At 61.2% G+C, this 93,439-nt stretch carries 74 protein-coding genes and 2 pseudogenes; 38 read left to right on the top strand and 38 right to left on the bottom strand.

Annotation, left to right across the window (positions count from 1 at the left end; genetic code table 11):
- A partial coding sequence (locus QMX88_RS09285) for a GNAT family N-acetyltransferase (RefSeq protein ID WP_282368515.1) occupies positions 1-375 on the bottom strand: 375 nt, incomplete at its 3' end.
- A 249-nt stretch (positions 376-624) separates the two neighbouring features.
- Between QMX88_RS09285 and QMX88_RS09280 the strand changes: the two genes are divergently transcribed.
- Positions 625-957 carry an RcnB family protein gene (locus QMX88_RS09280; RefSeq protein ID WP_282368513.1) on the top strand — a complete coding sequence of 111 codons (333 nt, stop codon included), beginning with the start codon at positions 625-627 and terminating at the stop codon, positions 955-957.
- Between the two features lie 124 nt (positions 958-1,081).
- On the opposite strand, the gene QMX88_RS09275 is transcribed toward QMX88_RS09280, so the two are convergent.
- Positions 1,082-1,612: a DinB family protein gene (locus tag QMX88_RS09275; RefSeq protein WP_282368510.1), complete on the bottom strand. Its 531-nt coding sequence runs from the start codon at positions 1,610-1,612 to the stop codon at positions 1,082-1,084.
- Positions 1,613-1,854: 242 nt separating this feature from the next.
- On the opposite strand from QMX88_RS09275, the gene QMX88_RS09270 reads away from it, so the two are divergent.
- From QMX88_RS09270 to QMX88_RS09235, 8 genes are all read left to right on the top strand, one after another.
- Positions 1,855-4,437 carry a M10 family metallopeptidase C-terminal domain-containing protein gene (locus QMX88_RS09270; protein WP_282368508.1) on the top strand — a complete coding sequence of 861 codons (2,583 nt, stop codon included), beginning with the start codon at positions 1,855-1,857 and terminating at the stop codon, positions 4,435-4,437.
- Between the two features lie 281 nt (positions 4,438-4,718).
- The gene (locus QMX88_RS09265; protein WP_282368506.1) at positions 4,719-5,738 is read left to right on the top strand and encodes a LacI family DNA-binding transcriptional regulator; all 1,020 of its coding nucleotides are present in this window, start codon (positions 4,719-4,721) and stop codon (positions 5,736-5,738) included.
- Positions 5,722-6,726 (top strand): ABC transporter substrate-binding protein, encoded by a 1,005-nt coding sequence (locus QMX88_RS09260; protein ID WP_282368503.1) that lies wholly within the window; start codon positions 5,722-5,724, stop codon positions 6,724-6,726. The genes QMX88_RS09265 and QMX88_RS09260 overlap by 17 nt, the downstream gene beginning before the upstream one ends.
- A gap of 48 nt (positions 6,727-6,774) precedes the next feature.
- Positions 6,775-7,596, top strand: a complete 822-nt coding sequence (locus QMX88_RS09255; RefSeq protein WP_282368523.1) for an ABC transporter permease — start codon at positions 6,775-6,777, stop codon at positions 7,594-7,596.
- Positions 7,593-8,387: an ABC transporter permease gene (locus QMX88_RS09250; protein WP_192172548.1), complete on the top strand. Its 795-nt coding sequence runs from the start codon at positions 7,593-7,595 to the stop codon at positions 8,385-8,387. The genes QMX88_RS09255 and QMX88_RS09250 overlap by 4 nt, the downstream gene beginning before the upstream one ends.
- On the top strand, positions 8,384-9,415 hold the full coding sequence (locus QMX88_RS09245) for an ABC transporter ATP-binding protein (protein ID WP_282368499.1): 1,032 nt from the start codon (positions 8,384-8,386) through the stop codon (positions 9,413-9,415). Before QMX88_RS09250 ends, QMX88_RS09245 begins: the two co-directional genes overlap by 4 nt.
- A 22-nt stretch (positions 9,416-9,437) precedes the next feature.
- Positions 9,438-10,271: a phosphodiesterase gene (locus QMX88_RS09240; protein ID WP_282368497.1), complete on the top strand. Its 834-nt coding sequence runs from the start codon at positions 9,438-9,440 to the stop codon at positions 10,269-10,271.
- 224 nt (positions 10,272-10,495) lie between these two features.
- Positions 10,496-11,650, top strand: coding sequence for an ATP-binding protein (locus QMX88_RS09235; RefSeq protein WP_282368495.1), 1,155 nt, complete (start codon positions 10,496-10,498; stop codon positions 11,648-11,650).
- A 21-nt stretch (positions 11,651-11,671) separates the two neighbouring features.
- Here the strand turns inward: QMX88_RS09235 and QMX88_RS09230 are convergent, their stop codons facing one another.
- From QMX88_RS09230 to QMX88_RS09190, 9 genes are all read right to left on the bottom strand, one after another.
- Positions 11,672-11,911, bottom strand: coding sequence for a hypothetical protein (locus tag QMX88_RS09230; protein ID WP_065988840.1), 240 nt, complete (start codon positions 11,909-11,911; stop codon positions 11,672-11,674).
- Between the two features lie 202 nt (positions 11,912-12,113).
- Positions 12,114-15,032, bottom strand: coding sequence for a putative bifunctional diguanylate cyclase/phosphodiesterase (locus QMX88_RS09225; RefSeq protein ID WP_282368486.1), 2,919 nt, complete (start codon positions 15,030-15,032; stop codon positions 12,114-12,116).
- A gap of 31 nt (positions 15,033-15,063) precedes the next feature.
- Positions 15,064-15,915: a phosphate/phosphite/phosphonate ABC transporter substrate-binding protein gene (locus tag QMX88_RS09220; protein WP_282368484.1), complete on the bottom strand. Its 852-nt coding sequence runs from the start codon at positions 15,913-15,915 to the stop codon at positions 15,064-15,066.
- Positions 15,916-16,260: 345 nt separating this feature from the next.
- Positions 16,261-17,106, bottom strand: a complete 846-nt coding sequence (locus QMX88_RS09215; RefSeq protein ID WP_282368482.1) for a Brp/Blh family beta-carotene 15,15'-dioxygenase — start codon at positions 17,104-17,106, stop codon at positions 16,261-16,263.
- Entirely contained in the window at positions 17,103-17,801 is a 699-nt protein-coding gene (locus QMX88_RS09210) for a bacteriorhodopsin (protein ID WP_282368480.1), read from the bottom strand. The genes QMX88_RS09215 and QMX88_RS09210 overlap by 4 nt, the downstream gene beginning before the upstream one ends.
- A 183-nt stretch (positions 17,802-17,984) precedes the next feature.
- Positions 17,985-18,161, bottom strand: coding sequence for a DUF1289 domain-containing protein (locus QMX88_RS09205; protein WP_282368478.1), 177 nt, complete (start codon positions 18,159-18,161; stop codon positions 17,985-17,987).
- A 2-nt stretch (positions 18,162-18,163) separates the two neighbouring features.
- Positions 18,164-18,520, bottom strand: a complete 357-nt coding sequence (locus QMX88_RS09200; protein ID WP_282368521.1) for a hypothetical protein — start codon at positions 18,518-18,520, stop codon at positions 18,164-18,166.
- A gap of 32 nt (positions 18,521-18,552) precedes the next feature.
- The gene (gene dmeF / locus QMX88_RS09195) at positions 18,553-19,488 is read right to left on the bottom strand and encodes a CDF family Co(II)/Ni(II) efflux transporter DmeF (protein WP_282368476.1); all 936 of its coding nucleotides are present in this window, start codon (positions 19,486-19,488) and stop codon (positions 18,553-18,555) included.
- A 20-nt stretch (positions 19,489-19,508) separates the two neighbouring features.
- Complete coding sequence (locus tag QMX88_RS09190) at positions 19,509-19,784, bottom strand: metal/formaldehyde-sensitive transcriptional repressor (RefSeq protein ID WP_282368518.1); 276 nt, start codon at positions 19,782-19,784, stop codon at positions 19,509-19,511.
- A gap of 269 nt (positions 19,785-20,053) precedes the next feature.
- On the opposite strand from QMX88_RS09190, the gene QMX88_RS09185 reads away from it, so the two are divergent.
- The 4 genes from QMX88_RS09185 to QMX88_RS09170 all read left to right on the top strand — a co-directional run bounded on the left by QMX88_RS09185 (position 20,054) and on the right by QMX88_RS09170 (position 24,312).
- A complete protein-coding gene (locus QMX88_RS09185; RefSeq protein WP_282368474.1) occupies positions 20,054-20,947 on the top strand; it encodes an SH3 domain-containing protein in 894 nt (297 codons plus the stop codon).
- A 20-nt stretch (positions 20,948-20,967) separates the two neighbouring features.
- Entirely contained in the window at positions 20,968-22,860 is a 1,893-nt protein-coding gene (locus QMX88_RS09180) for a hypothetical protein (RefSeq protein ID WP_282368473.1), read from the top strand.
- Entirely contained in the window at positions 22,857-23,894 is a 1,038-nt protein-coding gene (locus QMX88_RS09175; protein WP_282368433.1) for a hypothetical protein, read from the top strand. The genes QMX88_RS09180 and QMX88_RS09175 overlap by 4 nt, the downstream gene beginning before the upstream one ends.
- A 103-nt stretch (positions 23,895-23,997) precedes the next feature.
- Positions 23,998-24,312 (top strand): DUF6966 domain-containing protein, encoded by a 315-nt coding sequence (locus tag QMX88_RS09170; protein WP_282368431.1) that lies wholly within the window; start codon positions 23,998-24,000, stop codon positions 24,310-24,312.
- A gap of 32 nt (positions 24,313-24,344) precedes the next feature.
- On the opposite strand, the gene QMX88_RS09165 is transcribed toward QMX88_RS09170, so the two are convergent.
- The 11 genes from QMX88_RS09165 to QMX88_RS09115 all read right to left on the bottom strand — a co-directional run bounded on the left by QMX88_RS09165 (position 24,345) and on the right by QMX88_RS09115 (position 41,750).
- Complete coding sequence (locus tag QMX88_RS09165) at positions 24,345-24,686, bottom strand: hypothetical protein (protein ID WP_282368428.1); 342 nt, start codon at positions 24,684-24,686, stop codon at positions 24,345-24,347.
- A 287-nt stretch (positions 24,687-24,973) separates the two neighbouring features.
- Entirely contained in the window at positions 24,974-25,735 is a 762-nt protein-coding gene (locus QMX88_RS09160) for a YoaK family protein (RefSeq protein ID WP_282368426.1), read from the bottom strand.
- Positions 25,736-25,830: 95 nt separating this feature from the next.
- Entirely contained in the window at positions 25,831-26,553 is a 723-nt protein-coding gene (locus QMX88_RS09155; RefSeq protein ID WP_282368424.1) for a Crp/Fnr family transcriptional regulator, read from the bottom strand.
- Positions 26,554-26,617: 64 nt separating this feature from the next.
- A complete protein-coding gene (locus QMX88_RS09150; protein ID WP_282368421.1) occupies positions 26,618-35,263 on the bottom strand; it encodes a GH36-type glycosyl hydrolase domain-containing protein in 8,646 nt (2,881 codons plus the stop codon).
- A gap of 127 nt (positions 35,264-35,390) precedes the next feature.
- On the bottom strand, positions 35,391-36,767 hold the full coding sequence (locus QMX88_RS09145) for an ATP-binding protein (protein ID WP_282368419.1): 1,377 nt from the start codon (positions 36,765-36,767) through the stop codon (positions 35,391-35,393).
- On the bottom strand, positions 36,764-37,426 hold the full coding sequence (locus QMX88_RS09140) for a response regulator (RefSeq protein WP_282368417.1): 663 nt from the start codon (positions 37,424-37,426) through the stop codon (positions 36,764-36,766). Before QMX88_RS09140 ends, QMX88_RS09145 begins: the two co-directional genes overlap by 4 nt.
- Positions 37,427-37,436: 10 nt before the next feature.
- The gene (locus QMX88_RS09135; RefSeq protein ID WP_282368415.1) at positions 37,437-38,078 is read right to left on the bottom strand and encodes a tetratricopeptide repeat protein; all 642 of its coding nucleotides are present in this window, start codon (positions 38,076-38,078) and stop codon (positions 37,437-37,439) included.
- The gene (locus QMX88_RS09130; RefSeq protein ID WP_282368413.1) at positions 38,075-38,884 is read right to left on the bottom strand and encodes an SDR family oxidoreductase; all 810 of its coding nucleotides are present in this window, start codon (positions 38,882-38,884) and stop codon (positions 38,075-38,077) included. The genes QMX88_RS09135 and QMX88_RS09130 overlap by 4 nt, the downstream gene beginning before the upstream one ends.
- The gene (locus tag QMX88_RS09125) at positions 38,871-39,560 is read right to left on the bottom strand and encodes a TenA family transcriptional regulator (RefSeq protein WP_282368411.1); all 690 of its coding nucleotides are present in this window, start codon (positions 39,558-39,560) and stop codon (positions 38,871-38,873) included. Before QMX88_RS09125 ends, QMX88_RS09130 begins: the two co-directional genes overlap by 14 nt.
- On the bottom strand, positions 39,557-41,038 hold the full coding sequence (locus QMX88_RS09120) for an AMP-binding protein (protein ID WP_282368410.1): 1,482 nt from the start codon (positions 41,036-41,038) through the stop codon (positions 39,557-39,559). Before QMX88_RS09120 ends, QMX88_RS09125 begins: the two co-directional genes overlap by 4 nt.
- On the bottom strand, positions 41,028-41,750 hold the full coding sequence (locus QMX88_RS09115; RefSeq protein WP_442969442.1) for a thermostable hemolysin: 723 nt from the start codon (positions 41,748-41,750) through the stop codon (positions 41,028-41,030). Before QMX88_RS09115 ends, QMX88_RS09120 begins: the two co-directional genes overlap by 11 nt.
- 189 nt (positions 41,751-41,939) lie before the next feature.
- On the opposite strand from QMX88_RS09115, the gene QMX88_RS09110 reads away from it, so the two are divergent.
- Positions 41,940-42,491: a cytochrome b gene (locus tag QMX88_RS09110; protein WP_282368406.1), complete on the top strand. Its 552-nt coding sequence runs from the start codon at positions 41,940-41,942 to the stop codon at positions 42,489-42,491.
- A 16-nt stretch (positions 42,492-42,507) separates the two neighbouring features.
- Here QMX88_RS09110 and QMX88_RS09105 read toward each other — a convergent pair whose 3' ends face one another.
- The 8 genes from QMX88_RS09105 to QMX88_RS09070 all read right to left on the bottom strand — a co-directional run bounded on the left by QMX88_RS09105 (position 42,508) and on the right by QMX88_RS09070 (position 52,048).
- Complete coding sequence (locus tag QMX88_RS09105) at positions 42,508-44,250, bottom strand: ABC transporter ATP-binding protein (RefSeq protein WP_282368403.1); 1,743 nt, start codon at positions 44,248-44,250, stop codon at positions 42,508-42,510.
- Entirely contained in the window at positions 44,247-45,194 is a 948-nt protein-coding gene (locus tag QMX88_RS09100; RefSeq protein WP_282368401.1) for an acetamidase/formamidase family protein, read from the bottom strand. Before QMX88_RS09100 ends, QMX88_RS09105 begins: the two co-directional genes overlap by 4 nt.
- 78 nt (positions 45,195-45,272) lie before the next feature.
- Positions 45,273-46,880, bottom strand: coding sequence for an ABC transporter substrate-binding protein (locus QMX88_RS09095; protein ID WP_282368400.1), 1,608 nt, complete (start codon positions 46,878-46,880; stop codon positions 45,273-45,275).
- 27 nt (positions 46,881-46,907) lie between these two features.
- Positions 46,908-47,834, bottom strand: a complete 927-nt coding sequence (locus QMX88_RS09090) for an ABC transporter permease (protein ID WP_282368399.1) — start codon at positions 47,832-47,834, stop codon at positions 46,908-46,910.
- The gene (locus QMX88_RS09085; RefSeq protein WP_282368398.1) at positions 47,834-48,682 is read right to left on the bottom strand and encodes an ABC transporter permease; all 849 of its coding nucleotides are present in this window, start codon (positions 48,680-48,682) and stop codon (positions 47,834-47,836) included. The genes QMX88_RS09090 and QMX88_RS09085 overlap by 1 nt, the downstream gene beginning before the upstream one ends.
- Complete coding sequence (locus QMX88_RS09080) at positions 48,679-49,263, bottom strand: ANTAR domain-containing response regulator (RefSeq protein WP_192172588.1); 585 nt, start codon at positions 49,261-49,263, stop codon at positions 48,679-48,681. The genes QMX88_RS09085 and QMX88_RS09080 overlap by 4 nt, the downstream gene beginning before the upstream one ends.
- Positions 49,260-50,420: a transporter substrate-binding protein gene (locus QMX88_RS09075; protein ID WP_282368397.1), complete on the bottom strand. Its 1,161-nt coding sequence runs from the start codon at positions 50,418-50,420 to the stop codon at positions 49,260-49,262. The genes QMX88_RS09080 and QMX88_RS09075 overlap by 4 nt, the downstream gene beginning before the upstream one ends.
- A gap of 461 nt (positions 50,421-50,881) precedes the next feature.
- Positions 50,882-52,048, bottom strand: coding sequence for a DUF2314 domain-containing protein (locus QMX88_RS09070; protein WP_282368396.1), 1,167 nt, complete (start codon positions 52,046-52,048; stop codon positions 50,882-50,884).
- A 98-nt stretch (positions 52,049-52,146) separates the two neighbouring features.
- Here QMX88_RS09070 and gcvA point away from each other — a divergent pair, with 98 nt between their 5' ends.
- Positions 52,147-53,052 carry a transcriptional regulator GcvA gene (gcvA, locus tag QMX88_RS09065; RefSeq protein WP_282368395.1) on the top strand — a complete coding sequence of 302 codons (906 nt, stop codon included), beginning with the start codon at positions 52,147-52,149 and terminating at the stop codon, positions 53,050-53,052.
- A gap of 75 nt (positions 53,053-53,127) precedes the next feature.
- Positions 53,128-53,955 (top strand): DMT family transporter, encoded by an 828-nt coding sequence (locus tag QMX88_RS09060; protein WP_282368394.1) that lies wholly within the window; start codon positions 53,128-53,130, stop codon positions 53,953-53,955.
- Between the two features lie 11 nt (positions 53,956-53,966).
- On the opposite strand, the gene QMX88_RS09055 is transcribed toward QMX88_RS09060, so the two are convergent.
- Together QMX88_RS09055 and QMX88_RS09050 are read right to left on the bottom strand one after the other, a co-directional pair.
- Positions 53,967-54,248, bottom strand: a complete 282-nt coding sequence (locus tag QMX88_RS09055; protein WP_192172597.1) for a hypothetical protein — start codon at positions 54,246-54,248, stop codon at positions 53,967-53,969.
- A 178-nt stretch (positions 54,249-54,426) separates the two neighbouring features.
- On the bottom strand, positions 54,427-54,945 hold the full coding sequence (locus tag QMX88_RS09050; protein WP_192172598.1) for an Hcp family type VI secretion system effector: 519 nt from the start codon (positions 54,943-54,945) through the stop codon (positions 54,427-54,429).
- Positions 54,946-55,627: 682 nt separating this feature from the next.
- Between QMX88_RS09050 and tssA the strand changes: the two genes are divergently transcribed.
- The 16 genes from tssA (at position 55,628) to QMX88_RS08970 (ending at position 76,134) form a co-directional block, all read left to right on the top strand.
- Positions 55,628-57,190, top strand: a complete 1,563-nt coding sequence (gene tssA, locus QMX88_RS09045; protein WP_282368393.1) for a type VI secretion system protein TssA — start codon at positions 55,628-55,630, stop codon at positions 57,188-57,190.
- A 26-nt stretch (positions 57,191-57,216) separates the two neighbouring features.
- Positions 57,217-57,720, top strand: coding sequence for a type VI secretion system contractile sheath small subunit (gene tssB / locus QMX88_RS09040; RefSeq protein ID WP_282368392.1), 504 nt, complete (start codon positions 57,217-57,219; stop codon positions 57,718-57,720).
- A 25-nt stretch (positions 57,721-57,745) separates the two neighbouring features.
- The gene (gene tssC / locus QMX88_RS09035; RefSeq protein WP_282368390.1) at positions 57,746-59,221 is read left to right on the top strand and encodes a type VI secretion system contractile sheath large subunit; all 1,476 of its coding nucleotides are present in this window, start codon (positions 57,746-57,748) and stop codon (positions 59,219-59,221) included.
- 13 nt (positions 59,222-59,234) lie between these two features.
- Positions 59,235-59,654 (top strand): type VI secretion system baseplate subunit TssE, encoded by a 420-nt coding sequence (gene tssE / locus QMX88_RS09030; protein WP_192172602.1) that lies wholly within the window; start codon positions 59,235-59,237, stop codon positions 59,652-59,654.
- A 108-nt stretch (positions 59,655-59,762) separates the two neighbouring features.
- Complete coding sequence (gene tssF, locus QMX88_RS09025; RefSeq protein WP_282368385.1) at positions 59,763-61,550, top strand: type VI secretion system baseplate subunit TssF; 1,788 nt, start codon at positions 59,763-59,765, stop codon at positions 61,548-61,550.
- The gene (gene tssG, locus QMX88_RS09020; protein WP_282368382.1) at positions 61,514-62,536 is read left to right on the top strand and encodes a type VI secretion system baseplate subunit TssG; all 1,023 of its coding nucleotides are present in this window, start codon (positions 61,514-61,516) and stop codon (positions 62,534-62,536) included. Before tssF ends, tssG begins: the two co-directional genes overlap by 37 nt.
- Positions 62,533-65,118, top strand: coding sequence for a type VI secretion system ATPase TssH (gene tssH, locus QMX88_RS09015; protein ID WP_282368380.1), 2,586 nt, complete (start codon positions 62,533-62,535; stop codon positions 65,116-65,118). The genes tssG and tssH overlap by 4 nt, the downstream gene beginning before the upstream one ends.
- 10 nt (positions 65,119-65,128) lie before the next feature.
- Positions 65,129-66,646, top strand: coding sequence for a sigma-54 interaction domain-containing protein (locus QMX88_RS09010; protein WP_282368379.1), 1,518 nt, complete (start codon positions 65,129-65,131; stop codon positions 66,644-66,646).
- A gap of 78 nt (positions 66,647-66,724) precedes the next feature.
- Positions 66,725-66,865, top strand: coding sequence for a type VI secretion protein (locus QMX88_RS09005; protein ID WP_282368377.1), 141 nt, complete (start codon positions 66,725-66,727; stop codon positions 66,863-66,865).
- A gap of 17 nt (positions 66,866-66,882) precedes the next feature.
- The gene (gene tagH / locus QMX88_RS09000; protein WP_282368375.1) at positions 66,883-68,088 is read left to right on the top strand and encodes a type VI secretion system-associated FHA domain protein TagH; all 1,206 of its coding nucleotides are present in this window, start codon (positions 66,883-66,885) and stop codon (positions 68,086-68,088) included.
- A gap of 5 nt (positions 68,089-68,093) precedes the next feature.
- Positions 68,094-68,600, top strand: coding sequence for a type VI secretion system lipoprotein TssJ (tssJ, locus tag QMX88_RS08995; protein ID WP_282368373.1), 507 nt, complete (start codon positions 68,094-68,096; stop codon positions 68,598-68,600).
- Entirely contained in the window at positions 68,597-69,928 is a 1,332-nt protein-coding gene (gene tssK, locus QMX88_RS08990) for a type VI secretion system baseplate subunit TssK (protein ID WP_192172610.1), read from the top strand. The genes tssJ and tssK overlap by 4 nt, the downstream gene beginning before the upstream one ends.
- A 5-nt stretch (positions 69,929-69,933) precedes the next feature.
- On the top strand, positions 69,934-70,833 hold the full coding sequence (gene icmH / locus QMX88_RS08985) for a type IVB secretion system protein IcmH/DotU (RefSeq protein ID WP_282368365.1): 900 nt from the start codon (positions 69,934-69,936) through the stop codon (positions 70,831-70,833).
- Positions 70,834-70,859: 26 nt separating this feature from the next.
- Entirely contained in the window at positions 70,860-74,387 is a 3,528-nt protein-coding gene (gene tssM / locus QMX88_RS08980; RefSeq protein ID WP_282368363.1) for a type VI secretion system membrane subunit TssM, read from the top strand.
- Positions 74,387-75,115 (top strand): PP2C family protein-serine/threonine phosphatase, encoded by a 729-nt coding sequence (locus tag QMX88_RS08975; RefSeq protein ID WP_282368361.1) that lies wholly within the window; start codon positions 74,387-74,389, stop codon positions 75,113-75,115. Before tssM ends, QMX88_RS08975 begins: the two co-directional genes overlap by 1 nt.
- Positions 75,112-76,134, top strand: coding sequence for a serine/threonine-protein kinase (locus QMX88_RS08970; RefSeq protein ID WP_282368359.1), 1,023 nt, complete (start codon positions 75,112-75,114; stop codon positions 76,132-76,134). The genes QMX88_RS08975 and QMX88_RS08970 overlap by 4 nt, the downstream gene beginning before the upstream one ends.
- 203 nt (positions 76,135-76,337) lie before the next feature.
- Here QMX88_RS08970 and QMX88_RS08965 read toward each other — a convergent pair whose 3' ends face one another.
- Both QMX88_RS08965 and QMX88_RS08960 read right to left on the bottom strand, forming a co-directional pair.
- Positions 76,338-76,742, bottom strand: coding sequence for a type II toxin-antitoxin system HicB family antitoxin (locus QMX88_RS08965; protein ID WP_192173477.1), 405 nt, complete (start codon positions 76,740-76,742; stop codon positions 76,338-76,340).
- A 20-nt stretch (positions 76,743-76,762) separates the two neighbouring features.
- On the bottom strand, positions 76,763-76,960 hold the full coding sequence (locus tag QMX88_RS08960; protein WP_192173678.1) for a type II toxin-antitoxin system HicA family toxin: 198 nt from the start codon (positions 76,958-76,960) through the stop codon (positions 76,763-76,765).
- Positions 76,961-77,598: 638 nt separating this feature from the next.
- Here QMX88_RS08960 and QMX88_RS08955 point away from each other — a divergent pair.
- Entirely contained in the window at positions 77,599-78,957 is a 1,359-nt protein-coding gene (locus QMX88_RS08955; RefSeq protein WP_282368358.1) for an MFS transporter, read from the top strand.
- 74 nt (positions 78,958-79,031) lie between these two features.
- Here QMX88_RS08955 and QMX88_RS08950 read toward each other — a convergent pair whose 3' ends face one another.
- Positions 79,032-81,461, bottom strand: a complete 2,430-nt coding sequence (locus QMX88_RS08950) for a DUF3772 domain-containing protein (RefSeq protein ID WP_282368357.1) — start codon at positions 81,459-81,461, stop codon at positions 79,032-79,034.
- Between the two features lie 725 nt (positions 81,462-82,186).
- On the opposite strand from QMX88_RS08950, the gene QMX88_RS08945 reads away from it, so the two are divergent.
- Positions 82,187-83,131, top strand: coding sequence for a DNA/RNA non-specific endonuclease (locus QMX88_RS08945; protein WP_282368355.1), 945 nt, complete (start codon positions 82,187-82,189; stop codon positions 83,129-83,131).
- Between the two features lie 84 nt (positions 83,132-83,215).
- Here the strand turns inward: QMX88_RS08945 and QMX88_RS08940 are convergent, their stop codons facing one another.
- Positions 83,216-84,814 carry a J domain-containing protein gene (locus QMX88_RS08940; protein WP_282368353.1) on the bottom strand — a complete coding sequence of 533 codons (1,599 nt, stop codon included), beginning with the start codon at positions 84,812-84,814 and terminating at the stop codon, positions 83,216-83,218.
- Positions 84,815-84,817: 3 nt separating this feature from the next.
- Complete coding sequence (locus QMX88_RS08935; RefSeq protein WP_282368351.1) at positions 84,818-86,515, bottom strand: molecular chaperone HscC; 1,698 nt, start codon at positions 86,513-86,515, stop codon at positions 84,818-84,820.
- Between the two features lie 350 nt (positions 86,516-86,865).
- On the opposite strand from QMX88_RS08935, the gene QMX88_RS08930 reads away from it, so the two are divergent.
- From QMX88_RS08930 to QMX88_RS08915, 4 genes and pseudogenes are all read left to right on the top strand, one after another.
- Entirely contained in the window at positions 86,866-87,567 is a 702-nt protein-coding gene (locus QMX88_RS08930; RefSeq protein WP_192173482.1) for a DUF3053 domain-containing protein, read from the top strand.
- 138 nt (positions 87,568-87,705) lie between these two features.
- A complete protein-coding gene (locus QMX88_RS08925; RefSeq protein WP_282368347.1) occupies positions 87,706-89,892 on the top strand; it encodes a M48 family metallopeptidase in 2,187 nt (728 codons plus the stop codon).
- Between the two features lie 136 nt (positions 89,893-90,028).
- Positions 90,029-91,675, top strand: a pseudogene (locus tag QMX88_RS08920) (right-handed parallel beta-helix repeat-containing protein); the annotation flags it as partial.
- 382 nt (positions 91,676-92,057) lie between these two features.
- Positions 92,058-93,299 (top strand): DUF1835 domain-containing protein, encoded by a 1,242-nt coding sequence (locus QMX88_RS08915; protein ID WP_282368343.1) that lies wholly within the window; start codon positions 92,058-92,060, stop codon positions 93,297-93,299.
- On the opposite strand, the pseudogene QMX88_RS08910 reads toward QMX88_RS08915, so the two are convergent.
- Positions 93,300-93,439 (bottom strand): annotated as a pseudogene (locus tag QMX88_RS08910) (GNAT family N-acetyltransferase); the annotation flags it as partial.

Raw genomic sequence — 93,439 nt, 5'->3', positions numbered from 1 at the left:
CTGCAGGGTTTCGAACCAGAAGGCGTTGATCACTTCGCACGCCTCCCGCATATACCCCTGACCTCGCCATTGCGGCGCCAGCCAGAAACCCCGGTGGTTCTCGGGCTGATCGTGCAGGCTGATGCAGCCGATTACGCGCTCGGGTTTTGAAGTCAGGCGCAGGGTCCAGTGCCATTCGCGCCCCTCTGCCATGGCAGGAAGCGCGACGTCGCGGAGGTAGGTCAGCGCGCCGTCGTCGGGATAGGGCCATGGCACATGGCTGTCCAGATACCGGACCACGTCCCACCGGGGAAACAGCTGTTGAATCACGGGTGCATCGGTTAACCGCAGTGGGGCGAGTGTCAGTCGGGGAGTCTGGAGCGTGGGGCTTTCCATGCGGTTTTTTCCATGCAAGCAGTACGGCGACATTGATGCCATATACAGTGGACAGAGAACAAGTGTCTCGAGACTGGCTCTCGGACTTTGTTGATCTTCGGCTTCTGGTATCTGCGGTTGCCCCACTGGCAACCACTGCGAAAGTCGATGCGAGCGTATGGCACGCGATCAGATCGAACTCCTGGGAAGCAGCCCCGGTCAGAGCATGACGGATGCACCGTCACCCCTTATTCAATCAGCGGCACTCGTTTGCCCAAGGATCTGATCATGCTCGGAAAGAAATTCCTCCCTCATCTGCTGTTCACCGCAGTATGCGCAGTCAGCAGCTTTTCCTACGCTGCCGAACAGCCAAGCGTGACGATGGATCGCCCGGGCGCAGGGGTTAAGGAAATGAAGGAAGGCGACAACGTCCCTGATCAATACCAACGTCCCAGCCTGGCGCTTAAAGACTGGAAAGCACGTCACCTGAGCGCGCCGGATGAAAATCAACAGTGGGTGGAGATCAAGGGCAAGTACCTGTTGGTTGATATTCCGACGGGCACGATCAAACAGATGGTGCCCAAGGGCAAGGCGCATAAATAACGCCATTGGCCGAGACCTCATTCGCCAGCCAATGAATGATGGCGTGACGTCTGACGCCTTCCCGGCTAAAGCCGGTCCTACATTTGGGTACGTAGCCAATCCCACTGGATGCACGCGGTGCTTTTTAGTGGGACCGGCTTTGGCCGGGAAGAAGCTCATCCGATGCCCTCAATGGTAAATCTCCATCAAGATAAAATTCATCCAGTTGAGGCGGTGGTATGCGGGTACCGGACAGCATGGCGTGAACCTGTCCACGGTGGTGAATCTGGTGCTGGAACAGATGTAGCAACAGGCAATCCACTCGTTCCGGAATAATGCCCGTCGCCCGCACTACACCCGCTCGTCGACCAAGCGCGTGCTCATCCAGACCTTCGCAATAGGTAACAAGTCGGCCGTCTGCCTCGGTTTGGAACCGGACGATTTCCTGCAGCGACAGATGCTCGGGCAGCTCCTTTCGTTGACCTTCGAGATCAAACGTCAGCGCGGCCAGGTAGAACTGATCGACATCCAGTATGTGCCGCAGCGTCAGCGCAATTGAGGGAAAAAAACCTGTTCGCGGCGCCAGGTATTCTTCATTGCTCAACCCCAGGCATGCCGAGAGCAGGCGCCGGTTCGACCATCGATTATTGTGTGCCTGCGCCAGATAGCTGTTCATCGGTAGGCCTTGGGTGGATAGCTGGAATGAATGTAATGAATTCAGGGATGTCCCGTCACCCGGCGTTTCACTCCCGCGACTGGATGGCGCACCGAAAAGTGCCACGCAAACCCATACAGCCCATCCGACGAAAGCCTTCGAACCGGCACTAACAATCCGGAACTCTGCCGGTCCAACCTGTTCCCCGAGCCGGTTGCAACAACCGGTTCACAGGTCGTCAGTTTTCCAGGCAGGAGCAGCGCATGAGCATCACCCCCACTTTCGATATCCGCAATTACGGCGCCAAGGGCGACTCCGTCACTGACGATACCGTCGCCATCCAGAAGGCAATTGATGCCGCAAGCGCTGCGGGTGGGGGCAAGGTTTACATCCCTGGCGGCACCTGGCTTGTGTCGGACAGCGACGGTTCGGGCAACGCCCTGGCGCTGAAAAGCAACGTCACCCTCACCGGGGAGGGCGCAGGTGACAGCGTGCTCAAGCTGGCCGATGTCGCCGGATCAAATACCCACTCGCTGTTGGGCGTGGTAGCAGGCAGCAGCGTGCGAGACGCGACCGTCAGCAATCTCTCGCTGGATGGCAATCAGGTCAGCGGCAGCGGGCAGGTCAGTGGCTGGTCTCAGTCGGGGGCGAGCAGTACCAATCTGTTGATCGACGGCGTCACCGCGACGAACTTCAGCGGCAGCGGTTTTGACCTGACCGGCGCGTCGGTGCATCTGACGGTGCGCAACAGCACGGCCACAGACAATGCCTCTGACGGTTTCGTGCTGGGCGGGTCGCTGCCGGCGCTGACCTTCCAGGACAACCGCGCGCTGGACAACGGCGGCAATGGCATCAATGTCGGGCTTGGCAGCGTGGCGATGTCGCTCACCGACAACCAGGCTTCCGGCAATGCTGGCGACGGCATTCACGTCCATGAAGAAAGCGGCGTCGACACCGGCTTTTTCAGCGTCATCGGCGGCGACGTCTATGGCAACGGCGGTGATGGCGTGCACATGCGCGGCATCGAATACGGCGGCGTGTATCGCCTCGACATCCATGACAACGGCGGGTCGGGCGTCAATCTGCAGGGCACGACCCACATCGAAGTGTCCGACAACGTCATTCACGCCAACGCGCAGAGCAACGACGTGCCGGAAGTGGCGATCCGCAACCTGGGCAGCGAGAACGGCACGCAGAATTTCGTCTACGACAACCTGATCACCGGCAGCGCCGGATCGACCTGGGGCGTGGCCGAGGTGCCGTCGGACGTGGCAAGCGTCGAAGGCAGCGTGATCTTCGGCAACGTCATCAACGGCACTCATTTGGGCGACATCAGCGCGGCGGGCAACAACACCCAGGTCTACAACAACAGCGATGTGCTGATTGTGCGCGGCAGTGCGGGCGCCGACACGTTGATTGGCAGCCGTTCGGACGAATTCATCAGTGGCGGAGCAGGGCGCGATCGCATCGACGGCGGCGCCGGTGACGACGTCATCCATGGCGGTGCAGGGGCGGACCGCCTCAGCGGTGGCACCGGCAGCGACGTGTTTCGTTTCACCTCGGTCAGCGACAGCTATCGCACGGCCACCACGTCCTTCACCGATCGCATTACCGACTTCAACGACGCCAGCGACCGTCTCGACCTGACCCTGCTGGGATTGTCAGGGCTGGGCAATGGCCACAACGGCACGCTGAAGGCGTCGTACAACGCTGGCACCGACATCACTTACCTGTCGAGCCTGGACGCCGATGCCGCCGGCAACCGCTTTCAGCTGGCACTCGACGGCAACCACCTGAGCACGCTGAGCGCGACGAACTTCTTTTCGTCGATTACCGGCACGGCCAGTGACGACAAGCTGTTTGGCACCGCTGCCGATGACGTGCTGATCGGCGGCGCAGGGCGAGACACGTTGTCGGGCGACGGCGGCGCAGATCGGTTGCTCGGCGGCAGCGGCGGCGACACCCTGACGGGCGGTGCGGGCGCGGACACCTTCGTGTACACCAGCGTCAGCGACAGCCTGCGCAACGATGCCAGCGGCAGCTACGCGCAACGCGACCTGATCACCGATTTCAACAGCAACGGCCATGATCGCCTCGACCTCACGGCACTGGGTTTCAAAGGGCTGGGCAACGGTTATGACGGCACGCTGAAGGTGGTGCTGAATCTGGCCGGCGACCAGACGGCGCTGAAGTCGCTGGAGCCGGACGCCGACGGCAACCGCTTCGAAATCCTGCTTAACGGCAACCACCTCTATGACCTGACCGCGAGCAATGTACTGTTCGCCAACCCCGATGACACGCGCATCGATTCTTCCCAGCCACTGACCTCGGTGAACGCCACCGGCACGGCAGGCGCCGACACGCTGTATGGCGACTGGGGTAATGACACCCTGTTTGGCCTGGCGGGCAACGACGTGCTGGCGGGCAGCGTCGGCGATGATTTGCTGGTTGGCGGTGCTGGCAGCGATCGGGTCACCGGCGGATCGGGCGAGGACACCTTTCGCTTTGATCACATCAGCGACAGCTACGTCGGCGCGGCGGATCTCATCACCGACTTCACCACTGGCCACGACACGCTGGATGTTTCAGGGCTGGGCTTCACCGGATTGGGCGACGGCCGCGACGGCACCTTGCAGGTCAGTTACAACGCCAGCAGCGACCGCACCTACGTGCGCAGCAACGAGGCGGACAGCACAGGTCAGAAATTCCAGGTCACCCTGGCGGGGGATTACAGCCATAGCCTGAAGGCCGAGGATTTCGCTTTTAGCCCGGCAGCGAACGCGACCGAGATCAAGGCCGTGGGCGTGCAGGCAGCGATGGACCATGTGGTTTTGTCCGACGCCTGATCACCTTCAACGCATGCGGTCTCTCAGGCTGCACGCGATCTCAGTGTAGGACCGGCTTCAGCCGGGAAGAGGCCACCCCCACACACCCTAAGTTGTGCGGTGTGACACCTGACGCTTTCCCGGCTAAAGCCGGTCCTACAGTGGGTTGAGCCAGTCCGACTTCCGCCTGGCAGTCAGCCCTGCCTCACCCAATGACTCCAATCTGTCACATCCTCGCCCCTGAATTGCCACATTGACGCCGTAAGGTCCTCGCCAATGAGATCGATCTCAAGCGAGTGAACATGAGTGACCTGAAAGAAGTCGCACGGGTGGCAGGGGTTTCCAGAGCGACCGCCGCCCGCTGTTTCGCCTCTCCCGAAGTGGTGCGTCCGACGACCCGTGACCAGGTGTTCGCCGCCGCGCGGGAACTGGGTTTTCGCCCCAACCTGCTGGGCCGCCAGTTGCGCCTGCAAACCACCCAGCTCATCGGTGTGGTCGTACCGAGCCTGCTCAACCCGGTGTTCGCCGAACAGTTTCAAGCCATGGAGCGCGCCGCGCGGTTGCGAGGCTACAACCTGTTGCTGGCGACCACCGATTACAGCGCCGAGCGGGAAAGTGCGGTGGTTGAAGAGCTGCTGCGTCAGCGTGTCGACGGTCTGGTCCTCACTGTGACCGATGCCCACAGCAATCGCGTGCTGCAAAGCCTCAGCACCGAAGACACGCCCTTTGTCCTCGCCTATCACCAGCCCGGCAGCACCGAATACAGCGCCGTGTCGGTGGACAACCGCGCCGGCATGGCCCTCGCCACACGCTATCTGCTGGACGCCGGTCATCGACGCATCGGTATGGTCGCCGGGCCGACGTTGCAGTCCGACCGCGCGCGGCAGCGTTACGCGGGCTACTGCGACGCCATGGCTGAACACCGCTTGAACGCCATGCCCATCATCGAAATGCCCAGCCACACCGAGGCCGATTTCACCGCGCTCGCGCCGTTGCTACGCGGCCCTAACGCGCCCACCGCGCTGGTCTGCTCCAACGATTTGCTGGCAATCAGCCTGATCGCCGAACTGCGTCGCCACGGATGGGCGGTGCCGCAGCAGCTGTCGATCATCGGTTTCGACGGCATCGACATCGGCACCCAGATGCACCCGACCCTCTGCAGCGTGGTTCAGCCGATTGCCGCCTTGGCCACCACCGTCATCGATCAATTGCTGGCACAAATCGCCGGCGCCGCACCGACTTCCCACTGCCTGCCGTGCCACATCCGGCCGGGCGAAAGTACTCAGCCCTACGAGGAGACGCTCCATGATCCGCTTCCGTAAAACCCTGGCGGCCCTGCTGCTGTGTGGCGTGGCCAGCCTGACCCAGGCCGCCGAAACCGCGATTTGCTACAACTGCCCGCCGGAATGGGCGGACTGGGGCACCCAGCTCAAGGCCATCGCCGACAGCACCGGCGTGCAAGTGCCGCTGGACAACAAAAACTCCGGTCAGTCCCTGGCGCAACTGGTGGCCGAAAAAGCCGCCCCGGTGGCGGACGTGGTGTATTACGGCGTGACCTTCGGCTTGCAGGCGCAGAAGGCTGGCGTGGTCGGCACCTACAAACCCAAAGGCTGGGAACAGATTCCCACCGGATTGAAAGACCCGGAAGGCCACTGGTTCGCGATCCACTCCGGCACCCTCGGCATCATGGTCAACGTCGATGCACTGGGTGGCTTGCCAGTCCCGCAAAGCTGGGCTGATCTGCTCAAGCCGGAATACAAAGGCATGGTCGGTTACCTCGATCCGTCCAGCGCGTTCGTTGGCTACGTCTCTGCCGTGGCGATCAACCAAGCCATGGGCGGCACCCTGGACAACTTCGCGCCGGCCATCGACTACTTCCAGAAACTGGCGAAGAACGCGCCGATCGTGCCCAAGCAGACGGCCTATGCGCGGGTGCTGTCCGGCGAATTGCCGATCCTCGTGGACTACGATTTCAACGCCTACCGCGCCCGCTACAAGGACAAGGCCAACGTCGCCTTCGTCATCCCGAAGGAGGGCAGCATCAGCGTTCCTTATGTGATGAGCCTGGTCGCCAATGCCCCCCATCAAGCCAATGCCGAGAAGGTGCTGGATTTCGTGCTCTCCGAGCAGGGCCAGGCGCTGTGGGCCAAGGCGTATCTGCGTCCGGTTCGCACGATGAAGATGCCGGCCGACGTCGCCGCGCAGTTTTTGCCGGACAGCGATTACGCCCGCGCCGGTGTGGTGGATTACCAGCACATGGCCGACGTGCAGGAAGCCTTCGCCGCGCGTTACCTGAGCGAGGTCAAGTAAGTGAGCAGCACGGTGTTGAAGGCGCAGAACGTGGCCGCGCGTAGGTTGTTGAAATGGCGTCTGTGCCCAACAGCCGCGTGGGCCCTGGCACCCGCGGCGGCAGTATTGGCGGCGTTCTGGCTATTGCCATTGGCGCACCTGATCGTGCTCGGCGGACAGCAGCGGGATGGCGCCGGCAGCGGATATTGGCAAGTGCTCAGCAGCCCGCAGTATCTGGGCAGCCTGGCGCAAACCTGTGTGCTCGCCGTCGTGGTGACGCTGGCGGCGCTGCTGGTCGGCGGCATCACCGGCGTGTTCCTCGCCCGTCAGCGCTTTTTCGGACGCGCCACTCTGGTGGCGCTGCTGACCTTTCCCTTGGCGTTTCCTGGCGTGGTGGTGGGTTTTCTGGTGATTTTGCTGGCAGGGCGGCAGGGTCTGTTTGCCATGCTCGGCCTGAAACTGGCCGGTGAGCGCTGGGTGTTCGCCTATTCCCTGGCGGGCCTGTTCCTCGGCTATCTGTATTTTTCGATTCCGCGGGTGATTCTTACGATCATGGCCGCCTGCGAAAGCCTCGACCGTAGCCTGGAAGAAGCCGCCCATTCCCTCGGCGCCGGGCACTGGCGGGTGGTGTGTGACGTGATCATTCCTGGGCTGGCGCCAGCGCTGGTGTCCTGCGGTGCGATCTGTTTTGCCACCTCCATGGGCGCGTTTGGCACGGCCTTCACCCTCGGCACTCAGCTGAACGTCACCCCCGTGGCGATCTACAACGTGTTCACCAACTACGCCAACTTCACCGTCGCCGCTGCGCTGTCGGTGGTATTGGGCGCGCTGACCTGGGCGGTGTTGCTGCTCGCGCGGCGCATGGTCAAGCAATCGAGGACCGTCCTGTGAAGCGTTCTTCGCTGTTCATCGCGCAACTGCTGTTCACGCTGCTGGTCTGCGCGTTCATGCTTGTCCCGGTGCTGATGTCGCTGCTGGCCGGGCTGACGCGCAATTACTTTCAGGGCGTGTCCAGCGGACTGACCTTCGACTGGATTGCTCAAGTCTGGCAGGCCTATTCGCCGACCGTCTGGCTGTCCTTGCAACTGGCCCTGGCCTGCGCGGTGTGCGTCTGCGTGATTGGCGTACCGGCGGCGTACGCGCTGGTGCGAATGAACAACCGCTTCAGTCGCGCCTTCGAAGAATTAATGGTCTTGCCCGTGGCCATGCCCGGCCTCGCCAGCGCCCTGGCCCTGCTGCTGACTTATGGCCAGTTCGGCAGTTTCCGCAGCAGCTGGCTGTTCATCCTCGTCGGCCATGTGCTGTTCACCCTGCCGTTTCTGGTGCGGCCGGTGATGGCAGTGATGCAGCGTCAACACCTGCCGACGCTGGAGGAGGCCGCCGCAAGTCTTGGCGCCGGGCCGTTGCGACGGTTCTTCAGCGTCGTGGTCCCCAACTGCCGGGCGGGGATTCTCGCCGGCGTGCTGATGGTGGTCACGCTGTCCCTGGGCGAATTCAACCTCACCTGGATGCTGCACACGCCCATGACCAAAACCCTGCCGGTCGGCCTAGCGGACAGTTACGCGTCGGCGCGGCTGGAAGTCGCCAGCGCCTACACCCTGATATTTCTGTTGATGATCGTGCCGCTGCTGGTGGCGTTGCAGGCCATCAGCGCACGCCTTTCCCGTGGAGAGCAAAGATGACTGGAACCACGCTGCGGCTGATCGGCTGCCGCAAGGCTTTCGCCGACGGCACTGTCGCCGTTCACGACCTCAACCTGACCATCGAGGCGGGGGAGACCCTGGCGATCCTCGGCCCGTCCGGCTGCGGCAAAACCACCACCCTGCGGATGATCGCCGGGCTGGAACGGCCGGACGTCGGCCAGGTGTTTTTCGGCGATCAGGACGTCACTCGTCTGCCCATCGAGCGCCGCGACGTCGGCATGGTTTTTCAGAACTACGCGCTGTTCCCCAACCTCACGGTGGAAGGCAACATCGTGTATGGCCTGAAGGTGCGCGGCATGGCTGTCGCCGAGCGCAACAAGCGCTGCGCCGAACTGCTGGAACTGGTTGGCCTGCAGGAACACGCCAAGCGCGGTATTCACGAGTTGTCGGGCGGGCAGCGGCAGCGGGTGGCACTGGCCCGCGCCCTGGCGCCACGGCCGAAAGTCCTGCTGCTCGACGAACCCCTTGCCGCACTGGACGCGCAGCTGCGTGAACGCCTGCGCAGCGAACTCGATCAGCTGCTGCGCGGACTGGGCATTACCTCGGTGTTCGTCACCCACGATCAGGGCGAAGCCATGGCCCTGGGCGACCGGATTCTGGTCATGCAGCAAGGGCGCATCGCCCAGCTCGGCACCCCGCGTGAAATCTATCAGCAGCCGGCCAACCCGTTCGTGGCCGGTTTCGTCGGCAATCTCAACGCCTTCTCGGTGGCAGGCCGCTCTGTCAACGGCCTGAAAGTCAGCGGCGGCGAACTGCCGTGGAGTGGGGCGGGTGAGCCGGCGACGGTGTACTGCCGGCCGGAGCACCTGCGGGTGGTGAAGCGCGAAGGGCACCTGCACGGGCGTTTGCTCGGTCAGTTCTTTCAAGGCGCCCAGAGCCGTTTGCTGATTGAAGTCGGCGCGGCGCAACCCTTGCTGGTCGACAGCGCCGACAACGTCATTCATGCCCCGGGTGATCTGATCGCCTTGGCCGTCGAGCCGCAGGCGTTGTTCGCCCTGCACCCCTAATCATTGTGTAAGTGAGTTGAATGTGAGCGTCCCGTTTCTCATCGCGCAGATCAGCGATCTGCACCTCAAAGCCGGCAACAAGCTGACCTATGGCGTGGTCGACACCCTCGGCGCGTTGCGTCGCGCGGTCGACCATCTGAACGCCAGCACGCCGCGCCCGGACATCGTGGTGATCAGCGGCGACCTGGTGGATTTCGGTCGGCCGGATGAATACGCCGTCCTGCACCCCGAGCTGGCGCGCTTGGTCATGCCGTACTACCTGGTGCCTGGTAATCATGACGTTCGCGAGCACCTGCTGGCTGAATTCGCCGATCACGTTTACCTGCCGCTTTGTCCCAAGTCACCCCTGGATTGGGTCGTCGAAGAGCACCCGGTGCGCCTGATCGGACTGGATTCGACCATTCCTGGCGCCCACGGCGGGCAAGTGCTGGACAGCCAGATGGCCTGGCTCGATGAAGTGCTTGGCCGGCGCCCGGAGGTGCCGACATTGCTGATCATGCACCACCCGCCGTTTATCACCGGGATCGGCCACATGGACCGCGAGGCGTTCATCAACGGCGCGGCGCTGGAGCAAATGATCGCCCGTCACCCGCAAGTCGAACGTGTTTTGTGCGGGCATTTGCATAGGCCGATGCAGCGGCGCTTTGCCGGCAGCATCAGCTGCACCTGCCCGGGCACCTCGCACCAGATCGTGCTCGACCTGCGCGAAGATGCCCCGGCGCATTTCAACCTCGAACCGGCAGGCTACCTGCTGCATCGCTGGGATGCGGAACAGGGCCTGGTCACCCACAACGGCATGTTCGGTGATTACCCGGGGCCGTATCCGTTTTATGACGCGCAGGGGCTGATCGACTAGCTCGCACCATCCCGGAGGTTGTCCTATCGTCTTGGCCCGGCGGGGCCTGGAGGGTTGCGGGCCTGTGGGTGCCGCTGCATCGCTAAAATGACATCATCTATAATCAGTCTATAGTCGCTCTATAGTGATTCTATAATCCGCTATAAACGTAAAGTTTCACCCTTTCTATAATTGGTCTATAGTCGCTCTATAATTGCCTATAGAGCTGTGCTTGAGGTCTACAGATGCCCGAAATCTTCTACCACCGCCCCGAGTTGGCCGCCCGGCTTTCGAAGCTGATCATTCAGGTATCTGTGGGCAGCTCGGCCAGTTCAGGCGTCTTCCTGGCAGCGCCACGGCGCACCGGCAAATCCACCTTCGCCCGCGAAGACCTGCGTCCTGCGCTGGAGAAAGCGGGGGCGATTGTGCTGTATGCCGACCTCTGGCAAGACCTGACCAAAGACCCCGGCCTTGTCATCGTGGAAGCCATACGCGAAGCGGTTGGCCGAAACGATGGCTTCATCACACGGCTGGCCAAGGCTTCCGGGATAGACAAGGTCGCTGTAGGCGGCTTGAATTTCAGTCTGGATAAAATCGGCCTCGGCAAGGACATCGACCTCACCACGGCGCTGGTGGCGCTCTCCGACGAATCGCAGAAGCTCATCGTTCTGATGATCGATGAAGCGCAGCACGCGATTACCACCGAGGCGGGTGTGGCGGCGCTGTTCGCGCTCAAGGCGGCGAGGGACGAACTCAACAGCTCCCGGCACCACGGCCTGCGCATCGTTTGCACCGGCTCGAACCGGGACAAGCTGGCCATGCTGCGCAACAGCAAGGACCAGGCGTTCTTTGGGGCATCAATGGTGCCGTTCCCTACGCTCGATCAGAACTACATCGACTGGCTGTGCGCCAACATCGATTTGCCATCCCCGCTCGATCCGGCAGAAGTGTTCCAGCTGTTCAAAGAAAGCGGCTATCGGCCCGAATTGCTCGGCGCAGCGGCTGATGCCATTCGCTTCGATTTTTTCATCGACCCTGAAAACGTACGTGAGCGGTTTGCCGAGCTTGTTCGCGCACAGGCTGATGAGTTGAATGCGAACCTCAAGAAGGTGATCCACAGCCTCACCCCGATTCAGTCGGCCGTGATTCGCGTCATGGGCAGCATGGGCGACAACTTCGCCCCGTTCGAGGCGCCCACCATGGCGTTGTACGCCACAGCGATGAAGCAGGCGGGCATCCCGGAAAGCGACATCAAGGTTGAGGTCCCGGGCGTGCAACAAGCGCTCATCGCGTTGCAGGAAAAGAATCTGGTCTGGAAGGCTTCGCGGGGTGTGTATGCGGTGGATGAGCACGTGATCGTTGATCTGCTGCGCGCCGACGGGCTGCTGGAAGGTTTGTAGCCTCGCGGCAGCCCAGGATGCTTACCTCTTGAGCGCGATGGCCTCCTGGACAAGGCACTCAAGGGCGAACTGCTCGGTGTAGGTCATCTGAATGGGCGTGGTTTCGCCCTTGACGGTTCTTTCGCCGTCCAGGATGTAGCGGATGCGCTTGTCGGTGACACCGATACGCTTGGCGATCCACGAAGGTGTTTGGCCGATCCGCGAAATCAGCTTGTCAGCGTATTCGGTTGAAGGGTTATAGAGTTCTGCGTTGGGTGTCATGTGACGTCCGGATAGAGGTTAGACGCTGTGTATTCAGGCGAATGCTGCACAGTGTGCCCATAACCGGGCTGCGTCGCGACCCCAATGGTGTTCGCCAGAGCTGCGACGGGTCTGAAGGGGGAGGCCCCGGGGAAGACATTCACCCTGGGTTCAAGCGCCGCTGCCCGTCCTGGCGGGTCGTGCAAATGCTGCAGATACTGATTCAGGCAAAATCAGGTTCAGAAAATCTTATAGCCAACGTGCGTGAAGATTTAATCATGGCGGCACACTCATCACTTGTGACGGGTTTACTGAAAAGATAACCCTGAATTTGATCGCAGCCATGTTTGACAAGCAACTCTAGTTGGTCAGATGTTTCGACGCCTTCCGCAATGACGTTTAGATCCAGTTCGTGCGCCAATACGATGACCGCGCGGGTGATCGCCGCGTCTTCATGATTGCTTGTTATATCTTTTATGAACATTCTATCGATTTTAAGAGTGTCGATAGGGAATCGCTTCAAGTAGGCCAGGCTGGAATAACCCGTTCCGAAGTCATCGACCGAAAGACCTATGCCATATGACTTTATCTCTCGAAGTATTTCAACCGCCGACTCGGGTTCAATCATCAGCACGGATTCAGTGAGCTCGAACTCTAAAAGAGCAGGGTGGATACCGTATTCTTCCAGGATATGCCTGACGATTTTAGCCAGTCCTTTTACCTGAAGCTGCCTGGCTGAAAGGTTGATGGCGATCGGTACCACCCCGAGATTGTTATCTTCCCAACGTTTTAGGGTTTCACAGACCTTCCGGATGACCCATTCGCCCACAGGAATGATCAGGCCGGTGTCTTCAAGCATAGGGATAAAGTCAGCGGGAGAAACCAGGCCGAGCTCTGGATGATTCCACCTCAGTAACGCCTCCAAACCACTGATGCTGCCGTCTGTGAGGCTGACCTTGGGCTGGAAATGCAGAATGAACTCGTCGCGATCGAGCGCGCCCCGCAACAGCGTTTCAGTTTGCAAACGCTTGACAGCACTTTCATTCATCTCGGCAGTGTAAAACTTGAAATTATTACGACCGCTCTTTTTTGCATGGTACATGGCGGTATCAGCATGCTTGAGGATGACGCCAGCGTCATCCCCGTCAAAGGGATAATTAGCAATGCCAACGCTCGCTGAAACGAATATATCCTGGCCGCGAAGATTAAATGGTTTCGCCAAAGCGTCGACAATACGGGTCGCCAGCGATTTTATGGAGCTCTCCGAATAAGCGGCCTGTGTGACAACAATCGAAAATTCATCGCCCCCCAGCCGCGCAACCAGACTGTCGTCATCGATATATTCCTCCAGGCGCCGACTTGCCTGGATGAGCAATTCATCCCCTACAGAATGCCCCATGGTGTCGTTCACGGTTTTGAATCTGTCCAGATCGATGAACATGACGCTTATTGCAGAGGGCGCTGATGCAGTGCGGCTGATTGCAGTGTGCAGGTAATTATTCAGAAACCAGCGATTAGGCAGATGTGTAAGCGAATCATTTTCGGCCAGATAGGTGAGCCTTTTCTTCGCGTCATCCCGTTCAAGCGCGGCGGCCAACAGGTTTGCCAACGTTTGGAGGTAGCTAACATCTTCACGGATAAAGGGCTGCCCCGTGGTGGCATAGACTCCGAGCACACCCTTAAAGGCATTCCCGCACGGTATATCGACCTCTATACGGCTTCCAATGCGCTCAGCTTCCACGGTGTCAATCGACAGCAACTTGTACGTTGCATCAGGCGTATCGGAAATAATCTCAAGCCCGCCAGAAGAACCCATACCGCTCAAGAATTCATTCGTGTAGCCATTCCGGGCATCAACGCTGGTAAAGCCGGTCCTGGCGTTGAGGATGACTCCGTGACTCACTCGATCAACGACTAACAAAGCGGCCTTACTCATGCTCAACCCTTGCGCGGCCGTCAGTGCGGCCAGTTCACCCAGGGCGCTGACGTTTTCCTCTGTCAGTGCCTGCTGGCCAAACAGGGCGATCAGGTTTTGCCTTCTGGCGTTATCGAGAATCGCATCCTCAAACTCTTTTCGATCCGTAATATCGATGTCGATGCAGATATATTTTTCAACGCCGCCCCTGTCATCGAGAATAGGGATGATGGTGCGTTGATGCCATTTCTCCTTACCGGCAAGACCGGTAAGCCTGACCTCACCGTTCCACACTCCGCGTTCAGGTGCCCACTGCCACGGCTGAGTGGTTGAAGACATGCCGTTCCAGACTTGATCGATCGTCAACTCTAAAAGCTCGGCCCGGGAACGCTGTGAGCTTGTGACGAATCGTTCGTTGACATAGGTGATGCGACCGGACGGCGAACATTCGCAAACGATTGAAACCTCATCCAGGGCGTTTTTATGCTGCACCAGGGTGTTCATCAACGATTCGATGCGCTGACCAAAGTGATTACGCATGTTCGCCGCAGTACGGTTTACCGCTTTGATTGCCTCCTGTATTTCAACGGGAGCATCTGCGACCAACATAGCCTCTGCTGCCACTTCGCCGGAAGCGATTTCCGCTTCATAGGAGTGAAGCTTGTCCAGCTGGGCAAGCGAACGCTTGATCACCCAGCCCATCAATAACAAACTTGTGAGCAAAAAAAGCACTGCCAGTACCGTAGCTTGCACCACCAGATTACAAAGTTCGGTCGCTATTTTCTCGGCGTTGAATGACAGGCGCATCACGCCATAATCTTTCCCACCGATCGTTATCGGACGGTTGACATCGAACAATCGTGCAGCGACCTCGGACTCTATCCATGCGGGGGCTCTGCCAACCGGCGCGCTGGGCGCCTGCAGGCGAATGACGCCACCCGACAGGTCAATAAACATGGCGGATTGGAATGGCGAGCGAGCCAGGGTCTTTTCGAGGGTTCTTTTGATGGTGTCGTAATCGCCGATGACTACGCTTTCCTCCACGGCTTGCGCGGCAACCTCGATCAGCATATTGGCGGTGTCTTGGATTTCCTCGATATGTTGAAGAAGCTGATTTTTATAAAACAGACCCAGGCCGGCCGTAAGGAATACGACTATCAGAATAGACAACATTCCCAATATTTGCGACGTCAGCGATTTTGGCAGCAGGCTTTTAAAGAAAGTCATTAATAGCCTCTCCAGCTAAATGTCAGATTATTTACTTAAGGTTTGCCGGCAAGCTGCTGTAAAAATCACGATAGGAAGCGTAATCCGCTGCCGTCGCAGGAATGAAAGTAATCGGTGCCGGTGCATGAACTAACTCGGTCGCCTCATGAAGAATCTTGCTGCCGTCTTTATCGTACTGCATGTTAAAAAATGCGTTGGCTACCGCATCAAGTTCTTTCTGAGAAATACGAGGGGAGGCCATGAGGGCTAAATCATTGAACGAGGACGAACTCCACAATACGCGGAACGATTGACCTTCTCTCTCCGTGTAGCCGCTGACAAGCTGTGAATTGACACCCATCGCCTGAGCCTTGCCGCTGAGCAGCTGGCTGAAGGCGCCGTCCATGTTTCCTGCAAATACCGTAGACGTATGTATCCCTTTTTTTACCAGTTCCGAGCTGGTGACTTTGTAAGCAATAAACGCTTCGGGGCCGGGGTACACGACCTCTTTGCCTTCCAGTTCGGAAAGGCTATGGATGGGCGAATCGGCGGGGACCACGATTTGTCCTTCGAGGGCAGGGGCGTCACGGCGGCCAAATACCTTCCAGCCCATTTTGTCGCGCTCAGGGCTGAAGAGATGATTGGTAAATGCAAAATCAACCTCTTGTGCGAGCACATAACTGGTCGTGTCAGAGGAGGTGCGGCCTAATTTCAGCGTGAGGTTCACGCCGCTTTTTTCGGACACGTACCGTATGATCGGGTTCCAGAAAGTGGCTGAGAGATTAAGGTTGTATTGATTGACAGGGGAAAAGTTGTAGACCTTGAGATCTTCAGAGACAGCCACATTTGACAGCGTACAAGACAGCGCCACAATAATAGCTTTGCAGGTTAGGCGTAACGTCACTTTGTAACTCCAGGTGGACACCAGCGTTTGACCCAAAGGTGCTTAGCGTTAAATTCAAACTAAGCAATCCAATACAATCGGCCGCTGCTGGGAGATCTTAAGCGCCGTTCGGTTAAATATTGAGTTAAGTCCATTGGATCCAAGGGGGTCCGTCTTCACTGAACTCAGTTGTGATTTGCCGCATATTCTCACTTGCTTGGGGGCGGCGATCGGAAAGGGGCTTTGGCCGACAAGAAGCGCGTGGCTGTGGGGACGCTCCTGGTTCTCCGGCCTGCGCCCTGAGGAGGCGCGCTGTTCCAGCCTTGGGGAAACGGCGGCCTTCTTTGAACCTTGGTGTGTGAATAGTTACCGCTCAACCAGTCGCATTGCCGAGCTTGGCTGACTGCTCAAGCCCGCCGGTCGAAAGCGGGGCAGTACGATCATATGCGGTACTGCGAAGGCGGTTAACACAACGAACAATGCGCGAATTCCGGTGCCCTCTTGCAGCAAGAAGACAAAACCGCCAACCAAGGTGAAGAGCGCTGCGCCCACCAGAATTGGCCAGGTGAGGCGCAGGTAGGCGGCAAGGTGACCCGCGCGCAACAAACGTTGGCGAATCCTGGTTTGAGGCGCGGCGTGCAGTACATAGAAGCCCACAGCGAAGCCGGCGAGGGGCGGTAACAGCACCACGGCAACCAGCGTGGTCGCTAACCACAGGCAGCGTTGCCGACAAGAGACCAGCAGCAATACCGGTAGCGCGACAATGCCACCTGCGGCGAGTAACCACGTCAGCCGCTCCGCCCAGGCGTGGGATTCTTCCGAGCCGATTGCTAAACCAAGCAACCCGGCGACCTCCGCCTCGTGCACCACTGCCGGACCGCTGATAATGAAAAGTCCCAACGCCAAGGATGTCAGCCGATCGTGGAACAGTTCATCCTCATGGAAGAAATGCCAGGCCGACAGCACTAGGAAAAACACGAGCGTCGTAGCGCTTGCGATCTGCCAGCAGAGTAGGCCACCCAAGGCTGCAGCCAGATAGGAGCACAGAAAGGCGGGGCGTCGTACCGGTGTCACGAGGTGCATGTCGCTTACCCCGTGCAACAGCCCCAAACCCAACCCTACCGCCAGCGCAAACGTCAGTTGCGCCTCTGCCCCGGCCAGGCTGGCAATCACGGCTGTCAACAGCAATGCCAGCCAGCCTATCCTGTTCACGCTGACGCGCCTGACTGCAGTAGAGCGGCACGCAAATTGCGCTCGGAGGTGAAGGCAAAGACGACCTTGGCCAGGACATCGAGGACCAGAAAAACCCAGATCGTTGCTGCGTCGCTGACCATCCATATGCCCTCTGGCCCGATAGCGAAAACAACGGGGTAGATCAGCCACAGCACAGTGAGGAAAGCGATATTTTTGCGGTAGGCCGCGCCGATAGCTGGACGCTGCCCCGAGAGGTTAGCCAGTGGCTTCCACAACAGATAAAGCACACCGACGAAAGCCGCGCATGACCAAGCAAAAAAGACCCATTTCAGGGTGCCGTAAGGCGCCAGCGAGGCGATCAGTCCGGCCACTATCATGATCACATCCAGGGTCACGATAGACGCCACAAAACCGGCTTGCCCCTCCTGCTCACGGGTGCCCAGATAGGCGGAACTCACGACCCCGGCCAGCAGCAACGGTGTCGTTAAGCCCCAGTCGACGTAACGAGCGAGATACGTGACGCTGTCATCCGGTTTGATCAGATTACCGACGCCCAGGTACATGCAGAGGTAGGCTGTTGCAGCGATAAAAGGTACGGCGGAGTGAACCAGAGTGTGGCCGCGCAGTGGGCCACTGTGAACGCCTTTGGCATAGATGGCCAAAGAGGCAAGCGACATGATGACAAAGCCTAGGAGCAGAGGTATTGGGGTCATTGCGCGTGTCCAGAGAGTCTATGAGATCGGTTTGGCGAAGCCTTCTCCCATCCAGAGTGGAATTAGACGAGCGCCGCAATCAGATAGAGAAGTCACGAACTTAAATGGTTCAAGATGTTTCGTGGGCGTTTAAACACGCGGCTGTCGGGCCTCCCGTCAACCTTCACCGCGCTGCTGTTCTTGCTATTTTTTGTGAAGTTGCTTCAGAAGAGCGCTCGCCCTCAGCACGGCCGCCATCTTTTCAGGGCGCTTCATTCGTTTCCACTTTCTGATGTCTTCCTTGGTCCGGCCACAACTCACACACAGATCACCCCTGAGCTGGCACACAGCGATGCACGGGTTTTCGATTTCCTTCGCCATCGTCAGTGATCCTTAGCCAGTCGCGTCTGCCAGTTGCCACTGTGAGTGCGCTGGCATTCTTCCTCAGAGTCAAAGCGGACATTGCGATCTGACAGCTTCAGATCGATGCCGGCTTCATTCAACGCAATGGCCGTCAGCTCAAAAAGGCGAGCCTTCGCTTCAACCTGGGCGAGCTTGCTGTCCGCGAGCGTTTCGAACACCCAGATCACCTTCAGGGTTTCAGCCAACGCCTCCAGGTCAGCGAGGTGGGTCAGCCAGGTGAAGCCTTTAATTTCACCTTTTGCGGTTTCGCACGCGTCGGTCAGCGTCGCAATTAACCGACGTTCGATTCGCGCCCGTTCACGTTTGCCGGGTGGCATCGCAATTTCCTTTTGATGAGGGGCAGAGGTGCTCAATCAACCGATCTAAATTCGACCGTCAGATGCCTGACTTCATGGACCGGCTGGAGACGTTCACGAATGGTGTCGGCGTTCGCAGTGGCCGCGCCAAGGACGCTGACAATGGCCGCATGGGCTTGGGGTCCAACCCGCCAGACGTGCAAGTCGGTGATGGTGGCATCCCCCGGTTCTTCAACCAACTGGCGGATCTCCTCGGCCACGTGTGCGTCAGTCTGATCGAGCAATACGCCTGCGGTGACTCTCATCAAGGTCCATGCCCACCGCGCGATAACGATGGCGCCGACGACGCCCATGGCCGGGTCCAGCCACACCCAGCCCAGGTAGCGACCGGCGAGCAGGGCAGCGATGGCCAGCACCGACGTCAGCGCGTCTGCGATGACGTGGACATAGGCCGATTTCAGATTGTTGTCGTTGCCATGATGGGCATGGTTATGGCCGTGATCATCATGATGATGGTCATGATCGTGTCCGTGACTGTGCCCGTGGCCTAGCAACAGGGCGCTGACGATGTTGACCATCAACCCGGCGATCGCGATGAGGGTAGCGGTGCCGAACTGAACGTCCGTTGGCTGCAAGAGGCGCATGACGGACTCAACGCCGATTCCCAGGGAAACCATACCGAGGATCAGCGCCGACGCAAACCCGCCCAGATCTCCAACCTTTCCTGTGCCGAAGCTGTAACGCTGGCTGGACGCGTTACGCTTGGCATACCCATAGGCGGCCGCGGCGATGCCCAATGCACCAGCATGGGTGGCCATGTGAAAACCATCGGCCAGCAACGCCATCGAGCCCGTGACATACCCGGCGGTGATTTCACCCACCATCATCACAACGGTTAGTGCCACGACCCACAGTGTGCGCCTGGCATTTTCATCGTGGGCTGAGCCGAGGAACACGTGGTCGTGTGCGTAGTTGATGCTGCTGTTCATGAGTGAGCGCCGGGATGTGTTCACTTGGAATAACGACGAATGGCTTCAAGAAGCTCTTCGACACCTTTGTTGCGCTCGGCTTCGCTGAGAGCCGGATCCGCAATATGCGCGCGGGCGTGGTCTTCAATGATCTCCTCCATCAAGCCGTTGATGGCCCCCCTAGTGGCGGCGACAAGGTGCAGCGTCTTGGCGCAGTCGAGATCCGACTCCAATGCCCGTTCGACGGCCTGGAGTTGTCCGGCGATGCGCTTAACACGCTTGAGAAGATCGTTTTTGTTTGCTGCGATATGACCCATCGGATGCACCCCTGCCAAGACGGGATGCAGCATAGGGGTACCCCCTATCCCTATGCAAGGCTCGTTTGGAAGCGGAGCGTTGGCTGGCTGTTGCTCCAGTCGCAGCCCGCTGTTCTTCCCCCGAACCGCCTGTCAGCCATAAAAACGGTTGTGACTCTTTTGGAATTTGTGTGTAATCCGCGCACTTCTTCAGGGATGAAGGCCAATCAACGATTTCACCGTGCTAACTCATCCCTGCATATCTCTCCTTCACCTCAGAGGACTGTGCGATGGGTTTGGCAAAAAAGGCCACTGCTGCATTGCTCGTGTTGAGCATTGGTTTTTCATCCGGTTGCGCCACGTCGGGTCCCGACTGGGCTAACAAGGAAAACATTGGCACCGTAATCGGCGGCGCCGCTGGTGTGCTGATCGGCAGCCGCATCGGCGGCGGAGGCGGGCGAACCGCAGCGATGTTGATCGGCGGCCTGGCTGGCGCATTGCTGGGCAAAACCATCGGCGCGAAAATGGATGAAACCGACCGTCTCGCCCTCGCTGCACAAACCCAGCAAGTCCTCAACAGAAACCAGGACGGCCAGGCCGCTACCTGGCAGTCCAATCACAGCGGCAGCAGCGCGCAGATCACCCCGGTGAGTACCGAAACGCAGTCGCGGCAGGTGGCGGTAAAGCGCCTGCCGAAGATTCAGCCGGTCACCGACATGACCGTGATCAATAAACCCTACCGCACCATCAAGTCGGCCAACCTGCGCAGCGCGCCGGACAGCAGCGCCGAAAAAGTGGGTGGGTTACCCCCGAGTTCGACGTTCACCGCTTTGGGCCGCACCCACAATGACTGGATCATGGTCGGCCGCCGTGGCGTCACCGTAGGCTATGTGTATGCCCCTCTGGTGGAGGCCGTTGCGCCCAAACCCATGGCGGTTGCCAGCAGTGCTGCCACACAAGGCTCCGCCGACAACGCCACTGACCTGGACAACCTCGACGTTGCCAGCGCTGCCAAGCAAGGCGTGGACCTTGACGCCATCGATGCCAAACCGGTGGAAGACAAACTGACCGCGCAGACGACGTGCCGCACGATTACCTACGACGTCAAAGCCAAGGACAGTCAGGCTGAGAAGCAAACCGTCAAGGCCTGCCAGGCGGGTGACGGCGCTTGGGAACTGATTTGATGAACAGCGTAAGCAAACTGTTGCCACTGACCCTGTTGGCGCTTGCCGTGTGCCCGAATGCCCATGCTGCTGCCTACCGGCTGGCCTTTTCCAAAGGCGAGAACGTCGAAGTCTTCGTGGACCATGCCGACAATCAGCCGTGGTGCACGAACCCGCTGGCGCTGCGTTTTGCCTTCGCCGGCAAGCCGGACAACGATGCCGTCGCGCGCCTGCTGCCCAAACTCGGCGGCCTGCTGGCCAGCCAGTGCCCAAGTGCTGCCACGGTGAACTGGAAAAGCTACAACGCCCAAGGCCAGATCGTTGCCATTGGGGTGGCTGCCAAGGCGGAGGAATGGTCCAGCCATGTCGTCGTGGCTGACATGCTGGCCGTGCCGGCAGCCAAGGTTGCCGCTTCGCCTGTCTCCGAGCCAGGCCCGGCGCCTGTGCCGCCCGTTCCTGCACCCGTTGCAGCTGCGGCCCCAGTCCAGCCGCCAGTTCCTGCACCGGCTGTGACGGAAGATCGAGTTCCATCCCCAGCTCCTGCACCCGTTGTGGCTGCAGATCCAGTCCCACCGCCTGTGCCCGCCGCAGCAGTTCCAAAACCGTCTGAGTCGGCGCCGGTTCCGCCGTCCCCTGTGCCCAAAACGATCACTCCCGTGACGCCGGCTTTTGCGGTATCCGGCTGGACGCCGCCGTCCGAGGCCGACGCGATCAAGGCCGCGACCTTTTTCCTGGAGCTCAAAGACCAGAACGGTTGCCTGTTTCGTACCACCTACAAGCCGGACGGTGACACCCGCTTCGTGAGTGCAAAATCCACGGGTGTCACCTGCGGTTCCGATGGCTACGCTGCAGGTGAGGGTGCAGTGGTGGTGCTACGGGCAGACGGGGTGAAGCTGAAGGAATATGAAGGCAGTTTTCATCGAGGCATCCCGTTCAACAAACAAGCGCCGCAGCTTCCTATCGTAGGCTTTGATGACCAGAAAAACGCCCTGATGCTGCTCACCAGTGACCCGGCCAGTGGCATACATTATCTGCTGCGAGCGTCTTACAGCTGGAGTGGCTATTGGGATACGCGCAGTCCGGCGCTGGTGGCCGTGACCGAAAACCAGGAGCTTTTCCGCCAGCTTGAAACCATTAAGACCACGGTATTCACCGCCCTGAGCGCTCTGGACCAAGTCCAGCCGAAAACCCCGAACGTCAACTTCATCGCCGTTCGAGATGTACCGCAGGGCCTTGTGAAGAATGACCGTGATAGCTGGCTGTATGAATCCAATATCAACCGGAACTGGGGCACCAAAAGCTGGCAGTTCAACCCGCAAAACGCCAACAACTACCTGTTTATGCATGAAGCGCAGGTCGCTGAGCAACAACGCGCTGCGGACCGTCAGCGCCAGTACGAAGAGCAGAGAAAACTTGAGCAGGCCGGCTACCAGGCCCAGACCCAGCTCCAGCAGTTTGCCCAGCTGAAAACCGAAAGCAGCGACGCTAAATACATCCAGTCTCGCCTGCTGACCGACGTCAGCTATGCGCCCACTTCCGGGGGCGGCTATGCGCGGCTGGTAGCCGGCGGCAAAGCGCAGTACAGCCAGATTGTGCACATCGTCGGCAAGACAGATGGACGCTGGGAAACCGATTACCCCTATGAGTCGCAACTGGATGTGGTCGGCCCCAACCTTAAGCTTGAGAAGGGCTGGTTCCTGGCCAAAGGCGAGGTCACTCTGGACCCGGTCAAGCGAGACAGCGAAGACCTGCCGCTGACCTTGGTAGCGGTCAGTTACCTCCAGGCCTGCACTGAAGATGGCTGCACCGATTTGCGTGATCCGCTGAAAATCATGCGCATGCAGTTGGGCGACGACAGCTGGACGCCCGACGCGGCGCGCCAGGTATTCAAACAGGCCTGGCCTGACCGGAACATTCAGGGGGATGTGCAATGATCCAGAAAAAACTGCTTGTCCCGGCTGCGGCTGTAGTGGTGCTCGCTGCGGGCTATTTTGGCTTGTGTGCCTATGCCGGCAAACAGGCCCAGAAGCGCCTCGATGACTTTGTGTATGACAACCATCTCAGCGGCACAGTCAGCTGGGCCTCGGTCAGTTCCTCGCCATTTGGCGGCAAGGTTGTGATCAAGGGCGTCGAGTTTGGTGAGGGCAAGGCAGGCGGTCTGCGCGCCGATAAAGTCATCGTGACCGACCTGATCAACAATGACAGCCGCAGTCGTGTGCGCATCGAAGCCAGCGGCATACAGGCTTCCAACGGCTCGCTGCAAAGCCTGCAGGACCTGGGCGGAATGGCTGGCTTGATAGGGATGGACGGTGGCTCAAGGGGCATGAATAATTTTGGTCCGTTATTAAGCAGCGGCCGCAACGAGCTCAAACCGTTCGACCTCACGCTGTTTCTGGACCTGGATGACGGCGCTACCCGCGCCACCGGTGAGACCTTTTTGGACATGCCAGACCTGTTCACCTTTAGCGCCAGCTACCGCATGGATAACGTCAAGGACCTTCACCGTACGATCAACGATTTGCAGCGCGGCGGCGAGATGGCCGTCTACGGGTTGCTCGGCGGTGCAGCACAAGGCGTGCAAGCCGCATTCGCCCGAGCTGAATTAAGCGAATTGAACGTCAGTTTCAAGGACAAGGGCATGGTCAAACGTAGCGCATTGCTCGAACAACGCTACGCCACGCCCTTGGACCCGACTGCCGGCAGCGCCGACAAACAGCGTCAGGCCTGGTTCGAGAAAAGCCTGGATAACTGGCAGAAAAGCTGTGAAAGCGGGATGCGGGAAAAAGCCCCGATGCTCAGTGATGGCTGCGAGCTGATGGTCAAACTGTTCAAAGGTAAAAACGACGGCATCCAGCTGAGCGTCGACCCCAAAGACCCGGTCCGGGTCATGGACCTGATGAGTCTGTTTGGCGGCGGCAATAACAGGCAGGTGCTGGAGCGGTTGAATCCGGAGGTGAGCTCGCTGTAGGTTCAGCGGGACTGACAATATATATTTGATCAGGATGACGAGGCGTACTCCGCCCAGCTCCCGAAACTTGTTGAAACTTGTTGAAACTTGGGTGACAGGGTAAATGAGACAGAAAACAGAAGAGCTGATCGAGGTACTTGAGCAACTGATCGCGCTACTTGAAAGCGACGGTGATATGCACTGGAGCCGGTGGATGCGAAAGGTACGAGCCATGCTCATCGACTCCGATTATTCCGGGATTACCTACCTGCGGTCGGCCTATGGAGGCATGGGTTCGTTCAACGATCTGATGCTTGGACAGGACGTTAACGGGGGTGGGTATTCCTGGACGCCACGCCATGTGGAGATGAACGACAAACTTGAAGCATTGCGCAACAGAGCTGCCCAGCTCGCCATTGAAATAAAGCGCTCTTTGTAGAATCTGTTGGCGACCGTTGGGGCGAGATCAGGTTATCCCTTCTTTTTGAGTAACCGGCGCAGCATCATCATTGCTGCTGTGGCCAACACCAGAATCATGAAAACGGTCCCGGCGACGTTCCAACCAAAGCGCGTAGGTTCGACATCGTAGAAGATAATCTCTTTGATACGTTGGCCTTTGGGCCCTGTGAACGTCACGATTTGCCCGCTCATTAACGCCAGGTAGAGCTCGCCACTCGCGCCGCAGACGCCTACAAAACTGAATATCCCCAACAGTGCGGCATAAAAGGGCTGGCGACTTTTAGGTATCTGGTCGAAGAGAGACCTGCGTGGGATAGGGCGCTTGGGGGAAAGTCGGCGTTTGTGGTGTGTCACTGTGGCTGGTCCGTACAATCAATCTTCACATCGTCTGGTATCCGATTCAGGATCAGGCGCTGGCTCTGCTTTCATCATGAGTCAGCGCCAGCCGGTGCCGGTTTGATCGTGGTACCGGCTATTGAAACTATCTGACATCTCTCGCTGGATTCTTCTCCGGTCCAGCCGTGAATGCGGAAATACAGTCCCCTTCAATTTTTCAGCGTGTTCCCTCGACGACTTCTCGGCTAAAGCCGGTCCTACTTCGCGCCGCGTGACGGCAGCATCGGACCACGCCCGTCGACATGTCAACCACGCACTGCACGGCGAACATACCGCCGCACATCGTCCAGCGCAGGCACAATGGCCAGCGTTCCGAGGACCAGCGAGAGCGGCACGGTCGCGATGTACCCAACGTGTTTAAACCCGTACGCACCCGCCACCCCGCCGGCGAAAAAGCTCAAGGCCAATACGGTCAATATTTTCAGGCGCGCACGATTGGCCAGCACTCGCGGCTGCCCGGGCGGGGTCGCGCCATTCCAGTAGCAGAGTTTGCCCAGCTCAATACCGATATCAGTGACGATGCCGGTGATGTGCGTGGTTCTGATTTCGGCTTTGGAAACCTTGGTGATGAGGGCATTTTGCAGGCCCATGATGAAGCACAGCAGCATCACGGTCAGCGACACGATCATGCCGTCCAGCGCCGACAGTGTGGCGCCCAGAAAGCCGAAGCAGATCAGCAAAAAAGCTTCCAACAGCAGCGGTAGCGCAAACGCGCTGTGCAGGCGTTTGCGACGGGAGTAGTTGACCATGATGGCTGAACAGGCCGCCCCTGCCATGAAGGACAGCAGGGCGCTGCCCCCGCGCACCACCAGTTCGTACGCACCCAACACCGCGTTGTCGGCCATGGACGAGACGATGCCGGTCATGTGCGAGGTGTACTGCTGAACCGCCAGAAAGCCCCCGGCATTGATGGCCCCGGCCACAAAAGCCAGGGCGAAGCCAAGGTGCCGGTTAGCGGCGGGGGTGCGTCTTCTGCCGGTCAGGCTGCGGATGTATCTGATCGCCATCAAAGGGTCCCGTGGATGCTGAAGTTCCTGAGGCCGTTTTTATCCGATCTGTGCAATCACCGTATCGAGCCTTCAAGACCCTAATGATGACCCGATCACTCACGTTGTCGGGTGTAGCTCAGCAAGCGGTCGGACTCGGCCTTCACCACTGAATAACATTCGCAGCTCAACCGTTCCAGTCGAGAGCGGTCAAGGACCTTGATCTGGCCCCGGCTGTATTCGATGATGCCCTGGCGCTGCAGTTTGCCCGCTGCCTCGGTCACGCCTTCTCTGCGCACGCCCAGCATGTTGGCCATGAGTTCCTGGGTCATGGTCAGCTGATTGCCTGCCAGCCGATCCAGCGACAACAGCAACCAGCGGCACAACTGCTGATCGATCGAATGGTGCCGATTGCACAAGCCGGTCTGTGACATTTGCGCAATCAAGGCCTGGGTGTAGCGCAGCATGAGCAGCAATAGGTCGCCGTGACGATCGAACTCTTCCTTGAGTTTATGGCCGGCCAGGCGGAAGGCGCCCCCGGCGCTCTGAACGACCGCGCGGCTGGACGTGCTCTCGCCGCCCATGAACACCGCGATCCCGACAAGCCCCTCGTTGCCGACTACGGCGATCTCTGCCGAAGCGCCGCTTTCGGTGACCTGCAGCAGGGACACGATCGAGTCGGTGGGAAAGTACACATGACGCAAGGTGTCGCCGGGCTCATACAACACCTCGCCCAATACCAGATCCACCCATTCCATGTGCGGCGCCAGCCGACTGAGTTCTTCATCGGCCAGCGCAGCCAGCAAGTGATTGTCGATCGGCTGCGGCGCGGTGCACATACGGGAACTCCGGAAGAGGGGACGACGAACAGAGAGTACTCCAGCGCGGCGCTGGCACTGGAGGTCAATCATCGGCCGCCTTCTCGAATTCCACTGCCGCTGACGCTGCGGGCCGCGAGCCGCCGCACTCAATGCGCACCCGGCGTTCCACGCCATCATTCACCAGCGTCAGCGTGTCCCCCTCGACCGGCTCGCCATCCATAGTCATTGAGCTGCCCTGGGCATCGCCGCGGACCACCTCGAAGTGATACTGCGTCTCAGCGAATCGGTAGCTCAGGGTAAACCCGGGCCAGTCCACCGGCATCAGAGGGTTCAGCTGCAGCAGATTGCCGGTGCGTTGAAGCCCCAGCAGCGACTCGACGCCCAACCGGTACATCCAGCCAGCGGAGCCGGTGTACCACGTCCAGCCGCCCCATCCTGCATGGGGCGCAATACCGTAGACATCGGCCGCCATCACATAGGGTTCGACTTTATAGGTGTCGATCCTGGCGCCGTTGAGGGGGTCGGCCGGGTTGATCATGTGCAACAGCTCCCATGCTTTGGTCGTGTCGCCCAGCTGCGCAAAGGCCATTGCCGCCCAGACAGCCGCGTGGGTGTACTGCCCACCGTTCTCGCGCACGCCCGGCACATAGCCCTTGATGTAGCCCGGGTCCTGCAGGCCCTTGTCGAACGGGGGATCAAGCAGCAGGACCGCGCGGATGTCGGGTTTGACCAGGTACTGATCCACCGCCTGCATGGCCTGACGCTGTCGGGCGGGTGATCCGGCGCCGGACAACACCGACCAGCTCTGGGCGATGGAATCCAGCCGACACTCATCGTTGACGGAGGAGCCCAGCGGCTGCCCGTCGTCAAACCAGCCGCGGCGATACCACGCGCCGTCCCAGGCAGAGGCTTCCAGATTGTCACGCAGCTGTTTCGCCTGTTCACCGCAGCGCGCGGCGAATTCGCTGTCGCCGTGGCGCTCGGCCAGCCGCGCGAAGCGTTCAAGCACCTGACAACCGAAAAAGCCCAGCCAGACGCTTTCACCCCGGCCGAGATAGCCCACACGATTCATGCCGTCGTTCCAGTCGCCACTGCCCATCAACGGCAGACCGTGTTCGCCACGGCTCAGGCTGTGCTCGATGGCGCGGACACAGTGCCGATACAGCGGCTCCTGCAGCGGCGATACTCCGGGCAAGTCGTAATAGGATTCTTCACCCGGACCCAGGGCGCGCCCGTCAAGGTAGCCGGCGGGTTCGTCCAGCACGGACAGATCATCGGTGACCTCGACGTAGCGACTGGTGGCGGCCACGAGCCACAGGAAATCATCGGAGCAGGCCGTGCGCACGCCTCGATTGAGGGGCGGGTGCCACCAGTGTTGAACGTCGCCCTCGGCGTATTGATGATTCGCGCACAGCAACAGATGCGCCCGCGCCGCCGCCGGGTCGGCATGAATCATCGCCATGCTGTCTTGCAGCTGATCGCGAAAGCCGATGGCGCCGCCCGACTGGTAATAGCCGCTGCGGGCAAGAAACCGGCAGGCGATGACCTGGTACATCAACCAGCCGTTGAGCATCACGTCCAGGGCCGGCACGGGCGTCTTCACCTGAACCACGGAAAGCACCGAGCGCCAGTGATCCTTCACTTTCTGCAACTCCGCCGCCGCCACCTGCACGCCTTTGTAGCGTTGCACCAACTGGGTGGCCGCCTGGGGATTTTTCTCCGCTCCCAGCCGCAAGACCACTTCCGTGCCCTGGCCGTGTGCGAGCGCCACCGTCACCTGTATCGCGGCGCACGGGTCCAGACCGCCACCGGTTTTTCCGGACAGCCCCTTATGCCGCATCGCGGCGGGAGACTGCAGGCTGCCGCAGCGTCCGATGAACTCGGTGCGGTCCGCAGTGACACTGTGATCGACGGAGTCGGTATCGAAAAACGCCACACGCTCGCTGAATTCCACCGACCAGGCGTTGCGCGCAAACAATGCGCCGCTGGCAGGGTCCGAATGGGTGACCACGTGCATGGCTGATTTGCTGCGCAGATCGCCCAGCACCCACTCCACATAGCCCGTCACCGTCAGGTTGCGCTCACGCCCCGACACATTGCGCAGCACCAGCCTGGAGAACTTGATCGGCGCATCCAGCGCCACGTAAACCCAGAGCTCGCTCTGAATGCCGTCTTCCTCGTGCTCGAACACGGTGTAACCAAAGCCATGGCGCGTTCGGTAAGCGCCAGTGCCCGAGGCAGGTTGGGGGGTGGCTGACCAGAAATGCCCGGTGTCTTCATCCCGCAGGTAAATGACCTCGCCGACGGGGTCGCTCACCGGGTCGTTGTGCCAGGGCGTCAGGCGGTATTCGTGGGCATTTTCCGCCCAGGTGTAGGCGCTGCCGGACTCCGAGACCACTGTGCCCATCCGGGCATTGGCAATCACGTTGGCCCAAGGCGCTGGCGTGGGATGGGAGGCCGGTGCGTTGATGATGTACTCACGCCCATCCTGGCTGAATCCACCGTAGGCGTTGTTCAATGACAGCGACATGGGAAACGGGGCAAGGGCCTTCGATGGCACTGGCATATAAAGGCGGGTCGCTACAAACGGCGCGTGCACCCGGACCACGCGGCGGCGCTGAACCTGTTCGGCAAGCGTCCCCAGTCCTTCTGAAAACACCAGGCGCGCAGCCGACAGGATCAGCGTGCGGTCCTCGTTCGACATTTGCTGCGCCATGCGCACGAATAGGCCGCCCGGCCGGTCCACCAGCGTGGCTTCGCTGCCGGAAGTGACCAGTCCCATGATCGCGTCCTGCAGTTGCTGGCGATAACCCACCTGATCTTCGTTCCAGATCAACAGATCCGTCAGCAGGCCTTTCTGGCGCCAGTAGGCGTGAGCCTGAATCATCTTCTGGACCAGCTCGATATTCTCGAGGCTTCTGACCTGCAACAGCACGATGGGAAGGTCGCCTGAAATCGACTGCCCCCACAGGCCTTGCTGATTGCGCAGGTTGGCCGCCAGCACGGTGCTGTCGGCGCGCAGGCCTGCGTTGGCGTAAATCAGTGACGAGGCCATCTGCTCAAACAAACGGGCATCGGCGGGGGAAACGTTGAGCTGACGCAGCAGCACCTGACTGTGGGTCCATGACAGATCGAAAACCCGATCCGCCAGGTGCCGATCCCGGTATTTGTTGATCAGCGAGAGGCAGTCGTCGCGACTGTCCGCAACACCCGTCACCAGATCGATGGTGCCTTGCTGCCCGGGCTGCAGGGTGATCCGGCAACGGATGGCGACAATCGGGTCCAGGACCGGGCCGGCGCTGCCCGACAGTTGCTCGCAGTCCGGGTCCAGCGCTGCCGGCGACTGGGTGCTGCGGCCGCGACCGATGAAGCGCGCGCGGTCGGTCTCGTAGGAAATGGCCTGAATATCCACGCCATGTGCCGCGAGCAGATGGCACATCCACGGCGTGTGCTCATCGCTGGCGCGGGGCCGACGACTGCAAACGATGGCTTGCAGCGGCAGCAGCAGTTCGGTCTGCACGAACAACTTGCTGAACGCCGGGTGCATGGCGTCCGTTTCCGGCGAAGCCAGCACCACTTCCGCGTAGGTGGTGATCTCCAGCGTCCTCGCAGATTCCCCTCGGTTGGTCACGTGCAGGCGGCGCAGTTCGATGTTGTCTTCAGGGGAAACGACGATTTCCATATGGGTGTCGAAACCCAGTTCCCGGGTGCGAAACTCGGCACGGGCATCGCTGAAAATAGCCTCGTGGCTCTCGGCCCGGTGCAAGGTCGGCTGAAAGGCGGTCGACCAGACGGCGCCGGTGGCAACGTCCCTCAAGTAGCAGAACGTGCCCCAGTGATCCCGAGTGGTGTCTTCCTGCCAGCGGGTGGCGGCCATGTTTTCCAGGCGGCTGTAACCCCCACCTGCGCTGCTGAGCATGACGTGGTACTTGCCGTTGGACAGCAATTGCACCGCCGGGCGCTTGAGCCCCGGGTTGGCGAACACCCTGAGGTCATTCTCCTGGCCGGCGCCTGTATCCCCTGCGGCCGGCTGCTGGGCGGTTTGCAGGTAAGGCGCTGCCACTTTGGGCACCCGCTCTTGCAACAGCAGCAGGGCCGACTGCAGGGCAGGGTCGGATTCAAACCGCCGTTGCATGGGCTGATTGAGTAACACACTGGCCAAGGCCAGCAGACTCATCCCCTGATGGTGGGCCATGAAGGACTGCACCCAGGCATAACGCTGGCCCCTTGGCAGACGCGCTTCGGTGTAATCAATCGCTTCGTAGAATCCGTAGCGCCCGCAGGCGCCTTTGCGGGCAAGACGCTGCAGGTTTTTGCAGGCCGCCTCGGCGTCCACCATCAAGGCCAGCACGCTGGCGTATGGCGCAACAACCACGTCGTCGCCCAATCCGCGCTTGAGGCCGAGGGCCTGAACGCCGAACGCCCGGTACTGATAATTGAAATGCGCATCCAGCGTGTAATAACCCGATTCCGACACCCCCCACGGAATGCCCAGGCGCTTCCCGTGTTCGATCTGCACGGCCACCGCCGCACGGCAGGTCTGGTCAAGCAGACTGCCGTCGTAGTTGGGCATGACCAGCATGGGCATCAGGTATTCGAACATCGAGCCGGACCAGGACATCAAGGTCGGTACGCCGGCGCAGTCACCGAGCAGTCGCCCGAGGGTGAACCATGCCCGCTGGGGAATCTGACCCTGAGCGATGACCACGAAGTTGGTCAGGCGCACTTCCGACGCCAGCAGGTCGTAATAGCCGGTGTCCAGGCGACGCTCGTCGGCGTTGTAGCCGATCACGAACAAGTCGCGCTTGTGGTCATAAAGCAGGGAGAAGTCCATCTGCGCCAGATTGCCCGTCTGCAGGATCAGGCGATCGATCCGGGCGATGGCGTCGAGGGCGGCCTGGCGGACCGCGTCTATGCGCGGGTGATCCTCCGCAGCCCAGTCAGCTTCATCCAGTGTGGAAAGCTCCCGCAGCGTGCGGCCACGTGAGTGTCGACCGATCGAAGGCGTGGGCAGTCGATAACGTTCGAGGGCCGCGATCCAGTCATCACACTGGGCAAGCAACGCGGTTTGCCAATATGCGCTGTCTTCGGTGCCGCCCGCCGGCATGGCCGCCACCCGAGCACGGACGGTCTGTAACGCCGTCAACAGCGCACCGGTTTCATCGATTCCTGCGGACTCTTCGAGCAAGGGATAGAGCGCGTTCAAGTTGCCCGCGGCGTCCGTTGTGTCGAGCAGGGTGTCCAGCGTGATGCGCAGCCCCTTGAGCATGGCAGCATCGAACACCGCGGCGTCGGGCAGCTGGATCAGACCGGCACGCAGGGTCAGCAGGTGCCCGGCCAGATTGCCGCTGTCAACGGTGGAGATGTATTGAGGGCGCAGGGGCTTGAGGGTCTGCGTGTCATACCAGTTGTAAAAATGCTGCTGGTGACGCTCCAGGCTGTCCATGGTGTCCAGCGAGGCGGACAAGCGCTGCAGCAGTCGGTCGGTGCTGAGATAGCCGAAATCGTGGGCCGCCAGATGCGCAAGCAAGGCCATACCCATATTGGTCGGAGAGGTCCGGTGGGCGATCACCGATTTAGGCTCTTCCTGAATATTGTCAGGGGGCAGCCAGTTATCCTGCGGGCCGACGAGTTCGTCGAAGAACGCCCACGTCCGCCGCGAGAGCACCTGAAGGAAGCGCAATGCCTCCACCGAGGGCTCGAACACGGCATTTTCCGGCATCGCGCTCAGGCGCCAGGCGATCCAGGGGCCGGCAGCCCAGGCGAGCAGGAACGGCATGGCGATCGCCAGCGCGAGCGGGTCAGTCAGCAAGCCGACGAATCCGCAGAGGGCGAGCAGAGGGCCGAACCACATCTCGCGGTAGAGCGCCGGCAGCGGGTTTTGCGTGTTGCGCTCGACTTCGCGGGAGGGTTGCCATTGCAGCAAAAGGCGGCGGCTGAACAGGATGCGCCAGAGCGAGCGCGCAATGGCGCCCACGCTGTAATACATCTCGAACGGCAACCATGCGACGGTGGCCGCGATCTGGGCGAGGTCTTGCCCCAGACTCCGGCACAGCGCGGCCAGGTATTGCCGATAAGGCACGTTCAACGGCGGTTGCAACCCATCGGTCAGGGTCCTGAGCAGCGGTTGCATGACCAGCAGGCCGACCACCGCCAAGGTCCAGGCCAGCGGTTCACTGCTGGCGAACCAACCCCAGGCCAGCATCAGCAACACGGCCGCCGGCTCAAGGCTGCGGCGCAGGTTGTCGAGGATTTTCCAGCGCGCCATCACATCGAGACGGTTGCGTGCCCATTCGCCGCGCGTGTTCCGGGTCCAGGGCAGGATCCAGGGGATCAATTGCCAGTCGCCGCGAATCCAGCGATGACGTCGTTTGACGTCCACGCTGTAGCGAGACGGATATTGCTCATACAACTGCACGTCGCTGAGCAGGCCCGACCGGGCGTAGCAGCCCTCGATCAAGTCGTGACTGAGGACCTGGTTGTCCGGCAGACAGCCCTCCAACGCACAGGTGAACGCGTCGACATCGTAGATGCCCTTGCCAATGAAGGAGCCCTGTTTGAACAGGTCCTGATAAATGTCCGAGACCGCCCGGGTGTAGGGGTCAACGCCGCCGCCACTGCCGAACAGGCGCGAATAGATCGAGCGGGGGGTGCTGGTCAGGCTGATGCCGACCTGGGGTTGCAACAGCGCGTACCCGGAAATGACACGCTCACGGCTTGCATCGAACACCGGGCGGTTGAGTGGATGCATCATCGCGGCCACACACTGGCGGGCCACCTCGCCCGGCAGGAGGGTGTCGGTGTCAAGGGTCAGCACATAACGCACCGTGCCAAGGGCCGAGGTGTCACCCACGATGGTGGTGAAACGGTCTTCGCCCGCGCCACGCAGCCACGCGTTGAGGTCGGTCAGCTTGCCGCGTTTGCGCTCGTGACCCATCCACGCGCGTTCACTGGCGCTCCAGCGGCGAGGGCGGTGAAACAGGAAAAACCGCGCCGGCAATTCGTCCGCATACTTGCCGTTGAGCCGATTGATTGCCTCTGCGGCATAGGCGAGCAGGTCGGCATCCGGCGCTTGCACTTCAGTGGGTGAATCGAGGAAATCGGTCAGCAGCGCGAAGAAAAGATTGCTGTCGCGATTGGCCAGGAACCTGACCTCCAGGCCTTCGACCAATTCGTCGACGTCCGGGCGCGAACCGATCAGCGTCGGAACGGCGACCAGCGTGCGCGCCTCATCGGGAATCCCGTCGGCGTAATCCATCTTCGGCAGCATGGCGGGCAGCAGGCTGAACGTGACCAGCCAGTTGATGAGGCTGAAGGCCAGGCGACTGGTCATGACCAGGCAAGGCACTGCCAGTGCGATGAGCGCGAGATCAGGCATTCCGTCACGGTGTGCCGAGGACAGCAGCGGCAGCGCAAAAATAATCGTCAGGGCACCGGCAGGGGCCAGGTAAAACGTCAGCGGTGAGCTTTGCAGCAGGCGTTTCCAGCGTTCGTGAAAGGGCACACGGGCGCCGAGTTTTTCTTCAAGAACGCCGATTCCGGGGCCCACCAGAAAAAAACCGATATGGCGGACGAGATCATCTCCGGCTGAAGCGTCCCGGTGTTCCCGGGACAGCGCCACAACGCTCTGCGCGACGGACATCTCAGTGCGTCCACTGCGCCTGGCCAGCCGTTCGATGACGTGGCGATAGCTGTCGCGGGTGGCGAAGTCCATGCGCGGATAGACCTCGGCCGGGTCCTGTTGGAGGGTCTGCTCCACATGGCTCATGGCTTCGACAAACTCACGCCAGGGGGTCGCTGACAGCAGGCGCAGGCTGGCGATGCTGTTGCTGATGGACATCTGATCCGCAGACTGCTGCTGCGCATCGAATTGCACCTGCCGCTCGATACTCGAACCGGTCTCGGCGAGCAACTGCTCGATCCAGTTGAGCGGCAGCGCCAGGGCAGCGCTTTGACCCTGCAGCCGGCGGGCGAACTCGGCCACGAATGCAGCGGTCATGGGCGGGGAAGAATGGGCCATGTCAGCGACGCTCAGCACCACGCTTTTCACGTCGTGCTCGGACACCTCGATGAGCCGCTCGGCCCAGTCATCGGCCAGATTACGATCGTCCCAGTTGGCCATTACCCGCGAGGCGACCCGCCTCAGGTTCTCGATCAAGGCCAGGCGCAGCATGATCGGAATGGCCCACAACTCGCCCAGCGTCAGCGGCATGACCGTCTGATAAGAGACAACGAAGCGCTTGAGGCTCAGTTCGTCAAAGCGGCCGTCACCGTGGGAAATCGTCTCCAGGGCAATGTCATAAACCCTCGGCAGGCCGCTGGAAGGCCCATTGCTCAGGCGCGGCAACTCACGGCTGTAACCCTTGGGCAGGTGGGACCGTGCGGTGCGGATGTGATCTTCGATGAGGAAAAAATTATCGAGCAGCCACTCGGCGGCAGGGGTCATACGGCGCTCGGACGCCTGGGCTTGAGTCAACGCACTGCAGCTTTCCTTGAGCAATGCCTCGTTGTCATCCAGCCTGCCCAGCAGAAAGTCCCGCGTGGTGACTGCGCCGAGCTGATGTTGGTTGGCCAGGGCAATGCCGTGGCTGGCCATCTGGTCGGCGTTGAACAGTTCGGCGCGCAGCAGCCGTTCGTAGGCGAACGCAAGCTTCGGATGGGTCCCGGCGCGACCCGCCAGTCTGACCCGGGAGATCGCCTGTTTGGTGCGTGTCCATGTGCTCGTCATTAGTTTCCCTTAAATGACTTGCACTCCGGCGGACGCAGCGTGTTGGGCGGTGTGCACAGCGGAGCGCCGGCACCGATGTGCCCTGGTGAACGAAGCGTTCAAGCCACGACAGTGTGAGTACGCTTTCTCAGGGCTGTCTGTTCGCTGGCGCACATAGCGTCGCGCGCAGGCCTTTTGCTGCCCGGTTCTCCAGCGTGATTTCACCGCCGAGGCGTCGTGCAATCGATTGCACGATGGTCAGCCCCAGCCCGGCCCCCTGATCGTTGCCGCGACTGTAGAACCGCTCGAAAAGACGCTCCCGTTCGGCTTCGTCAATGCCGGGTCCCTCGTCCGCCACGCTGAGCTGGAAATAGCCATTGCTCACCCCCAGGGTGACGACCACCTGACCGTTCAAGGGCGAAAAATTGACCGCATTGGTGACCAGGTTTTGCAGGGCAATGTCGATGGCGGCGAAATCGGTTCTTACCATCAGGGAAGGTTCATCGCAGTCGAACACCAACTCCAGCCCCCGGCTCAATACCCACGGCGTCATTTGCACCAGGCTCTCGCGTACGGCCGCGACGATATCGGCGTTGCGGGTGAGAACGGCCCCTGCACCGGGTTCCAGCCGGGCGACGGTCAGCAACTGATTGACCAGCCGTGTCGTGCGGTCGACGCCGACGATGAGGTAACTCAGGGACTGGTCGCGCTGTGCCTCATCGTGTGCCTCCAGCACGTTTTGCGCATGCACACGCAGCACCGCCAGCGGGGTGCGCATTTCATGGGCGGCGTCGGCGATGAAGCGCCGTTCGCGGCTCAGCACCTCCTGAATCTGTCCAAGCAATCTGTTCAGGGCCGCTTGCATGGGCTCCAGCTCGCTGGGCAGCGGTGCCAGCTGCAAGGGTTCGAGGGAGCCCGGATGACGACCGCGCAGCGTGGCGGCCAGATCGGCCAGCGGCTTGAGTCCCCAGCCAATGGCCAGCCAGATCGCGCCCATCAGCAGCAGGCTGCCGATCAGATTGGGGATCACCGTGTGGCGAACGATGCGGTTGACCAGGTCCGAGCGCACGTCGTCGCGCTCGCCGACCCAGATCAGCAGGTCGTGTTGCTCGTCCCTGAGCACGAAGGTGCGCCACTCATGTTTGCCCAGATCATTGATGTCGCTGAAGCCGTTGTACTGCGGCGCACGGGTCAGGCTCGGCGCGCTGGGGGTGTGCACCAGCAGCCGGCCTTGAAGGTCCCAGACCTGAAAGGCGATTTTGCTCTCGTAGGGGTGGCCGTCGATTCGGGGTTCGGCCTGAGCCAGGGCCTCATTGAACGCCTGGTATAACTGCGCGTGCTCCTGCCGCGCCAGAGGCATGCGCATCACGCCCTGCAGCAACCGGGCATTGGTGGCGAGCTGGGCATCGTAGACTTCGGCGATTTCGTGGTTGCTGTCATGGAGGTTGACCAGCGTCAGGATCAACAGCCCGATCAGCACCAGTCCGAGGATCAGGGTCAGCGTGCGGCGGCGGATCGACGTCACGGGCGATCCTCCACCAGGTAGCCGACGCCGCGTACGGTGCGGATCAGCTCGCTGGAGAACTTCTTGCGCAGGTGATGGATGTGCACTTCGAGGGTGTTGCTCTCTGCTTCTTCGTTCCAGCCGTACAGCAACTGCATCAAGCGTTCGCGGGTCATCACCCGGCCAGGAGGCGAGAGCAGTTCGTACAACAGCTGGTATTCCTTGGGGGTGAGGGCGACGGGTTCGTTCTTGTAACTGACTTGCTGGGTGGCCGGGTCCAGGCGGATGCCCGCGTGCTCGATCGTGACCCGCGCGCGGCCGGCACTGCGCCGCAACAGCGCCCGCAGGCGGGCCTTGAGTTCTGACAGGTCGAAGGGCTTTATCAGGTAATCGTCGGCCCCCGCGTCGAGGCCGGCAATGCGGTCCTCGGTGGCGTCCCGTGCCGTCAGGATCAGCACCGGCAGCGCCGAGCCGCTTTCCCGCAGGCGCCGCAACACTGCCAGGCCGTCCAGCCTGGGCAATCCAAGATCGAGAATGGCCAGGTCGAAGACTTCGCTCAACAAGGCATGGATGGCGCTGGCGCCATCTTTCACCCAGTCCACCGTGTAGCCTTCGCGACTCAACGCCTGATGAATGCCCTCGCCGAGGGCAACATCGTCTTCAACCAGCAGCAAACGCATGAATGCTCCGTCATTTCAGTTTCTTGTTTACGTCCACCAGCAATAGCTGGATATCTTTACGGCGTCCACTGTCCGCCACTTCGCGGCCGGGGCGGGGTGCGGCGAGCAACGCCTTTTCCAGCGCTGCCTTCGCCTGAGCGTAGTGGCCCTGGCGGTAGAGATGATCGCCCCAGAAGTAAAGCGGATCGATGCCGTCGGGATTGAGTTTCAGCGCCTGCTCCAGCAGTCCTTGTGCCTTATCCGGGTCGCCGAACCCGATCGGCCATCCCGGCACGCGATCATAAAGCGCCGCCAGGCTGGCGTAGGCGGAGCCTTGCAAGGCATTGGGGTCCAGCGTCATGGCTTTCTCAAGATCGGCTTTCGCGGTTTTCACCTTGCTCAACGCACCGAGCCCGCCCTGGGCACCGGCCCAACTGCTGGTGACAATGCCCGACCATATCCAGGCCTCGGCGACGGCGGGACGCTGCTGGGTAAAAGCGGAGGACTTGGCGGCCAACTGTTCGAATGCAGAAACGCGCTGATCGTCCGGCAACTGGTATTGAATTCGCGCCCACTCCTGCTGAATCCCGGCCAGGCGTTGCTGGTCAGGGGCATCCAGTGCCCACACGGGCAGGGCGAGTGTGGCGAGCAGTACGACGAGTAGACGTTTCATGGTTTGGTGCTCTTGTCGAAGGGGGCGCTACTGAGTCGGCGAATGAGGGGCAAGTGCTTGCGCAGCCCACGGTCCACCACGGCGGGCAGCAGGCTGTTGAGGCGGACGAAGAACTGTTCTGGCCAGCCCATATAAAGCTCGCGCTGATTACCCACGATCGCACGGACAACGGCGGCGGCGACCGTCTGCGGATCGTCCTCGGCGGTTTTCAGTGCAGAGTTGAGCGCGCGCGCGGCGGGACTGTTCATCGTAGTGCGGGTGGCGCGCGGGGCGACGTACAACACGCCGACCCGCGTATCCGCCAGCTCACGGCGCAGGGCCTCGGAAAACCCGCGCAGCGCAAACTTGCTGGCGCAATACGTGGCGTAACCGGCATAGCCGATCGAGCCATAGGTCGAACCGACGTTCACCACCATGGCGCGGCTGGCCTGGCGCAGCAGCGGTAATAACAGGCTGGTGAGCTGAATCGGCGCGTTCAGGTTGATGTCGAGCATCGAATCGATCTCGGGCCCAGGCAACTGTTCCAGCATGGCGAAATGATTGATGCCGGCGGCGTTGATCAGCAGGTTGACCCCTTCCATCGCCTGCGCGGTCATCAGTACGTGCTGACGACCTTCGGCGGTGGTCAGATCGGCCTTCACCCAGTGCAACAGATGCGGGTACTGCTGTTGCAATGGCAACAGCGGCTCCTGATGACGGCAGACGGCGAGCACTTCGGCGCCATGGCTGCACAGCGCCTGGGCAATGGCCATGCCGATGCCGCCACTGGCCCCGGTCAGGACGACGCGGGTTTCAGACAGACGCATGGGCGAGTTCCTTCACGGGTTCGTCGTGTACGAGGGGCAACTGGCGGAACATCTCGGTGTACAAGCCGTACACCACTTTCGAGGCCTTGATCACGGCCGCCTGATCCTCCGGATCTTCGAGACGGTCCATCAGCGCGCGGTAGGTCTCCATGTGGCCGACATCGAGGCTGCCATGGGAACTCAGGTAACTGAACGCAGTGGCCGGGAGTGCCAGGCGCTGCTGAATGCTGCCGGCGGCATGGGTCGCCAGGGCGATGCTGGTACCTTCCAGCACGTTGACCATGCCGAACAGTCCCACCGGGTTGCCCCGCGCGATGAGATCGTAGAGGTAAGCGACCATGAGCTCGATGGGCAGACCGGGCGTGCCGTCACGCACGGCATCGGCATCGCCACCGCAGGCGCGCAGGTCGTTGAGGATCCACTGCTCGTGGCCGTATTCGTCTTCGATGTACTCGCAGACCGCGCCACGCAGCCATTCCAGCCGGGAAGGCAGGCGCGCGCCACAGGCCATCATCAATGGCATGGTGTGCCGCACGTGGTAGTAGGCCTGGGTCAGGAAGGCGCGATAGCTCTCCAGCGAGACCTCACCGTGCAGCGCCTCATGGATGACGGGCAGATTGAACAAGGTCTCGCGCTCGGTGCGGGTGGCGTCTTGCAGGGTTTGGAAAAAACTCATGATTGAAGGTCCTTTGCTCGCGTGGGCTCAGTGAACAGATGTCGATAATTCGCCAGAATGGCGTCGCGCCGGGGTCGGCCGTTGGCGGTGGCCATGCCGTTGGCGGTGGTGAAAGGCTGATCGAGACGCGTCCAGTTGTGGACGCGCGCGTAGTCGGGCAGCGCCTGGTTGGCCTGGGCGACAGCGTTGTGTATTTGCGCGTCGGTGGTGTCCGGGCGCAGTGGCCACAGCAGCGCATGATTGCGAGGCAGGGCTTCGCCGTAGACAAATGCCTGAGCGATCCGACCGCGTTGGGTCAGTTCGGCCTCGACCCACTCAGGGTTGACGTTGCGACCATAGCTGGTCACGAACTGATGCTTCTTGCGCCCGTGAAGGTAGAGATAGCCGTTGGCGTCGAACTCACCGAGATCACCGCTCGGCCACCACTCGGGTGTGGGTTCCGCGTCGCCGAGATAGCCCAGCATCCGCGACCCGCCAATCAGGACCTCGCCGTCTTCGGCCAGGCGTATCTGCACATGGGGCAAGGGTTTGCCGACGCTGCCGGGATGGTGGTCGTCGGGGCGGTTGAGGGCCACGACCGACGCGCACTCCGACAGGCCGTAGCCTTCGTACACCGGAACGCCGAGGGCTTCGGCGCGCAGCAAGAGTTCATGGGTGACCTTGGCGCCGCCCACTGCGATGAAGCGCAGCGCTGCCGGGTTAAACGCATTCATCTCGCAAGCGCTGACCAGCAGCAGCAACAGCTGCGGAACCAGGATCATGCTGTGGGGCTGGCGCACCGCCAACGTCGACAGCAGGCGCGGCAACTCCACGCCACTCGCCCCTTGTATGCCCAGGGTTCGCTGACTCGGCAGACTCAGCATGGCCCCGGCGTAAAGCGCGGCGTAGCAGCCAACGTTTTCAAGCAGGATCGCCAGAGGCAAGAGTGAAAGGTGGTGGGCGGGCTGGCGAGATTCGCTGGCGCGCTGCAGCTCGAATGCCACGGCGAGTACGCTTGCGGCGTCCAGGCAGACACCTTTGGGGGTGCCGGTCGTGCCAGACGTAAAGGTGAGCTTTGCCGTCCCGACGGGCAGGGGCGACGGCTGACGGTTCACGCGCCGCCAGAATCCCTCCTCATGACGGAATGCCGAGGGAGCAAGTTCACTAGAGTAGCTGTCGTCAGCAATGACCACGTCGGCCTGACTCTGCTCCAGGCAATGACGGCGCTGGGCGGCGCTGAAGAACGGCGGCAGCGTCACACAGGCCAGGCCTGCGAAGAGGATCGCCAGGTCCCAGATCAGCAGGTCCGGGCCATTCTCAAGGGCGAGGGCCACGACCCGGGCGTCGAGGTCCTTGAGCCTTTCCTGACGCAGATTGATTTCTGCGTCCAGCTCGGCATAGCTCAATTTCAGGTCATCGCCCCACAGTGCACACGCATCGGGCTGCGCGGCGGCGAGGTCAGTGATGCGCTGGCGGAAGCCGGTCAGTTCAGGCGACATGGCAACTGTCCTCCAGTGTCAGGGGTAATCTGAAGCGTTCAAACACGCCGCTGCTGCTCAAGTGCAGGAAGCCTGCGCGGATGTCTCCCACGTGCACGCTGGGTTGAGAATCGTAGTAATTGCCCCACGCGTGCCTGTCGTCACCCAGGCGCAGAGGGTCGGCAACGCAAAGCGTAAGGGGTCGCAGGCCAAGGCGATTGAAGCTGTTCACCAGTCCGGCGTTGCCGGTGAACGCCACCCATTCCAGGCCGCTCATGGCGAGCAGCCAGGTCACAGTGATGATGCTCAGTCGCGCGCTGCCCAAGTTGCTGGCGGCGAGGTTGCCCACTTCGACGATGCCCTGACGGTCCACGGGCCTGCCTGCACTGGCTTCGATGATGTGCTCGACAGGCTGATCCAAATAGTTCTCCAGGAACAGCGCGCCGGAGGTCGCCACCCGCACGCCGGCCACGGCGCAGAGGGTGCCTGTGTTGTCGTGGAGTCCAAACAGCTCCGGCATGAAGCTGCGGATCTCGGCGTTGTGGGCCTGGCGAAAGCGATGCTGGATAAACGTCTCGTAGGCGTCGCGCAGTGGCTCCTGAGTCAAGGCACGATTGAGCGTAAGGGGCGGTGATTGCGCAGTGCCGAATCCCATAGGCAGGCAATCCAGAGGCAGCGCACCGGACGGCTTTGAGTGCTGTGGTAATCGGTTATTCCAGTCCAGACCCTGCATGGGTGTGGCTCCTCCCCAGTGGTGATGGGGTGGAGTATCGGTGTCGATTCTTAACGAAGTCTGAAGGTAGAGAAATTCACCTGGCCTGGCGTTTTCGCAACCTGCGCGGCGTCTTCAGACTGTCTTAAGACAGTGGCCTCAAGGTGCGCGGAAATCAGCAACATCCTCCCACTCAGCGAGCGCCCCAACATGATTTCAACCCCACACCGATACGCCAGACTGTCGATGTCCCTGCACTGGTTGATGCTGGCGTTGTTCGTCGGCGTTTACGCCTGTATCGAGCTTAAGGGGTTCGCCCCTCGAGGAAGCACGTTGCGCTCGCTGTTGTCAGGCATGCACGGCATGTTCGGTCTGTCGATATTTGCACTGGTCTGGCTGCGTTTGCTGGGCAGACTGATGTACCAGGCGCCACCCATCACGCCGGCCCCTCGCACCTGGCAACTCGGGATGGCCCACCTCGTTCATGGGCTGCTGTACGCACTGATGATCGCGACACCGGTGCTGGCCTGGCTGATGCTGGCGGCGGGTGGCAAGCCGATGCCGTACTTCGGCTTCTTCCTGCCCGCGCCCGTGTCCGTCGACCCTGATCTGGCCAGACAAATCAAAGGCTGGCACGAGTGGGCCGGGAATCTGGGCTATTGGTTGATCGGCGTACACGCGGCAGCGGGGCTTTTCCATCATTACCTTGTCCGCGACAACACCCTGCGCCGCATGCTGCCGTTGACGGCCGAAAAGCGTTAAGCGGTCACTGCTGTTATCACTCCACCGCCACCCAGTGATCCGCCGCCACCGCCGAAAACCGCTGCACCGGCGCGACAAAATCCGCTGTTTTGATCGGATCGGGCCGTTCCAGCTCCTTGAGCAAGCTCTTGAAATCCCGGCGCCGGCCCACTTCCGGCACCGGCACTGCCGCCAGCAAACGTCGGGTGTAGGGGTGTTGCGGGTTGTGCAGCACCTGATCACGGGCGCCGATTTCGACGATGCGTCCGCCGTACATCACCGCCACGCGGTGGCAGATGCGTTCGACCACGGCCATGTCGTGGGAGATGAACAGGTAGCTCAGCCCATGCTCGGCGCGCAGCCGTTCCAGCAGCTCCAGCACCTGGGCCTGAACCGAGACGTCCAGCGCCGAAACCGATTCGTCCGCGATGATGACTTTGGGGTTCAGTGCCAATGCCCGGGCGATGCAGATCCGCTGGCGTTGCCCGCCGGAAAACTGATGGGGGTAGCGTTCAAGGGTGTCCCGTGGCAGGTCGACCTGCTGCAGCAGCTGCGCCACGCGCTCACGCCGCTGGGATTCGGGCATCTTGTCGTGAATCAGCAGCGGCTCGCCCACCAGATCGAACACGGTCTTGCGCGGATTGAGCGCCGCATACGGGTCCTGGAACACCATCTGCACGTCGCGGCGCACCCGCTGCAACGCGTCACCCTGCAAACCGTTGAGTTCCTGCCCGAGCAATTTGACGCTGCCCTGATAGCTGAGCATGTTCATCAAGGCCTTGCCGGTGGTGGATTTGCCGCAGCCGCTTTCGCCGACCAGCCCCAGGGTTTCGCCCTGACGCAGCTCGAAACTCACGCCCTCGACCGCATGCACGGTGCGCGTCGTTTCGAACCAGCCGTGGCGCAGAGGAAAGCGCACGCTGAGGTCCTTGACCGCGAGCACCACCGGCTGTTCCGTCATGACATCAGGCGGCGGGGCGCTGCCCAGCACCGGCACGGCGGCCAGCAATTTGCGCGTGTAAGGCGCCTGCGCGTCGGTGAACACCTGGTGCAACGATCCGCGCTCTTCCATGCGCCCCTGATTCATCACCACCACTTCATCGGCCATCTCGGCGACCACGCCCATGTCGTGGGTAATGAGTAAAAGGCTGGTCGCGAACTGCTGCTGCAACTCGCGCATCAGCTCAAGGATCTGCGCCTGAATCGTCACATCGAGCGCGGTGGTCGGCTCGTCGGCGATGAGGATTTCCGGCTGACAGAGCATCGCCATGGCGATCATCACCCGCTGGCGCATGCCGCCCGATAACTCATGGGGGTACTGGGTCAGGCGTTTGTCCACCTGGGGCATGCGCACGGCGTCGAGCATGGCGCGGCAGCGCTGGTGAATCTCGCTGCGACTCAACGCCTCATGCCGGCGCAGGGTTTCCGCCAGTTGCTGGCCGACAGTCAGCAGCGGGTTCAGCGACGTCATCGGTTCCTGAAAGATCATGCCGATGCGCTTGCCGCGCAGGCGTTGCAGCTCTCGCTCCGGCAGACTCAGCAGGTCGCGGTTGTCGAACAGGATCGCGCCACCGGGAACACTGGCCGCCTTGGGCAACAGGCCCATGATCGCCAGGGACGACAGCGATTTGCCGCTGCCGGATTCGCCGGCGATGCACAGGGTGCGGCGCGGATACAGGGCGAAACTCAACTCATCGACCACCCGACGCCGTGACGCGCCGCCACCGACGTCGATGCTCAGCCGCTCCACCGACAGACTCGGCTGCTCGGCTGGCTTCACTGGAACACCACTTTCGGAAAGTAGAACGACACCACCCAGTTCGGCAGGTCGACGATTTCGCTGATGCGCAGATCGCCGCACACCGAGCACAGCATATAGGCCTGCTCCGCCGGCATGCGGTGCTCGCGGCACAGCCAGTCGATGGTGTTGGCGACGGCCTGGCGGGCGGCTTGCATCAGGTCCGGGCCGATGCCGGTGAAGGCTTCGTAGCCGGCGCTGTCCAGGTGCCCCGTCACTGGGCCGGGGGTGCTGAAACGCGGCGTGGCCAAGGGCGTTTGCTTGATCAGGTCGAGCGTGACCACCACATCCATGGCGCTCTCGATGGCGGTGCCGCAGACCTCGCCATCGCCTTGGGCCGCGTGGGTATCGCCGATGGAAAACAGCGCGCCGGCGACTTCCACCGGCAGGTACAAGATGCTGCCGGCCGCCAGGTCGCGGATGTCCAGATTACCGCCGACCCGACGCGGCGGCACGATGGAATGCAGCCCGGCTTCGGCCGGCGCCACGCCGACGGTGCCGGCGAACGGCTTGAGCGGCACTTTGGCGAAATCACCGAAGGCGGCGGGGGCAAGGGTTTGCGTGTCGTAGTGCCACAGCGCTAACGCAGGCGCCTGAAACTGGTCGGCGAGCAGGCCGAAGCCGGGGATGTTGGCGGTCCAGCCGAAGCCCCCGGGCTTGAAGCTGTCCAGGGTTATTTTCAGGATGTCACCGGGCTCGGCACCCTCGACGTAGATCGGTCCGGTGACCGGATTGATCTGGTCGAAGGGCATGACGCTGACGTCGGCCACTTGCGATTGCGCAGTGAAATAGCCGTTGGACGAATCCCGGCAGTTCATCTGCAACGTAGTGCCGGGCGCCACGCGCTCGACCGGGGTAAAGCTGTGGTCCCAGCCGAAGTGGCTGTTGACGCTGTGAATGGTCTTGACCAGGCAGTTCTGGCACATGGGTGCGGACCTCGTTGCTAAGGGGCAGGGCGTGATGGCCTGTGACCCGGCGTCTACCGGGAACAGGCCAGCGCGAGATCACTTCACCCAGATGTAGTCATAGTTGACCGGCACGTGGACCGGGTCGACGTACAGCGCGTCGTCGCCACCCATGCGCTTGGAACGCACGGTGAAGCGTTGCTCGTTGAAGATCGGCACCCACGGCGCATCGGCCATGGCGTCGGTGAAGATCTTCTTCCATGCCTCGGTGCGCTCGGCCTGTTGTTCCGGGCGTGCCATTGCGTCAGCTTTGGCGGCGCGTTCATCCAGCGCTTTGTTGCAGTACAACGACCAGTTCCAGCCGCCTTCGACAGCGCCGGTGCAACCGAGAATCGGGCCGTAGAAGTTCGACGGGTCCGGGAAGTCGGCGATCCAGGCCATCCCGCCGGACCACACCATCGGCGCCTGATCTTTGGAGCTGCCGGCGGCAATCACGTTAGCCTGGGCCAGGGATTTGATCTGCACGCGGATGCCGACCTTGGCCAGGTCCTGCTGGATCGATTGGGCGATGCGCGGCTGCGGGTCGGTGTTCATCACGTACAGCTCGGTGTCGAAACCCTTGGCCAGACCGGCGTCGGCCAGCAGTTTTTTCGCACCTTCGGCGTCGTAGGGCAGGCCCTTGTACTGCGTGTCATAACCGGGCATCGCCGGCGGCAGCGGCTGGTTGGCCGGCACTGCGCGCCCGTTGATGATGCGCACGATGCGTTCCTTGCTGATGGCCATGTTGATGGCCTGGCGCACCTTGAGATTGTCGAACGGCGGCAGGGTGGTTTTCAGCGTCACGTAGCCGGTCTGCAACTGATTGCCGGTGACCAGCAATTGTTTGGAGGCCGGGTCGTTCTTGAACTGCAGGAACTGCGCGGGTGGCACGCCGTCGCCGGCAATGTCCACTTCGCCCTTGTTCAGGCGCAGCAGCGCAACGGTCGGGTCCTGGCCGATTTCGAAGGTGATCTTGTCGACGTAGGGCAGGCCCTTCTGGAAGTAATTCGGGTTCTTCACCAGTTCGAGCTTCTGCCCCAGTTTCCACTCGGCCAGGCTGAACGCGCCGCTGCCCACCGGGTGTTTGCCGAAGTCGGCGCCCCATTGCTCCACCGCTTCCTTGGGCACCACCGAGGCGAAGTTGATGGCCATGATGTGCAGGAAGGTCGCGTTCGGTGCGCTCAGCGTGATGGTCAGGTGTTGGTCGTCGACCACCTTGATGCCGCTGAGGGTGGTGGTCTTGCCGCCGGTTACGTCTTCATAACCGACGATGGAGCTGAAGAAACCGGCGCCCGGGCTCTGGGTTTTCGGGTTGACGGTGCGCTCCAGGGAATACTTGACGTCATTGGCGACCAGCTCACGGCCGTTCTGGAATTTCACGCCCTTGACCAGGGTGAAGCTGTAGACCAGCCCGTCCGGGGAAATGCTGTAGTCCTCGGCGAGGCTTTTCACCAGCTCGGTGGTGCCGGGTTTGTAGTCCATCAGGCGGCCGAACAGGCTTTTGATCATCGACCAGTTCTGCCAGTCGTAGCCAATCGCCGGGTCCAGCGTCGCGACATCGTTCTGGTAGGTCACCACCACATCGCCGCCGCTTTTCGGCGAGTCGGCCCACAGTGGCGTGGTAAACAGCGTGGCCGCCACGGCCAGGGTCAGCGCGTTGATCTTCATTGTTGTGCCCCGTTGTGTTGATGGAATTCAGTGCTGCTTGATGTCGATGCGCGGGTCCACCAGCGGGATCACCAGATCCGCCAGCAGGTTGCCCAGCACGATGGCCACCGCCGACAGCGTGGTGACGCCGACGATGACCGGGATGTCGACTTGCTGGATCGACTGCCAGGCGAGCTGACCGATGCCCGGCCAGCCGAACACCGACTCGACCACCACCAGCCCGCCCATGAACACGCCGATGTCGATGCCGATCATCGGGATCACCGGCACGATCGCGTTGGGCAGCACGTGCACGAACACGATCCGCGCCCGGCTCAGGCCCTTGGCCCGTGCGGTGCGGATGAAGTCCTGATGCAGCACTTCGATCATCGAAGAGCGGACCATGCGCGAATACCAGCCGCTGCCGAGCAGCCCGAGGGTCAGCGCCGGCAGCATCAAATGGCTGGCGCCGCCATAGCCGCCCAGGGGGAACCAGCCCAGTTGCACGGCGAAGAAGTACAGAAACAGCATGGCGGCGATGAATTGCGGCGCCGACACGCCGACGAAGGAGAACGCCATCAGCAGCTTGTCGGCGAAGCTGTCGCGCTTTAGTGCCGCGAGCATGCCCAGGCTGATGCCGATCAGCAGCTCGAAGCCGATGCCGGCTGCCATGAGTTCCAGCGAAGGCCGCAGTCGCGCGCCGATCAGTTCACTCACGGGGGTGCGCTGGATGTAGGAGCGGCCAAGGTCGCCGTGGAGCAGGTTGCCCAGGTAACTCAGGTATTGCTGATAGAAGGGCAGGTCCAGCCCCAGTTGCGCCCGAATCGCCGCGACCACTTCAGGGGTCGCGCTGCGCCCGGCGATTTGCCGCGCCGGGTCGGCAGGCAGCAGGAACAGCAACAGGTAGGTGATGAAGGTCACGCCGAGCAGAATCAGCAGCGCGTAACCGACCCGGCGGCAAATGAACGGCAGCATCAGCGACGCCCCTTGAGTGTGGGGTCGAGTTCGTCGCGCAGGGCGTCGCCGACCAGGTTGAACGCCAGAGACAGGAGGATGATCGCCGCGCCCGGAATGAACACCAGCCACGGCGCGGAGGTGAAGTAGGTCTGGCTCTCGAAAATGATGTTGCCCCAGCTCGGCGTCGGCGGTTGCACGCCCACGCCCAGGTACGACAAGGTGGCTTCCAGCAAAACGGTGGTGGAAATGCCCAGCGTCGCCCACACCAGAATGGTCGGCAGCAGATGGGGCAACAGATGGGAGAACAGGATGCGCAGGGAACTGGCGCCGAGGGTGCGCTCTACGGCGACGAAATCCCGCGCACTCAGCGCCACGGTTTCCGCGTAAATCACCCGGGCGATCTGCACCCAGTTGACCATCGCAATGACCATGGCAACGATCCACACGCTGGGCTGGAAAATCGCCGACAGGGCAATCGCCAGCAGCAGGGCGGGGAAGGCCATCATCAGGTCGGTCAGGCGCATCAACGCGCTGCCGAGCCAGCCGCGCACAAAGCCGGCAGTCAGGCCCACCAGCGTACCGATCAGCACCGCCAGCCCGTTGGCCAGCACGCCGATGAACAGCGAGGTGCGCGCGCCGAAAATCAACCGCGACAGCAGGTCCCGGCCGAGCAGGTCGGTGCCCATCCAGTACGGCGTCGACGGAGCCATGGGCGCGCCTTCCAGAGTCAGGCCTTCGACGAATTGCTCATCCGGGTCGAAGGGGCTTATCCACGGGGCCAGCGCCGCGAGCAGCACCACGGTGACGATGAACAGCAGCGAAATCGCCACGGCCGGTCGACTTAACAAGGCCTTGAGGGTGTTCATGCGCGGTCCTCGTCCCGCGCCGCGAGGAGGTCGACGCACAGCGTTTCGATCGGCCGGTTCAGCTGCATCGACAGACTGCGCAAACGCTCGTACGCCGTCGCCTCATTGATGCGCTGGGTCACCATCAAGCGCGCCAGGGCCTGGGCCATGAGCGGACGCAGTGCCAGGCGCTGTTGCAAATCGTTGAGCCGTTCGGCATCGGCGCGCTGCCGCTCGCGCAATCCCACCGCCATCATCAGCGTGGTGTACACCGAGCCCTGGCTGATGGGTTTGTTGAGCAATGCCGTGGCGCCAAGCTGCAGCGCCCGCTGGATCTGCGACAGGGTTTCGTGGGCCGTCAGCGCAACGATGGGAATGCTGGCCGCATTCAGCGCCTCAACGGCGAGGGGGCTGGCGAAATGTTCGATTTCAAGGATCGCCGCGAAACAGCCTTGGGTGTCACACGGTCCATCGTGATCCAGCGCTTGCGAGTGGATACCCAGGCGTTGAAGGCTCTTGCCCAGATTGGCCTGACTGCGTTCATCGCAGTCGATCAGCAGCAAGTGACCCTGGTCGAAAGCAGGAAAGGCGCGTGTGTTCATTTGACGATCCTCAAGCGCGGTGCCGGGGTGGCGTGTCGGTCGACCCCATCGGCGTGTACATCCGTAACAGTGAGATAAGGGTCGGCGGCAATGGGGTGAGGCGCCGACTGCACAACCTGGAAGCATCCATCGCGCAGTTCAGCGATATGACTGGCCAGCGCGCTGTGATGATTGCGCGCCGACAGACTGACGGTGCCGAGCACGCTGGCAACCGGGTGGCCGTAGAGGTGCTCGCAAATCGCCTTGGGCGACGCATCCTCGCTGACGTGCAAAGCGTCGGCGAACACCCGTAGCGACGTGTAGGCGCTGGTGTAATAGTGCGAACAGGTGCGCGGGCCATGGCGCTGCTGGCCTTCGCAGAACGCCGGGTCAAGCGTTTCAAAAAACGGCCCGCAGGACAGCAGCCGCAGCGCCTGCATCGGGCCGACCCCATCGAGCTCCGCTTCGGTCAGGTTGCAGCTGAGCACCGGCAGGCGCAGACCTTGGCGCTCACAGGCCCGATCCAGCTGCTGCAGAAACCCGTAGGACGATTCCCCCACCAGGTTGTTGAGCACGAACGCGGGCGGATCCTGAATCAGCCCTTCGATCAGCGTGTCGAAGCCAGTCGCGCCCAGGTGCCAGTACTTTTCCCCGAGCACTTCAGCGCCGTTGGCTTCCAGCACCTCCCGGGCAATGCGGTTGCTTTCCCAGCCCCAGACGTAGTTGGAGCCGAGCAGAAACGCCCGCCGACCGAACTGGCTCAGGGCGTAGCGCAGCAACGGCAACAGCGTCTGGTTCGGGCATCCGCCGAGGTACAAGACGTTCTCGCTGCTTTCGTAGCCTTCGTACGGGCTCGAATACCAGAGCAGCGCACCGTGCTGGTCCAGGTCCGGGATGATTTCCTTGCGGCTCGCCGACAGCGTGGTGCCGAAGATGTGCCGGACGCCCGCACCCAGCAGCTGCGCGACGCCACTGCTGTAGGCGGCCGGATCGCCTTGGGGGTCGACGCAGATGGCCTCCAGTTGCACGCGGCGCCGGGCGTCGGCGTTGATTTCGGCCAGCGCGTCCTGCAACCCGAGCAAGGCACTGCGGCCCATGCGCCGGTAGGTGCCTTCGGTCGAGAGCAGGAAGCCGACGTGAACGGTGGGGCGCAGGTCGGGAGTCAAAAAGTTCGTCATGGACAGCATCCATAAAAAAAGCCCGATCAACCCGGTGGGGGTCGATCAGGCTTCGATACCTGGCGCATTCGAGGCGCGTATGTGGACGAGACTTAAGGACCTGGGTCCGGCTTGTCGTTTTTTTTAACCATGAAATAAGCGTGCCAAGTAAATTCCGCCCGTATTGATGGCCTTCGCTGGCAGTGGTCTGCACGGCATTGCTCCGCAGTGGGGCGCTCGGTGATGAAGAGCCTCAAAGGGGAGCAGGGCGGATGCGGTGTGGCACCTGACGCCTTCCCGGCTGAAGCCGGTCCTACATCCCGGCCAGACCCGGACCCGTAGAAAGGGCGTGCAGCCTGCTCAGGCGTTCAATCGAGCTTTCATGAAATCAATGAACGCGCGCAGTTTCCGTGAGACGTGGAACGGCTCCGCTCGATGTCTCAAGGCGGTATGGTTTTTTAGGTTTCGGTCGCGCCACGTCACTACCGATGACTGATGAGGTAGCTGCCTAAATAATCATGCAGCACAAGGCCAAGCCCCATGACGCCGATCATCGCCACCAGATCCAGCACGCGGCTGTTTCCCGCTTTCGGGGTGCGCAGGCGCAATCGGTAGTACCAGGGGCCCATGCCCGCCAACCCGAAGCCGAGGATCAGCAACGCAGCCGCATAGTTGATCGGGCCCGGGATCTGGTTGCTAAGACCGGCGGCCGCCGCGCGTACGGGTTCGATCACCAAGTAATAAAGCCATGCGAGCGCCGCCGCAATCAGCGCCAGGCCGATTGGCCAGACAGGAAAACCTCCGGACTCGACCGGACCCTGGTAGTCGGTGTCCTTTCCCTCGAGCAGATCCACGATCCGGGGCCATCCCGCGGCGCGTGCCAGTGCCAGCGAGGTCTGGCCGTTGCAGTTGGATGTGAGCGGATCTGCACCGTGGCGCAGCAGTGCACGAACCACCGTGTGATTGCCCGCCAGCACTTCGCGGTGCAGGAGCAGCCATCCGCCGGCGTCCGGTTCCCGGATCACTTCCGGATGCTGGCGCAACCCTTCTTCGACCTTGTCGCGCATGTTCAGCGCCATCGGGTGCTCGCTACGTTCCAGGGCGGCCAGGGTCTGTCGATCCTGCGCACGGTCCAGATTCCGGGACAGCAGTCGCGGCGTCTGGCCTTCTTCAGCGGGCACCACTTCAACGCTGCCGGCTTTTCCGAAATCCAGGCCCCAGGCCCGGTCATGGGCGTCGCGCTCCTCGGTGGACATTCCGCTGCGCAGCGCATCGACCGTGAAGCCGCCGTAGACATGCCCGCCGCGGACGTACATCCAGTCGTTGAGGGCCGCCAGCGGCAGCGTCACCGGGTCGGACGCCTTCAGTGAGGTGAACCTGCGAGGTTCATTCATCAGCACACCGCTGATGGACTCCCCGTCAAACTCGATGTCGGTGACCCACATGTTTTCGACGGCAGGGATGTCGGGGTCGTCGGCGTCCAGCACGAACGACATTTTGACCGCCGCCATGTCCAGACTTTTGACGATTCTGCGTGCCTCCCATGACAGCTCGCGCCAGAAGAACTTGAAGGTGGCTTGGGCGCTGGCGACCGCCGCCTTGAGTTCGTCGCTCTCGCCTTTCACGCTGTAAATGATCTGTCCGGTCATAAGTGAGTCGTTCCCTCTGTCAATCTGCATAATGATCTACCATGAGCTATCATTCATGGTGTGGGCGGCTTCGCTCACGCCCCTTGAGGCCTGATGAGATGAGAGATCTGCCACCCACCGCCACCTTGCGCGCCTTCGAAGTCGCCACCCGTCACGGGACGTTTACCTCCGCGTCCGAGGAGCTGCACGTTACCCAAAGTGCGGTCAGTCACCAATTAAAACATCTGGAAGACATCTGGGGCGTGCAGCTGTTTCAGCGCGGCAAGACGTTGAGCCTGACGCCGGCGGGTGCCGCCCTGGCGCCGATCGTGCGGACGTTTTTCATGAACCTGGAGGCCACGCTTGCGGACCTTCGTGAAGAGAACGGCCGCGTCAGGCTCAAGGTCAGTACGACCTATTCCTATGCGCTGAAATGGCTGTTGCCGCGCTTGCCCAATCTGTCCCAGTTGCACCCGGAAATCCTCGTCACGCTGGACAGCACCGACACTGCCATCAAGTTTGCCAGCGGCGATCCCGACGTCGCGATCCGTCTGGGTGGCGGTAACTACCCCGCGCTGCACTCGGAATTTCTGTTCAGGGAACACATTTTTCCCGTGGCGAGCCCTGACTTGCTCAAGCGCTTCGGCATGCCCCGGGAGCCGGCCGAGTTGTTGCGTTACCCGCTGTTGGCCCGGGACGGTTCCGACCTGGTGCCAAAATGGGAAGTCTGGTTCCAGAACATCGGCCTGGGTGTGACTTCGCTGAAGGAAAGCGTGCGTTTTCCCGACACCAACATGACCGTGGAGGCGGCTTTGTTGGGGCAGGGCATCGCCCTCGTTCGCAGTGGACACGTAGAGAAAGAGGTGCGCGACGGCAGTTTAATCAGGCTGTTCGACGTGCCGTTTCCCTCGCCGGTGGCCTACTACTTCGTCTGCCCGAAAGGGGTCGAAACCCAGCCACACGTGGCCAGTTTTCGCGATTGGCTGCTCGATGAGTCGACAGCGGCGGGGAAGACCTACGGCTGAGGCATGAGTATTTACTCATGGCTGGATGAAGAAACGTCGCTTTTGTTTCCCGGCGTCGACTGACTACTATCGGGCATGCCTACTCACATCATCCTGCTAATCCTCTTCGCCGCCTTGCTGCACGCCAGCTGGAATGCCTTGCTGCGCGGCGGTGGCGACAAACTCTGGTCGATGACCGTCATGTGCGTGGCGGTGGCCATCGTCAGCATTGCCGGGGCGCTGTTCATGGACGCCCCGGCGCCGGAGAGCTGGCCTTACGCGGTGCTCTCGGCGCTGCTGCATATCGGCTACAACCTGTTTCTGGTCCGCACGTACCGCAGCGGCGACCTCGGGCAAACCTATCCGATCTCACGGGGTTCATCGCCGGTGCTGATCACGCTGTGTGCGTCGATATTTGCGGGGGAGGTGGTCGAGACCGGCGCGATGATCGGCATTGCACTGGTGTCAGCGGGGATTATTTCTCTTGCGTTCAAGGGCCGGAAACTGGACATGACCAGCTTTCCTTATGCGCTGGGCACCGGGTGTTTCATTGCGGCCTATAGCGTGACGGACGGCATCGGCGGGCGTCTGTCCGGCGCGCCGATGGCGTACACCGCCTGGATGTGCGCCCTGTGGGGCGTAATGATGCCGATCACTTATATCTGCCTGCGGGACGCACGCAGTCTGTTCACGGTCCGGCCCGGTTTGGTTGCCGCGTTGGGGGGAGGTGTGGTGTCGCTGCTCGCTTACGGCATCGTCATTTACGCGATGACCCTCGCGCCCATGGGAGCGGTGTCGGCCCTGCGTGAAACCAGCGTGCTGTTTGCCGCCTTGCTGGGGTATCTGTTTTTGGGCGAGTCGCTGACCGTGCGCAAGATCCTTGCGTGCGTGGTCATTGCGGCCGGCACGATCATCATTGGCTGAGCGGCGCATGTTTACTTGCGCAGCTTCGGTTTGACCGCCTTCAACCGCGCAATGGCGAGGTTGTGCAGGTATTGGCGCACGGCGTCGTGATGCTCGACGCTGACGTGATAGCTGTCCAGCAGTCCCAGCAAATACCCCTCGGCCATGGCGTGGTAACGCGACACGCTTTCCCGAGTGTCACTGGTATTGAGCCGGGCAATCAGCTCACCGATCCGGGCGTAGTGCTCATGTGAGAACCAGTCTTGCTGAGGCGCAGAGCCTGCGTCATCGGTCAGGGGCGTGTGCAGATTCATTGAGCCTCCAGGCAAGCACAGCGGTCGCGGGCTAAAAGGACGCGGGAGGAGTTTGCTGCTAGATCCCACGAACATGGGGTTGGACAGCGCATCTGCCGCAAAATCCGCTAGCCCGCGCCGCAAAGGCTCAGAAATCCCGGCCAGTATTACCAGCCGGGATTTTGATGGTCAGCTGAACTTAGCCAACAACCGGGGAGCGCCAGTCATCGGAGCCCGAAGTGCCGCAGACTTCGTGGGTCCAGGTGATCTTGCGGTAGGTGAACTCCACGTCTTCCAGATGGGTGAAGTGGGCGTTCGACGGGTCCTGACAGTTATGCATGTAGTCCTTGATATCGACGATAATCGCGTCCTCGAGTTTGGTGGTGTAGTAATGCTCCTGTGTGCCCGCTGCCGAGGTGCGATACCACTGGATGGTGATTTCGGTCAGGCGTTCGCCCGAGGTCAACGCTGCCAGCAACAGGGGCGAAGACTTGTCGAACACCTTGGTGATCTTGACCGGCTTGTGAACACGCTGACCGGTTGGCTGCCCCGACTGTGGGTCGCGCGGAATGATCATTTCATGTTGAAACCCTTGCACCATGACCTGATCTTCATGACCTTCCTGGAACGTGTTGCCGACCGAGTCTGCGGTGAACGCGCCCGCGGTGATCAGGCCCTGTTTGGTGCCTGTTATGGACATATATGCTGGTGTCGCCATGAAAATGCTCCTTGCCTCATAAATTAAAATGCCCGCCAGCGAATTTGCCTGGCGGGCAAAGTGTTATTTCAAGCATCGTGCCAAGTAAGGGTTGGTTCATGTTAAACATCGGTCTGGTGGGTGTTTAACGGTTCACTGCCGTCTATCGAATGACTTTGTGGCGTAAATCTGCGCAAGAAGTTGCGCAGTGCTGCGCAACTTCTTGCTCACTTACCTGCAGGGTCCGCTCCATAAGGGCTGGCCAGTATCATTCAGTGATTTATCGGTGGAGAAGTGCGCAGTTTTTTGCGCATGGAGGCCTCACGCCATTGCTCGGCGCGGATGATTGCAGACTGTCTGAGGAAGAACGCGCGCCCCCTTGCACCTGTTGCATGATCGCGATTTCCCGGTCCTGAACGCTGGACAGGGTATTTCCCGCCGCCTGAGCAACGAGAAAAAAAGAAGATGAATGAAAGAAGTTACCCTGAGTCTCGTATATTCGAAGAAACTTCCTACAACATGAGTGGGGTTATCGCGTTTATAGAGGGCTTGATAGTGTTATTCGCGCTGAGTATTATTCCCGGCCTCTGAAGGGTAGATGTTTTGTTACATATCGGCCGCACAACTAGTCCTTATTCTAATTCCGTTAGGCCCGCCAATTTAATTGTCTAAAATCGGCGCGGTTTTACACTGAAGATCTCGAATGTCTTATTCAACTCCACTGTCCGATCATTATCTTGAAAGTGCTCAAGCCTCTATCTCCACAGAGAGCTTCGCGGGCGAAGACGTTCGTTTTTCAAACGAATACGAGGCGCTGGAAAGCGAGGTTAATAAAGCTCAATCCATGCACGAAACGGTTCAGATCGATTGGCAGAAGGTGCGTGAACAAAGTGAGCACCTGCTTCGCACCCAATCCAAAGATCTTCGCGTCGTCGCCTGGCTTGTGTGGGCCTTGTATCAGCGCGAATCCTTCCAAGGGCTGTTGGCAGGACTAGGGCTTCTTCACCATCTCTGCGTGTGCCATTGGGTTGAAGTACATCCCGTCAAGATTCGCACCCGCTCCGCAGCCATCGGCTGGCTGCTTCCCCGCCTTGAGCACGTGCTTTTTGATCACGTCGCAATCAAGGCGCATTTACCGCTGTTCAGTCGCCTCGTCGAGATCCTCGAAGACCTTGATGCGGTGTTTACCCAGCACATGGGCGACGACGCACCTTTGCTGTTGCCGATCTCCCGGCGTTTGAAAAATATGGCCCAACGGGTAACTGACAACCTCCCCGACACCGGTGTCGTTGGGGGCGCCGACGTGCCAGTCAAGCCGCCTCTTACTCAGCCATTTTCCTCACCGGTGCTGATTGACAGCGAGAAAGACGCGCACAAGTCACTGCGACTTCAGCAGGACAGCGCACGCTCGTTGTGTGCCTGGTGGCTCAAGCAAAAAGCCAGCGACCTGCGCGCGTTGCGCCTGAACCGAACATTGCTGTGGCTGCCAATCGAGGCATTGCCAGAGCGCAACTCAGAGCACATCACCGCGCTGCGCGGGCTTCCGGCAGACAAGCTCAAGTGCTACCGAGACCAATACGATCAGGGCAATTACGCCGATCTGCTGGTCGAGCTGGAGGCGAGTCTGGCAAAGGCGCCGTTCTGGTTCGATGGCCAGCGAATGGCCTGGGAGTGCCTGCGCGCGCTGAACGCCGAGCTGGCAATGCGCGAGGTAGAAATTCAATTCGCGCTCTTGATTCAGCGGCTGCCGGAGGTCATCGAGCTGCGTTTTCACGACGGCACGCCGTTTGCGGATCCAGCGACTCGCGCCTGGATCAGTGCCACCGTCATGCCTCGGCTGCAGGCCGCCAGTGCGCCTCGCAGAGTCGAAACCGCCGATAACCAGCCAGCCTGGGAGTCCGTCCTGGAAAGCGCGGTCACGGTTTTGCGCGATAAAGGCCTCAAAGCTGCTGTACAGCTGCTCAAGCAAGGCCTGCACAGCGCTCAGCGCGGGCGTGCACGATTTTTCTGGCAATTCGCCCTGGCGCGATTGTGCTTCACCGCCAGGAAATACGAACTCGCCAGGACCCAACTCGAAACCCTCGACCAGACGCTGGAGGACTCAGGCATCAATGCCTGGGAGCCTGATCTTGCGCTGGAAGTGCTGGCGCTCTTGCACAGCTGTTTCGAATTGCTGCCTCAGGTTCCCGGGGCCCGGGAGCGCAAGGAAGAGGTTTATCGCAGGCTCTGCCACCTCGACCTCGAAGTCGTACTTGAACAGGCCTAAGGGCCCTAATTACCAGGAGAACGGCCATGGCCAAAGAAGGATCGGTAGCCCCAAAGGAACGCATCAATGTCACGTTCAAACCCGCTACGGGCGGGGCGCAGGAAGAGATTGAGCTGCCGCTGAAGCTGCTCGCAATAGGTGATTACACCCTGCGCAAAGACGAGCGAAAAGTCGAAGAGCGCAAGCCGATCAGCATCGACAAGATGACGTTCGACGAGGTGCTGGCCAAGCAGGCCCTGAGCCTCACGCTGAGCGTGCCAAACCGTCTGCAAGAGGATGAAGGCAATGACGAGCTGGCGGTGCAACTGCACGTCAAATCGATGAAGGACTTCAATCCCGCCTCGCTGGTGGACCAGGTACCCGAACTGAAAAAACTCATGGAACTGCGCGACGCTTTGGTGGCGCTCAAAGGACCGTTGGGTAACGCGCCCGCTTTCCGCAAGGCCATTGAAAGCGTCCTCGCCGATGACGAGTCACGTGGTCGCGTGCTCGGCGAGCTGGGTTTGAATGCCGCCGCCCAGGACACCTGAGTCCACCCGCCAAGGAGCCAACACCATGAGTACCACACCATCGCAGCAGCACAGCAGAGAGTCCGGCGAGTTCAGCATTCTCGACAGCATCATCGCCGAAACCCGTTTGCCTCGAGATGAGGATGCCTATGGCATCGCCAAGCGCGGCGTGTCGGCGTTTATCGAAGAGCTGCTGAAACCGCAAAATGCGGGTGAGCCGGTCAAGAAGGCAATGGTTGACCGCATGATTGCCGAGATCGATGCCAAGCTCGGCCGCCAGATGGATGAAATTCTGCACCACCCGGCCTTCCAGTCTCTGGAGTCGTCATGGCGTGGGTTGCAGTTGCTGGTCGAACGGACCGACTTCCGCGAGAACATCAAGATCGAAATCCTCAACGTGTCCAAAGAGGACCTGCTTGAAGATTTTGAAGATTCACCTGAAGTCATGCAGGCCGGCCTCTACAAACATATCTACACCGCCGAGTACGGTCAGTTCGGTGGGCAGCCTGTGGGGGCGATCATCGCCAACTACTTCATGTCCCCAAGCTCGCCGGACGTGAAACTGATGCAGTACGTTTCCAGCGTCGCCTGCATGTCCCACGCGCCGTTCATCGCCGCCGCCGGTCCCAGGTTCTTTGGCCTGGAAAGCTTCACCGGCCTGCCAGACCTGAAAGATCTGAAGGATCATTTCGAGGGCCCGCAGTTCGCCAAATGGCAGAGCTTCCGTCAGTCGGAAGACGCTCGTTACGTGGGCCTGACGGTGCCGCGCTTCCTGCTGCGCAACCCGTACGACCCGGAAGAGAACCCGGTCAAGTCGTTCGTCTACAAGGAAACCGTTGCCAATAGCCATGAGCACTATCTGTGGGGCAACACGGCGTACGCCTTCGGTACGAAGCTGACCGACAGCTTCGCCAAATTCCGCTGGTGCCCGAACATCATCGGCCCGCAGAGCGGTGGTGCAGTCGAGGATTTACCGCTGCACCACTTCGAAAGCATGGGTGAAATCGAAACCAAGATCCCTACCGAGGTACTGGTCAGCGATCGGCGTGAATACGAGCTGGCGGAGGAGGGGTTCATCTCCCTGACCATGCGCAAGGGCTCGGACAACGCGGCGTTCTTCTCCGCAAGCTCAGTACAAAAGCCGAAGTTTTTCGGCACCAGCGCGGAAGGCAAGGCCGCGGAGCTGAACTACAAACTCGGCACCCAGCTGCCGTACATGATGATCGTCAACCGCCTTGCTCACTATTTGAAAGTCCTGCAACGGGAGCAACTGGGGTCCTGGAAAGAACGCACCGACCTCGAACTGGAACTGAACAAGTGGATACGCCAGTACGTTGCCGATCAGGAAAATCCAAGCGCTGAAGTCCGTGGGCGTCGTCCTCTGCGTGCCGCGCAGATCACCGTCAGTGACGTAGAGGGCGAGCCCGGTTGGTATCGCGTCAGCCTGAACGTGCGCCCGCATTTCAAATACATGGGCGCCGACTTCACCCTGTCGCTGGTGGGCAAGCTGGACAAAGAGTGAAGGGCTTGAAGACATGACTGGATACGGCAGCCTCTTCGAACGCCTGGGTGGCGATGCAGAAAAGCGCGTGGGCTGGAGCCGAGAAGACGCTGCGACGGCGTCGGTGGCTGCCCATCTCGCCAAGATGCTCAGTACCCGGGCGGGCAGCGTACAAACGCTTTCCGATTACGGGCTGCCGGATCTCAATGACATGCGCTTGAGCCTTCATGACGCGTTGACGAAAGCGCGGCTCGCTATCGAGGTCTTCATCGAAACCTACGAGCCACGCCTTAGCAGTGTCCAGGTCATCGCGCTGCCCCATGACAACGATCAGCTTCGGCTCGCCTTCAGTATTGAAGGGTTGCTGGAGGTGGAGGGTTTCAAGCGTCGGGTCTCGTTCGCCGCACGCCTGGAGGGTGGCGGTCAGGTACAGGTCAATCACAGGAAATGCTGATGTCAGGACCCCACTGCACGTGGCTTCACCTGATGACATAAGGGCTAGCAGGCAGGTTTCCCGCAACGCCCCCCCTTGAACCAAACAGCTCCGCTCGAAGGTAACACCATGTCCTTTAACCACTACTACCAAAGCGAACTCACGGCGCTTCGCCAGTTGGGCCGCCGATTCGCCGAGCGCAGCCCGGCATTGGCGCCTTTTCTGGGGCAGGCCGGGCGGGATCCGGATGTAGAGCGGTTGCTGGAGGGTTTTGCGTTTCTGACGGGGCGCCTGCGGCAGAAGCTCGATGACGAGCTGCCCGAGCTCAGCCATTCGCTGATGCAGCTGCTGTGGCCCAATTACATGCAGCCGCTGCCGGCTTTCAGCATCCTCCAGTTTGACCCGTTGAAGCGGGCAGGGCCTGCGTTGAGGGTGGAGCGGGATACGCCGGTGGACAGCTTGCCGGTCGATGGCGTGCAGTGCCGCTTTCGCACCTGCTACCCAACCGATGTGCAGGCGCTGGATCTGGTAGACCTGACGTACTCGGTCAAGGGCGACGGCGCGCTGTTGAGCTTGCGGCTGGAACTGAGCGGCGAAGGCCATTTGGGTGAGTTGGACCTGAGCCGTTTGCGCCTGCATTTTGCGGGCGAGCGCTACATCAGCCAGACGCTCTATCTGAGCCTTCTGCGCAATCTGGAGAGCATCGAGCTGGTGCCTTTGGACGGAGACGGCAAGCCTATACCCGGCGTCAACGGCATGCCCATGGCATTCAGAATGCCTGGCGATCGTATCCACCCCGTGGGGTTTGCCGAAGACGAGGCGCTGATTCCGTATCCGCTGAACACCTTCCGCGGTTATCGCTACCTGCAGGAATACTTCGCCTTTCAGGACAAGTTTCTATTCGTGGACGTGGAGGGCCTGGAGCTGCTCGCTGCGCTGGCGGAAGACACGCTCAAACAAATACGCGGGCTTGAGTTGCGATTCGACATTCGTAAAGGCGGCGTCCAGCGCCTGCGACCGACACTGGACAACGTCAAGCTCCATTGCACGCCCATCGTGAACCTGTTCAAGCACGATGCCACGCCGATCCGCCTTGAGGGCAAACAGGACGAGTACCTGTTGATGCCGGCGCTCTACGCCATGGAAAACTGTGGCGTGTTTTCGATCGAGTCGGTGATTGGCTGGAAGCCCGGTGGCCTGGGTTACGAGGCCTACGTGCCGTTCGAATCCTTCGAGCATGACCCCAGCTTCGATGTGCCGAACCGCCGTCCGCATTACAGCATCCGTCAGCGTTCATCGTCGTTGCACGACGGCCTCGACACCTACCTGAGCTTCGGCATCCGTCACACCGAAGCCTCTGAAACGTTGTCGATCGAGATGATGTGCACCAACCAGAACCTGCCGCGCAGGCTCAAGCTCGGCGACATCTGCATCGCCTGCGAACAGACACCTGAGTTTCTGACCTTCCGCAATATCACCCCGGCCACACCCAGTTATGCGCCGCCGCTGAATCGAGACTTCCTGTGGAAGCTGATCAGCAATATGTCGCTTAACTACCTGTCCCTCGCGGACGTCAACGCCTTGAAGGTGATCCTCGAAACCTACGACCTGCCGCGCTATTACGACCCGCACGCTGAAAAGGTCAGCAAGCGCCTGCTGGGCGGGCTCAAGTCGATCAGGCACCAGCATGTCGACCGGCTGCACAGAGGGCTGCCGGTACGCGGGTTGCGCACCGAGCTGACCATCGACCCGCAAGGCTATATCGGCGAGGGCGACGTGTTCGTGTTCGCCTCTGTTCTCAATGAGTTTTTTGCGCTTTACGCCAGCCTCAATTCGTATCACGAGCTGCGCGTAAAAAGCACACAGGGAGAGGAGTACCAATGGACACCCCGTATGGGCCTGCAGCCCCTGCTTTGAGCGGGCTGGCCCGAGGCATACGCGAATACTCACTGTTTCAGGTCGTGTTACTGGTCATCGACAGACTGCGCACTGCACACCCGCATCTGAGCGATGACGACTTGTATGACCAGCTGGAGTTTCAGGCCAATCCGAGCCTTGGTTTTCCGGGCAGCGATGTGGACCGCGTGGAGTTTTTTGAAGAATCCGGGCTGATGCGTGCACGCCTGCGCTTCAACCTTCTGGGGCTTGTCGGGTCTGGATCACCCTTGCCTGCGTTCTATAGCGAGCAAGCCCTGGGTGACGGTGAGGGGGGCAATCCGACCCGCCAGTTCCTCGATCTTTTCCACCATCGCCTGCATCGGCTGATGCTGCCGATCTGGAAGAAATACCGCTACCACGCCCGTTTTGAAAGCGGCGCGATCGATCCGTTTTCGTCGCAGTTGTTCGCGCTGATCGGACTGGGCAGCGAGGAGATTCGAAGCGCACGGGAGTTGAACTGGAAGCGACTGCTGCCGTACCTGGGTTTGCTCAGCCTGCGCGCCCACTCGGCAGCACTGATCGAGGCGGTGCTGCGGTACTACTTCAAACACGCAGAGCTGACGATCGAGCAATGCATGGAGCGCCGCGTGGACATTCTCGAAGAGCAGCGCAACAGCCTTGGCCGGGCCAACACCCAGCTAGGCGAGGATCTGGTGCTCGGCGAACACGTTCGGGACCGCAGTGGCAAGTTCCGTATTCATATCCGAGAGCTTGGCTGGCAGCGCTTTCACGAGTTCCTGCCGATCGGCGCGGGTTACCAACCGCTGTGCGCATTGGTGCGATTCACGCTGCGTGACCCGCTTGATTACGACGTTCGCCTGGCGCTGCGTCGTGAAGAAATTCGCGAACTGCGCCTGGCGGGACAGAACGCGTGTCGACTGGGATGGACCAGCTGGCTGGGCCGAGAACGCGCGGACGGCGTGGTGACCCTGGGGAGCAAATCATTAAGGACAGCCCAACGATGACTAACGTCAATCTGCAACAACTTATCCGGGCGCTCGACGCCGAATGCCGACGCGACCTGGAGCACGCTGCCGGACGCTGTGTGGGAAGGGGCGGCAGCAAGGTCCTCGTCGAAGACTTGTTGCTGTGCTTGCTGGAACGCCCGCAGGGCCTTCTTTCCCGCGCACTCCAGGATGCCGATATAGACGCCGGTGAACTCGGCGCGGTGCTGCAGGCGCGGATGGAAGACAGCGCCTCGCGCAGCCCGGTGTTTGCGCCGGAACTGGTGCAGTGGCTGCAGGATGCGTTGCTGGTCGCCAGCCTAGAACTGAGTCAGACCCTGGTCGATCAAGGGGCGTTGGTGCTCGCGCTGTTGCGCAACCCCGAGCGTTACGCAGGCAGCCGCTATCAGGCATTGCTTGCCCGGCTGAATACCGAGCGATTGAAAGCATTCGCCTTGTCGCAGAAGGAGCATTCCGACTCGGGCAAACACGGTACGGCCGGCGAGTCATTGCTGATGCGCTTTACCCATAACCTCACCCAACAGGCCCGAGACGGCAAACTTGACCCGGTGCTGTGCCGTGACGAGGCCATTCGGCAAATGGTGGATATTCTCGCTCGCCGACGGAAAAACAATCCGATCCTTGTGGGGGAGGCAGGTGTCGGCAAGACGGCTGTCGTTGAAGGGCTGGCGTTGCGCATCGTCGCGGGGGAAGTGCCGCAGGCCATAAAGGGCGTTGAAGTGCTTTCGCTGGACATGGGGCTGTTACAGGCCGGCGCCAGCGTCAAAGGCGAGTTTGAGCGGCGCCTCAAGGGCGTGATCGACGAGGTCAAGGCGTCGACCAGCCCGATCATATTGTTCATCGACGAAGCCCATACCCTGGTCGGCGCCGGCGGTGATGCAGGGGGTTCCGATGCGGCCAACCTGCTCAAGCCTGCCCTGGCACGCGGCGAACTGCGTACTATCGCGGCGACCACCTGGACCGAGTACAAAAAATACATCGAAAAGGACCCGGCACTGGCCCGTCGCTTTCAGCCAGTGCGGCTGCACGAACCGACCGTCGATGAGGCGGTGACCATTCTGCGGGGCCTTGCTCACGTCTACGAGGGAAGCCACGGCATCTATTTGCGTGACGATGCGGTGGTGGCGGCCGCGGAGTTGTCCGCTCGCTATCTCGCCGGGCGCCAGTTGCCGGACAAGGCCGTCGATGTACTCGACACGGCGTGCGCGCGCGTTCGCATCAGCCTCGCCGCTGCGCCGCAATGCCTTGAGCGTCTGCGCAGCGAACTGGCCGAAGGCAGCCGCCAGCATCAGGCGCTGCGTCGTGACGCCGAAGCCGGTCTGCCCATCGATCATCCGGCACTGGATGCATTGGAAAACCGTTTGCGCGCTGCGGATGAAGAAAGCCTTGCTCTCGAAACGCTCTGGTTGGAACAGAAAGGATTGGCCGAGCGCCTGCTGGACTTGCGTCAGCAACTGGCGCAGGCCCCTGATGCCGACGACACGCACAGCATTGAAGTCCTGCAAGCCGCCCTCCACGAGACTCACCGGACGCTGACCCAGGCCCAGGCCCAGGCCAAAGAAAGGCTGGTGAGCTTTGAAGTCTGCCCGCGTCTTGTCGCCGAAGTGATCAGCGCCTGGACCGGGGTGCCCGTGGCGCAATTGGCGCGAGAGCACAACGCCAGAATCGCCAGCTTTTCAACTGACCTGCGCACCCGCATTCGCGGTCAGGGGCAAGCGGTCCACGCCCTTGATCGTTCGATGCGCGCTAATGCAGCCGGCCTGAACAAACCTGATGCACCCGTGGGTGTGTTCCTGCTGGTCGGGCCGAGTGGTGTCGGCAAGACTGAAACCGCGCTGGCGCTCGCCGATTTGCTCTACGGCGGCGAGCGGTTCATCACCACCATCAACATGTCCGAGTTTCAGGAGAAGCACACCGTCTCGCGTCTGATTGGCGCGCCGCCTGGCTACGTGGGTTACGGCGAAGGTGGCATGCTCACCGAAGCGGTGCGGCAGAAGCCGTACTCCGTGGTTCTGCTCGATGAAGTCGAAAAAGCTGACCCAGACGTCCTGAACCTGTTCTATCAAATCTTCGACAAGGGCGTGGCAAACGACGGGGAAGGGCGGGAGATCAACTTTCGCAATACGCTCATCCTGATGACCTCGAACCTTGGGAGCGACCTCATCAGTCACCTCTGCGCCGACGGCGCGCGTCCCTCCGCGCAGGTGCTTGAGGAGCATATCCGTCCGGTTCTCGCGCGACATTTCAAACCGGCGCTGCTCGCACGCATGCGCGTCGTCCCGTACTACCCGGTGAGCGGGTCGGTGCTGCGTGAGCTGATCGAGATCAAATTGCGCAGTCTGGGCGAGCGCTTGAACCGTCGCCAGCTGACGTTCACCTTTTCCGAGGCGCTGGTCGATCAACTGGCTGAACGCTGCAGCCAAGGCGACAGTGGCGCACGTCTGATCGACCACTTGCTGGAGCTTCACGTACTGCCCCGGGTGGCTGACCGGCTGCTCGACGCCATGGCCGCAGGCCAGCGTCTCACCTCTGTGCACGCAACGCTTGATGCTGAAGCCGCCGTGACCTGCGAGTTTGCCTAAGGTGGGCGCTATGTTCATTCAGGTGCCGCAACCGCTGGCCTATGCGGAAGCGTTACTGGAGCAATTCGCCCGGCTTGCACGCGCAGCGGACGATGCCGCGCTGCTGAGCGGGCTCGTGCTCGGACTCGCCGAGTTGAGCGGTTGCGAGCTGACTCAGCTTTATCTGCTGGACGCGACCCATACGTGTCTGGGCATGACTGCCGAGTGCCTTGAGGGCAGCGTGCAACCCCGTGAGGCTCAGAGCCTGCCAACCGATTACAACGGTGAGCAACTGCTGCAGTTTGCGCTGTGCCAAAACCGCGTTGTGTGCCTCGTCGATTTGCCGGGCAGCCTGCACGAAACCCGTTTCCTGCCGCCCGGAGCGAAGCCCTGGCAGTCCCTGCTGTGTGTGCCCATCGTCAGTGATCAACAGGCGGTGGAAGGCTTGCTCGTCTGCGCGAGCAGTCGACACCTGGAGCTTCAGGCTTTTGCCGACTCCCTTGGTCGACTGGGCACGTTCGTGCTGCATCAATTGCAGCTGCTTCAGCGCTTGAGACGACGTACCGATGATTCACCACCCGTGCGCGTCAGTGTTCCAAGCATCAGCGCCTATGGGTTGATCGGCAAAAGCGCGCCCATGCGCCACACCTGTTCGATGATCAGTAAAGTCCTGCACAGCCCGTATACCGTTTTACTGCGCGGAGAAACGGGCACCGGCAAGGAAGTGGTGGCACGCGCCATCCACGACTACAGTCCGCGTCGCTCGCAGCCCTTCATCGTGCAGAACTGCGCGGCACTCCCTGAAAGCCTGCTGGAAAGCGAGTTGTTCGGCTATAGCAAGGGGGCGTTCACCGGCGCTCTGCGTAATCGCGCCGGACTCTTCGATGCAGCCAACGGCGGGACCCTGTTGCTCGATGAAGTCGGCGACATGCCGCTGTCGCTGCAGGCCAAGCTGCTGCGCGTGCTGCAGGAGGGAGAGATACGCCCGCTGGGCTCCAATGACACGCACAAGATAGACGTGCGCATCCTGGCAGCGAGCCACCGGGATTTGTTGGCCATGGTCAGCGAAGGCACCTTTCGCGAGGACCTCTACTACCGCCTCTCGCAATTCCCCATCGAGCTGCCCGCTCTTCGCCAGCGCGGCGATGACATCGTCGATCTCGCCCGGCATTTCGCCGACAAGGCCTGCGCACTTCTGCAACGGGACGCTCTGTGCTGGTCTGACGCGGCGCTCGATCACTTGTCCGGGTACGCCTTTCCCGGAAACGTTCGCGAGCTCAAGGGGCTGGTCGAACGTGCCGTTCTGCTGTGCGAAGGAGGCCAATTGCTTCCCGAACATTTCACCCTCCGCGCGGATGCTGCCCCTGGTGCTGCCCGCCTGAATCTGCGCGAACGCCTTGAGCAGGTCGAACGCGGCCTGCTGCTCGATTGCCTGCGTAAAAACGAGGGGAATCAGAGCCTGTCCGCGCGCGAGCTTGGGCTGCCCAGGCGAACGCTGCTGTACCGCCTTGGCCGCCTCAATATCAATCTGGGTGAAATCAATGCGTAGGCACGAACGATTTTTTTCCCGCTCGCTTTCCATCGCGCCATCCGACGGCGCCCTGTGCTCACCTCTGGAGATCCTCTGATGTTCGCTCGTCACCGGCAAACTGCTCTGCTGACCCTTGTTCTTCTCTGTGGCGTCTCGGGTTGCAGCGGCAATTACAAGTTCAACGACAACACCTATCGCCCGCTGGGTGATCCGCAGGCAGCCAACCGCGGTAACTGACCACAAGGAGCACCACCGTGGAACTGGTTTTCGAAATGCTGAGCACCCGGCAGTTTGTGCCTGCGGAGCAATGCCAAAAGACCTTCAGGCAGGCGGGCGGCGTGATCGGACGGGCGGTGGACTGCGATTGGGTCATTCCCGACCGCAGCCGGCACGTGTCCCACCACCACATCACGATCAGCTACCGCGATGGCAGCTTTTATCTCACCGATACCAGCAGCAATGGCGTGCTGAGTGGGGAAAGCAGGGTGCGTCTGCCCAAGGGGCAAGCTGTTCGCATCGAGCATGGCAGTCTGTATGTAATGGGCGATTTCGAGCTACGTGCCCGACTGATGCGTGAGCCGACCTCGTTTGACGGTGACGTGGGTCGCACTTGTGCAGCCGGCAGCATCATCCCCGACGACTCGTTTCTGGACCTCGACCCGCTGAGCGCGCTCGACCAGCAGGAACGCGTCCACTCGGACATCGACGAACTGATTTCGCCAGCTGCCGCCATCAAGGACGGTCCACAGCGTGCGGACTATGCCCGGGTGGACATGGAAAGCCTGCGCGTGCCAGAGCTGGTCGAAGATCCTGCAGCACACCCCGCTCCAGCACCCGCGCCAGCCGCTGTTGAGACCGAACGCCAGACCGATGATTTCTGGACCCGGTTTTCCGACGCGCTCGGTCTCGAATTCGACGATCTTGATCAGGCTGCCCGGGAGGCGCTGGCGATCAATGCCGGCCGTCTGCTCAGGCAGTGCGTCGGCGGTCTCCAGCAGCACCTGCAAACGCGCAGCGAGTTGAAAAATGAATTGCGCCTGTCGCAGACCACCGTGCAGGGCGCCCAGCGCAATCCGCTGAAATCAGCGGTCGATGCGGGCGAAGCCCTGTCGGCAATGCTGCGTCCTGGCAAACCCGGGCAACTGCCCGGCGAGCTGGCGATAAGCCGAGCCTTCCATGACGTGCAGGCGCATCAGGTCGCCTTGCTGGCCGCCTGTCGCGCGACAACGCGCGCCACGCTGGAGCATTTTTCACCGGAGCAACTCATCCTGCGATTCGAGCGCGACAACCCGCCACTGCTCGCGACCTCCGGCAGTCGCTGGAAAGCCTATGGCCGCTATCACCAGGCGTTGCGTCAGGACAATGACTGGAGCGAACGCCTGCTGGCGCGAGATTTCGCCCAAGCCTATGAAGAGCAGATTCGTCTGATTTCCACCCTCCACACTGATCATCAGGGATGAAGCGCATGTTTCGCCGTACAACTTTCTTTCTACACGCGCTGACCGCGTTGATTGCCGTGCTCATCCTTGCAGGCTGCTCGACGCTGTCGCCGTACTCACACCTCACCAAACTCGACCTCAGGCTTACGGCCAGTGATCAGCTGAATCCGGATCTAAATGGTCGTCCTTCACCGATCGTGGTCCGCCTGTACGAGCTCAAACACGCGGTGGCCTTCGAGAACGCTGATTTTTTCAGCCTGTATGAGCGGGCCAGAGAGTCCCTGGCTCCGGACATGGTCGCCACCGAGGAGCTTGAGCTGCGTCCGGGCGAAACGGTCGAGCTCAAGCTCAGTGTGCAGAAGGGCAGTCGCTATGTCGGCGTAGTTGCGGCGTACCGCGACCTGTCACAAGCCTCGTGGCGCTCCACGCTTCACCTCCCGCCGCGAACCGCCACCGAAGTCGATCTGACCCTTGATGAAAGCGGCATTCGGACTTCACCTGAAGCGCTTGCCGAGGCGGTCGACCAGCCATGAATACGCACAAAGTCATCTGGCAGGAGGGCATGCTGCTACGTCCTCAGCATTTCCAGCACAACGACCGGTATTACGACCACCAGCTGAAAATCCGTACTCGGTTAATGGGTGGCTACGCCTGGGGATTCCTGGCGCTGGAGATCGATCTGCAGTTTCTGAACATGGGGAAACTGGTGATCAGTCAGGCGTCGGGCATCCTGCCTGACGGCAGCGTGTTCGAGTTGGGCGGCAACACGCAGTCGCTGGCCCTCGACATACCGCCCAATACCGTCAACACGCCTGTTTATCTGGCGTTGCCGCTGGTCACCGGCAATCACGTGGAAGCCAGGCGACCGGAGCAGTCCGATGTGCTGGCGCGTTATACCGCGTATGAAACGCAAGTCGCCGATTCAAATGCAGGTGATGACGCGATCTGTCAGGTGAGCTGCGGCCGTCCCGACTTCAGATTGCTCCTGGGCGAAGAGCAGAGCGACCACGCTTACGTCAAGCTGAAGATCTGCACCGTGCTCGACACAACCCCTGACGGCGTGGTCAGTCTCGCCCCGGATTTCGTACCGACTTACCTTCAGTCCCATGCTTCCGCCTATCTGCTGTCGTGCCTGAAGGAAGTCATCAGCATGCTCAGCCATCGGGGCGACAGCATTGCCGAGCGCATCCGCTCAAGCGGCACGGTCGCCAGCGCGGAAATGGGCGACTTCATGATGCTTCAGCTGATCAATCGTGCCGAACTGCTGCTGCGTCACTACCTGGGTCTGGAGCACGTGCATCCGGAAGAACTCTACCGCGCGTTGCTGACCCTGCTGGGCGATCTGGCGACCTTCTCGAGTGACAGCAAGCGGCCGCGTCTGGACAGCCGCTACCGGCACAGCGATCAAGGGGAAAGCTTTCGCAGATTGGTGGAAGCGCTTCGGCAGATGCTGTCGATGGTGCTGGAGCAACACGCCATCGAGCTGGTGCTACAGCCGCGTCAATACGGCATCACCGTCTCGCCGCTGCACGATCGCACGTTGCTGGGTTCGGCCTCCTTTGTATTGGCGGCGAGTGCCAATTGCGATTCCGAGGAACTGCGCCATCGTCTGCCCGCGCATTTCAAGGTTGCACCGGTGGAACGTATCCGCCAGTTGGTGAACCTGCACTTGCCCGGTATCAAGCTCACCCCGTTACCGGTGGCGCCGCGGCAAATCGCGTTTCATTCGAAGAAAACCTACTTCGTCCTCGAACTCAGCTCCGAAGACCTGGCGCAGCTGGAGCGCTCCGGCGGATTCGCGTTCCACGTGTCCGGCGAGTTTGCCGAGCTTGAACTCAACTTCTGGGCCATCAGGAATTGAACGCCATGATCAGGGATAGCGATTATCAACAGGACGACAAAACCGTCCTGGTCACTCGACAGGGTCACGGCCCGGCGTCGAAACCGATGACGGATTCCACGCCGCCGCCGCGCTTCGAGCAACTGGAAGAACGCATGATCTACGCCGCGCGCCTGCGCCCGGCGCAGACGTTCAATGTCGGCATGAACCCGCTTGTGGCAGCTGCATCGGAGCTGTTGTCCGAGGTTGTACGGCTCAGAAGCGGTGACATTCCCCACGACCTGGCCGCGCTGCATGAGCACCTGACCCACGTGCTGAAATCGTTTGAAGCGCGCGCGCTGCACAACGGTGCCGAGAGCAGCCAGGTCGCGGGCGCCCGCTATGTGCTCTGCACTGTTCTGGATGAGGCCGTGGTAACGAGCGGCCGGGGCAACGAAAGCGAGTGGTCGCAGATGAGCCTGCTGAGCAGGTTTCACCAGGAAACCTTCGGTGGGGAAAAGTTTTTCCAGCTGCTGGATCGACTCTCGAAAAACCCGGTGAAGCATCTGTCGATGCTGGAACTGATGTACCTGTGCCTGTCTCTGGGTTTCGAGGGCCGCTACCGGGTGCAGACCCGTGGCGTGCAGGAGCTCGAGAGCATTCGCGACGCGATTTACCGGCAGGTTCGCCAGCTGCGCGGTGATGCGCCTCGCGAGCTGTCGCCCCATTGGGAAGGCCTGAACCAACAGCGCCGCAGCCTGGTGCGCATCGTGCCCGGCTGGATGGTGGTGGGCTTCACCCTGGTGTGTCTGATCGTGATGTATTCGGGCTTCGCCTGGGTGCTGGGCGAGCACCGCAAGGCCGTCCTTCAACCTTATCAGCTGTTCGATCAGCCTGCCGCTCACCCGCAATCGCAGCGGCAAGTGCAATCAAAGCCGCAGCCGTAAGCCTCCGCCGTAAACAGAGACGTGTGATGAAAAACCTTTTCAAGAAAACCGGCGCGCTTCTGCGTCAGACGTGGGTGTGGACGCTCCTGCTGGTGTTGTTCGTGGCGCTGATGGTCTGGTTCGTCGGGCCGCTCCTGGCGGTTGACGACCGAAAGTTCTGGGAGGGTTCAAGCGCCCGGCTGTTGACCATCAGTTCGCTGTTCCTGCTCTGGGGCCTTGCCATGGTGTATGTCAGCTGGCGTGCCGGGGAGCGCAAGAAAGCGGTCGAGGACAGCGAAGACGGTCAGGCGCGCCTCTTGCGCGACGATCAGATCGACGAGGAGCAGGCTGAACTGACGACGCGTTTCAAGGACGCGCTGAAAACGCAGAAGACCTCAAGCCTGTATCGCGGCCGCAGCGAACACTGGCGCACCGAGCTGCCGTGGTACCTGCTGATCGGACCCGAGGGCAGCGGCAAGACCAGCCTGCTGGAGTTTTCAGGGCTCGAGTTTCCGCTCAACACAGTCGGGCGCAAACTTACCCGCGACAGCCGAGGCACTCGCCTCAGTGACTGGTATTTTGCCAACAATGCCGTGCTCGTCGACACCCCAGGCCGTTACCTGACCCAGCCGAACGCCGACATCGACCGCAGTGCCTGGTGCACGCTGCTTGATCTGCTGCGCAAATATCGCCGCAACCGCCCTCTGAACGGCGTACTCGTCACGCTCCCTGTCGACACGCTCCTCCACGGCAGTGATCCTGAACTGGAGACCCTCGCCGGACAGGTGCGTGCGCGGCTACAGGAGGTGAATCAGAAGCTCCATGTCGAGGTGCCTGTCTATCTTGTGCTGAGTAAGGCCGACAGCCTTCCGGGCTTCGACGCGTTTTTCGATCAACTGACCCGGGAGGAAAGTGATCAGGTCCTCGGCACCACCTTCAAGAACGGGCAGAGCGGCACTGACGCCGCCATGCTGCGCAACGAATTCGGCGAACTGCTGGTTCGGCTCAACAGTCAGGTGATCACCCGCATCCATCAAGAGCGTGATACCTCGCGCCGTGGCGGCATTCTCGACTTACCCCATCAACTCAGCGGAATCGGCGAACGCGTGTGCGTGTTTGTGGAACTGGCGTTCACGGGCAATCGCTACCAGTTGGCGAGCCAGTTGCGTGGTTTCTATCTCACCAGCGCGCCAGGCTTTGAACAGGACATGCACTCGCCCGCTCTCGGCAGGGGTGCCAGTCCCGGGATGAGCACAGAAACGCTGCCGACACTGGGGAGGGGCCGATCGCGTTTCATCAATCACCTGCTCAGCAGAGTCATCTTCCCCGAGGCTGACATTGCGGGCCTGGACATGCGCGAGCGCCGCCGTATCCATTGGGCCCAGCGCGCGCTATACGCAGGCGCACTGGCGTCACTCGCGATGTTCGGCAGCCTTTGGGCCGTGAGTTTTTCCGGCAACTATGAACGTCTGGACAGCTTGGGCGCCCTTGCCAGAACCTGGGCCGAGCAGCGGTCGGCGACCGCGGTCCAGGATGACCTTTTCGCAGCGCTGAAAGTGCTGGACAGCGGCTATGCGGCGACCCGGGTTTTCCCTGGCAAAGAGGATGTCGGTTACCAGACGCGCGGCGGCCTTTATCAAGGCCAAGCGGTCAATCCGGTGGTCGAAAGAGCTTACGGTCGCGAGCTTGAACGGCTGCTCTTGCCTCAGTTAGCGACGATGCTGGAGGGGCAGATTGCCGCGAGTCTTGACGATCGCGAGGGGCTCCTCAAAAGCCTGCGTGCCTATTTGATGCTGGGCATGAAAGACCGGCGGGATGCGGCGTGGCTCAAGGAGCAGGTCGCCGCTGTCTGGTCCGAGCTGTACCCCGGCGACGCCGCTGCGCAAAACGGTCTGAACGCCCACTTCGAACGGTTGCTGAAGCTACCGTTTGTCCATGGCCTCAATGAACAGCGCGTGGTGCAGGCCCGGCAGGTGCTGCGTGGTGAGTCGCTGGCGAACGTCGTCTACCGGATGTTGCGCGAGCAGGCGGCGACCTTGCCGGATTACAGTTTCGACCAGCATCTCGGGCCGCAGGCAGCGCTGTTCGTCGGCACCGATTATGTGATTCCGGGGTTTTACACCCGGCAGGGCTACGAGCAGTATTTTTCGGTGCACGGCTCCCGGGTGGTGACCGATATCCTGCGGGACAATTGGGTGCTGGGCGAAGGCTCCGGTCTCAGCGACATGGATATGCGGCGCTTGATGGTTGAACTGGAGCAGCTTTATTTCCGTGATTACGCTGATTACTGGGGCGAGGCGGTGAGCGCGGTCGAGCTGCCCGCGCCCTACGATTTTGCCGACAGTGCCGAGCAACTGGCTGGCCTGACGTCGGCCCATTCGCCGGTCATCAATCTGCTCAGGGAAGTACGGGAGAACACTCGTTTCACACCTTTAGCCGAGGCACTGACAAACGCCGTCGATGCCACTGCGCAGTTGCCGGATAAGGGTGGCAAAGCCGGCAAACTGGCGGTCGCTGCGTCAAGCAAAGCTTCCGAAGCGTTGAGTGCATCCGTCCCGGACACTGCACGCAAATCACTGCAAAACCGGTTCGATCCGCTGCACCGCCTGCTCGACGAAAAAGACGGCCCGACGGCGGACCTGATACCTGTTCTGGCGGTACTCAATGAGCTGCAACTGCAGATGGCGAGTCTGGGCAGGGCCAGCTCGCCGGAGCAGGCTGCGTTCGATATGGCCAAATCACGCATGGGCGGACAGCGGGATGCGCTGGGCACTTTGCGTGCGGCATCCGGTCGCCTGCCACGTCCGGTGGGCGCGTGGTTCAACACCTTGGCCGAAGACGCGTGGCGGCTGGTGCTTCGCGATGCCTATCAACACGTGAACCAGCACTACCAGAGCGAGGTGTACAGTTTTTACGCCAAGGCGATCAGCAAGCGTTATCCGTTCAGCGCTGACAGTGCCAGCGACGTCGCACTCAGTGATTTTCGCGAGTTCTTCAAGGTTCAGGGCGTTACGGACCGCTTCTTCGACGGATTCCTGCGTCCGTTCGTGAGTGGCGAGAAAGGCAGTTATCGTCTGCGCAGTATCGACGGGCAAAGCCTGCCGATCTCCCGGGCGTATCTTGATCAGATGACTGCCGCTCGAGTCATCCGACAGGGGTTCTTCGCCGACAACCCGGCCGAGCCTCAGGTGCAGTTCAAACTTGAGCCCCATACCCTGGACTCTTCTGTCAGTCGTTCCGAATTCAAGCTGGGGGACAAGGCCCTCGAATACCGCCACGGTCCGATTGTCCCGGTGTCATTCAAATGGCCCACCGATGCGCAGGCCGGTCGAACCAGTCTGGTGCTCGACAGAATGGTTGGCCGACCCCTGGGTATCGAAGAAAGCTCAGGGCCGTGGTCGCTGTTCCGTCTGCTGGATTCAATGCAACGGGAGGAGCTGAGCGGTCGCGACGTGCTGGTACTGAAGGCTGATGTCGGTGGACTGCGTGCCAGCTACCTGTTGACGAGCCAGCGTTCGCCCAACCCTTTCGACATGAGCGTGCTGCGCAGCTTCCGCATGCCGGCACAACTCTGATGGCGATCGCCGGTCAGTGGCGCAGCGCTGCGCGGACCCACAGCGGCAAGGTCCGGGCGCGCAATGAAGATGCGTTTCTGGAGTGTCCCGAGAGGGGACTGTGGGTGGTTGCCGATGGCATGGGCGGCCATCAGGGAGGCGATATCGCCAGCCAGATGATCGTCGCCAGTCTGGCGGAGCTGCCGGTGCGCGATCACTTCGATGACAGGCTTATCGGCGTTAGGCAGTGCCTGCACTGGCTGAACCGGCGGCTGGGCCAGGAGCTGACCGTCCGTGCAGGCCGACAGGACAGCATCATCGGCAGCACGGTGGTCGCACTTCTGATGGAGGAAAGCCGGGCGGCCTGTGTCTGGGCGGGTGACAGCCGCTGCTATTTGTGGCGCGGCCAGCGGCTGTATCAGCTGTCCCGGGACCATTCCCTGCAACAGCAATTGATCGACGAGCGACAGATGAATGCTCGCCAGGCCTGCGCCTACCCGGGAGCGCACGCTTTGACCCGAGCGGTGGGCGCTGCCGAGCAACTGACGCTGGAGGTGCTGGAGCTTGAGGTGTTTCCGGGCGATGCGTTCCTGCTGTGCAGCGACGGTTTGTATCAGGGGTTGAGTAGCGATGCGCTGGGTCACGCATTGAATCACGTTCAGCCGGAAACAGCGCTCAAGCGCCTGTTCGATGACGCCTTGCGCGGCGCTGCCCGGGATAACCTGACGGCTGTGGTGATTCGCGGATGACTGAGCCCGCGCAATTGATCCCGGCTGAGCATGGGGTGATTGATCCTCCCCCCAATGACCCGCCCGCCGACCTCACCTACTTCGCCTTCGCCCGGTCTCAAAAACCTGAAACGGCTCGGGTACTCACCTCGGCAGGCATGAGCGCAATGCCCGATGTCCTGGCAAGTCGTTACCGCATCGAACGCCTGCTCGGTGCCGGCGGCATGGGAGCGGTTTACCGTGCGCGCGATCTGCTGGCCGAGCAGTACGGAGATCCCGATCCTTACGTCGCGCTCAAAGTCCTCAACGAAGACTTCGCCGAGTCGCCGGACGCCAGCGCCCTGCTCTACAGCGAGTTCCGCCTGACCCGATACCTGCGGCATGACAACGTGCTGCGTGTGCACGGGTTTCATGTCGACACCTCGTGCGCGCGGGCTTTCATCACCATGGAGCTCATGCGAGGCCTGACGCTGGACAAAATGCTCTGTGAGCGGCCGCTGGGACTGCCATGGAAAGAGCTGCGCGAGATCGTTCTGCCGTTGCTGGACGCACTGGCATTCGCCCACGCTCGCGGCGTGGTTCACGGTGATATCAAACCCAGCAACATCATGCTCAGTGAAGAGGGCGTGCGCCTGTTCGACTTCGGTCTTGGCAGGGCCGAGGAGGGCGTATTACCCGGCTTGCCGCATTTGAGTCGCGAGCGCTTCAATGCCTGGACCCCAGGCTACGCTGCCCCTGAGCTGCTTGAGCACCAACAACTCTCGACAAGTGCTGACGTCTACGCGGTGGCCTGTGTGATCTACGAGCTGGCAAGCGGCAAACATCCCTTCCGGCATCTACCTTCGAATCAGGCCCGTGATCAGCACCTGGAAGCCGGGTTGAAACCGTCACGCCACTTACCCAGGCGTGGTTGGCCTGCTTTGCGAACCGCGCTCGCTTTTGACGCCGATGCCCGCAGGATAACGGCCGGGCAGATGCGTGACGCTTTCACCAACCCCTCGTCCTGGGGGTGGTGCAGGAAAATCCGCCCATCTCGGTGAGGCCATCAGTTGTGCGGTGCGAGATCGGACGCCTTCCCGGCTAAAGCCGGTCCTACACTGGACACGATGCTTTGTAGTGGGACCGGCTTCAGCCAGGAAGAGGCCGGTGTGGACTCCATCAGTTTGCGGTGTGACGCCTGACGCCTTCCCGGCTAAAGCCGGTCCCACCCGGTGCGCGTGGTATTGCTGCGGTCACTTTCTATTCAAACCCGCCCGAGTTTTTCCAGCGCCGCATCCGCCAAAAACGAAGAGCGGCTTTTGACGTTGTGGTCGCGAACATAACGGTCGATGCGCTGTATGACGAACCCCGGCAAGGTGACATTGACCTTCTCGGTCTTGCCCAGATAAGGGGTGATGTCGATCTCGATCATGCCCCAACCCATGTTTGCGTAATCGTCATTATCATGATGCGCTCGAGCCGATGATGGCATCGGCACGGCGTGACCGTCGGCAACCCGTTCTTCAAGACAAATATGGGCAATTTCGACCGCGGCGTTGTAAGCGTCTTCGAACGTGTCGCCAGCCGTCACCGCGCCGGGAATGTCCGGAATCTGTATGCCGACAGCCGTCGTCTCGTCGCCCCATTCGATGGCGATGGGATATTGCATGGTGTGCTCCTGCGCTAGGATCAAGTGGGTGCCAGAGGTAATAGACATGCCCGCCTCCTGATGCTTTTGATCGTTCCGATGGGAAGGTCCTTCTTCGGATGCGGGACCGGGATGGAGTTGGGGCTGCACGGATGTGTGTAAACGTGATGGCTGCCTCTGATTCGAGCCAAGGTCCAGCCCGCGGCCTCTAACTCTGCAATTAATTCCCTGCTTTTCACCAGCAGCTCCCTGTGAAGTGTGGGGCGGATGGTGAAAGTCGCTCGATGTTAGATCAAGGAGGAAGATGTATCTAGAGTTATGAATAATAGAAAGTGGCAGTTCTCTTCAGGTGTCACGACGCCGAGGAGAGCACGGCGGATTCGGTCTGAACAGGTGGCCAGCGATGGGCTGACAGGCAGATATGATCAGCATTTCGCTGGCCGCCCGCTCGACAGCAGCTGCATAAAGGGCAGCGGTGTTCTGACCAAACATCGCCGGGATGAGCGGAATAGAGCCATCTTGAAGAAAAAGATTGATTTATTTTCATGCACAAGCTTCAACACCCGACCGCCCGGTCCCTCTACCCCTCAGACGACACAACCGGGCACGTTGTCGCACCCAAGGCAGCCCGGCTCGGTTGTGCTTAATCGATTCATCTGGCATAAAAAGCGGGCTTCGGGCTCGAAAATCTAAAAAAAACATAGATTAATGGGTCGACGATAGCTGCTGTCACGTCCGACCCCCGCGCGCTACCCATCAAGCCAGTTTTGCTCGCTGCCCGAAGCGGAAATCTGTGCCACCCCCTCTGCCTTTCAACCTCATCGAGGCCATTCATTCGGCGCAACCAAACGCCGTGCAGCAAAAAAGGAACGGAAAATTGAGCGATCAATCCACTCCGAACACTCCACTCTCACGATTCTGCGAAAAAGTCGGAATTCCCTATCCCATGTTCTGGGGCTTTGTCGGTCTGTTGATCTTCATGATCGGCGATGGCGTAGAACTCGGATACCTCTCGCCCTTTCTCAGTGAACGCGGCATGCCCGGCGACGAAATCGCCATGATCTTCACCCTCTACGGCGTCACGGTCGGGATTTCCTCCTGGCTCGCCGGTGCGCTCTCCAATATTTGGGGCCCGAAACGGGTGATGTTCCTGGGATTGGTCATCTGGAGCGTGTTTGAAGTGCTGTTCCTGATCTACGGATTGCAGGAACTGAGCTACTCGATGATTCTCCTGACCTACGGCCTGCGCGGTTTCGGTTATCCATTGTTCGCTTATGGCTTTCTGGTGTGGATCGCAGCGTCAACGCCGTCCCGCAAAATGGGCATGGCCGTGGGCTGGTTCTGGGTGGCTTACGCTGCGGGCCTGCCGATGCTGGGTTCTCTGGTGGCGAGCGCCGCCATCCCGCTGATCGGCGCATTGCAGACCTTCTGGTTGTCCTTCGCTCTGGTGGTCATCGGCGGCGCGATTGGTCTGATCGGGATGCGTGAGGCCCACGGCATGCGTCGACTGGCGCCCGAGGGTGAGCGGCCGATGGTGTCGATGGCGAAGAACATCACCATCATGTGGACGCGTCCGAAAGTCTCGCTGGCCGCCCTCGTCCGGGTGATCAACACCTCGTCGATGTTCGGTTTTCTGGTGGTCATGCCCGGGTTCTTCATGCACACCGTCGGCTTCACCCTGGAAGAGTGGCTACGCCTGCTGACCATCGTCTTCGTGTTCAACATCATCGGTAATCTGAGCTCAAGCGTGATCAGCACCAAGATCGGCTATCGCAACACGATCCTGTGGTTCGGTGCGGTGGGCAGCACGATCAGCACGCCGTTGTTCTTTTTTATGCCCCAGGCGTTTCACCACGATTTCCTGATCGCTTCGATCTTCGGTGCCTTTTACGGCCTGACCCTGGCGTGTTTCGTCCCGCTGTCGGCACTCGCCCCTGCGTTGGCGCCGAATAACAAGGCTGCGGCGCTGTCGGTGCTAAGCCTGGGGGCAGGGGCGTCCACATGGGTGGGCCCGGCGGTGGTCGCGATTTTCAATGAAAGCTACGGCGTTGAAGGGGTGGTCTGGGCATTCTGCGGCCTTTACGCACTGAGCGCCGTGCTGACCGCCTTCCTGAAAGATCCGGAGCCCGTGCATGACCCGATCCTGATCAAGATCAAACGCCGGATCAAAGTGTTTGCGCCGCGTATGGATTACCGTTGGGCCCATGCCGAAGACCCGAACAAAGACGTAAGCTGATTCCGGTGCTCGCGCGGCGTGACAGTCATGAAAGGGTCGACTGCCGCGCCGCGTGTCTTAATGGGGCGGGGTGATCAATCAGCGACTGCCGGCGGTTGCTCCTTGCTCAGCCCGTCGTTGATCAACACCATGCTCTGCGGTGCGGACAACGCGATGCCCATTTCCCGAAGGCGGCCCAGCACGGTAAACAACAGGTCGCTTCGAGCACTGCCCACCGAGCGCGGGCTGTTGACGTAACCGCTGGCGCTGATGATCAGGCCCGTGTTGGTCAAGTCTTTGAAGGTGACCGAGGGCGCTGGCGTATCGAGCACGGCTTCGTGCTCGGTAAACGCCTGCAACAGCAGTTCGCGGATCTGCAGGACATCCGTTTCCAGCGGCAGCGTCAGGGAAATCCCGACTACGCCCAGCGCGTTGCCCATGGTCACGTTGCGCACGTTCTGAGTAATGAACTGCGAGTTCGGCACGATCACCGTGGAGCGGTCGGACATCTGGATTTCAGTGGCACGCACGTTGATCCGGCGAATATCGCCCTCGACCCCCGCCAGGCTCACCCAGTCCCCGACCTTGACTGGCCGCTCGGTCAGCAGAATCAAGCCCGAGATGAAGTTCTGCACGATGGCCTGCAAACCAAAACCGATCCCCACCGACAGGGCGCTCACTACCCAGGTCAGGTTGGTCAGGCTGATGTGCAGGGTGGACATCACCACCGCAATCACCAGCACAAACCCGATGTAGCCGATCAGGGTCACCAGGGACGCCTGCATGCCGGCGTCCATGTTGGTTTCCGGCAGCAGCCGTTCGCCGAACCATTCCTTCAGCACGCGCACGCCCAGCATGCCGAGTACCAGGCAACCCAGTGCCATGAGAATGTCGCTTGGAACGATGTTCAGGTTGCCCAGGGATTTGTTTGTGACTTCCATCTGGGTGAAGCTTTCGAGCAACTCGCCCGGGCTTGAACCCGAGGGCAGAAAGGCCAGCAGCGCGGCGGCCAGCAACAGCAAGCTGCGGCCTACGCCCGCCAGAATGGTGCTCGCCTGGGCCTGATGGCGCGGGGACAGGCCGAGTGCCGAACCCAGTGCCATGCCCCCCGGTTGCTTGGGCGACAGGAGGGTTTCGCAGACGTCGCCGAAGAACGCCACCAGCAGGTAGGCGGTTGACGCGACCACGCTCATCCACAGCAGCTTGACCGCAAGGAAGTAGGCCAGCGTCAGGTACCCGCTCAGCAACGCCAGCAGGCTCAATCCGACCCAGACCGCGACGACGAAGGGGATCAACCCGGCGAGGCCGCCCGGACGCTCGATTGCAAAGCGGCGGCGGGTGCGGCGGTAGCGCACCAGGCCGAAGAAAAACACCAGGGAAACCGCCAGCGCCGTCAGGCCGTTGACCGCGACGGTCAGCGCCAGGCTGCTGGCGATGACGCTGTTGATCCGCTCCTGGGTGCCGATGACCATCAGGGCCAGGGCCAACACAGGCGGAAAGCGGCCCATGGCCGTGGCAATCTCGTCAGGAATCTTCGGCAGGCGCCACGAGGGGTGCGGCAGCATCAACAGCGCGCGGCCCAGGCCGACGATGAAGGCGCAGAAGGTGATCAGCGTCTGCAGTTGGTCGAGGAGATTGACCACGTCGTTGCTCAGCACTGCATTGCTGGTGATGCCCCAGCGCAGCAGGGAAGTGGCAGTGGTGATGGTGAGCACGGTCGAAAGACCGACGGCCAGTGCCAGGGCGCTGCGGCGCAGACGGCCCTCGGGCAGCCAGCGGACCATCAGGCGGATCAGCAGGCTCTCCAGCAGGCGGCGCACCACCACCCAGATCAGCAGCGCGCCGATCACCACGCTGGCAAACAGCATCCGGTTGCCGGGGGCCAGTGCGCTGGTGAACACGCTGCGGACGTCGTCCAGCAAACCGTTCATGCGCCTGAGGTCGTCATCGGTCGGGCGAATCAGGGTCGACCAGAACGCCGAGCTGAGAGGGCTGGCCGTGCGCGTGCTGATTTGCGAGTCGAACAGGCTGCGGCGCAGGCTGAAGATCTGCGTGGCCAGGTCCCGTGCCGACTGACTCAAGGTATTGGTCTGGCGTTCGTCGCTGACCAGCGCGTTTTTCTGGGCAGTCAGTGCCTTGCGCTGGCTGGTCAGGGTGGGCGCTTCATCCGGTTGCACCGGGCCGAGAATGTTCAGCTGATCGTTCAGGTGCTCGATGTCGACCGCCTGTTTGGCGATCAGATCATCGGCTTGCTTCTGCACCTGCAATGCGGCCTGGCGGAGGCTCGACAGCAGGTCATCGTTGGCGCTGACGGTGACTTTTTGCCGGATCTGGTCGAGCTGTTCGCTCAGGTCATCCAGGCTTGGCGCCTCGACTTCCGGCGTTGCATCAGGTTGGCTCGCGGCCTGCGGTGCGGTTTGTGGCGCGACCTGCGCCGCCGCGGCCTGTGCGAAAGCGGGCAGGGTGACGCACAGCAACAGCGCGAGCACCCCAGCGTAGAAACGGTTCAACGTGACGTGTTGCATTCGGGTTCCTTTGGGGCGTTAACCGGTTTTGCGAGCTGATCGTTTGGCGCATGTATCGAACGGCAGGCGGGGCTCTCGATCATTCGTGCGCGCGGGGGCGGATGATAGCAAGGATTGGGTCGTGACGACTCACGCTCGCTGTCCATTGCCGGCAGTGGTGCGGCTGATGGAAGATCAAGAGCGTCTGCCTGGGGGCAGACTGTTTCGCCTTCGGCGAGTTACTTGATAAAGCCCCAAGTAACCAAGGGCTTGTGCTCCTGGTTGGGCCCCTCCTGCGTCGGGGTTCCTTCACTTCGGTCCCGCTCCGTAGGCCCGCGCCGAACGGACATCCATGTCCTGACGGCGCTCTCGCCGCATCCATGCGGCTCGACCCACTGCGCGAGACCTGCGTTCAGCCTGCACCCAAGTCGCGACTGGTGTCGTCTGCACTCGCCGTGTATGAAGATCAAGATCAAAAGCGCATTTAGATCAGATCAAAGGCTTCCCGGCTAAAGCCAGTCCAACGGTCAAGGTCACCGCCAATCCCACTGCACGCATACGATGCTTTTGTAGGACCGGCTTCAGCCGGGAAGGGGCCCTCTCGGTCAACATCAATTCGTGCTGTGAACCCACCGTTAGCCGATACCCCCTCAGGTCATGTGATATTCACACTTGGCGGCACATGATCGTGTTCGGTGTTAAACAGGGCCCGTCCGACGGACCCCCATCAATCAAGAGGTAGCAGGATGCCCACACATAACGCTCAGGTGGATCTCGCCCACCGCCCCCGTCTTGCTGATCTTCAGCCCATCACCGCCGATCCGTCATCCCATGCCACCGCGCTGCGATCAACCCCCCAAGGACGGGTCACGCCGGCGTCGCAACTGGAAGGTCGCTCAGGCTACAGCGGCGATTTCCTCGGGGAATTCGTCGTGCCCTGGCCGACGACATCAACGCCGGACGACGTGTTCCCGGTGGGCAATCCGGGCAATCGTCTGGATTACACCCACTTCTCCATCAGCATGTCCCGGAGTCGGCGCATTGCGCTGTATGTGGGCGTGAACATCGAGGGTGGCAGCAGCGTCGAGATCGTGCGGAGTCAGGACAACTGGGCCTACGACGGTCGCCTGCCGGTCGAGGCGCAGATTGGCGACGATCTGTACCGCGACAACCTGCTGGATCGCGGCCATCTGGTTCGCCGCCAGGACCCCAACTGGGGCGCCGAGGCGCAGACCGCCAATCAGGACACCTTCCACTTCACCAACTGCTCGCCGCAGATGTCCGCCTTCAACCAGAAAACCTGGCTGGAACTCGAAGATTTCATCCTGGACAACACCCGCCGCTGGAAAGAGCGCGCCACGGTGTTTACCGGGCCGGTCCTGCGCAGTGACGACCCGCTGTACCGGGGCGTGCAAATCCCCCGAGCCTTCTGGAAAGTCGTCGCGTTCCTTGGCGATGACGGCAAACCTTCGGCCAGCGCGTACGTGATCGACCAGACCCGCGAGCTGGGCAAGCTGGAACTGGTGTTTGGCGCACTGAGGACGTATCGACGCAGCGTCACCCAGATTGAGGCGCTCACCGGCATCCGTTTTGGTGAGCTGGCGCGGTATGACGGGTTTTCCAATGAAGAGCAGATCACCGGCACCCGGATCGAGGCGCTGATTCAGCGGCCGGAGGACATTCGGCTGTAGCGTTGTCCTGCGATACCGCTGCAGGGGGCCTCTTTTTCTACGGCCATGCCCTTGCGTGCGAGTTCTCCTGAAAGCGGCCCGGTCTCAGGTGCCTCGCGTCAGCTGAGTGCCGGGCATGTTCATTTGCACATACGCAATCACACTCACCATGACGATCCAGAACAGCCACTGCAGACGGCTGAGCCCGGCGATCCGGTAGATCGCCTGCAGCGGCTTGCGCCAGCGATATTGGCGATCCACTGGCACTGCACTTTTGGGTTGCAGCCTGCCGATCAGGCCAGTGATGACGTAGGTGGCCACCCCGAGAAGTCCCAGCCATTTCCAGAGCACAAAGGCCAGGGCCAGCACCGGTACGCCGTTGCGGATCACCAGATAACGCCGATTCCGCGTCAGTGTATGGCGTGCGCACCATGCGCTGAAGCGTTGATCCTCATCGTAGAAGTACTCCGAGAATCTGACCCAGTGCTCATACAGCTTCTTGCCCATGTACGTGAGTAGCAGCCCTGTCATCAAGATGAGCGGCGATATGACCACCAAGAGCAGGAGAGGGGCGGAGACGTCGAGTATGCCATTCAGTGCGAGAGTAATGGTCAGAACAATGCCCGCCCGCTGCGTGACGTGGGGCGGACTTTCCGGCCCCACCAGTGCTTTCCAGAACCATGGATTGTGGTCCGGGAACCTCCGTGCCCAGTCGGGAAACCGCTTCGTGAAGTCCTCGGATAATTGTTCGCAAGCCTGCCACTCAGCCTCGGTGAATGTCGCAACGCGTGCCTGAAGGCGTTCCGCCGACGAACCCGTCAGGAACAGCGCAGCAGCATTGGCGCGTGGGTTGGGATGCTCCTCGCCCTGGCGCACCAGCGCACGCAATTCGTCCACCCATTTCTTCTCTTCGCAGCGCCAGAGCAGCGCGTGCCATTGCTCATCAACGATGGGGACAACGGCTGACTCGCTGTCCCAGGCGAACAGTTGCCGGATCCTTTGAAACAAAGCGGGGGACCAGTGCTTATGTTCGAGAAAAAGATCGAGCACCTGCACGTGAAGCGTCTGGCGACGCGCTAAATCGCCCAGCCAGCCTTGTCGACTGTGGTGCTCAAGGCACCCGATAAAGCGTGTTTCCTCGCCGGCCGCCATGTATTGCTCCAGCCTGCGGTACAACCCCATTGAGAGCAAATGGCCAAGCCGCTGCTGATCGGCCTCCCGCGGGCGAATCTGCTGCCACGGCGTCAGCCACTGGCGGGTTTCAAGGCCCCAATGCAACAGGTTCGGGTGCGCGTCCGGCGCCTGGACGCACCGCATGAACAGCAGGGTCTCGACGGTCGATTCGATGCCCCGTGCGATCGCCTCATTCCAGCACTGATCAACGGCAGCATCGTCGAACGTTTCGAGCAGTTCGGCGGCCTGCTCCTGAGCGGAACGCACCACTGGCCGGGTGACCGGCTCAGGCCTTTGCACCAGAGGCGCTGCCGAAGCCTGTACAAACGAAGCGTCGCTGCCAACGCCATCGTCGCCGTCGCGCGCCAGTTGCAACGCGCGCTCGTAGGCCTCGCGCAGTTGCTGGAACGCGACCGGATTTTCGTCCGGACGGGTAATTTTCAGCAGCTTGGCGTATTGGCGTTTAACACTGCGCTCGTCGGAGCGGGCAGGGAGATCGAGAATCTTCCAGCAATCGAACGTCGTGTCCATGGGTCATTGCCACCCGCCATGTTCCAGCTGTTTGAGCCGCTCGTTCAGCTCCGTGCGCGTCTGCCGGATGAGGCGCTCGTCCTGACTGTCGAGGGCGCGCTGAAACTGGCTTGCCCAGTCACCGATCAGTTCGCGGCGCTCGCCCAGGCTCTCTTGATAGAGATGCTCCAGACGCGCCATCAACAGCGTATTGATCTGCTGATCGCGCGGATGCACCTTGAGCGCAGCGAGCGCTTGCAGGCGCTGGGCAACTTCCTCAGGGCTGAGCACGCCGGGGTTGTTTTCGATCACCAGTGCGAACGCATCGCCCGTGCTGGGGATCGTGACCTGACATTCGAGAATGCCGTTGTTGTCGTAGGTGAAGCGGACGTCGAGATCGACGTTGCCCTTGTTGTGGGGCGGAAGGGGAATCTCCAGTTCGCCCAGAGGAATGTTGTCGCGCACGAGACGACTTTCGCCCTGGAAGATGCTCACCGTCACGCCGGTTTGCCCTGCGTCGGCGGAGTAAACGGTCTTCACCCGGCTGACGGGTACGGTGGTGTTGCGCTCAATGATCGGCAGATAGTGTCCGTACTCACGGTGCTGGCCGACCCGTTCTGCGACCTCGATACCCAGGGTGTAGGAACAGACGTCCGTCAGCACGACTTCTTCCAGGGCCGCATCCCGGGATTTCAACGCCGCCTGTATCGCCGCACCGTGGGCCACGGCTTCGTCGGGGTTGAGCTGAATCGAAGGGAAGCGCCCGAACATGCCCGCCGCCAGTTTGCGCACCAGTGGCATACGCGTGGTGCCGCCGACCAACAGGATTTCGTCGAGATCGCCGATCTGCAGCCTGGCGTCGCGCATGGCCCGTTCGACCGGGTTGCGCAGCCGCTCGAGCAACGGCGCATACAGCGCGGCCATGTCCTCTTGAGTGAAGGTTTGCTGCCACTGCTGGCCGTCCACCCGCAGCACGAACGCGTCGCTGCGAACCTGGCCCAGGGCAATGCGCAGGCGTTGGGCTTCGCGATGCAGCGCGTGGGCGATGGATTCGGGGGCGGGAAAGCCTGGCTGGTCGGCCTGGGCGCGAACGAAGGCCTCGGCCAGCAGCCGGTCAAAATCTTCGCCACCGAGGAAGTTGTCCCCCGCACTGGCGCGGACTTCCATCACGCCCTCAAACAGCTCGAGGATCGACACGTCAAACGTCCCGCCACCCAGATCGAACACCAGAAAAGAACATTCCTTGCCGTGTTGCGGCAAGCCGAACGCCAGCGCGGCGGCGGTGGGCTCGTTGATCAGCTTGTCGACCTTCAGGCCTGCCAGTTCTCCCGCGATGCGCGTGGCTTTGCGTTGAGCATCGCTGAAATAGGCGGGCACGCTGATGACTGCCTCAACGACCGTCTCGCCATAGGCGCGCTCGACGTCTTCCTTGAGACTTCTGAGCACCAGCGCTGAAAGCTCTTCAGGACGGAATATATGATTGCCGAGGGCGGTCTGGTGGGCGCTGCCCATGTGCCGTTTGAACAACGCAGTGGTCAGGGAAGGGTGGGTATGCAGTCGTTCGCGGGCGGCTTGCCCGACCAGAATCCGGCCCTCATCGTCCAGCCCGACCACGGAGGGGGTGAGCAGCTCGCCCAGCGCGTTCGGCACCAGCACGCTGGCATCGTCTTTCCAGACCGCGACCAGGCTGTTAGTGGTGCCGAGGTCAATACCGACGATCATGGGTGAGTTCCTGTGTGCAGGCTTGGGGAGCCTGGGGCTGCGATAAACGCGTTGGGTGTCATGAATGTTGTCTTCCTTGAGCCCGGAGCGGGTGTGCGCGGATTTGAGAATGATCGGCGTACAGGGTTCAAGTGCTCATGTGGACGCACTGCGCCGACTGCGTAACATTTCGCAAAATTACAAAATAATAGGATCCAAAGGGAATTTATTTTTGCGTAAGCTATCTAGCATCACGCTTACAGACGGTTCATCGGCATCGACAAACTGCCGTCTGAACCCGAACGCTGTACCGCCCCGAAGCAAGATTTCTCTGCCAACGGCTTTTTTCACTCCCTGGAGATTCCCCGACAATGACCGTCTCATTCAGCCGCCACTGGTTACTCGCCCTCGCACTGCCGCTGCTCCTGACCGCCTGCGGCAGCAGCGAGCCTGACCAGCGCGCCGCGTTCAAGCAGTTCCTGCAAACCCGCATCATCGACAAGCCGGGCGTCCACGTGCCCAAACTGACACCGGAAGAATCGAAGTCTTTCGGCGATTACACCCAGCACTACGCCGTGATCACTGACTTCAACAGTGGTATGGACGCCAGCATGAAACCCCTCAACGGCTTCGTGCAGAAAGGCGCGTTCCATTCATTGGGCGACGTGATTGAGCGCCGCGATGATCTCAAGACGGTGCAAACCGGCGTGAACGATCTGGTCGCACAGCTCAAGCAACAGTTGGCGAAAGCTGACGCCGCCCATGCCCAGCTCAAGCAGCCGGACGATCTGAAAACCGTGTATGACAGCGCCTACGATCGCACGGTGACCGTCCCGGCCAACACGCTCCTGACCGTCATGCCGCAAGTCAATGGCACCTTCGAATCGGGCCTCAAAGTGGCGGACTACGTCGACGCTCACAAGGCGCAGATCCAGATCAATGGCTCGGTGATTCAAGTGACGGACCCCAAGGTCCAGGCTGAATTGAACACGCTGCTGCAGGACCTGAATGCCAAGGCCAAGGTGGTTCAGGAAGCGCAGACACGCATGCAGGCCGTGTTGCTGGGTCGCTGAATCCGGACCTGATAACGGCACCGAGGGTGAGTTATCCCTTGGTTGTGTAAAGCACGCAAAGGGCATCAGACCCTTTGTCCAGGGAAGCAGGCGCGCGCCAGGGATGGCACTCGGCGGCGCTGTGAAAAGGGTCGCCCCATGAAAAAGCTGAAGCTCATCGCTGTACTGGTTTTATTCCCGCTGGCGCTGAACCTGTTTGGGGTCTGGGAGCTGCAACGCAGCAGCGAGGACCGCCAGGTCTACGCGGGCTATCAGGCTGACCTCAATGAAGCGCGTCCGGAGCTGCAAGCCATTGCCGCCAAAGGCGGTTCGCGCCCAGTGATGGTCGACGTCGGCGACGGCGAGAAAATGGAAGTCAACGAGGCGTTGGCCCGCGTCGCCGGGTTGCAGGACGAACTGGACACTCTGCTGCCGCTGAGCAACGTCATGGTCTGGCTCGCAACAGGGGTCATCGCGCTGGGATTGCTGGCTGCCCTAGTGGGCGGGCTCGGCTTGCTGGGCCTTAACTGGGCGGGCCGGCGCGCCATGCATTCGCGGGAACAACTGCTGCATGGCTTTACCCGTGTGACCAAACTGCTGCCCTTCGTTCTGGTAGGGCATGTGGTGGTCATGGGGGCTGTCATCGCCGCCATCGTCGCCTTCGAGGCGCTGAATCTCTGGCACGCCGGGCGACTGTCCGCCGGCGAAATGAAATTCATGTTCGCTGCCATGGTAGTTGTCGCGGGTTGCCTGTATTCGATCTGGCAAATGGGCACGCAGTTGCGCGTCATGCTCAACATGTTCCAGCCTACGCCGATGGATGTGATGGGAGAGGCCGTCACCGCCGAACAGGCGCCGGTGCTTTGGGCTTACGTCAACGAGCTGGCCCGAAAACTGGGCGCACTGCCGCCGGATCACATCGTGTTGGGCATGGCTGCCGGCTTTTACGTCACCTCCGGCGACATCGCCCTGGCGCCGGCCAACACCACCTTGACGGGCCGCACCCTGCATGTGCCGCTGGTGTATCTGGGCATCCTCGACGAAGCCGAGACCACCGCTGTCATCGGCCACGAGCTGGGGCATTTTGCCGGCGCGGACACCGAGTTCAGCATGCGCTTCGTGCCGATTTACCACGGCATCGAGCGCAGCCTGGTGGTGATTGGTCAGACCCTGGTCGACAGTGAATGGCTGCAACGGGCGACCCTGCACCCGGCGTTCATGCTGGGTGCCTACTTCATGGAAAGCTTCGACCACGCGGTGATGCACTGGAGCCGTGTGCGCGAGCTGGAAGCCGATGCCGCCGGTGCGCAGCTGGCGGGCAATCTGGCTGCCGCGTCGGCCCTGGTGCGTATTTCCGCCATCGATCCGCTGCTTCAGGACCGCCTGGCCACTCATATCGCCCAAGCCACTCATGTCACCCCCGAGCAGAGCGCCGTTCAGGATCTGCCCACGGCACTTCTGCATGAGATGGCTGCGCTGCCGCTTACCTTGCCGGAAGAAGAGATGGCAACTCAGCTGCCCCACCCGTCAGACACCCACCCTTCAAACGGCGAGCGCGTGGCGTCTCTCAAGGTGTCCATCGACGATGCCGTGCGCACGGGCACGCGACCCCTGGATGCAACGCAAGCCTGTGCGGCGATGGATCGCTACTTCGCGCGGCCCGAGGTGTTGCGCAGCCGCCTGACGGACGATTATCTGAGCCATCATGTTCAGCAGGACGCTGCGATCGTGGAGACGTTGCGCACCCACGCCGGCAACGTAACCGGCGACGTCGCACTGCATGAAGGGGCCCGCCTGCGGGGTCAGATCCTGCTCGGATTCAGTGGCCTGTCGGCGCTGGCGGGGCTGGTTCTGCTGCTTGCCCCACTGCTGTTTTCAGGGGTGGCAGGGCGTGATCCGCAGCCGTTCTTTGTCGGTGGCGGCGTCGCTCTGCTCATCACGCTGTGCACGCTGCCCTTTGGATTGCGATTCTTCAGACGCGCTAATAAAACGGCGCTGCTGCTGACGCCGGATCACTTCGTGTTCGCCAACCTCAAAGCGCCGCTGCCGATTCGCGACATCGCCGATTTCAGCCTTCACGTCGGCAATGTGCTCATGCTGACTGTTCTGCTTGAACACGACGCGCCGCTGCCCGAGCTGACCCCACGCTCGTTCTTCTCACCCGATGCCGTGCTCAACAAGAAGAAACGCTGGCTGATGCTGCCCCTCTCCCAGTTCTGCCGCGATGACAAAAAGCTCAAGATCCCCGAGCTGGCCGAACTGATCGGGACCTACCTCAACGCAGGTGCGGCGCGGCATTTGCTGCAGCAGCGGTTTGAGCAGGACGGGGAGTTGAAGGCTGGGTGAATGGCGGACTTCCCGGGTACCGTGATCCCCGGGAGGCACGCGACCCCACCGCTCGTCACCTGTCCCGTCAGATGACCCGCCTTTCACACAGCATGCCCATACTGCCCCCGTCTCTTCATTCAAAACGGAGCACGTTATGACACTGCAATTCAATGTCCGGGATTTCGGCGCCGTTGGCGATGGACATACCTCTGACACCGCAGCCATTCAAGCCGCCATCGATGCGGCAGCAAAAGCCGGCGGCGGTGATGTTTATATTCCTGCCGGCACCTGGACCCTGACCCCGGGCGGAAAGCCTGCCGACGGCGCGCTGATGCTCAAAAGCAACGTGTTCATCAAGGGCGACGGCATGGGCGCCACGGTGCTCAAGCTGGCAGACGGCACCGACCAGGCGGTCACCGGCATCATCCGCTCGGCGAGCGGCGAGGCGACCCACGATTTCGGCGTCAGCAACCTCACCCTCGACGGCAACCGGGATGCCACCAGCGGCAAGGTCGATGGCTGGTACAACGGCTTTCTGCCGGGCCAGCCGGGTCAGGACTCCAATGTCACGCTGTCCGGCGTGGAGATTCGCGATTGCTCGGGCTACGGCTTCGACCCCCACGAGCGCACGGCGAACATGCTCATCGAAAACAGCGTGTCCCACGGCAACGGGCTGGACGGGTTCGTTGCCGACTACCTGATCGACAGCACGTTTCGCAATAACCTGGCCTACGACAATGACCGCCACGGTTTCAACATCGTCACGACCACCCACGACCTGGCGCTGCTGAACAACGTCTCCCACGACAATGGCGGCGGTGGCATTGTCGTCCAGCGCGGCAGCGAAAACATTCCCTCGCCGTATCACATCACCATCGAAGGCGGCGAGGTCTACGGCAACGCGGCTGAAGGCGTGCTGGTGAAGCTGTCCAATGGCGTTGACATCAGCGGCGTGGATATTCACCACAACGGCACGTCCGGCGTGCGTGTCTATGGCAGCACGGACGTCGAAGTCCGCGGCAATCTGATCCACGAGAACGCGCAGAAAGCCGGCATTCCTGAAGTACTGATCCAGCCGTTCGACGATCGCGGCGGCGTCTCCGGCAAGCTCCATCCGGCTGACCACAACACCTTCGCCGACAACATCATCACGGGCGGCGCCAAAAGCACTTTCGGCGTGGCGGAGGAGAGCGGCCAGTCAGGCAGCAATTCGGTTTATGGCAACACCTTCGCTCATCTGCAGCAGGGTTTGGTATCGCTGCAAGGCGCGGGTGACCACGTCGGGACCAACCCCGTGCTGAATGCCATCGACGGCGGCAGTGCCAGCGATTCCCTCAATGGCACGGCCAAGGCCGACTCCATCAATGGCAGGGACGGGGCAGACACATTGAACGGTGGGTCGGGCGCGGACCTGCTGTGGGGCGGCGCCGGCCATGACCGATTGCTCGGCGGCAGCGGCAACGACACCCTGATCGGCGGCGCCGATGCCGACGTGCTGTTCGGCGGCGCAGGTTCGGACCTGTTCCGCTTTGCCTCGGTGTCCGACAGCTACAGAACAGCGACTGCCAGCCATGCCGACCGCATCGGCGACTTCGATGCCGCTCACGACACCATCGATGTCTCGGGCCTCGGCTTTACCGGATTTGGCGACGGCCATGACGGCACCTTGAAATTCACCACCAACGCCGAGCACACCCGGGTCTACCTGAAAGACCTTGATGCCGACGTGCAAGGGCATCGGTTCGAACTGGTGCTGGACGGTGATTTCAAAGCCGGTCTCCCTTCAAAAGCGATGGTATTTGCCGACGCCTCAACGTTGTTGGCCAGCCCATCCACGACAGCGGACGCTGTGTCGGTGGCACTGGTAGGCGTGGCTCAGGATCATCCGGAGATTGGGCTCGTTTGACATAACGTCAGGCCCTTCCTCGCCTGAACGCGAGAACGGGCAGTAAACCGAGGGATGCACGCGCCGTGGGGTAGCACTCACGGCGTGATGCCGTCCCATTCCCGTACCCAATTCCCGCGCCAACCTTTGCATCCTCATGACCTTCCCGCTAAAGTCGGCCTCCGGGCGTCTGCTGCGCCTGCGGTCCGCGCGAAGGGGTTTCCCAAGGCAAGCGTTTCCCCAATCATTCATTCCAGCTCCCGGCTTGTCGGCGGACCGAGCCCTGTAAGGAGTTGGCATGCCTGCCACTAATGCGTCCCGTCAACACGGTCGGCTCGATCTACCTGCGCTGCGCAAGCACGCAAAACGTCTTCTCAAAGCCCTGAAAAACAACGAAGCGGACGACGCCCGAACGCAACTGCGCGCGATGGGCCTGTCGGGCCCGGACTATCGGCTCGCCGACACCCAATGGCTGGTGGCCCGCGAGGCGGGGTTCGCCAGTTGGCCCAAATTGATCGCCCATGCCGACGCCGTCGCGTTTGCCGCCCGTCATCCGGACTTCGCGGCGACGGGTGAAGCACAGGTCCAGCACTGGCGCTGCGGCAACGACATCGAGCGTAGCCTGCGGGTTGCCGGCTTTGCAGGGTCGTTCCAGATGTTCGACGACCCCATGGTCATGGGCCCGGTGCCCGCGCTGCCTGACGATGAATATTGGGCGGTACGTGCCGCGTTTGCCGAGCAGGCGTTTGGACTGTCACCCCGTGACGCCGAGCAGCGCCAGGCGATGCAGCGTGAGGCGTTGGCACGCCTGAATGCCGACAGTGAACTGGTGCTGTGGTGCGAGGGCGATGCGTACGATCAACTGTTTCTGGTTCGACTGCTGGCGAGTCTACCCAGCGTGCCGCGCAGGCTGGAGCTGATCGAGATCAATCGGGTGCCCGGCGTCGAGCGATTCATCGGCATCGGGCAACTCGACCCGGACGTACTCGCCTGGCTCTGGCCCCAGCGGCGCGCCATCGGTGAGGACGCCCTGGCACTGGCCCGGCAGGTATGGGCCGCCTACACCGCCCCCGATCCAAGTCGCTGGGCCGAGCTCGCGGCGCAACACCATTCGGCGCTGCCGCTGCTCGGCCCCGCGTTGGCGAGGCAGCTGCAAGAATTGCCCGGCGTCGAGGATGGCTTGAGCCTGACCCAGCGATTGATCCTGCGCATTCTCGCGGAGAAAGGCGAAATGCCCGCCGGTAAGGTCTTCGGTCATTTGATGCTTAATTATGAGCCGCTGCCGTATCTGGGCGACATGATGTTTCATGCGCTGCTGAGACCTCTCATCGATGCACCTCAACCGCTGCTGCATGAACAACCGGGCAGCGAGTGGCCCAAGCGTCTTGTACGGCTGACGGCGCAGGGTGAGCGGGTAGTGCGCGGGGACTTGAACGGGCTTGATCTTGATCCGGCAGAGCGTTGGGTCGGCGGTGTGCGGATTGTTGCCGATCGCTCGCCCTGGGTGGTCAGTGCAGAAGGGCGGGTGTGGCGTCGCTGACTACGCCGGAAACGCCAGCAACTTCTCCATGATGATCGTCCGCTCCTCGCCATGGTATTCATCGCGAATGGTTGAGTAGCCAAGCGACCGGTAGAAGCCCTCGGCCGTGATGGAAGAGGGCACGCGCAACTGACTGACGC

This window comes from Pseudomonas sp. PS02290 (genome assembly GCF_029960075.1).
Classification (GTDB): domain Bacteria; phylum Pseudomonadota; class Gammaproteobacteria; order Pseudomonadales; family Pseudomonadaceae; genus Aquipseudomonas.
The sequence above is the reverse complement of the archived record's forward strand: the minus strand, read 5'-3'. Positions and strand labels throughout refer to the sequence as shown.

Excerpts from the sequence above, each read along its gene's own strand:
- icmH (WP_282368365.1), top strand. The coding sequence starts at position 69,934 with ATGATCAGGGATAGCGATTATCAACAGGACGACAAAACCGTCCTGGTC.
- QMX88_RS08975 (WP_282368361.1), top strand. The coding sequence starts at position 74,387 with ATGGCGATCGCCGGTCAGTGGCGCAGCGCTGCGCGGACCCACAGCGGC.
- QMX88_RS09140 (WP_282368417.1), bottom strand. The coding sequence starts at position 37,426 with ATGCGTTTGCTGCTGGTTGAAGACGATGTTGCCCTCGGCGAGGGCATT.
- QMX88_RS09265 (WP_282368506.1), top strand. The coding sequence starts at position 4,719 with ATGAGTGACCTGAAAGAAGTCGCACGGGTGGCAGGGGTTTCCAGAGCG.
- QMX88_RS08925 (WP_282368347.1), top strand. The coding sequence starts at position 87,706 with ATGAAAAAGCTGAAGCTCATCGCTGTACTGGTTTTATTCCCGCTGGCG.
- QMX88_RS09115 (WP_442969442.1), bottom strand. The coding sequence starts at position 41,750 with ATGCAGGGTCTGGACTGGAATAACCGATTACCACAGCACTCAAAGCCG.
- tssH (WP_282368380.1), top strand. The coding sequence starts at position 62,533 with ATGACTAACGTCAATCTGCAACAACTTATCCGGGCGCTCGACGCCGAA.
- QMX88_RS09200 (WP_282368521.1), bottom strand. The coding sequence starts at position 18,520 with ATGCCACCCGGCAAACGTGAACGGGCGCGAATCGAACGTCGGTTAATT.
- QMX88_RS09160 (WP_282368426.1), bottom strand. The coding sequence starts at position 25,735 with ATGGCGATCAGATACATCCGCAGCCTGACCGGCAGAAGACGCACCCCC.
- QMX88_RS09005 (WP_282368377.1), top strand. The coding sequence starts at position 66,725 with ATGTTCGCTCGTCACCGGCAAACTGCTCTGCTGACCCTTGTTCTTCTC.
- QMX88_RS09070 (WP_282368396.1), bottom strand. The coding sequence starts at position 52,048 with ATGACCGGACAGATCATTTACAGCGTGAAAGGCGAGAGCGACGAACTC.
- QMX88_RS08950 (WP_282368357.1), bottom strand. The coding sequence starts at position 81,461 with ATGCAACACGTCACGTTGAACCGTTTCTACGCTGGGGTGCTCGCGCTG.
- QMX88_RS09150 (WP_282368421.1), bottom strand. The coding sequence starts at position 35,263 with ATGACGAGCACATGGACACGCACCAAACAGGCGATCTCCCGGGTCAGA.
- QMX88_RS09090 (WP_282368399.1), bottom strand. The coding sequence starts at position 47,834 with ATGCTGCCGTTCATTTGCCGCCGGGTCGGTTACGCGCTGCTGATTCTG.
- QMX88_RS09155 (WP_282368424.1), bottom strand. The coding sequence starts at position 26,553 with ATGTGCACCGCGCCGCAGCCGATCGACAATCACTTGCTGGCTGCGCTG.
- QMX88_RS09175 (WP_282368433.1), top strand. The coding sequence starts at position 22,857 with ATGATCCAGAAAAAACTGCTTGTCCCGGCTGCGGCTGTAGTGGTGCTC.
- QMX88_RS08915 (WP_282368343.1), top strand. The coding sequence starts at position 92,058 with ATGCCTGCCACTAATGCGTCCCGTCAACACGGTCGGCTCGATCTACCT.
- tssG (WP_282368382.1), top strand. The coding sequence starts at position 61,514 with ATGGACACCCCGTATGGGCCTGCAGCCCCTGCTTTGAGCGGGCTGGCC.
- QMX88_RS09130 (WP_282368413.1), bottom strand. The coding sequence starts at position 38,884 with ATGCGTCTGTCTGAAACCCGCGTCGTCCTGACCGGGGCCAGTGGCGGC.
- QMX88_RS08945 (WP_282368355.1), top strand. The coding sequence starts at position 82,187 with ATGCCCACACATAACGCTCAGGTGGATCTCGCCCACCGCCCCCGTCTT.
- gcvA (WP_282368395.1), top strand. The coding sequence starts at position 52,147 with ATGAGAGATCTGCCACCCACCGCCACCTTGCGCGCCTTCGAAGTCGCC.
- tssB (WP_282368392.1), top strand. The coding sequence starts at position 57,217 with ATGGCCAAAGAAGGATCGGTAGCCCCAAAGGAACGCATCAATGTCACG.
- QMX88_RS08970 (WP_282368359.1), top strand. The coding sequence starts at position 75,112 with ATGACTGAGCCCGCGCAATTGATCCCGGCTGAGCATGGGGTGATTGAT.
- QMX88_RS09075 (WP_282368397.1), bottom strand. The coding sequence starts at position 50,420 with ATGACGAACTTTTTGACTCCCGACCTGCGCCCCACCGTTCACGTCGGC.
- QMX88_RS09190 (WP_282368518.1), bottom strand. The coding sequence starts at position 19,784 with ATGGGTCATATCGCAGCAAACAAAAACGATCTTCTCAAGCGTGTTAAG.
- tssK (WP_192172610.1), top strand. The coding sequence starts at position 68,597 with ATGAATACGCACAAAGTCATCTGGCAGGAGGGCATGCTGCTACGTCCT.
- QMX88_RS09230 (WP_065988840.1), bottom strand. The coding sequence starts at position 11,911 with ATGACACCCAACGCAGAACTCTATAACCCTTCAACCGAATACGCTGAC.
- QMX88_RS09095 (WP_282368400.1), bottom strand. The coding sequence starts at position 46,880 with ATGAAGATCAACGCGCTGACCCTGGCCGTGGCGGCCACGCTGTTTACC.
- QMX88_RS08940 (WP_282368353.1), bottom strand. The coding sequence starts at position 84,814 with ATGGACACGACGTTCGATTGCTGGAAGATTCTCGATCTCCCTGCCCGC.
- QMX88_RS09270 (WP_282368508.1), top strand. The coding sequence starts at position 1,855 with ATGAGCATCACCCCCACTTTCGATATCCGCAATTACGGCGCCAAGGGC.
- QMX88_RS09210 (WP_282368480.1), bottom strand. The coding sequence starts at position 17,801 with ATGACCCCAATACCTCTGCTCCTAGGCTTTGTCATCATGTCGCTTGCC.
- QMX88_RS09100 (WP_282368401.1), bottom strand. The coding sequence starts at position 45,194 with ATGTGCCAGAACTGCCTGGTCAAGACCATTCACAGCGTCAACAGCCAC.
- tssM (WP_282368363.1), top strand. The coding sequence starts at position 70,860 with ATGAAAAACCTTTTCAAGAAAACCGGCGCGCTTCTGCGTCAGACGTGG.
- QMX88_RS09245 (WP_282368499.1), top strand. The coding sequence starts at position 8,384 with ATGACTGGAACCACGCTGCGGCTGATCGGCTGCCGCAAGGCTTTCGCC.
- dmeF (WP_282368476.1), bottom strand. The coding sequence starts at position 19,488 with ATGAACAGCAGCATCAACTACGCACACGACCACGTGTTCCTCGGCTCA.
- QMX88_RS09235 (WP_282368495.1), top strand. The coding sequence starts at position 10,496 with ATGCCCGAAATCTTCTACCACCGCCCCGAGTTGGCCGCCCGGCTTTCG.
- QMX88_RS08935 (WP_282368351.1), bottom strand. The coding sequence starts at position 86,515 with ATGATCGTCGGTATTGACCTCGGCACCACTAACAGCCTGGTCGCGGTC.
- QMX88_RS08965 (WP_192173477.1), bottom strand. The coding sequence starts at position 76,742 with ATGCAATATCCCATCGCCATCGAATGGGGCGACGAGACGACGGCTGTC.
- tssE (WP_192172602.1), top strand. The coding sequence starts at position 59,235 with ATGACTGGATACGGCAGCCTCTTCGAACGCCTGGGTGGCGATGCAGAA.
- QMX88_RS09055 (WP_192172597.1), bottom strand. The coding sequence starts at position 54,248 with ATGAATCTGCACACGCCCCTGACCGATGACGCAGGCTCTGCGCCTCAG.
- QMX88_RS09010 (WP_282368379.1), top strand. The coding sequence starts at position 65,129 with ATGTTCATTCAGGTGCCGCAACCGCTGGCCTATGCGGAAGCGTTACTG.
- QMX88_RS09135 (WP_282368415.1), bottom strand. The coding sequence starts at position 38,078 with ATGAAACGTCTACTCGTCGTACTGCTCGCCACACTCGCCCTGCCCGTG.
- tssC (WP_282368390.1), top strand. The coding sequence starts at position 57,746 with ATGAGTACCACACCATCGCAGCAGCACAGCAGAGAGTCCGGCGAGTTC.
- QMX88_RS08930 (WP_192173482.1), top strand. The coding sequence starts at position 86,866 with ATGACCGTCTCATTCAGCCGCCACTGGTTACTCGCCCTCGCACTGCCG.
- QMX88_RS09120 (WP_282368410.1), bottom strand. The coding sequence starts at position 41,038 with ATGTCGCCTGAACTGACCGGCTTCCGCCAGCGCATCACTGACCTCGCC.
- tssJ (WP_282368373.1), top strand. The coding sequence starts at position 68,094 with ATGTTTCGCCGTACAACTTTCTTTCTACACGCGCTGACCGCGTTGATT.
- tssA (WP_282368393.1), top strand. The coding sequence starts at position 55,628 with ATGTCTTATTCAACTCCACTGTCCGATCATTATCTTGAAAGTGCTCAA.
- QMX88_RS09060 (WP_282368394.1), top strand. The coding sequence starts at position 53,128 with ATGCCTACTCACATCATCCTGCTAATCCTCTTCGCCGCCTTGCTGCAC.
- QMX88_RS09050 (WP_192172598.1), bottom strand. The coding sequence starts at position 54,945 with ATGGCGACACCAGCATATATGTCCATAACAGGCACCAAACAGGGCCTG.
- tssF (WP_282368385.1), top strand. The coding sequence starts at position 59,763 with ATGTCCTTTAACCACTACTACCAAAGCGAACTCACGGCGCTTCGCCAG.
- QMX88_RS09185 (WP_282368474.1), top strand. The coding sequence starts at position 20,054 with ATGGGTTTGGCAAAAAAGGCCACTGCTGCATTGCTCGTGTTGAGCATT.
- QMX88_RS09110 (WP_282368406.1), top strand. The coding sequence starts at position 41,940 with ATGATTTCAACCCCACACCGATACGCCAGACTGTCGATGTCCCTGCAC.
- QMX88_RS09275 (WP_282368510.1), bottom strand. The coding sequence starts at position 1,612 with ATGAACAGCTATCTGGCGCAGGCACACAATAATCGATGGTCGAACCGG.
- QMX88_RS09125 (WP_282368411.1), bottom strand. The coding sequence starts at position 39,560 with ATGAGTTTTTTCCAAACCCTGCAAGACGCCACCCGCACCGAGCGCGAG.
- QMX88_RS09225 (WP_282368486.1), bottom strand. The coding sequence starts at position 15,032 with ATGACTTTCTTTAAAAGCCTGCTGCCAAAATCGCTGACGTCGCAAATA.
- QMX88_RS09170 (WP_282368431.1), top strand. The coding sequence starts at position 23,998 with ATGAGACAGAAAACAGAAGAGCTGATCGAGGTACTTGAGCAACTGATC.
- QMX88_RS09080 (WP_192172588.1), bottom strand. The coding sequence starts at position 49,263 with ATGAACACACGCGCCTTTCCTGCTTTCGACCAGGGTCACTTGCTGCTG.
- QMX88_RS09205 (WP_282368478.1), bottom strand. The coding sequence starts at position 18,161 with ATGGCGAAGGAAATCGAAAACCCGTGCATCGCTGTGTGCCAGCTCAGG.
- QMX88_RS09085 (WP_282368398.1), bottom strand. The coding sequence starts at position 48,682 with ATGAACACCCTCAAGGCCTTGTTAAGTCGACCGGCCGTGGCGATTTCG.
- QMX88_RS09260 (WP_282368503.1), top strand. The coding sequence starts at position 5,722 with ATGATCCGCTTCCGTAAAACCCTGGCGGCCCTGCTGCTGTGTGGCGTG.